This window comes from Ruminococcus sp. B05, from assembly GCF_003628495.1.
Classification (GTDB): Bacteria; Bacillota; Clostridia; order Lachnospirales; family Lachnospiraceae; genus Schaedlerella; species Schaedlerella hominis.
In genome coordinates this window covers 1-83,518 of record NZ_RBZR01000013.1, presented here as the reverse complement: position 1 = coordinate 83,518, position 83,518 = coordinate 1, and the positions used below count along the sequence as shown (strand labels likewise).

Sequence of the window (83,518 nt, the reverse complement as noted above, 5' to 3'; positions counted from 1 at the left end):
AATATTTAATTCCACGTAACAAACGAATTGAGAAATATAAAGAAAAATGGTGTGCATAGAAAAACGACCGCGCATTTCGTACGATCGTTCATCAGCACTTTATTTTAGTTATTTAACTTGTCTACTTGACAGGAATCAGATCAGAGTTTAATGGCTTTTTTCAAAAGCCATTAAACTCCGTCCCTATCTGGTCCATCTTACTGGTTCACTCTTGTTGCAAGCACCGCGATTCCCTCTTTACCAGGCAACGTAAGCAGTACCTTTCCACTTACTTTTTCTTCTACAACTGTCCGTGTCATATCCCACACATCAATCATTTCTACTTTATAGAAATGTTCTTTCGGCAGACGAATCGCCGCCACTCTCGGACGCTGGTTTCCAAAATATTTGAGATAAATATTTTCCTTGTAGTGTCCGGTATACGCCGCGCTTTTCCACTTGAGGTTTTCGGATTCTTCTGGTGTCAGTGACTGCATCAACTGAACAAATGGTGGGAGTTCTCCCGGCACAATCTGTTCCGTGACGTTGTTGAACTCTTCAAACATCGGTTCACTCCACGGCTCTAAAGCATCTTCCAGACCATACATAAAGTCTTTGAGAAATGCAATTCGCTCAGGACTTTCCCCATGCAATGTTCCGCCTTTTGCCCACCAGAGAACTTCATCTTCTGAATAATATGTCTCACCATGTGTTGCAAATGCTCCCACCGCACATGCTTTCCAGAATCGGTTTACCATCTCAAATGCAGAAATATTTCCCCATTCATGTTCAATGTCACCTTCATAACAACACTCATCGAAAATTACCGGTTTTTGATATTGATTCCACCAGTCGGCTGCCTTATGCATCGCATTGGTCTGAAGACAGCAATGTGTAATCGCAGGTCTCGAGAAATCGTAAATCTTCATTCCATTATGATTGCTGAGCAAATGATGATACGGATCATTTTCTGTAATCATTTTCTCAATCTCATACCAGTCTTCCATCTTATGGTTAAACAGGAAGTCATATTCATTTGCCATGCTCCACCAGATATACGGATAAGCCGCAAGTCTGCGCATAGTATACTCAACATATACTGCAATCTCTTCCATTGTCAGAAATGCAAATCCCCATCGATCATAAGAATGCATCAGAATCAAATCCGACTCAATTCCCATCTCGCCTAATCTTACAATATTCTCTTCCAGATGTTTCCAATAAGCATAGCAGGGATGGTTTACATCCCACTTTCCGTCTGCATCTTTTTCAAACGGATAATACTGTGGATCATTGTGATTGAAATCATAACTCTTCGGGAAAATACAATGACGCACCTTATTAAACGGAGCCTTTTCAAGTGTCTGAAATGTCTCTTCAATCAGTGACTCTTCCTGATGTACCAATGCATAAATCGTTGTTCCAAATGGAAGGTACTTTGTTCCATCCTGATATGTAAAATGATTACCTTCTACCTGTACCATTCCATGGCTTTTTTCAGAAGATGTACACTCTTCACTGCCCTCTTCTGACACTACACCACTTACTTTCCATGTATAAGTTCCCAGTTTTTGTGGTAGAAAACGCACTTTGTAATTTTTATTTCCGTCATAGAACCCTTTTACCTTCCAGGTATCCTCACCACAGGTAAATTCTGCTGTGATATCTGTAAGTGCCTCAGATTCTTCTGGCTGTGGACCTTCAAAACTCAATTCAAACATCTCGTACTGTCGCATTTTTATATTCTCCCTGTTTTCTAATTTATATAACGCAAACTTACTGCTCTCACAATCTTATTCCAGTTGAAATTATCCAATTATTCCCGTTTCCAACATTTCCTCAAAAGCTGTCTTTTCCGGTAAGTCAAATGAAAATCTCTTCTCCAGCCAGCATCCTGCCAGATCTGCCCATTTTGCTGCATCTGGATATACCTGTGATTTTGCCGCTGCAGTAGACTGTGTAGCAAGTCCCAGTCCGTGCGGACCTTCCTCGAACACATGCAGTTCAAACGGAATCTTGTGTTCTGCCAATGCATGTGCCATACGAAGTGAATGCTGTACAGGAACCAGTTCATCGGAAGCTGTTGCCCACAAATACATCGGAGGTGTATTCTCTGTCACATGTCTTGCCGGACTGACTTCATCCAAAAGTTCTTCTGACGGCTCAGCTGTTCCTAAAAATGCTGTATTTGACGCTTTGAAAAATGCTACATCCATCGGGCTTCTTTTTTCTGTATTATCTCTCATGAAAATATAGTCGCTTAATGTATAGCCAAGAATTGCTGCTGCCGGACGGAATTTTTCTTTGTCTTCATGGAAGTACTCACTGATTGTATCTGTATGCCAGTTTGTTGCATACATAGCAGCATTATGTGCTCCTGCTGAGAATCCGCACACTGCAATCCGATCTGCATCAACTTTCCAAGCTTTAGCATGTTCACGGATGATCAGCATCGCCTGTCCAATCTCTCTCATCTGTGTCGGGTACAAACACTCTTCTTTTACCGGAAGTGGTTTTGAAATATCTGGGAATCCACCTGCATTCCCACCCATATAGGTAGAATATCTCAGAACAAATGTATGATATCCCATCGATGCAAACTTCATAGCAATTGGCTCTGCCTCACGATCAGAACAGCTCATATATCCACCACCTGGACAAATTAAAATTGCAGGTCTGGATTTTCCGGCAAGCATCTCCGGTGAATCTTCCAATACATATGTTGTTAATGTAACGTCTTCTCGATTTTCATATAATTTGATTACTTCTGTTTTCATCGTAATACACTCCTCCCTTTTTCTTTCATTTTAATTAAAAATATATCTTTATACTATGTAGATTCTTTTTGTAAATCCGACATTTTTTTGCATTGTCTTATATTCCATATTCTACACACATTTACTCATAACAAACCTCAAATATCTCCATCCGTTTCAAATGGAATAGCCGGAATTCCTGCTGAATTATATAAATTCACCTGATACCATGAAGTTCTGGCAAATTTCACCTCTAATGGTTCGTCCTCAACCTGTTCCATCTGCAATACCAGTTTATTTTCCGCTACGGTAAATGTATAAGCATTTTCTTCCTCTCCTGCAAATACATGAAGTCCTTCCACCTTATTACCTTTTACCACGATTCCGTCACCAGCATTGTTCCATGTAATCGTAACAATATTTTTCTTACGTGTGACAGATTCCATCCGCGGTGCATCGGCAAGAATGTCCTCTCCATATGCATATTTTCTTGCAAGAAGTGCCAGTCTCTCTCCAACTACTTTCTTATTCTTTGGATGGATATCGATCTGCTCTCCTGCATCTGAGATTGAACAAAGATGAACATTCGCTACCGTATCTGCGGTATCCTGCTGACACTGGCGGATGATCGGATATTCATTTTTTCTGTCATTATCCATCCATTTTTCAAAGCCCGGAAGCTGCACAACCATAAACGGTAATGTATCATCTCTCCACAGTGTTCTCCAGTCTGAGATCAAACCGGACAGCATGTCTTTGTAAAATACATTCGTCCCCGGAGTATCGTCATCACTTTCTCCCTGATACCATAAAAATCCGCTGATTCCGTATGGCGCAATTGTCTTTACCATGTGCTCATACAGACTTCCCGGTATGCTTTGCGGCATCATTATCGAAAGATATTCCTGCAAGTCCATAGAATTGGCAAATTGTGAGAAAAACGCCTGTACCTCTTCCTCACTTCTTGTTCTTGGGAGTACGAATTCTGTAAACGGATCTGCAAACATATTTCCTCTGTCATTCATCGGATTCCCATGCCGCTTTTTCCAATACTCTTCCATGTCCAATTTTGCAACCTGATTCTCATAATCTTCTATCCATGCCGGTCCAACTTTCTTCACAGTCTCTGGATTCATCCACGCACACGCAACCGTACCGCCCCAATTACAACCTATGATTGCAACCGGCACATCTAACGCTGATTCCAGTTCCTTTTGGAAATAATAGCCGACTGCCGAAAAATACTCGAGATCCTCATTTGTCGCCTTTCTCCAAATAGCCTGCCTACTGTAGTCAAATTCTTCTAATTGTCCGTCATAGCACACTTCCGGCACATCATAAAAACGTAATCTGGAATTCGGCATCTCTTTCATCGCCTCTTCTTTGTGCTTTTCATAACGCATCCAGAACTCCATATTAGACTGGCCGCCTGCCACCCATACTTCACCGATTGCAACATCTTCATACTGCAACTGTTCTGTCTCTGTAAAGATACGCATCACTTCGCCCTCTGAAGCCTGAAGCGCCGGAATCATAACTGACCACACACCATCCTCACCTGCGACAGAGCTGCCTCTCTGTCCTTGAATTTCTACATTCACAGTCGTTCTTGAATCACTTTGTCCCCAGACACAAACTTCTTTTCCTCGCTGGAGCGTCATTCCATTTTGAAATATCTTTGCCGTCTTTAACACTTTTTCCTCCTGTCCGAATAGGAAATCTCTATTCTTTTTAGCTTGTTTTTGCACTGTTAAATCACTTAACATTATGTTAACTCGTTTTTTCTTGAAATACAAGCACTTTTCTACTTTACGAATAACTTTCTTTACTGTTATAATAAAAAATAGAAACTATAGAAAAGAGACGATATTATGGATCAGACTGCTTATTTTAATCAAATGCGTGAAAAACGTAAAAAAGAAATACTATCTGCTGCGCGGAAGATGCTGTTAAAGGATGGACCAGCTTCATTTACCATGCAGAATCTTGCCAAAAAGCTGGATATTTCCACCGTAACTTTATATAAATATTTTAAAAATATGGACGATGTCATGTCTACACTCAAAGATGAAATTATTCCGCACACAGTTGCACAGACTTTAGATGCAAATGATTCCTTAGCACTTTCTCAGACAAAAGGCTCTGCTTTAGAACAATTTCTATTGCTGTTTCATTCCTTTTTAAATGAGATTTTTAAACACAAAGATGACCTCACTTTACTGCTTTTAATCGAAACATATACACAGGATACTCCTGTTTCTAAAAGGCAGTCTGATACGATTACTCTATATTCAGAAGCTCTTGACAAACAGGCGGAACTTCTTCTAACAGAAGCTCAACAGAACGGAGAACTACGGCAAGGTATTGACCTTCCTCTCTCACTGTCATTTGTTCATCGTCTGGTACTTTCTACCTTGCAGCACATTGGCCTTTTATCGGCACGGGAGTTTCGAAACCAGAAAGATGAACTGCAAGAGTATATTGATGAAATTATAAACATGTTGCGTACATATCTTTCAGATTCTTCTAAAGCATAGATACATTTTGTAATTGCAAAGAAGGAATGTTTTTACGGAATTTTTCCTGGCAATGACATTCCTTCTTTTCTTATTTTAATCTGAGACCTTTCTCTTTACCATGTAGATTTTTTCTATAAATCCTGCATTTTTATACAGCTTTATTGTTCGCACTACGCGTGAACAGTAACTATACAGTCTCAATCTCCACTTTGGCATTTCCATAAGCCTTTGATGTAAATGACACTGTAATCTTTCCTTTTTCACCATTTCCTCTGACAGCTGCCCGCAATCTTCCCTCAAATGGTCGTGCTTCTGTATCGAAATAATTTTCTTCCGATTCTGGATCTGCGCTTCCATAGCCAAGTATGCTTCCTGCTCCTTCAATCGTAATGCAGACTGGCTCATTTGCACTTAGATCTATGTTGCCATTTCCATCCTTTACACTGATTTCCACATAACAGATATCACTTCCGTCTGCCGGAATCTGAGTACGATCGTTAAATGCTTCCAGACGAAGATTATTTTCCGCCGTTATAATCTTGTTTCTTCCGACTTCTTTTCCGTCTGTATATACAATGGTTTCCAGAACTCCCGGTTCGTACGTTGTCTCAAAATATGTGACTGCTTTCTTCTGTTCCCCTACTTTTTTCCGTTCCACACAAGTTCCGTTTACATACAGTTCTGCCTCCTGAGCATCTGCATAAACTTCAACTGTTACCGTTTTTCCCTCATAACCTTTCCAGTTCCAGCTATTTACAGCATCTGTCATCGTCCAGTTTGTAAGGTTTTTCCTTTCTCCATGATGCTGTGGTGGCTGTACAGCAATATATGGCATCTTTCTCAGTCCCCATATAATTTCTCTCCAGTAAGAAATCACTCTTCTGCCTCCCAAAAGGTTCATGTCACCACAGTAAGCCGCTTTATAAGGGTATGGAGCGTAGAATTCCATTCCTTTTTTCTCTCCATATGTGATTTTTCCAATACCTGCTTCCCCTAGATAGTCCCACGCAGTCCATGAGAAATCTCCAATAACATTTGAATATTTTTCTACCAACGGCCAGTTCATATCCAGACTCTGCGGTGTTGTCTCTGATCCAACAATAATTCGATCCGGATACTTTTCCCGATCACTTTCGTATCTGCATGCAGCATAATTGTAGCCCGCTATATCCACCTGACCAAATGCTTCTTCTGTCGCTTTTCCTGCAGTTTCTCCAGCAACAATCCGGTCCATAAATGCAGCAAAATCTGTCATCATGCTGTTAATTTCCTGCTGTTCTGCACCAGAAGCTTCTTCTTTTTTCTGCACTTCCTGTGCATTTTCTGCTGCCATGCCAGCCATGATCTCGCCCATTCGATCTTGTATACTCAGCACAAAGTTCACGCTGTTTGTCACATATCTGGTGTCATCCAGAGAACGAATCTTGTCTGCGATTTTCTTTCCCATTTGTACATCCAGTTTATTTCCACATTCCGGAATCTCATTTCCTATAGAATACATTACTACACACGGATGGTTATAATCCTTCCAGACCATGTTTGTAACATCTTTCTCCCACCATTCTGTCATGACCATTCCGTAATCAAACTCGCCTTTTGTCGTGGTCCATACGTCACTAAATTCATCCATGACGTACATACCAAGTCTGTCGCAGGCTTCAAGAAGAACCCGGCTCATTGGATAGTGGGAGCTTCGGATTGCGTTATATCCTGCCTCTTTTAATCTTCTGACACGCATCTCCTCCGCATGAGGAAATTCTGCCGCCCCGATAATGCCATTGTCGTGATGAATACATCCACCCCGAAGTTTTACGCTTTTACCATTAACTCGCAAACCATGTTTCACATCTAACTGAAGTTTACGGATTCCAAAACTTCCGCTTTCTTCATCCAGTACTTCTCCCTGTTCTGTCAGCTGCACTTTATACTGATACAGATACGGATGCTCAACATTCCAGAGATTCGGCTGATCCACATACAACATCATCCGATATGATTTTTCTCCATATTCATCGATTGTAACCGGCATCTTATTTTCTGCTGCCACTTTTCCCTGTGCATCTATCAGCTGCAATTTTATCTCAGCCTCTCGGACTTGTGTACCATGGTATTCCACCGGAAGTTCTGCACGAATCACCGCCAGATCCTTTTCTGCCTCTACTGTCGCAAGGCGGACTCCCTGCGGTGCCAGATGCAGCGGTTCTGAAACCATAATATTTACATCTCTGTAGATTCCACCGCCGGTATACCAGCGTCCACTCGGTACTGCATTTTTCACAACAACTTTAATCGTATTCTTCTGTCCGGCATGCACATATTTGGTAGCATCCACATAAAAATTTCCATATCCATATGGATTTTTTCCTGCGAATGAGTTATTGATATATACAAATGCATTTTGATAGATTCCTTCAAATTCCAGCCATACACATTTTCCTGCATCCTCTGCCGGAAGCTGGAATTCTTTTATATAGTGATAGTTTTCTTCCCGAAAGAAACCGTTTCCACTTCCACCTGCTTCTTTTGGATCACGCGGGCGAAGAATAGACGCATCATGCGGAAGCGTAACCACTGTTTCTTCTGGATTTCCATCTTCCATCGTCTGCAGCGCACTTCCACTTCCCATATAAAAATTCCAACCCGTATTAAATTTAATTTTCTTCATCTCTTTCTCCTTTCTCAAGATGGTTTATTTCTCTCCCTGTCAATTCAAATATAGTTGGGAGAAAAGTCCCCCCCATACTATACTGAGGGATCTAATAAAACTTTAAAATTACTTTCATCATACGATACACACTCTTCTCCAGACGTTTTCGGTCAATTCGTCCGTTCTGTATACCTTCTACAAGCTGCATCGTCTGTGTGTCATCCATTCCGCCCGGTGTGATCCAGCCATTTCCGGCTGCCATTGCGTTGACGATATCGCAGGTATCACTGGATGTCCAGTCTGTCATGACAAATCCGTCAAATCCAAGTTCTTCCACAAAGATTCCCTGTAACATATCTTCGCTTTCTGCACAATAGACACTGTTCACCGCATTGTAGGCCGTCATAACAGTAGATGGGATCTGTACCTGGAATGCCTCTTCAAACGTTTTCAGATACAATTCTCTGAGCGTTCTCTCGTCCATAATACTATTGTTACGCAACCTTGAAGATTCGCAGTTATTTGCAAGCAGATGCTTCATACAGCTTACAACTCCATGCTCTTCCAGACCTCTGCTCTGCTGTCCTCCCATTCTTCCTGCCAGCAGTGGATCCTCACTGAAATACTCCGCTGCTCTTCCACACAATGGGTTGCGGTGAAGGTTGATTGCCGGGGCAAGGATTTCGTTAATCTCATGCTCTTTTGCTTCCTCCGCAATCGTTGCTCCCGCCTTGTATGCCAGCTCTTCATTAAAGGTTGCACATACTGTAACCGAAGTCGGGAAACCGATATTCTCTATTCTCAGATTCACACCATTATTTCCATCTGCAACGACAAATTCCGGTGTGTTATATTTTTCAGATACATAGAGCATTCCGGCCTCGCCTTTTGCTTCCATGCCCCATCCATTTTTCGCGCAGACGGAAATACGTGCCAGTTCGTAATCTGTAAATTGTCCGATAAAATCTTCTAGAAGCTTTGGATTCTCTACAACTTTCTTCCACTGGATCAACCGCTCTGATTTTTCCGGATGAATCGGATTCTTCTCCTTGCCATATACCTTTTCTACGACCGGTGTGATGTGATCTTCTCCGGTCATTTTCGTATATCTGCCCTTTGGATAAGTCTCCTGCTCTGCCTCCTTTGATAAAGTTACCAGTGGAATTTCTTTCGGAGTCGGCATATAGTGCTTGCTCTGTTTCAAGAGCTTTTCTTCTTTTATTTCTACTTTTGCGATACTACTGCTTTGTTCCAGTGAATTTCCTGCTTCCAGTTCATAAGTTCCTGCCTCGCAGATCCATGCCGCACGCTCTGCATCAAAGGATGCCAGCTCTCTTCCTTTCACCGTTATAATAAGCTTCTGGCTTTCTCCCGGTGCAAGGCTCTTCGTCTTGGCAAATCCGATCAGACGATGAGATGGCTGCTCTAATTTTCCATCAGGAATTTTTGCATAGAGCTGGATGACTTCCTTTCCTGCACAAGCTCCTGTATTTGTCACAATTGCTTCTACTTCTGCCGCAATAGTATCCAATGTTTCTGGTGTCTCCCACTTTGACAACTTGTACTCACAGGCAAATGTTGTATAACTCAGTCCATGTCCAAAACCATAGGCTACTGGTTTGGAAAATGTATCAAAGTAACGGTACCCTACGTACAGCCCTTCTTCGTAAACAGTGTTGATGTATTTCTCACAGCCTCCATTAATTCGTGTTTCCACGGACTCCGGCTGATAAAAGTTCGCAGAAGATGGGATTTCTTCCCAGGTAAAGCTCCACGTATCCGGAAGTTTTCCGGATGGATTCACCGTTCCTTCCAGAATCTCCGCAACTGCTCTTCCGCCATTCATACCACACAGTCCAGTCCACAGAACCGCTTTGATTCCATATTTTTCTACACAACGCACATCCATTGGGTAACCACTGTTGATCAGAAGAACTGTATTTTCAAATGTTTCACTCACCTGACGGATCAGATTTTCTTCCTCGTCTGTCAGATAAAATTCTCCCTTTACTGCCAGATTATCAAAGTTTTCACTGGTTCCTCTGGTAATAGCAATAACAGCAGTCTCTGACCACTCCTTTGCACGTGTTAGGACAGCTTCCTCCGGGATGTTGTCTGTTGCTGTCCGATAAATTGTCTTCAACTCTTCATTCATCTGAATGGAACTATAATTTTCAATTCCATCAAACAGACGAATCATATATCTCGGATTGATTCTTCCTGCTCCCGAACATCCCACACGGAACTTGGCAAATCCACTTCCGAATACATTAATCTTTGCAGCTTTCCCCAACGGAAGTACATTTCCTTCATTCTTTAAAAGAACGATTCCTTCTCTTGCTACTTCCAGTGTCACTTCGTCCCGCTCCTGATGTGCCGGATCAATCTGAGCTGCCGGAAGTGAGTGAAGCTTGAATTCCATCGGTTCCATTACATTTCCATCCACATCTTCGATTCCCTCAATGTGGAGTACATATTCTTTATCATATTCTGCCAAGTACGGCTGGACACGAACTCCAACAATCGTCTCTCTATGCGGTCCAAGCTGGCAGACTCCACTGACAATCTCAACCTCCTGATCTCCTTCTAACACTACCCTTGCCTGCTCCATATTTCCAATCTTCTTTGTGCAGAAAAAGCAATAACAGCCTTCCAACTTATGATTCAGCATGTACTCCGCTCCATCCACATCATCGATGTTATATTCCGGTGCTTTCATCGGAATCAAGATTGGTAAATCCTCTTTTCCATGTGGTATATCTCCAAACATATTCATATTTCCAGTCTCCTTTCGTCTCACCATAATTTTGAGTCTTCGAACTATCTCGCTTACCTCGATTATAACGTGTATTTTTTTATAAATATGTAACCATTGCCTTGATAAAATCGGCTTTTTCCGATATCTTAAATATAACAAATCAATTTCAGGAGGTATTTATGAATAATTCCAATTCTGATACACAAAAACAACACTTTACGCCCATCACGATTGATGCGTTGGAAGACGCACTTCACTGGTATTCTCCTTTTGAAAATATGCTTCGTTCCTATTATCTGGAACATCATCGATTCATGCCAATCGCAGAGTTTCCGGAGGAACTTCTGCAGCCTTTTTCAATTCCGCCAATCGACTTAAGAAGTCTTACCGGCGCAAGTGATGTGACGCTATCTCCTACAAACACATTTCAAACAGCAGAAACATTTTTAGAGCCACAGTATTTTTCTCCCGGCTATGATATTTACATCCAGAAGCAGCCTCGTTATTCTTGCTCTCCCACTCAGGATCATCAGTATTATGAGATTTGTTATCAGTATTCCGGCACAAGCATACAGACTTTATCTGTCGATGACACCTGCGAGACCATCCGATTAAAGCCTGGAGATTTTGTTTTTATCCCGGTGGCACAAAAACATTCAATCACCATTGATTCTGATAGCATTCTGCTGAATATCGGAGTCCGGGCAAGTACTTTTACACAGGCTTTCTCACACAATATTCCTGATGGTTCTATACTTGGCGATTTTTTCTCCTCTCTGCTCACCCCGGATGGCGATTCTATCCGGTATCTTGTCTTCCACACAAATGGGAATGCCATGATTCTGCAGCAGATTCAGCAGCTTTCGCTGACCTACTGTACCAATACACTCTACTCACAGCAGATTCTAAATCTTCAGTTAAGCATCCTTTTCATGAATCTGCTTCAGGACTATAGCTATAACACAAAAATAGCTAATACCGGTGGAAGTATCACAGAAAAGCTTCCTGCCATCATGCAATATATCGAACAAAACTATACAACTTCCTCTGCGCAAAGAATTGCACAGCATTTTGGATACTCGCCCGATTATCTCAATCAGCTTTTTAAAAAGACGACTTCTCACACGATAGGCGAAACTTTATTAAACCTGAAAATGCAAAAAGCTGCTTCCCTACTGACCTCCACGAATCTTTCTGTCAGTTCGATCGCGGAATATCTTGGCTATCAGGATACAACGAATTTGATTCGTAGTTTTAAAAAATATTATGGGAGCACACCTGCTCAGTATAGGAAGGCACTACACTAAAAAAATGGATTGTAGTAACGATCACAACCCATTTTCTCTGCTTACTAATTAAGTAAACATATGCTACGCTTTCACAATATCGGAAGACCTATGTTTCTTTCTGTTGGAATTCCTGCTAAAAAGATCGGGGTTTATGCCATCACCAGCATAAACTCCGATCTTTTTTCTCTTAATTTCAAAAATTACTCTTCTACTGTCATTTTCTTCTTCATCTCTTCAATCTCATCTCTGTACTTATCAATTGGATTAAATTTCAAGCAGATTAGAAGAATTATTCCTGTCAGTGCCGGTGCACCGAAACGAAGGAAATTCAATGCGATCAGTGTACTCTCCGGCTGCTGTCCGATTGCTCCTGCAATGTATCCAGATGCAGCAAGGACTGCAAGAATACCTGAGTTTGTAACTGTTCCACCACATTTCTGTGCAAATCCTTTAATAGAAGAAATTACCCCATTTGCTGAAAATCCTTCTTTCAATTGAATATAATCAATCGCGTCATTTACAAGTACGTTAACCAGACCATTCTGCATAGAAGCAACTGCTGTTGCGATAAATGTCACTACATAAAGAAGCATCAGGCTACTCTTTCCGAAGAAAAGAAGAATTACATAGCAGATAATCGTTGCCGTCTGTGATACAACAAGTGCTTTTTCTCCTGTCTTAAATATTTTCAGGAAGATTGGCATCAGAACTGTCATGGAAACCAGTGCTCCGATAGACACGATTCCCATATAAACTGGAATCAGATCCGGACGTGCAAGGTAATACATTACGTAATAAACAGAGCTTGCAAACATCAGACCATATCCCATAGAGGCCATAATCCATACGATAATATATGGTGCAAGTTCTTTATGTTTCAAAATTGCTTTCAGATCCTGCATTGCATTTCTGTCTGTACTCTTCTCGATGTATTTCTCTTTTGATGTCGCAAAAAGTCCCCAGAAGGAGAAGCATGCAAGACCGCCACAGATAAGCATCATCGGAATATAGCCGTTGCCTACTCCAAATGCACTCTCAAGGAATGCTTTGATCTGCAATGTAAATGTGTTTGCGATTGTAAATGCAACCGCTGTCACGCCTGCCCCCATAGCAATGATCGTATTTCTCTCTTCTGTTCCTTTTACACATGCCGGAAGCAGAGACATCTGTGGCATTGTGTACATTGTAACAGTCATTCCAACACCAATGTTACAGATTAATACCCACGCAATTTTTCCTGCCATCGGGAAATTCGGATTTACCCACAACAATGTTGAAAACAGTGTAAGTAGGATTGGAGCCGGAATCAAATATGGACGATAACGTCCCCATTTCGTATTCGTTCTGTCAGCAATTACCCCCATCATCGGATCATTAATAGCATCCCAAAAAGAACAGATAAACATGATTACAGATGCAAATGCAGCTGGAATCATCATTGTATCTGTCATATAAGGTGAAAAATAACTTGATATGACAGCAGATATCATCATAGCTCCACCACTGACCGAAGTGGCATGAAACCATTTAAATGCTTTACTGCTCTCCTGTTTTTTTCCGTATTGATTTTTCATTCTTCTCATCCTTTCATCTTGTTTATATTCCAACTTTATTCTTCATCCGGATAATCTTCCAGGCGCCATGAGTCCTTCCAGTCTATATAAGCCATCTCTCCATCAAACCTTATCGGAAGCCATACATATTCTGAAATGGATGTGTTTTCCACTATTGGCTCATCCCCTTCAAATTCTTCCATTCCTTTTCCATTTTGTAAAAAGATACATTCAAAGATTCTCTTATATCTGGAATACTGCTTATCCATCATTTCAGGCAGCCAACGATCTGCACATGCGATATAAAGATCTTTCTTTCCTTCAACTTTAAACACAGATGAAATCTGTGAGTGAAAAGAAGTTTCGCTCTTATCATCCACATGCGGATTACCCAGAACTGTATATGGTCCATGCCATGTATCTGCAACTGCCACTTCCGAAGGATTCGGCAAATAAGCCGTTGTTCCTGATGTAAACAAATAATGTTTACCATTTCTCATAAAATGTGCCGGCGCTTCTCTCACATAAGGCGGAGCGATTCGTGGGAAATGTGTGCTATAATATCCTGTTACATCCGTATAATCCTCTGTCAAATCAGCACAAATCAACTCACTATGTATACGTTCAAAATAGTAATAAGCTTTTCCATCTTCCGCTACTGCCAGATCAAAATCCCCCGCATTCATTCCTAATGGTTTAAATCCAACTTTTACCTTTTCATATGGTCCAAGAATCGAATCTGCTGTCAGAATCGTCTCAGACTGTATATTTGCTGAATTCATAATCTTCAACCAGCATACATACTTCTTTGTTTTTTTGTTGTATATAATGTGCGGTCTGTCCATACAGTTGTTCGGATATAATGGTGACTGTGGATCTTCTGGCTCTGGCGGAATAATCAGACCAAGATCTTCCCAGTTATACAGATCTGTTGATTTGTAACAACGAACCCCCCAGTGCCAGATTCCATTTTGTCCATCTGTTTTTTCTTTATTTTCTCCATACCAGTAATAGACTCCGTCAATCTGAATCACTGATCCCCCATGAGCCTGTATTCTTTTTCCCTCTGTGTCAAGCCATAGCTTTCCAGGATGAAATGCATCATATCTTACTCTTTCTTCACTCATTACTTCCCCCTTCCTCAAAATACCTTTGTACTTTTATCATATGATAATGTTTGTTACCTTCTCATGAATTCTTTCTCATATTAGCACATACTCTTTTTCTTCTCCATGTAAAAAATTATCCTCATTTCCGACATTTTTTAATATTCCATTTTTACATTTTCCCCACTATTGATTACCGATATTATTTTTCCTACATTTATTCTTTATTTTCACTTTATAAAATGTTACAATTCTAATAACGTTTAATTTATCAATCAAAACACTTTGCCATATTTTTTACGGAGGGTATTATACAATTTTATATAACAATCAAAGAAATCAAAGACGAAATCACCCATTTTATTAACGAGTATCACTATAGTCCTGATTTCGATTCACTCCTGAAAAGAATGTATGAACAACATCATTTTTCTGAAAGTGCGCCTGACATTCCCGATCTTGCAACTTTAAAGCAATTAAATGATACGAGTTTTTTACACGAAATAGATAAGCTTCATTATCCTTTTTCTTCTGAACAATTTGAAAGCGAATATGATTTCATACTTCCATTTGAAGATATAGCAACTATAACAGAGTTTTGGGGAATTAAGTGTTTCACAAAAATGATTCTTTTGAAATACGAACTCTGGTAAAGAATCTCTTTTTAGAGCGCTTCCGATATGATAAATATGTAAATCGTTGTGATGTATATTGGCTAAACCTCCTTTTCGTCAATGCACTTCGGGATTCCTATGAATACAGTCAGTTTTCAAGTTCTGAATCCGGTCCCGACTATGCGCCACTTCTTCGGTATATACAGTCGCATTATCAGACAATTACTTTAGAACAACTATCGAATAAATTTAATTATTCTGTTCCTTATCTGTCAAAGATTATCAAAGAGATGACCGGAGAAAATTTCACAAAAATGATTCGAAAACAAAAAATGGAAAAAGCAAGACATTTACTTCTGGAAACAAAAAATTCAATTGAGAAGATTTCTGAAGAAACCGGGTATAATAGCGCAGATCATTTTTCCAGAGTTTTTCGTCAATATTACGGAATATCACCACAAAAATGCAGAAAAGATTCCAGTCATTTTTCATCTTTAGAATAAACAGACTAATCAAGACCAGCAACTTCCTTCAAACGCAAAACAAGGGCTGCACTTTCACAAGATTCCCATGAAAGTACAGCCCTGTTTTTTTACCTTTATTCAATTCCTGCAATCTTCAGCAACTCTTCAAATTTCTGAATCTTATAATCCGCTTTATTATATCCCGATGCATCACCGATTCCAACAGCTTCCATTTCTGCTGCCTTAGCCGCATCGATTCCCGCATAAGCATCTTCTACAACAACACAATCTTCCGGTTTCTCTCCGAGGAATTCCCCCGCTTTTAAGAATACTTCCGGATCTGGTTTTGAATGTGTAATATTATTTCCGTCTGAAATTGCATCAAATGCATCCAACAATTCAACCTTTTCCAGAATAAATTTCGCATTCTTGCTGGAAGAACCAATTGCCAGTTTGAATCCAGCTTCATGAAGTTTCTTGAGTGTAGCACGAACCTGATCTGTTACATCTGCTGCTGTCATCGTTTTCAGAAGCTCTCTGTAAGTATTGTTCTTTTCCTCCATCAATTCCGCTTTTTTCTCTGCACTCAGAGGTTCTCCTTCATATTTCTCCAGAATGATTTCCAGACTCTCTGCACGGCTTACACCACGAAGTCTGTTATTGATTGTCTCATCAAAATAAATTCCCATTCTGTCTGCCATTTTCTTCCATGCCTGATAATGAAATTTATCTGTAAATACAATCACTCCGTCAAGATCAAAAATAAATGCCTTCATCTTCTCTATTTCCTCCATTCAACACTACATTCTTTCATTGCTTATAATTCTATTTTAATGTGCAGTGTTTAACTTCTCCATGTAGGTTCTTTAGAAAAATCCGGCATATTTTTATATGTTTTTGTTTTGTCAAAACCGTAATCTGTTTCTGATTATAATTATCTGCCTCTGCGATATCTAACATTGCCATTGCAAGATCTTCGTAAGTCACTCTGCTCTCGCCGGCTTCATTAAAGATTACCTGTTCCTCTGTTCCAATCTCATAGTTTCCAGTCAGCGCACCCTCTGAATCAAAAAATGAAGAAGGGCAGACAACTGTCCAGTTTACATTGCTTGTCTTTTTAAGTTCATCAATTCCAAGTTTGATGTTCTTTGAGATTTCTCTCAGGAAATCTGGATGCTCTGGTGTCTCATAACAGTATGTTGTATGTGTACTGTCTGTAAATAAGCTTCCTACTCCACCAATTGCGATCAGATGACGTTTTGTTTCTTCGTTCAGCTCAATATATTTGAGGAACGCTTTATGATTTAATGTTGGATCTGCATCAAATCCGCTTCCATAGGCACTGATCATAACATCACAATCTGCAATATCTTCTTTTGTGACATCGAACAAACTTTTATTTATAACCTCTACTCTTTCATCTTCCACATTTCCTGCATAAACAAACCCTTTTACTGTCATTCCTCTTTCCAGAGCCTGTCTTGTGACTCTTGAACCAAGATTTCCATTTGCTCCGATTACTGCAATTTTCATACTCATCTTCTCCTTCTTACTTTACGCTTTTGTTTTATGGTTGCTTACCTGAATCCATACAAATGACACGCAGGCCAGTATTCCTGTCACAATTCCTGCAAATGCAAAACGGGATGCAGCTGTCTGGGCATGCATAACCATTCTCGATATGGTTGTAATTCCCGGTGCAAGAAATGTTCCGAGATTCTCTCCCCTAATACCGTACATCACATTGAAATGGACAAAGACGGATTTGGTTTAACGATTAACATTCGAAAAAGTACGTTTCAGGATACCTTTCAAACACTCTTGAATGAGCACAATCTTTTATCCGACTTTTTCGCACATACCTTTTATGATGCAGAGACTTCAAACTACATTACTTTCGACATCGAAAACACTCCGGAATTTAATTATTTGATTCAACAGATTTTTGATGAATCGAACTGTACAGAAAATCATAGTAATATGATCTGCGTCAGCCTTTTAAATTTATTTTTCGGAAAATTATTACAAGATTTTGGTAGAACAATTCATTTATACAGTGATGTGAATAATGCGACATACAATCGTTCCTTCCCTTTAATGTTAAAATATGTGCAGTCTAATTACCAGACGATTACTTTGCCGATGATGTCGCAGATTTTTCACTATAATGAATCCTATATTTCTTTACTTTTTAAGAAATATCTCAATGAGAATTTTTCGAACGTTGTTCAGAATCTTCGGCTGGAACAGTCAAAAATTTTATTAGAAAATACGGATTACAATTTAGATAAAATTTCAGAAATGATAGGGTATAATTCCGTCGATCATTTTTCTCGGATCTTCAAACGGAAATATGGAATGGCACCATCAAAATATCGAAAAGAATGCAAGACAGCCGGCAGATAATTCTGCCGGCTGTTTTGCTATATCCACATTGTTTGAAAAAACACTTTCACATCCCATTATAACTGCACTTTTTCTATCACACATTCATGTTCTTTCGTCTTCTTATCATAGTTGACTCCAACCAAAATCAGATTTCCCTGATACTCTTCCAAACTCCTACAATATTCTTTATTCTTAATCTGTACGAGTGCTCCTCTGGCACTTTTATCCCATTTTAATTCCACCACAAGTGCCGGTTTCTCTGGAAAATTTTTTCTCGGAAGAAAAACTAAATCTGCAAATCCTTTTCCACTTGCAAATTCGCGATAAACTGTGTAGAAATTTCTTGCTGCATACAATGCAAGTGAAATCGTATAACTCAAAGCATTTTCATCATTATACTGAATATGTGACGTTTCAAAATGTGCTTGCCTGATAGCTTCTGCCACTTGTGCCGGACGATTCTGCCAAATAGCTTCCAATGTGTCTGCTGAATTTTTTAATGATTTTGACACTTCTCCCCAATTGGATGTAGAAACACTGTTTACATATTCTGACCTGACTTCTTCATTTGGAATTTTTACTGTTTTACTATCATAATCATAGGACACATATCCCAGATGTATCAAAAGTGTCAAAACATCATCTTCTGTATGAAATGTAGCCATATCATTTGCAAAACTTCCAATATTTACCGGTACTGATTTTCCTGCGATCATACTTAAAACATCATCTTTCAACCCCTCAAAATTCATATCTATATAAATCCTCAAAGCCTCAAAAGTTTCCGTTTGGTTCCAGTAATTTCCTATCTTTCCAAATCTCATACAACTTACAACCGAACGCGGACTGTAAATAGATATTTCATTTTCAAATAAATATCCATCATACCAGTTTTTCATTTCTGTCATGTCCATGTGATACTGTTCACATAACATCCGAACCTCATCTTCCGTAAAGCCAACATAACGTGCTAACGGACCTGGATTGATCATTGAAAATTCATCAAACATATTTAAAGCAGAATGCGTTCCATATTTTTTTATCGGGAGAATTCCAGTCATGTATGCAAGATGAATGTAAGATTTATCTTTTAATAAGTCTCTCAAAAAATCAAGATATTTTTCCTGTGCTTCTTTGTCTTCCTTATACTCTCTGAAAATACAATCCCACTCATCGATAATCACTATAAATGACTGCTTTTTCTGTGCATATACATCCTGCATACACTCAATAAGATCTTTCTCGTCAAAATAATCTACATCTGGATATTCTCCTTTAAGTTCACGAATAATCAGCCTCTTAAATCGGTCAATCAGTTCGCAGATATCATTGCTTCTGCTTAAAATTTCCTGCATATTAACAGAAATCGTATTATATTGATTCAAATGCTTTTCAAATTCATCGCTTTTTGCAATTTCAAATTTTGAAAATAATTGTCTTGCATCACATCCCCGGCTATAATATGCCGTAATCATATTCGCTGCGATCGACTTACCAAAACGTCTTGGACGGCTAATGCAAATATATTTCTGCATCGTATGCAATACAGAATTGGTGTATGTCAATAATCCTGTTTTATCGATGTAAATAGCAGAATTTACCGCTTCTTCAAATTTACTGCTATCTGGATTTAAATATATTCCCATTTATACGCCCTCCACATTATTTTCATATTTCACAACCACATGTTTCCCACTAAATCCAATTCCAAACAATCCTATCTCCGTAATGCCACGCTGTCTCATTTCTTCCAGATAATTCTTATCATAAATCTGAGCAATTGCATTTCCTGCAAGCTCTTCCAACTGCTCACCTGCCAATTCTTTCCCTGCTTTAAATTCTATAATATATCCCTTTTGATTCTTTTCTTTTGGCTCAAGCTGAATATCCAGTCTTCCATCCCCCGCTTCTCTATTAGAAGAAATATAATACTTATCAGTCATAATTGCCAACATCCCAAAGACCATTCCATGATAAAAATTCTCCTGTGCAGTATCAAAACAGCTTACTGATTGCATGAGATAATTTTGTAGTGTATTTGTAAAAAGATCTGCATCTCCTGTACGCAATGACATCTCGAAATTTCTCAAAATAGTTCCTGTAAACAGCTTCCCATTTTGATCCATAATCTCTTTTTGAAATACACTTTTTATCTCCCTGTTCGGAATTGCCAACGAACATATCGGTGTATCATTCATCTCACTAATCACATTTGTCACTCGCAAATACCCGGAAACAAGCAAAAAACTATAAATTGCATCTGAATTCTCATCAATTTCCGGATAAATAATATCCGTATCGACAATTGCCTGAACCTCTTTTCCCTGCAATAAAAGTGTCAGGTTTTCATAAATTTGATTATTCGAATTTCGAATCATCTGACCGATAATTTCGTTCCCACTTGTTCTTGACCAGAATGCCTTCGACTTGCAGTCATTACTAAAATAATTAATCACAGACCATGGATTATATATTTCCTGTCTTCCAAACAAATATCCATCATACCAGTCTTTTATTTCCTGAACTTTTTCTGGTTTTCCATAATATATGGACATCTCCTGAACTTCTTGCGGTGTAAACCCAAAATATGCTGAATATTTTTCATCCAAAATTGTATTCACTACAAGATTATTCAATCCGCTAAATAAACTTTCTTTTGCAATTCTTAGAATTCCTGTTAAAACTCCAAACTCTAAATTTTCATTGTCTTTTAATGCCGCCGAAAAAAGATTTCTCATAAATCCCACAACACTGTCGTAATACCCATGCAAATATCCCTGCTGGATTGGTGTATCATATTCATCTATAATGATAATAACTTTACTTTTATAATGTACTGCAAGCATAGCTGATAATTTTCCAAGTGCAAACTGATATTCTGTACTCTCTGCCGTATCTCTCATAATATTTTCAAAATATTTTTTATCATATTCTGTTAAAGATTCACTCGACAATAATTCTATATGTCTTGAGAATTCTTCTCTTATCGTAAAGCAAAGACTCTTATACATCTCCTCCCAGTTCGTCTGGTGAGCATCTTTAAACGAGAAAAAAATAACCGGATACTTTCCCTGATACTGTTGATATAGTTCCCCCTCCTGCCAGATTTTCTTATTTTCAAAATACTGAGATGTATTCACGTCAGATTTTTCAAAAAACGTTCTTACCATGTCCATCATAAGTGTTTTTCCAAATCGTCTGGGTCTTGTAAAAAGAAACACTTTACTGTGATCATCTATTATATTCTTAAGCAGTAATGTTTTATCTACATAGTAACATTCTTTTGCTACCTCTTTATAGGATGTAATTCCTACCGGACACGGTCTTGTAAAATTCGGCTGGATTTTCATTTCCTCTGTTTGTATTTTTTTCTTTCGAACAGTTTCCGGCTTCTCCACATCTGATGGAATCATCCAGAATTTTCCTTCTTTATAAGCACCTGGCAAAAGATTTTCTTTACAAAGCTGATTCACTCTTCTTGAAGAAAGTCCCCACAATTTTGCCAGTTCTTTTGCTTTGATCCATTTCTTGTCCATTTATAATCACCACCCACTTTTCCCGAAATATATATTCTTATATTACACCATTTCAGGAAATATAACAAGAAATCGCGAAATTACCACTCTCTATTTCTCGAAACGAGAGGTTATTTCGCGATTTTCCATCTATATTTCCCGAAATTTATATTTTTTCAAGAAATAATAGTATCTATTGTATTTTCCGAAAATGTAAAGTTATAGTTGTCACCATAAATTGTGTTTGCATCAGAACCTTCCCTCTACAAAAAACTCGTCTTATAAATCGGAAGTGCATTGATTACGGGTTCTTCGTACGGATGCACCTCTTTGATTGCACGAATTGTCTCCTCAACCTTCTCCGTATATACTGTTACTTCCACTTTCACTTCCCGCTCACAACTGATTTCTCCTGCTTTTCCTATATACGGATCTGTTCCATCTAACGGTCTCCAATAACTGATAAGCTGCGAACATGACATACACGAATCATACTTTCCTATATGACCGGCATCCACCGATTGTAGAGCTTTCTGTAGTTGTGTAATATGAGTTTCCGGAATAAAAATTTCCAGTTTACAATATTTAAAATCCATTTTCTTCACCTCTCTTATATAATACCATTTAGGGACGGAGTTTAGTGGCTTTTTTGCAAAAAAGCCACTAAACTCCGTCCCTGTCTGGTCTTGTCAACTGACGATTACTCAATTCTAATTCATTTCTCTATCTTATCTCTGATTCAGCTCATCCAGCTTCTTCTGTAATTCTTCTTTTGTACATAATCCAAAGCCGACTGCATTTCGAACTGGTATGGAGAAAGCGATTGCATCCCCCATTTCATCGGAAACAGCGTCCGTTGAATCTTCTGATGAACCCAGTCCGAATAATGCATTCATTTTAAGTTTCAACTCAATTCCAAAGTCTCTGGATCTTTCATCTGCCTGCAGCTCACCTAACGTAGAATTCATATGCAGATGAAGTGGCAGTACCTGTGTACTCTTCCACTGGATTGTTTTTGTCAGACGTACATCCTGGGAGGATGCTGCGATCAGGAGTTCATACGCTCCACTTGCTGCATACCAATCCTGAATCTCCGTGTTATACCATGCAAGGCTTCTCTTATCTACCGTAAATGTTACTCTCTTTGTTTCTCCTGGATTCAATGCAACCTTTTCAAAACCTTTCAGTTCTTTTTCTGGTCTTCTGATTGCTTCAGTCTTATCTGCCACATACAACTGAACGATTTCTTTTCCAAATTTGTCCCCGGTATTTGTCACATCTACTGATACTTGTAAAGTTTCACCTTCTGTCAGTGTATCTTTATCCGTCTTGACATTACTGTACTCGAATGTCGTATAAGACAGTCCATATCCAAACGGAAATGCTACTTCCATTTTCTTTTTATCATAATAGCGGTATCCTACAAAAATGCCTTCGCTATATTCCACCTTGTCGCCATCTCCAAAATTCAAATATGATGGATTGTCTTCTAACTTAATCGGCAATGTTTCTGCCAGCTTTCCGGATGGATTTACATTTCCATACAAAATATTTGCCTCTGCCTGTCCGACAGCCTGCCCGCCAAGGTAAGCCTCTACCAGACCTTTGACATCTTTTAACCACGGCATCTCCACCGCTGCACCATTATGAAGTACAACGATTGTATTTGGCTGTGCTTTTACAATCTCCGCAATCAGTTTATCCTGACACTCCGGCAAATGCATATGCTTACGATCATATCCTTCTGATTCAAAGGATTCTGGTAATCCGGCAAAAACAACTGCTTTATCTACCTGTTTTGCTGCCTCGATCGCTTCTGCTGCCAGCTTCTCATCATATACATCTGTCTCTGATGAAAATCCTTCCGCATAAATGACATTTTCTTTTTCTGTCAGTGCATCCCAGACGCTTGTTACTTTGAAAGAATTTACATGAGAGCTTCCGCCACCCTGATAACGTGGATTCTTCACAAATCCGCCGATAAATGCAACCTTTTCATTTTTCTCAAGCGGTAATACTTTTTCTTCATTTTTAAGAAGTACAATGGATTCTTCTGCTACATGCTGTGCAAATTCATGATCTTCTTCTAAAGTCAATGGTTGTTCTTTTCGGTTATCCACATACTCAAATACAATATTTAAGATACGCTCTACCGCACGATCCAGAATAGCTTCATCCAATGTTCCTTCCTGAACAGCCTTCACAATCTCTGCATCATTGATTCCATTTGAAGAAGGCATCTCCAGCTCCAGTCCTGCTTTCAAGCCTTCTACACGATCATTTACAGCACCCCAGTCAGACATTACATATCCTTTAAATCCCCACTCATCGCGAAGTACTTTCGTTAAAAGCCATGGATTTTCGGATGCATAAGTTCCGTTGATTTTGTTATAGGAACACATCACGGTATATGGCTGTGATTTCTTTACAGCAGTCTCAAAAGCTGGCAAATAAATCTCACGCATTGTTCTTTCGTCTACTTCCGATGACGCACTCATACGATTAAATTCCTGATTATTTGCCGCAAAATGTTTGATAGATGTTCCAACATGTCTGGACTGTACACCTTTGATAAATGCTGCCGCGGATTCTCCTGCAAGATAGGGATCTTCGGAATAATATTCAAAGTTTCTTCCGCAAAGTGGCGAGCGCTTGATATTTACCGCTGGTCCTAATACAACTGACAAATCTGTTGCCTGCGCTTCATCTCCAACTGTCTCTCCTAAAGTTTCCAGCAAGTCTCTATCGAAAGAACATGCACTCAAAACAGCTGGTGGAAAGCAGACTGCCTTGATACTGTCATTGATTCCAAGATGATCTGACTTGTCATCCTGCTTACGCAGTCCGTGAGGACCATCACTTACCGTGGTACTCGGGATTCCGAGTCTCTCCACACCTTTCAGATGCCAGAAGTCAAGTCCGGAACACATCCCCGCCTTTTCTTCCAGTGTCATCTGACTAATCAGTTCTTTCAAATTTCTTTCCATTTTGTTACTCCTTGTTTCTTATATATGCAAGAAAGAAAACCGAATATCACTCCTGTTTTCTTTCCGTTACCCACATAACAGTGGGAGTTACACAAAATTTATTTCACGACAATATTGGAAATTTCTCCAATCGCTGTCTCAAGCGCAGCCGGATCAAATGGCAAGAATCCGATATGCGACAAATCTTCCAATGAATTAGCCCCCATTTCCGGATCTCCCGATGCTGCGATTCCTGCTAATGCAGGTGTATATTTCCCAAGAATTCCCATTGCCTGTCCGTCTTTTGCGATTCTCGACAAGGTGGTATTTCTTCCGTATGGTTTTCTCAAATCTTCTTTTGGTTCATATGAAAAGTCATAACTTCCTGCTGACAATGTCATCTGCTCCTTCTCATAGCCCGGAAGTTCCACTACTGCTTCACAATTAAACGGAACTTCAACATGAACTGTAAATGTTCCATCTTTTTCAATTTTCCAGTTACATACATAACGACCGCTGACAGAATCATAACTGCATGCGATTTCCGGAATACGCACATCCGGATGCGGTGCGATTGCAACTTTTCCAAATCCTGCCTCTAACGGACGGATTCCTGCTGCGTATGCATAAACAAATTCCATGACTGAACCATATGCGTAATGATTCAATGAATTCATTCCTGTATCACTGATTGTTCCATCCGGCATAACAGAATTCCATCGCTCCCAAATGGTTGTTGCTCCAAGATTTACACTGTAAAGCCAACTTGGAAATCCTTCTTTTAACAGAAAATCATATGCCAATTCATATTCTCCTGCTTCTGCAAGTACTGTACACAGAAGCGGTGCTCCTACGAAGCCACATTTAATCTGATACATGTCCTGCTTCAATCTTGCCTTGAACTGTTCTACAATTCGCTCACGATCCAGATAAACTTTAAATTTCAATGCAATCACATACGCTGCCTGTGTATCAATCGCAAGTCTTCCTGTCGGTGTAAAAAATTCATCCAATACTGCCTTCTTAATTTTCTCTTCCAGCTCACAATAATGTACCGCATCTTCTGCTTTATTTAAAACTTCTGCCATCTGGCGCACAATCTGTACGGAACGATAATAATATACTGAAGAAATAAATGTATCATTTGTACTTCCTTTAAAACTGGTCGGTGTCGGTCCATCCAATGCAAGCCAATCGCCAAAGGTATCCATAAAATCAAAAAGATATTTGCGTTCTCCCCTCGCCGCATCGCCTCTATCAATAAAGTCTGCCCAATCCTTCATTAGCGGGTAACAGTATTCCATTTCTTCTGCATTTCCAAAATAAGTATAAAGTGTATTTGGTAAAAATGTTGCGATATCTCCCCATACACTACCTGCCTTCTCTGTATGTCCAATGTTTGGAAGAAAGTTCGGCATACCACCATCCAGAACTTTCTGCTCATCTCTTAAATCTTTGATGAACTTATGGAAAAACGCTCTTGTGTCCATATGATAGCTTGCCGTTGGTGCAAATACCTGTGCATCTCCGGTCCAACCAAGCCTCTCACTTCTCTGCGGACAGTCTGTCGGCATATCAATAAAATTCGATTTCTGACCCCAGACCGTATTCTGGTAAAGACGATTAATCTTTGCATCAGATGTTTCAAGAGAACCTGTTCTGCGAAGATCTGAATAAATCACTTTTCCCACAAAATCTTCTTTATCCAACTCGCCCGGCCATCCTGTTACACGTACATAACGGAATCCGAAAAATGTAAAATGCGGACGTACCACTTCTTCTCTTCCATCAGAAATATATACGAACTGTGATTTTGCATCTCGATAATTTTTGTTGTAGAAATTACCCTGCTGAAGAATTTCCCCAAAATCTAATACAACCTTTGTTCCCTTTGGAAAGTTTGCTTTAAACTCTATAAATCCTGCAAAATTCTGCCCCATATCCAGCACGATTTCCTCGGCAGGTGTATAGATAATATCCCGTACAGAAATGGTTTCTTTCTCAACTACCGGAAGGCTCAGACGATCCTGCAATTTTTCTACTGAAAGGTTCTTTGTCTCTTCTTGTTCTTCCGGATGCTCTAAAACTTCAACCTGTTTCTTCTCATTTTCTTTGCCATCCCACAACTGACGATTCAGGATTTCACCAAAATAGATTCCAGAATCTTCAATATCTGAACCATAGTAATTCCAACTTTCATCCGTCACAATAAGCTCTTCTGTTCCATCCTCGTATTCCAGATGTAATTCTCCGATTGCCGCCATTCTACTTCCGTAATTTTTCTCTGACATCCCAAGCCCAAACGTACCCATGTACCAGCCTTTTCCAAGCATTACAGACAAAGTATATTCTTTTGCTTCTTTTAAAATACCTTCCATTGGAAATGTGAGCACCTGGATTTCTGACTCATAATCATTAATATATGGTGCCAGATACTCTTCTCCAATTTTTGTTCCGTCCAAATATGTCTCAAACAGTCCAACTCCTGTCATATATAATCTGGCACGTTTCACCTCTTTTTCTATCGCAAATGTTTTCTCTAATACTGGATGAATCGTGTCTTCTTTTGCCGGAGCAATCCATTTTCCAGTCCATACTTCATCCATTTTACCTGTTTCAAATGTTGCGATATCACTAGTTACACATTCTCCTGCGTCAGTTGTCACTGTCACGCGATAATAATATGTTGTTCGAGGCTTTAATCCGACATCCAGTTTTTCACCGTTCTGTTTTAAATCCGCTGCTTCTTTTTTATATAAAATTTCTTCAAAATCTTCTGACTCGCTAACTTCAATGACTACATTTGTCTGTTTCTTTCCTTTCACTTCTTCCACGTTCCATGAACATAACAGATAGTCATAAGCAAACCCGACTGGATTTTCGATTCCATTGATTCTTACATTTGTGATCTTCAAATTTATTTCCTCCTATTACTGATCTCGATAATAGACTTCTTACAATACTTATTGTATCGAAATCAAAGGATTTCTGCTATGTAGTTTTTTGTTATCTATCCGACTTTTTTTCAGATAAAGAAAACCAGATTTTGGTTTTGCTTTAATGCTTAAAATTTTAAATCAATCTTACCACAGAATGGATCAATCGGTGATGTTCCCTTAAACTCACTTCTTCCCATCATTTTATCCACAATAGCATCCATTACATATTCAGAATTGCAATATCCGTTGATGTATGTTTTTACCATTGGTGCGTCCAGCAAATGATATGGGTTTCCAACGCTGACAAATGCAACAGGAAGCTCATGCACCATCCAAGGCATGTTGTTTCCAAGACCGAACATTGTATGCCAGTTCAGACGAGATACTGTTTTGTTTGAAGCTGTCTCAATATTTGCCAGATACAGCACGAGATCATAACGACTCTTGAAGCTTTCTACGGTATCTTCCATAACTTCAAACCCTTCTTTTTCATATACCGTAACTTCAAATCCTTCTGTTTCTAATTTTCCTTTAAAATATGCTGTCACTCGCTCATTGGATGGAAAATCTCCCATGATTTCCAATAACACACGTTTCTGTTTTTCAGGATTTAACGGAAGCAGATTCTGTGTATCTTTTACCAGTGTTACACCTTCATCTGCACATTCTTTTGCCCATGTATCATGCTTCTCACATTTTAAGATATCCAAAGCTTCCGGTCCCGGAACTAGAGTTCCTTCGGCTTTTTTCTGTGGCAGCTTCATTGCCGCTTTCGTAGCAAGAATACGTTTTACTGCTTCTTCCAATCGCGCTTCTGAAAGAAGTCCATTTTTATAGCCATCAAACATGTACTGCATATCTTCGTCCATGTTGCGGTTGAAAAGAATCACATCGCATCCATTTTCAATACAAAGTGGTACTGCCTTAGCACGTTCTTCTGCACTACAAAATCCGACCATAGGTGTTGCATCTGTTGTAATCAGTCCATTGAAACCTAACTTTTCACGAAGCAGACGCTTCATCAGATTTTCAGACAATGTTGCCGGAATAATTTTCTCACATGGTTTCTTGTCAAAATATTCTTCATATGCTGGCATCGCAATATGTGCCGCCATCACTGTCAAAGTTCCGGCCTCAATCATTTCTTCATAAATTTTACCATATGTCTTGTCCCACTCTTCACAGCTTAAGTAATTCACACTGGTTAAAAGGTGCTGGTCACGCTCGTCCACTCCATCTCCTGGGAAATGTTTTACAGAAGTTGCAACACCTTCTTCCTGTGCAGCTTTAATATAGGCTTTACCCATATTAATGACTGTCTGCAGATCATCCCCAAATGTACGAACATTTGTAATCGGATTGCGATAGTTCTGATCCAAATCCACTACCGGTGCGAAAGACCAGTTTACACCAACTGCTGCACCCTCACTGCAGCTTACTTTACCAAGCTGATATGCTTTTTCTACATCCTGAGTTGCAGCGACAAGCATCTCACGTCCAAAATAAGTTCCCTCTATAGCAGAACCATTTCCACCATATTCAAGATTGGAGGCTGTAAGAAGCGGAATCTTCGCTGCATCTTGCAATACCTTATGAGCCTGACGAAGTTCTTCGCCTGGACCTTCTCGATATAACATCCCACCGATATGTTTTGTCTGAACCAATTCTCTTAACTCATTTTCATCTTTTGTAAATACAATCGGACAAAATAATTGTCCTATTTTTTCTTCCAGACTCATTCCCTCATATGTATCTTCCACCCATTTTGCTTCTTCATCTGTTAAATGAAATGGCTTTGCTTTGTAATCAAACATCTCTCAAACCTCCGTTTTTATTCTACTTATTTTATGCTTTTTGTTTTTCATATTATTTCAAGCTTGTGTACTGCTATATCCATGAACAGTACTGTTTTTACACTATCATTTTATCTAAATAATACCATTTCTTCCATGTAGAATTTTCTTATTAATCCGACTTATTTTCATTTTTAGAGAGCTTTTGGGGACGGGGTTTAGTGGCTTTTTTGCGAGCAAAAAAAGCCACTAAACCCCGTCCCCAAATGGCACCCTGAACATAAAGCATGCCCCCTCCTAAGTGACAAGTTTTTATTATTTCACTTGTCTGCCTAGAAGGGAGCATATCATCATTTGACAGCACCTTGCTTCTTTTTTATTTGTATCTTTTTTATGCGTTGTTTTTTAACTTCTGCATTGCTTTATCAAAACGATCCAATGCATCAACTAGCACTTGTCTTGTACATGCAATATTAATACGCTCAAATCCATCTCCTATATCCCCGAAAATATATCCATCATCCAAATATAAGGAAGCTTCGTTTCGTAAGTATTCTCCAAGTGTTTTTCCATCCAATCCAAAACATTTACAATCGAACCATACAAGATATGTTCCTTCGAGATCAGCTACCCATACCTCAGGATATTTTTCTTTCATGAAGTTTTTAAAATACTGATAGTTTCCATATAAATGTTCATTTAACTGATCTACCCAATCAGCACATTCTGTATATCCTACTTCTAAAGCACGGATTCCAAAAATACTATATGTATATGCACCAGAATTATTTACTTCAAAATCAAATTTTTCTCTTAATTCTTTATTTGGAATAAATGCATTTGCTAAACATAATGCTGCAAGTGAGAATGTCTTACTTGGCGCATTTAAAATCACACAATTATCAGCATATTCTTCACCCAATGCTGCGTATACCGTATGTTTATGACCTGGCATAATTAAGTCAAAATGGATTTCATCACTCACAACAAGTACATTATATTTGCGACAGATATCACCAATTTTTCTTAATTCTTCTTCTGTCCAAACACGTCCTAATGGATTATGTGGATTACAAAGCATAAACATTTTTGCAGTTTTTGCTTTTTCTTCAAAATCTTCAAAATCAATTTCATAATGTCCATCTTTTAATTGAACAGTACTTTCAACTAATGTTCTTTTGTTTCTTGCAATAACAGTATAAAATGGATAGTAAATAGGTGTTAATAAGAGAATATTATCTCCTGGTTCTGTAAAAGCTCTACATGCACAAGCTAATCCTTGAACAACACCATTTAACTGAACAATCCAATCTTTCTGAATATCCCAATCGTGTCTTGTCTTCATCCAATGCTGTACAGCATTAGCATAACGCTCACCCCACCATGTGTATCCATACATACCAAATTCTGCTGTCTTTACAAGTTCATTAATAATTTCCGGTGGGCTTAACAATTCCATATCCGCTACAGATAATGGGACAATACCTTCTTTTGCATTAGGTCCCATAGAATCCCATTTAGCAGCTTCCATATTGTTTCTAAGTTTGTATTCATCAAAATTATATTTCATATCGATCTTACTCCTTTAAATTAAATATTAATATTGTTTCAGAGTTATTATTTTTTTTCTATTGTCTTTTGAGTCTTCTGAGCCTTTTTAATAATACGATCACCACATAGTGCTACAAAAAGTCCAAGTACTGATACAATAACGCAGAAAGTAAAGATTTTATTATATGCTATTTCCATACCAAAATTATCAATCCAACTACCATATAATGTTCCGAGAAATGCATCAGGTAAAAATCCTATCATAGATGCAATACCAGTAATACTTCCAACTACATTCTTTGGAGCTCCAACTTCATCAATTGTTGCCCAATACACAGATCTATTACATGAATATGAAAATGCAGTTAGAACCATAATTACCATTATCAAAAATAGTACATTTGTCTTTCCTGGTACTAAGCGAAGCAAAATATTTGTAATAATCAACCCAATACATCCAAACATAATAACTGGTGTAGATCTTCCAAATTTCTTAGAAGCTTTACCAGCAACAGGACCGGCCAAAATAGGAGCTACTGTTGTTCGTACTACTGCATATGTAGATGCTGCCGCAACAGTCATTCCACAAAATTCCTGTAAATAAGGTGCATAATAAGAACCAGATCCTGTCATAATACTACATGTAAAAATGAATGCGGATAAGCACCATGTAATTGGCATTTTGAAACATTTCCCCATAGCAATCAAACTATCTTTGACACTTGCATTTGTTGTTTCTGGGTCTTTTGCAAAATTAGGGAGCATAAAATAAAGTACAATACCTACAAGAATCATAATAATAGAATAAAGTACAATAACAAAAGTAATTCCTGCTACTTCATTAACTTTTTTTGATAAATATGCGAATAATGCTAATGTAATAGCACTAAGAGCTAAACCAATAACATTTCGTCCGCTTTCCAGGAATCCGAATGTTTCTCCTTGTTCACCAGAAGATGCTAATAAATTTACAACTTTGACGGATGAGGACCAGAATGTCAAAACTGTGGTAATACCAAATAACAAATGGATAATTAATAATCCATTGTAGGAAGGCCATGTTGCCATCCAAAGTCCTAGCGCTCCTGTTCCAACCATTGAGAATACAAGCAACTTTTTGGAATCAAATTTGTCTGCAATAATTCCACCCGGTAAATACATTAATAGATTCATAATTCCATAGACAGACATTAAGTTTCCATATTTGGTTGCATCATTTGATAATCCCATTGCATCTTGCAAAGCTGTAAAGAATGAATATCGCAAATATGGTAATGTGTAAATTGTACTCATAGCAAACATCATGAGGATTAACGCTAAATATTTCTTTACATTTTTCTCGTTTTTTTTCTTCACTTTTTTTCCTCTCTTTCTTCACTTTTAGATAATACTGTCACACTATTCATTCATAAAATTTATGAATGAAAACAACTATTTTCTTTTTTACATCACCTCTCCTATCAACAATCAATGAAATCACTTATCTTTTTTTAATGATTGTCTGAATTTATTAACATGCGTCTTACTGATACCATTAATAAGATCAAAACTCCAATTAATGGTAATCCGGTTAAGATCGACATAGTTTTTACTGCTTCTAATCCGTCTATCATCATTAAGCCAATTGATAATGTGCAAAATAGAATAGCCCAAAGAATACGATTCCATCTTGCTGGTTCGTCTGTACATGATAAATTTTTGGTTGTTGTTCCAGCTAATACATAAGCGCAAGAATCAACAGTAGTTGCTAAATATACAAAACACACGATACACAAATAAACCATCATTACATTTTTCAATGGAAGCGTCTCTAAAATTGCCATAAGTGCTGCACTTTGTCCTTGTGTTTCTAAAATGAATGCTAAATCAACAGTTCCTGTATATTGTAAATATAAAGAGTAACCGCCAAAAATCATAAAACTAACACAACAACCAAGTGAGCCCCATATCAATTGTCCCCACATAACATTTCGAATCGTTCTACCACGAGAAATGTTTCCTACGAACATTCCCATCATAGGCATAAATGCAAGCCACCATCCCCAATAAAATACAGTCCAATTTTTTGTAAATATACCATCTCCAAAAGGATCGGCATAAGTACTCATTTTCCAAAAATCCTGTAGGTAAAGTCCTATTGATGAAACTTCCATTTTGAATATATCAACGGTTGGTCCAACTAATAATAAAATGACCATAAAACCAAATGCTAATATAACATTAATATTACTTAATTTTTGAATTCCTTTATCAAGTCCTAAATAAACAGCTGATCCAAATAATACAACCCAAATCAAAAGAACAGTTATCTGTACAATTAATTCATATTGGTTAGGAATCTTAAATACATGCCTTATAATATCTGCTATAACAGGAGCACTTATTCCTAAAGAGGTTGAAATGCCACCAACAACACCAAATACAACTAATATATCAATGATATTTCCAATTAAACCATCTACTCGTTTTCCCAGAACACATTTACATGCTGTGCTTAATCGTAATTTGTTTTCTTTTTTTACGAATAACATATATGCAATAGCTATAATTGCAGGATTATAAAGTGCCCAAGCACTTGGTCCCCAATGAAATTGTCCATACATATGCGCATATTCAAAAGCTTTTTGACTAAATGGTTCTATTTGAAATGGTGGACTACTGACATAATAAATTGGTTCTAAAAATCCTAAAATAACAAGGCTACTTCCAACACCTGATGTAAATAGCATTGCAATCCATGACATATTGTTATATCTTGGTACTTCACCTGGATCACCAAGCTTTACATTTCCATATTTACTAAATGTTAAGCAAAACATAAAAACAAATGCTAACAGGCATACTACTAAATATAACCATCCAAACTTTTCAGTACACACATTAAATAGATACGAAATTATATTTTTAGTTTCTTTCGGAAAAAAACGTATTAATAATATAAAAATAATCAGTGTTAAAAATGTCGGAATAAATATTTTCTTTTCTATATTTTTAAACAATTGTACACCCCCTCTTTTTAATTGTTAAGGTGCTAAAGTATTAAGTTACTTACAATTATACATGGTTAATTATTATTTTCAAGTTTTTTGTTTAATTTTGTCATTATATACATTTTTACTTGCTCTTTTTTATATATTATTAATATATAATTTGTGATTTTAGACAAAAAAAGATTTCATATTCTTTTCTTCTAAAAAATATGAAATCCTATTTTCTTATTTTAATTGTTCTTTACTTCTAATCACATCGCCAGCATAAGCTTCATTTATAACTTGTTGTACTTTTATGTGATGTATTAATTCTTCTTCTGTAAATCGATCCAGCATTTTCATCATAATAAGCTGACAGTTCTTGGTAAAATGCTTTCTTTCTTCATAAATTTTTTCCCCTACATCGCTCAATGATAAATTATATTTTCGATTATTTTTTTCATTTCTTGTCTGTATTACAAAACCACGATCTTTTAATTTTCTAACAATTTGTGAGCATGCACTTGGTGTCTTTTTTGTTATTTCAGCTAACTCGGAACATGTAATATTATGATTTTGAGCGATTAAATCAATTATTTGCCCTTCTGCTTGATACATTACATATTCTCCATATAAGTGCGGTATAGAATCATATTCCGCGATGTAAGAAGATGCAATTTCTTGTTCATTCCAAATCCCCCAAAACAATTGTTCTTTATCTTCATTCATATAACTATCCCCCAATTTGTTTTTTACAATCAAAACAGCATTATATAATATAATCTATTCTTTTTTATCATAACATAAATTTTCTCTCATATGTTTCGTACAGTTATTTTATCATATGAATAGAAGTCCCGCAAACATGTTTATAATTTTTTATATTCTCCCCCGCACCCCAGATATAAATTAAAAATATGCCGGATTTCCCATAAAATCCTACATGGCATTTTCTTTCTATTTTCTCTATAATTTTAAATCAGAAAGTGAGGAAATTTTTATGGAACCATCATTAGAAGAAATCTTTGGAAGTTATATGTCCTGGAAGCTGGACAACCAGACATGGATCATTAATTTCATGAACGGAACTGAAAACATGTATTTATTAGAAGGGGACGAAAAAGCGCTCCTAATCGATACAGGATATGGTGTCGGTAATCTGCGTGCTTATGTTGAAAAACTGACTGATAAACCTATTGTTGTCGCCAATACACACTATCACCCAGATCATGCCGCAGGTAATGGAGAATTTGAACAGGTCTACATGAGTAAAGGAGCTGAACTCGACAAGGCATCTGTAGAAAATCCTGGCATGGTTCCATTTGATATTACTAAACTACCACATGCAGATTATAAAAAAGTCTATGTTGGTGATGGCGACACCATCGAACTTGGTAATCGTACAATCGAGATTCTGGATGTTAAACCGGCTCACTGTAACAGCAGCTTATTCTTCTTAGACAGAAGTCATCGTATGTTCTTCTGTGGAGATGATATGGAAGCTGCACAGGTCAATTTATTTGATAACTCTCACAACCCATACATTAATTATGATTTAAAAACCATACTTGATAACTTTTTGGAAAACACAGAACGAATCCTATCTCTTTCTAATGAATTCGATTATCTTCTTCCAAACCATAACGGCACTCCAATTGCCAAAAGTTATCTGAACGATTATATTGATTTGATTCACGCTATTTATAACAAAGAAGTAGAACCAGATGAGAAACTAAATCACCGCTATATCGAAATGGACCCTCAAGCCTCAAAACTTTGTCGTGTGCGTGGTAAAAACGGAAGTATTATTACTTATAGAGAACAGCTCAGATAACCAGAAAGGGACGGAGATTAATGGCTTTTTTGCTCGCAAAAAAGCCATTAATCTCCGTCCCTTTTCGGCTCCACCCGACTTTTTTTCAGATTCTATTCTTGTCAACCACCTCCCCCTCTGCTACAATATAAATATCGCATCCGGATATTTTTATCCATATCATAGCTCATTACTTACTATTATCTTGGAGGTGTTTTGATGGCTTACTATATGACCTATGGTGAATTTCAATCTCACATGAAAGCATATTATTATAGAACTGGAAATCGTTTACAATTTCCAGAAATGACCGAATATTTATATAACAAAGGTATGCTGTATGATTCTATTTCCGCTCCCGATTTAACTGGGGATTATGATAATATGACCGATGCCGATTTTGATAAAGTAGTAGATTCTTTGCCGGTAACACTTACTATGTACGATGGTTCTCCGCTGGCTCCAACTGTTGAAGAAGCGGATTTGATTCCAAATGCAAGGGATGTTTTTGTTATCCGGCATCCTCGATATACACGCCCGAATTTACATAGACATACTTATTTTGAAATTAACTTTGTTGCCAATGGACAAGGGAAATTTATATTCGAACAGGAAGAGCATCTTATGAAAGAAGGAGAACTTTGCATTATCGCTCCAAATTCCAAACATGATTTTCTTATTGAAGATGACTCAACCGTATTTACCATTTGTATTCGAAAGAGCACGTTTGATACGACATTCTTTTCGCTTATGACACGAAAGGATTTACTATCCTACTTCTTCCGAACTATTTTACAGGGAGATAACCATGCGAATTACCTCATGTTCTTTACGAATAATAATTCTGTTATAAAAAAATATATTCGTAATATGATGATTGAAAGCAGCAAGAAAGACATGTACAGTAATGCCTGCTGTATCAGTTATGTGAATCTGATGTTTTCTGCACTGCTACGCAGTTACAGTCAGACAATTCAATTCTACAACTATGAGATGGGGGCTGACTTTTCTCTTGTACTGCAGTATATCCAGCATAACTACCAAACTTTGACACTGTCATCCCTGGCGGATTTGTTTCATTACAGCGAACCTCATCTGTGTACATTGATCAAGCAGAATACAGGACTCACCTTCACAGAATTAATTAAACGACTCCGTTTATCCGATGCCATTGATTATCTTGTGAACACTTCCATGAAAGTCGGAGAAATCGCAGAGCGAATCGGATACAACTCCGCGGACCATTTTTCCAGAGTTTTCCGCTCTGCTTATAAAATGTCACCGCAGGAGTATCGAAAACAGCATAAAGATAAAGAACCCGCATTTGTGCCATTTGCCAAAAAATACAACCGAACCGGGGACCATTTGGGGACGGAGATTAGTGGCTTTTTTGCTACGCAAAAAAGCCACTAATCTCCGTCCCCAAATGGTCATTATTTATCTTTTGTAATTACCAATGCCGCAAATCCCGGTTCGAACATATCATCTAATGTCTTGCCATCTAATGCACAGACGCGAACTTCTTCCTCTCCATTCGCAAAAGATTCAAACTTCTGTCCTTTTTCAAAATCTGCTTCCTTTGCCGCTCGCATATATAGTTCCAAATCTTCTTTTGTCATAACATTTTCATTATGACCTCCGATATAAAAGTCAACCGGTAATTTCAACAGACGATTTAATGTATCAATATATATTTCTCTACTGGTTGTTTCCGGAGCAAACAGCCAGACAAAAAATCCTGTCGTGTCACCAGTAAATGCAAGTTTCTTTTCCTTATACCAAACGGAAATACCTCCTTGTGTATGTCCCGGAGTCTCAACAATCTCAAGTGTTGCTCCACCCAGATCAAATATCTGACCACCTGCTACTTCTACCAGATTCCCTGTTCCTTGATTAATGTAATTCTCCTTATCAAACTTGTCCGGCAATGCATTATATTCTTCCTGTGTTTCATAATTAACACTATGCATTGCACGTTCTACCGACTGTTCCCTCATCATTTTTCCTGTATGCTCTCTACAAAGCTCCATATCTTTTTTATGTATATATACTTTTTCTTCAAACTGTGCATTGCCTGAAGTATGATCTAGATGTCCATGCGTATTTACGATATATAATGGTTTATCTGTAATTGATTTCACAACCTGTTTTAAATTTCCATACCCATGGCCTGTATCAATCAGCATCGCCTTTTCTTTTCCGACTATCACATAACAAAATACCGCTTCTGGACTGCCGATTCGATAGTATCCATTCATTTCTTCTATTTTGTAATATGAATCACTCATGTCTGACTTCCTCCTTTGACATCTTCCTAGTATCTAAATCCTTATATTATGATTTTAATTAAATTGTCCTCTTTTTTCTATGTAATATTTTTCTCTCTATCCGACACTTTTTCACTTATAAAAACTCCGTCCCTAAATGGTTCTATTCCTTTACTGTGAAAACGGATTCCTCTCTTTTTCTGTACTTTCTTCCGCAATCTGATGCATCAAAAATGTCTTTGCAAGTGATACCCACTGTGCACATGCATGTGCCTTATCTTCTCTGAATGGTTCAAACAGATTTCTTCCCAACGAAAATCCATGGTCTCCATACTGGAACATATGTAATTCATATGGAACCCCTGTCATATGTAATTTTTCCGCCATTTTTACAGACTGAATTGACGGAACCATGCCATCATCCACTGCTGCCCCTAAAAATGTCGGCGGCATTTCTTTTGTCACATGGCAGATTGGACTCCATTTTTCCAATACTTCTTTCGATGGTCTGACAGCCCCCATCACAGGAACATTCATATCATCCGGAAGCATCGGGTTCTGATTGCTTGCCGTAAATTCATCTTGAATCACATAATCTAACACACCATACATCAAAAGTGCAGATAATGGTTTAAAGACTTCTTTTTCTACTCCAAATGTATCTGCCAGCAATCCTTCATGCCATGTAGATGCATACATTCCGCACAGATGTGCTCCTGCCGAGAATCCAATGATGCTGATTTTATCTACATCGACACTCCACGCTTCTGCATGTTCGCGAATCGTAAGCATTGCCTTTCCCAAATCTAAAATCTGTGCCGGAAACGTCGTATTCTCCTGAGAAGTTTTTGTAGCAACACTGTATTCCAAAACAAACGCCTGGTAGCCATCCGCTGCAAATGTCATTGCTACCGGATCACCTTCGTTCCCATGTCTTGGACAAGTCTGGTATGCCCCTCCCGGACACACGATAATCGCCGGTTTCGGTGTTGGATTTTTAATAAATGAATCCGGCATGGTAAGAAATGTGGTAAGTTCCACATCGTCTCTTCCTTCCCATAGTTTTAATGTTTCGATTTTCATAGCTGTAATTCCCTTTCATATCTTCCGAGTATCTGAATTCTTATACTGTTATTTTAATTAAATTGTCCGTTTTTTTCTATGTAGTATCTTTCTCTTTATCCGACACTTTTTCATTTTAAAAAAATCCATCCTTGTTCGGTGTTTACTTTGAAATTTGTTTTTGAAACACCACCAAACTATGCACTTGCCCTAAAAATCAAATAAGGATATAGGTCTTACGGCATTTTGGTTTGCCGTAATTTCTATATCCTCTATTATATGTTTTAAATTGGTCAGTGCACTCTCTTTAAGTGGATTCTCCTAACTTCATTTGAGATTTTAGGAACACTACTAATACTAATCCATGAAATACAAACTTCTAAAGTAACTATTTAATAGCCATATAAAATATCTATAAACCATTATGCCTTTATTCTGCAAAAATCTGCTCAATTATTTTATCAAAATCTAACGTATAATATCTCCTTTTTAATGAATCAAGATTGTACAGTGCCTGCCCGTTTATCAATCCGTTACAAGTATCATTATCATCACCTTTATTTTTTGCCACAGCACCTGAAAATTCTAAATCTTCTGTATCTGAAAGCCATAGAGATGTTAAAAATCCTTCACACTGAATACCAGGCATCGTATATCCATACATTCTTTGAGGCATAGATAAACCATGTTGCATTCCTAATGTCACAATTTTCCCCAAGATAGCTAGCTGCTTATTCCTGCTATACTCTGCAATTCTCATTAAATCCGGTACAAACTCTACAAATTCATCATCCACATAGCTACACCCAGGAATAACATCACATCCAGCCCATCCAGTCGTTCCAAAACCATTCTTTCCTAAAAGTGTATTTTCATCAAACGGAATATTCCAAAGATAAGTCCATGATGCAAGAATCTGTGCTGCTGATTTTGCTCCATATAAATATCGTTCTTTTTTTGTTGTTTCATAAGCCAACAACAATGTCCGCATATTATACATTACTCCAACAGCATCTATTTTTACAGACTTTTTATGTGTTGTATCATTTAACCCTCCCAGATATAAAACATCTTCTACATAATACTTCATTATAAAGTCAGCTGCTTTACACAATGCACTCCTATACTTCTCATTACCTGTATATTCATGTACTAACGCTAATACTTCTCCTGGGAAAATTGTTCCTGAGCCTTGTTCAATAACATTACTTCCAAACCATTCTTCTGGATATGTCATTGGAACACCTTCCATCGTATATGCCCGATACCAAGAACCATCTGCATTCTGAATTTCAATCATTTTATCACAAAAAGCTACTACCACATCTACCCAGTCTTTGTGTAAAGTTCCATTCTCCTTTTCCTCAAGAAAACAGAGCATTAAATAATACATCGCCTCTGTCATAGTCCGGCAATAATTTCCTTTTGTTCCCTTTAATTTTTCTGCAATTCCAATCATTGCACCTACAACCTGATTCCCTAAAAATTTTTCTAATTCTTCCCTATTTTCTGAATACTGAAATGGCATTAATACCCCTGTCCACCAATATACAAAATCTTCTTTTTCTACACTATACATTGCATTTGGCAGACCACTCTCTGCAATACAGTGTTCCACAAAAAATTGTATTGTTTTTAATGCTCGTTCTCTATATTCTTCATTTTCTGTTTCTTCTGTCCCTCGAAGCATTTCATAGCAAATCATCGTCTGATTCCCTGAGAATCCATATTCCAACACGTTTTGATTCCCATAATTTTCTCTCGGTGAAAAATGACATACATAACCGCATGGATGATTCTTTTTTTCTGGAAAATCTCTAAAACTATTATGTAATAATTCTCTTCTATATGGTATAGTCTCTTCTAAACTAAACGGATGTTTTATATTATCATCAAGAATTCTTTCCATCTGAAATGTACTCGTCTTCCATGATGCTTCCGTCAGATTTTCAGCTTCCCCAAACAGTAGAATATATGAAACCTCCAATTCTTCTCCCTGCTTTATCTTTCGATATGCAGCCCACTCCGATCCATCTACATTCAAACAAAATGAATTTCTCTCATAAAACGGATAATCACAACGCAGTAAAAATTCTTCCATTCTGTTTGCAGATGGTGCAATTCCAAGTGATCCAATATCTGTGTTATGAATGAAATGTCTTTCCTCTATCTGTTTTCTAGTTATTGTAGTATCAAGCTTTGGAATATCTGCTCGGATTAATGAAATAAACTGTTTATCTTTTTTTGAAAATCCCGTGACTGACAAATTAGGATTTCTATCATCCTTATAATCTTGTTCAAAAGTTCCAAGATAATCGTCCTGCCCATCCTGATCTGTATCGTTCTTATTATAAAAAGCACCTGGTATTACAAATTGATAATCTTCAAAGTTCTTTGCTTGTTTTGCTCCACAATGAAATTCCGTGGATACCCTAATAGCTGTCTCCTCTTCTGCTAAAATGCAAGTCACCTTTCTGCTCAATTTTATACTATTTAAATTTTCTTCCCATATATCAGTAATGTGGAATCTATTCTTTTTATTTATTTCTACTTCTGCTTCTGCAATATACGTATTTTTTTGATTTCTTATACTATCATACTTTACTTTCTTATTTCTTCCCTTTAAAATTTGAATCTGAACAGGCCATGGTGCTTCAATTTTTATTCCATTTCTTTCTATTAAAACTTCTTTTTTTTCTAATCCCAGCGGAAATTTAAGTCCCATTACATCATCGCTTCCTTTCTTCTAATTCAATACAAATTTTATTTTTTCTACCTGTTACGAGTTTTTCTTCTAGCTCAGACTGATGCAGCACAACAGATGTGCTATTTATCTGTTTCTTCCATACTTCTCCATTTATGCTAAGTTCACCCAACTGATATTTCCCATAATCTAAACGTTTTCTATTATAAAAATAAATACTCACTTCTTTTTCCATAAATAACATGTCTACCGTCAAAACTTCTCTTGTATCATACTGTTCCTTTACAAGTTTGGGTTCTATTAATAAATCTCCAAGTTTTCCTCGTATTCCATATACTTGTGTTAACATCAGAAAAATTGTCCAACTTCCCGCACCCGTGACATAAGAATACATCCCCCTTCCTCTGCTGCTGATATATTCTGGTACACCAGGATATATTTGTGCTAGTTTAGTATTTGTAGAAAGCTCATAAATGGATTTTAGAACCTTATAACCTTCCTTTGCATATCCTCTACTATATAATGCATAAGCATACATAGTTGTCATATGGCTAAACATACCACCATTTTCTTTTTCTCCGTAAATAAGTGCAAATCCTCTTCCAAAATTCCAAGTATTATCTCCCAATGGTAAAGTCAATCTAATTCCTCCAGTATTTTCATCTGGAAGATAATTATTTACAGCATGTATTATTTTTTGAATCTGCTCATCTGTTGCCGCCCCTGACATAACAGAAAAGGTCTGGGCTGTCAATCCAAATCTTAATTTTCCATCTGTAAAAATTCCATCTACTCTCTTTCCATCATTGTTATAATAACCATTAAAAAAACCTTCTTTTGACGATAATTCAATCCATTCATTTTCACGTACTTGTTGCAATAATTGTTTTCCTTTTCGACGCAACATAGCTTCTAATTGCAAAATTGGTATTTCTTTCTTTTCCCCACTTATTCCATATCTTATGCGTTCATAATATTTTTTTAACACTTCCATTTCTTTTTGAGACTCTTCAGTTAATCCATCAAGCAATATTTCCATTTCTTCAAATACAGAAATCGTTTTCCTTTCTTCTTTCTCCATTTGAATTTCTAACAAATCTGCTATATCACACATATTTTTTCCATAAAAATCTGTAAATGGTATTGTTTCTCCTTTATCTGAAGCCATATCCAATTGGTCATTCCAATCCCCATCTTCAAGTTTTATATTCCCATGTTCTCCAATATTTAAGCTACAAATCAAGTTTTCTAAAATCAAATGTTCTAATATTGTTCCTACATAGCATATATCATTCTTCGTCTTTTGATTATTTCCATCTTCTTTTTTCCAGTTTATATCGATATTTTTCGCTCTCTCTATTTGTGCATCTTTCCAATATGTCACCTCTTCATCTAAAATGGAAATATCTCCTGTTTGATTGATATATAATAGTAGTGTAAATAATGGCCAAACACCATGATCCATCCAAACTCGAGAGATTTTGTTTCTATCTGCCTGAAAATTACCATTTCCTTCTAATATAATAGTCGCATTACTTCCATCCAGCCTAACACCTTTCATATTATGAACAAAAGCGCTGCGAACTGACATTGGATTTTGCAACAGTAAAGTCAGATAATCCTGCCACAAATCTCTCCATCCGCGCCCCCCTCTTCCATAATCATGGTACGGAAGAAATGAACAACCATATATTTTTCTTAAAACAGGCTGTATACCTACCCATCTTAGCCAGCCATCAAACTTGTCTGAATTGCCCTGAAATTTTATCTTATCTGCTTCTCCATTCCAATACTCTTCATTTTTCTTCCATGCAACTTCAACTTTTTCTTTACTGTTATACTTTTCAAATTCTTTATTAAAATTTTCTTTTTCTGTAATTCCAGCACAAATAATATATTCTATTTTTTCTCCCGGTGCTAATCTCACTTGTGCAAAACGCATTGCACCAATACATTCCATACCATCTTTTCGATATGTAAAATCATGCTTTGGTATACTATTTTTTACTACAGTTTCAGGCCAGTCCAATGTTCCCCCCTTTCCTATAAATTCCTCTACTGTCGGAAACATTTCCACTGGTGCCTGCCCATTTTCATCTGAACCATATACAAAATAACTCGTATCATTTGGTTCATGACCTCTTTCATCATGATGTATCGTTGGCTTTACAACAATCCCATTTTTTTCCATTGTTACTCTCTGCATCAATGAAGTTGCATGTCTATGATCTCTTAAATTATCTGCCGACCGTCCAAAAATAGGAAATGCTGCTGTTGGTACAAATTCTAGAATTTCCGAACCATAATTTTCCAAAATTACTCTATTAATTTCTACTACGTCATCATTTGCCGGACAAAATGTGGTGAAACTACAATTTAATTTCAATTCTGGTATTGTATAATATAAACTGTGATAAAGTAATCCACACTCAACTTTATCCCTTTTTTCTTCCTCCTTAAAACAATGCTCTGCTCTCTGTTTTGCAGAATTTCCTGCCACTGAAAAAGCTCCTTGCTCTTTTGTATAAACCCAGAAATTTCTTGCAGAACGGTTGTTATGTAAGTCCTCAACTGAAACAGGCAGATATAAAAATTCGTTTTGATTCTTTTTCGCATCTCCATTTAAAAAAGGTGTCACTGAAGCTTTCATTCCAGCCTCATTGCATATAGGAAAATATAATTGATTCACTTCGCTAGCATTTTCACAAATGAACGTTCCATTTTTATCAATAAATTCCCAATTAAATTCGTGTTCCATACTTTACTCCTTGTTATCCCTTGACTGCTCCTGCCGTTAGTCCGCCTACGATATACCGTTGAAAAATCAGTGCTAATACCATTGGTATAACCGTTGCCAACAGTCCTGCTGTCATCATCATTCCATAATCAATACCATACTTTGTTCCAAACTCCGATACCGCAACTGTTAGCGTCTTTGAAGTTTTGGATGTTGTAAAAATTAATGCATACAAAAATTCATCCCATGCCATAAGGAAGGCAAGAACACCTACTGCAACATATCCTGGTAGTGCTGTTGGCATAATAATTTTCCAAAACACTTGATTCCAACTACACCCATCTACTCTTCCTGCTTCTTCAAGTTCAAATGGAACCGATTTAAAATATCCGTTCAAAACCCAGATTACATAAGCCAGAACTGCATTTGTATTAATTAATATTAATGTTCCCAAATGATCTAACAGCCCCATTCGACTAATCATAATATAATATGGTATTACCAATGCAATTGGTGGTAGCAGCTGAAAAAACATTACTCCAAATAACATTGGTCTTTTCATCCGAAAATGTAATCTTGCAAACGCGTAGGATGCTACAGCACCAAATACAAGACTGATTATTGTTGTTACCCCTGCAACGATACAACTGTTTTTTATTGCCATTCGAAATACCTCAACCTGTTTTGTTGGATTTTGATCCCACAGCAATGTTTTGTATCGTTCCCATGTAATTAATGTAGGCAATATTTTGTCACTGCTTAATAATTCATTCTCTGATATAATACTTGATATGAACATCCAGATAATTGGCAATAATGTCCAAAGCAACAATAATGTCACTGCTAAATATAATAATATCCGTCCTATTCTTCTTTTTATCATTCGATTCATATCCTAATCCTCCGTTTTTCCTGCTTTCAGGTAAAGAATACTCAATAACAATATAATAACTGCTATAATTACACATATTGCCGATCCTTTTCCATAATGCAAATAATCAAAGATTTCATGATATGCATAAAAGCTTATTACCTGTGTACTATCATTTGGTCCACCTGACGTCAACGAATATACAATATCGAAAACTCGAATCGTCTGAATTGTTCGTAAAACAAGAACCACTATGTACATTGGCTTCAATGCTTGAAAATACACCGCTTTAAATCTCTGCCATGCATTTGCTCCATCCATAATTGCTGCCTCTTTAGCATCATTAGAAACGGTCTGAAGTCCAGCAAGTAGCATTATTATAACAAGAGGAAGCATTTTCCATGTATCCGATAATATAATCATATTAATGGCAAGCTTACCACTTCCAAGCCAGACTATATTGTCATCTATCAAATGTAATTTTAATAATACCTTGTTCAAAACTCCTGCATTCGCATTAAAAATCCACTTCCACAAATTTGCATTTACAATTGTTGGAACTGCCCATGGAATCAAAATAATCCCTCGTACAAAACCTCTTCCTTTGAAATTCTGATTCAAAAGCAAACTTACTAATGTTCCCATGATAATCTGTACAACAACTGATACCAGAGAAAAATATAATGTTATTTTTAAAGAGTTCCAGAATGCACTAGTACTCATAACTTCTGTATAATTTTTTAACCCAACAAATTTCATTGCCAGACTTCCAGGATTTACATCATTTAAACTAAACCACAGTGTGAACAAAGCAGGGAATAATCCTAAACCCATAATAATCAGCATCGCAGGGGCAATCATTCCATACGCAGTTCGTGCTTGTGATATATTTGATTTATTCATCTTCATATTCTTACCCTCATATTTAAAATGGCAGGAAGCTTACCTACCTGCCATTCTCTATTTAATTCACAAAACGTTCTGATACTTCTTCTGCCTGATTTAATGCATCTTCAATTGAAGTTGCTCCTGATAGTGCTGCTGAGAATAATGGCTGTACCGTATTAGACCATTCACTGTAATCAGCAAGCTGCGGTCTTGGATGTGCTGTTGCAAACTGTGGATAAAACTTAGCCAGCTCTTCATGTTCAGCCACCAGATTCTCATCTTTATATAATGCATCAATTGTCGGTAACACATTATAATTCTCATATGCATATTTCTGAATATCTTCATTAGTGAATAGCTCAATATATTTATATGCATAATCTGGATATTTTGACGTAGACAATACTCCAAATCCACCACCGCCAGTTACTGAAGCACTTTCTGCCTTATCAGTTCCAGGCATTAAACATATATCTACATTTCCTGCAACTGTTGAATTTTCTGGATTATTTGCATATCCATACACATAAGCCCAATTCATAACAAATGCGGTATCTCCAGCCATGAACGGATCTAAACAATCTCTGTCTGTATAAGTAATTGATGCTGGATCTGCCCAGCCCTCCTGCATTGAATCATACATAAACTGTACTGCATCATTTGCACTTTCACTATTAATATCAAATGAAGCATCTTCTTTCTGCCATGTTCCTCCAAAACTGTAAATCATAGTTGTAAGATCACAAATTAACCCTTCTGCCTGAGACGCTCCCCACGCAATACCATACTTGCAAATACCTTTGTCTATCATATCTTTAGACATTTCTTTTAATTCGTCCCAAGTTTTCGGTGGTTCCTCATATCCAGCATCTGCTAACATCTGTTTATTATAAAACATCCATTTTCCACCATTTGCAAATGGAATTGCTTCTGTTTTTCCATTATAAACCATCTGATTTAACGAACTCTCAATCAAACTGTTTTTCACATCTTCGTCCATATAATCACTTAAATCTATGGTTACTCCCTTGCTTTCAAATTCTGCAACCCATGGAATATCTACATAACAAACATCTGCATCTCCTCCACCAGTCCATGTTGTAGTTATTTTTTCGTGCGTGCTATCATAGGACTGACAAATCAAATTTACTTTAACACCATACATTTCTTCATACTTTTTTCCTGCGTACTCATAAAGACCTTCTTCATCTGTTGTACAAATAACATTAATACTTTCTGGTTTATCTCCTGTTGCTTTATTATTTTCTTTTTCAGAGCTACCACAAGCTGTCATTGTTCCTACCATCGTCATACATAAAAATGCTGCAACTAATCTCTTCATTTTTTCCTCCTTTTACACTTATACTTTTTTGTTTTTCTTCTCGGCGCCTTTTTTTAATATTCTCCTTACTCTTATAGTTTTAATATAATGATTTTATATTCTTGATTCAATTCCATTTTTGCTTTATTTTTGCACTATTTTGCCAGATAGTTTTTTATTTTCAAAAAATAAGTCGAAAACCACTAATAATTTTGTGTTTTCGACTCTTATATATACCACTGTATTTTAGATTCTAGAATGATTATAACCTTCACAATTTAATTCTTCATTTCCACTTATCTTTCGATATTTGCTTGGACCCATAGAATATACTTCTTTAAATTTTCGGTTAAAATAACTCAATCCTGAAAACCCCGACTCATATGCCACTTCACTAATAGGTAATTTTGTGGAAAGTAATAATTTTTCTGCCGATTTTAACCGAATATGATTTAAATACTCTACAAATGTACAATCCGTTGCCTGTTTAAACACTCTGCAAAATGTATATATACTCATACAACACAATTCTGCCACGCTTTGCAATTCTATATGATTTTTATAATTATCCTCTACATAAGACAATGCTGGCCTAATTTTTTCTAATGCCACCATAACTTCCGTTTCAGGCCTTTTAACGTAAATATAATCATTTCGCATAAAATATACTATTAATTCCATAATATATGCAGGTATTCTAATCTCATATCCTAAAATCTTCTTTTTATATTCTTCCTCTATTTTCCACATAATAGATTCCACTTTTTTGCTTCTTAAATTAAAATGCCCAACTTTTCGAAATGGATCTAGTAATATGCTTGGAATGTGCTGATATTCCTTGGCCACAGAAAAATAGGGTAAAATTGGTTCCATTTGGAACTGCAACAATAATATTTTATGCCTCTTGGTAATCTTTTCCGTTTCATGAGGTTCCTCACCAGAAATAACAGTGATATCTCCTGGTCTTGAAATAATTTTTTCTCCTCCAAATCTTACATATGCTTCACCCTCTAACTGACATAAAATTTCCCATGAGTGATGCCAGTGCATTGCACACCCTGCCAAAGTATACACCCCTGCTGAAAATGGTAATTTTTCCTCTTCTATATAAAAAAGCTCCGAGGAGTGAAACTTATTTGCCGTTGATATGGATTCTTTGATTTTTATAATTTCTTCCATGTCTTCCATTTCTTCGTTAATCTCCCTCATTTAAATTATAATTTTTCTTCCGTTAATCACAGTGCAATATTCAACTTGAAAGCTATGCCATAAATCTTTAGACTTGATCCATAACACTATTATTGTCTTGTTATCCCTAAAATTTTAATTTCATTATACTATATTTTATCCATATAAACCAGTTATTACTATCGTCTCCACCTATCCCTTTGTTAATATTGAACATCTTTCTCATTCCTTTTCAGTATGAAGACTTGTTCCTGTAAACTGATTCATCAATTTACAGGAACAACATATATAGATATTATTTATGAATGCCGACTGGAAATAGCCAAAGAATTGCCCCTTTTTACAGCTTATAAGTTTTTCTTGATATGCATTTTTGTCCTTTATAAATCATATACTTGTCTTAGCTACTTTTGTATGCTATACTATTTAGTAGCTAAGAAAAGAAATGAGAATGCGCAAGCAAAAACGAACCCCCAGTAGCTGCAACTACTGAGGGTTCTTCTCATTTTTACGGTTGAGTATCCGTTTAGGCTAGTTGCCGCTATCGTCTCCGTCTAGCCATTTGCAAATATAGTAGCCAACTACACTTGCTATAACGGAAACAAGAAAAGAAATAAGAAATTCCACGCAAGCACCCCCTTTCTGTTGCCAGATTGGGTGCGACAACACGCCAATTATATCATACTAAAACTTTTATAACAATAATCCTGAACTATTTATGAGCAATGATAGTGCTCTGAATTACAAAACCTTAATTTAAAGGAGTTGACACCATGCTATACACTACTATTCAAGACATTGCACACACACTCGAACAACATCATCAGGTGCATCACTCAAATCTAAACTTTGTTCAGGCTCTGAAAATTTTAAAAAAGAACGGGATGCTCACAGACGAGAAAACAAGAAACTCCTGGAACAAACTGCCCGAAAAATGGGATGATTCAGTCTTTGAATCTTACATTAATCAACTTCCGGTCGAAGTTGACTATATCCTAAATAACGAAAAACCTTCTGAGATTACTGAAAAAGTTTTGATTCCATATGGACGAGATGTTTTTGCTTTTATTCACCTTCCTTACCAAAACGATATTCTTCACGAACACAACTATTTTGAGATCAACTATGTATATCGCGGGGCACTGACACAAATTATTTCAAACGAAACTCGACTGATGAACGAAGGAGACTTTTGCATTATCTCTCCGTTTACGCAACACTCTGTGCTTGCGGCAAAAGACAGTCTTGTTCTCAGTATCCAGCTAAGAAAAACAACTTTTGATGCTATTTTTGGCTCATTTCTTGCAAAAACTGATTTACTTGCCATCTTTTTTAAGAATACTTTATATGAAACAAATCAATCAAACTATCTTTATTTTCATACCGACAACAACGACAATATTAAAATGTTAATACAAAATATTGTCCGCGAAGCAAATACAGATGATAACTACAGCAGTACTTGTTGCAATGGATATGTTCAAATTCTGTTCAGCACACTTTTAAGAAAATATGGTAAATCTGCATTATACTATGGATTCAATGAACAAGATTCCATTGATACTGATTTTACTTTTATTCTGGAATACATTACCCAACATTATCGAACCGTTACTTTAGATGAACTCTCTGAATTTTTCCACTACAGCAAGCCGTATCTTAGCAGTTTGTTTAAGAAAAATATGAATCAGACTTTTGTAAATGTTCTACGTAATATTAAGATGAGACATGCGCTTGATTTTCTGGCAAATACCGAAAAAACAATTGAAGAAATTGGAATCGAAGTCGGATATAATTCAACCGATCACTTTAGTCGTTCTTTCAAACAATATAATCATTGTAGCCCGTCTGAATTCAGGAAAAAAATCCGAGAGCAACAGGGAAGATTGTCTTTGAGATAAGATGTATATTAACATAAAAATGGGAGCTGCCAAACGACTTAGCTCCCATTACTTCAAATCACTGCTCTACTTCATCTCAACACTTGCAAAATCCAGCTTGCCATCCACACATTTCACATACAACGCATGCACTCCCTTTGTCTTTTTCAATTCTACTGAAACAGTATTCCACATTTCACTTGTATTCTCTGCTTCTGCAACAATTTTTCCATCCGGCGCGTCAACTGATACTTCTACTTTACCGACTCCACGAAGTTCCAGTACGATTTCTCTTTCCGTTCCATCAAATTCAAAACACTTGAATCCTGCAACCACACCTGTTCTCATATTGCAAATATACGGCTTGCATCCATGCTCATAGTTTTCATCCCGTTCCTCTGTAATATATGGCATAGACTCCGGAAGTTCTGGTCTGGAATCGCCAGGGCCTCCACCCATTCCAAGTACAAGTCCTACTTTTTCTCTATCCGCCTCTGTCAAATGGCATGCGATATAAGATTCGTATTTTCCTCTTGCAGGCAATGCTCCATCGTTCAATCCGCAGCTTGTCATCTCTATCTGCGGGATTGTACCATCTTCTAGTATCTGCACTTCATCTGCACAGCCCTGTCTTGAAAATGCTCTTCCATGTGTATGTCTGTGCCAGAAAATATAATGTTTTCCATTTATTTCAACCAATCCGCCATGATTATTTCCATAATAGCTTGTAGCCAGCTCATTTCCTTGATATCCGATATCTCCGTTTGATACAATTACGCCCTTATATTCAAACGGACCCTCCGGAGTTTTTGACATTCCATAACACAGTTCATGCATTTGCTGACTCGAATATACAAAATAATACCATTCACCAAATTTACGAATACTGGATGCCTCAAAGAAAGGGTGTTCCTCATAGTCTGTTCCCTTCGCTGTATCATATCCATTAGCAACACAAACCGGTTCACTGATAATTGTATGCATATCATCCGCCAGTTTCACCATCATTGCTCCCGGAATTTCCAACGTTTCCATTCCTGGAAAACGAAAAGATGGTGAAAATCCATAATACAGGTAATTGCCGCTTTCTTCCGATAAAATTGCCGGATCAAACCAGCGTCCGATATTCGGAACACTTCCGTCTGCTCTTGTCACATATCCTAAAAATTCATATTGTCCAGCCGGAGTATCACACACTGCAACCGAAATCACATTTACAAAATCCAGAGCATAATATAGATAATATCTTCCATCCGGTCCCTGTGCCACATCCGGTGCATACAAATTATGCAGTATTCCTTCTGCATCCATTGCATCATCATATGCAGGAATCTCTTTATCATAAGATGCCCCATTTATCGGATCTTGTTCTTTCTTATAGATAACGCCTTCACATCTCCAGTTTCCCAAATCATTTATCGATGCACTCCAGCCTACATAGTCTTCTTCACAAAATGAATTGCCGTCTTGTTTGTCATGGCTTCCGAATATATATACACGGTCTCCAAATACATGTGGCTCCCCGTCAGGTACATTTTCCCAATATGGTAAATATGGATTCAGTCCGAATGTTTTCATACTATACGTCTCCTTTTCCTATAATGTTAATTAGGACGGAGAAAAGTGGTTAAAAGCCACTTTTCTCCGTCCCTGTTTGGTCTACTTCTCACCCATTTTCACTTTCATAGCTACAATATCTTCTGCATATTTGTTCATCGGGCTCTTAGCAACACAGATAATCAAGATAATACCTGTCAGAGATGGTGCACCGAATTTCAGGAAGTTCAATGCGAACATTGCTGATTCTGGCTGCTGTCCAATTGCACCTGCAATATATCCTGAGATAGAAAGTACTGCAAGAATACCTGAACTTACAATTGTGTTACCGCATTTCTGTGCAAATCCTTTGATGGAAGAGATAACTCCATTAGAAGATTTACCTTCTTTTAACATAATAAAGTCGATTGTATCATTTACTAATACGTTAACCAATGCATTCTGCATAGATGCTGTACAAGCTGAAATAAATGTCAGTACGCACAAGAATACAAAGTTTGTTTTTCCAGCGAAGAATAAGATCACATACAATACGATTGATAATGCCTGTGATACAAGTAATGCTTTCTGTCCTGTCTTAAATACTTTCAAGAAGATTGGCATTAATACAACCATTGAAATTAAAGCTCCGATAGAGATAACTCCCATGTATACAGGGATAAGATCCGGTCTTGCCCAGTAATACATTATGTAATATACCGATGTTGAGAACATCATTCCATATCCCATAGATGCCATAACCCATGCAATTAGGTTTGGCCATACTTCTTTGTATTTCAACACACGTCCGATTTCTTTTAACGGATGTCCTTTTTCTGGCTCTACTAAATATTTTTCTTTTCCTTTTGATGTTGCAAATAATCCCCAGAATGAGATAAATGCAAACACGCCACAAATTAACATAAATGGAACATATCCATTTTTGAATCCGATATTATTGAAGAATCCTGTAATATTTGCTGTAAATGTATTACCAATTGTAAATACTGTTGCACATACACCTGCACCTAAAGAAATGATCATATTTCTCTGTTCATTGCTTCGAACTGCTGCAGGAAGGATTGCCATATGTGGCATTGAGTACATTGTTACTGTCATTCCATAACCGATATACATAATTAATACATATGCTACTTTTACACTTGTTGATGCAAATCCCCAATCAATCCAAATCATTGTTGCGAAGAATGTCAACAAGATTGGAGCAAAAATGAAATATGGGCGATAACGTCCCCATCTTGATTTTGTTCTATCTGCAATAACTCCCATCATTGGGTCATTGATTGCATCCCATAAAGTTGCTACAAACATAATAGCAGACGCTGCTGCTGCCGGAATTTTCAATGTATCTGTCATATACACAGAGAAATAACTGGCAATTACAGCTGCCATCAACATAGCTCCCCCGTTTGCCGATGTTGCATGGAACCATTTAAACGCTGTGCCGATTTCGTCTTTTACGACTGTGTTTACTGTCTTTTCTTTAGCCATTTTACTACACTCCTTTTCATTTTACTTACTTACGTTGAGATTTCTTTCTCTCCCTTAAGATGTCTTTATTGTATTACAACCCGACATATATTCACATGTAAAAAATTAAGTGAAATACGACATTTTTTATTGTTCATCTTTTATTCCCGACATATTTTCATATACATCCGACATTCTTTCTTTTTTAAGAAATATTTCATCTCACGTCCGTATGCTTTTGTTGTATCTGCGCTTAGCATAGCAAATATTATTTCTGGTAAACAGCGCACCAGAGGACATTTGAAAGTGGAAATTGCGACATTGCAGGACCATGGAGGGGGGCCATTTGGGGACGGAGTTAGTGGCTTTTTGCTTGCGAAAAAGCCACTAACTCCGTCCCCAAATGGCCTCCTAATCTCCGTCCCCAAATGGTCCCACCAAATATCTAAAAGTTTGCTCCACCCGGAACACGAATCGAGCCACAAACTCCGTCCCCAGTGGTTACTGTCAATGTTACGTCTTCTTCCGGTTTCTTTATAATAATCTGTGCACGTCCTCCGAACAGTTCTGTCACTCCTTCATTGAAGTTATAGTTCGGTTTTGGATTACCGCTTCCAAATCCAAGCACTTCCACCTCTCCGTCAACAGACAGTGTGATTTTCTGAGTATCGTCTGCCGCCAACACACCATTCTGATCACGCATTTCAACCTGAACGTAAACCAGCTCCTGCTCTGAATGTTTCAATCCGGCGTATACTTCCTGCTCTACGGCAAGTACTCTCTCTGCTCCCGCAGTTGCAAGTTCACTTCTTCCGATTTCCTGTCCATTTTCATAAGAAACAGCCACCAGTGTTCCAGGTTCATATGTTGTCTCAAATAATGTACGGAATCCTGCCTCTTTTCCGGCTGGTTTCTTGCCAAGTGAAGTTTCATTTAAGAACAGTTCAACTTCATCTCCCTGTGCATATACTTCCACAATGGCTGGTTTTCCTTCCATACCATTCCAGTTCCAGTTTGCTGTAGAATCGCTGATTACCCACGGAGTTTTGATCAAGAATTCTCCATAATGTGTCGGGTTCTGCACTGCAATATATGGCTTCTTGCTAAGTCCGAATACTGCTTCTCTATAATAGGACGCAGGACGTCGGAAACCTGTAATATCAAAATCTCCCGGATATGCTAACTGTGCAGGAAATCCGGCTCCAAATCCGCCTTCTCCCCATTTATATGCAGGAATACCAACACCTGCTTCTCCGATATAATCCCAACCTGTCCATGTAAAGTCTCCGATTACATGTGGCAGACGTTCTACGAGCTCCCAGTTTCTTGCAATCTCCGGTGGATATGTCTCACTTCCCACAATAACACGGTTCGGATAAGTCTCTCCATCCTTTTCATAGCGCGCTGTCATGTAGTTATATCCTGCAACATCGATTCCTGCACATGCTTTTTCCAGTCGTTTACTGATTGCATCATGTACCACGATTTCATCCATATGTGCATCCATCAAGGACATAAAGTCATTTACATTTCCGTCAATTTTATCTTCCGCGCTTAAGTTTGCAGCTACATCAGCTACAATCTGATCCACCGCATCTCCTGCAGCAAATACACCATTGATAGATGCAAGCGTATATCTTGTATCATCCAGAGAACGAATCTTGTCACTGATTTCCTGACAAGTCTGCGCGCCCTTATCTGTTCCGATTTCCGGAATCTCATTTCCCACAGAATAGAGAATAACGGATGGATGGTTATAATCTTTTCTCACCATGGCAGTCACGTCTTTTTCCCACCATTCCTGGAAATACAATCCATAATCGTAGTTGGATTTGAGACGATTCCACATGTCAAATGTTTCATCCATAACATACATACCGATTTCATCACAGGCACGAAGCATAGCAGGAGCCATTGGATGATGAGACATACGGATTGCATTAAATCCAGCCTCTTTCATTTTCAGAATCTGACGATACTGAGCATCTTCATAGGTAGCTGCTCCGAGAAGTCCACTGTCATGATGAATACAGCCGCCACGTAAGTTTACACTTTTGCCATTAACGCGGAATCCACGTTTTGCATCAACCGCAAGTGTACGGATACCAAATGTACCTGTTGCTTCATCCAACAGATTTTTCCCTTCCGCATTCTCATACACTTTTGTCTCATATGTATAAAGTGTTGGATTCTCTGCGCTCCAAAGACTCGGCTTCTCAACCAGGATTCTCTGCTTGATCGTTCTTGTTTCCTGTCCAAATATTGTCGCAACCGTACACTCTTTTGCCACAACATTTCCATCGGCATCCTTAATTACAGTTTCTACTGTCAACTCCTGTGAAACTGCCGTTTTATTTTCCAGTTCTGTTGCAACTTTTAATGTCGCATATGTCTCATCTGCATTTTCTGTTTTAACCTGAACACCTTCCGGCACAATATGCGTAAGACCGGATTCCAGAAGATACACATCTCGATAAATTCCAGCACCTGAATACCAACGGCTGTTTGTCATCGCTCCGGCACGCACCTGCACACGGATTTCATTGTCTTCCCCATATTTTAAGAAGTCATTGAGCGGTGCATAAAACGTTGTATACCCGAACGGACTCTTTGCTGCAAGCTGTCCGTTAACATATACGAATGCATTCATATACACGCCTTCGAATTTTAACATCATTGTTTTTTCTTTATATTCTTCCGGTGCGTGAAGCATTTTTACATATGTATAGACATCTCCGTCACGGAATCCTGTATTTCCGCCATTTAAGCTGTCCGGATTCGCCGGTTTTTCAATCATTGCATCATGAGGAAGAGTGATATCTCTTGCAATTTCCGGGATGTCCCACACCAATGCAAATGAGTCTTTATCTACCCAAAACTTCCAATCTTCATTCCATTTCTGCTCTATCATCTATCTTTCCTCCAACTTTAATTTTCCATCTTTTAAAACAACCGTTCTGAAAATTGGTCGCTCCTGATATTTATCATTTGGATAATGCAACGTAAATTTCATACTGTCATCATCTTTATACAACATGCCATGACCACCATTCTCCGGGAACAGTGGCTCTTCCAACTGTCTCCAAGGGCCTTCCACCTTACCGCTATCTGATACTGCTACTCCAACCGCATATCCACAAGTGCTCCAGCTCGACCATGTCATATAGAGCTTTTCATCTTCCATCTTCATCACACATGGCCCATCCGTAAAGTATACGTCTCCGTCCATTCCAAACTCTGCTTTTGCAAATGGAACCGGCTTCGCCCACACTGCCTCTGCCGCAGAGAATAATGTCACCGGCTCTCCCTCTGCCTGTTTTAAATCCGATGACATTTTCAAAAGACACATATCTCCATCCGGCGTGTCTTCAAAAGAATGCGAGAAAATCAAATATGGTACTCCCTGTTCAATGTATACCGTTCCATCAATACATGCCCAATCCTCTGGTGTAATCCGTTCACTGTACACTTCAAAAGGTCCTGTCGGCTGCTCTGAACGTAATACATAAATTCCTTTTTTTCTGTCCGAACCCCCAAGCGTTGTAATCAGATAAAATGCCTCTTCATAATAAATACATTCCGGTGCCCAGTAGTTCTGATCTGCAAAAAAGCCTTCCGGTCTATGGAAAATCTCAATCGGACCTTCCCAATTTTCCTTATCTTCACTCACGTAACAATCAAACCCATCTGCCGGTCCCCAGCAGGTTGCACTTCTTGTTCCATATAAATAATATTTACTTCCATGTACAAGAATATATGGGTCACGAATATTAATTTCTGTTGTTTTCATCACTTTGCTACTCCTTCACTTCAAATACATATGTTCCGGCTCCCAATTTTTGTAAATCCATTCCTTCTACACGGAATTCTGCCTCTGCATCAAATGGAACTTCCACGCGATATACAACTGTATCACCTTCATATTTCCAACCACTCTTATAACATCCCGCTGCAGTATCCAATATACATTCTGCATATCCTAGACGTTTGTCCGCATGAGGTGTAATCTCAGCTTTCTTAAACCCGGCTTCAACAGGTCTGATACCACACACTTCTCCATACATCCAGGCTTCGATACTTCCGTAACTATAATGATTTAGACTATTCATACCATCCTTATTTAAATGTCCATCCGGCATAACCGAATTCCAACGCTCCCAGATTGTAGTAGCTCCCATGTTCACGCTATACAACCAGCCCGGATATTCCTCATTGAGAAGTAATTGTACTGCTATATCATGATGTCCTGTCTCAGTAAGTGCCGGACACAACATCGTTGTTCCGACAAATCCGGTATTCAGATGTCCATGATTCTCCTCAACTCTTTGTGCCAGTACATTTCCTTCCTGCTGTCTTGCCTCTTCGGTTGGATTTAATTCAAACATGATTGCAATTGCGGAACCGGTCTGTGTCTTGCAGTTACACAGTCCATTTTCATCAAAGTAAGTTGCCCGAATCGCTTTCAAAATCTCACCTGATAATCTCTGATATTCTTCTGCCTCCTCGGCTTTACCTATAATCTCCGCTGACGCTGCAACGATCCTAACATCTTTATAATAATAAGCACTTGCAATATAAAGTGGATCTGTAGCACCAAATGGCCCCGGCTGTTCATTGTCCAGTGCCAGCCAGTCAGCAAAATGAAATCCATTCTTAATCAAATGTGCACCACCAAGTGCTTCTTCTTTCTTTCGCTGACAATCCACCCATGCTTTCATACCCGGATAACACTCCGCAAGTAATGTCCGATTTCCATACTGTCGATATACATTCCATGGGATAATCACCCCTGCATCAGCCCACGGGCACGAACCATGTTCTGATACCATTCCCTCCTTTAAACGAGGTACAACATTTGGAACCGAACCCTCCAATACACTCTGTTCTGCACGCATATCCCACAAATATTTCCGATAAAATGCCGGCATATACATGTTATAGCATGCTGTTTCCGAAAAGATTTGTGCATCTCCTGTCCAGCCGAGGCGTTCATCACGCTGCGGGCAGTCTGTCGGTACATCCAGAAAATTGTCTTTCTGTCCCCACAATGCATTGGAGAACAACTGATTTACTTTACTGTCACCGGTTGTAATCTCTCCAATCTGTTCAAAATCACTTCTCAGATGATATGCTGCAAATGAAATCTTAGTAATCCATTCTTCCGTAACATCTTTTCCATCCAAGGATTTAATTTCTACTTTCATATAACGGAATCCATAGAATGTGAAATGTGGCCTTACATGTGCTTTTTTCCCGTTTGAGATATAAGTAAACTCTGCCTTTGCAGTTCTTAAATTTTCCCGATAGAAACATTCATCCTGAAGAATTTCCGATGCAGACAACGTCACTGTCATTCCTTTTGAAAGTTCTGCGTCAATCTCCACCCAACCGGTCAGATTCTGTCCGAAATCCAATACCATTTCCTTCTTCGGTGTCTGAATGAGTTCCGGATGGAATTCTTCATGTTTTACTATCGGAAGACTATATCTGTCACCGAGAGCACCACATTTCTCCGGACTTCGAAGTGCCACTTTTTTCCATTTAGCCTGTTCTTTTAATGTCTCTTCAACTCTGGCATCATACACTTCACCATCATAAATATTATTTTCCAGAATTGGAGATTTACAATATTCCCAACTTTCATCCGTACATACGGTTGGGTTTGTTTCTGTTCCGAGATACAATTCTCCAATTGCACAGCAATACTCTCCGTATAGATTTGTATATCCACCGTCAAATCCAAGTCGTCCCTTAAACCATCCATCTCCAAGCCAGATCGCAATCTCATTTTCACCTGCCTGCAGATATTTCGTCACATCATACGTCTGTACCTGTAAATGAAAATCATAAGAGTGATATCCCGGAGCCAAATACTCTTTTCCGACCTTTTTTCCATTGATATATACTTCATATACTCCCAGACCACACATATATAATCTTGCGGATTTATTCACATCCTCCAGACTTGCTTCGAAAGTTTTCCACATAATCGGATGGATATCCTCATCCTCTATCTGCGGTGCAATCCATTTGGCTGTCCAGCTTTCTTTCATTTTACCGGTTTCAAAATAAGACTCTGCTTTTGCACTTTCTCCATTGTCTGCCTTTACTTCCACACTCCATGTATAACGAGTTCTTGGCTGCAGTTCCATCTTCACCTGATAATCTGTGCTGTTCGCATTCTCATCTTCTCCGCTGTCATAGATTTGCTCTTCTCCCTGAAAGATTCGTATTCTGGCTGACTGCATTTTTTTTGCACTTCCCGCCTCTTCCACTTTCCACGAAAAACTCAGTGATTCTACTTGAAATCCCAATGGATGTTCCACGTTATTTACTCTTAATTGGCTGATTCTCATATCGTTATACTTCCTTTTCGTTTCACACAATTGTTTACTCTAAAATAAGTGTAACGAAACAAATATAGAAAGTCCATGTTGTTTCTTTTTGAGAATCCGACATATTATTAGATGTGTTTCCTTAAACAGAAACTTTTGTTGTATCATTGAAAATATAAAACCTCCAATAACTACACTCTTCACTCTAAATGTAGTTATTGGAGGTCATTTTCCTTTTTTATTCTATTATGCTAATACTTTTCCTTCCGGGAACAATGTACGGAATACTTTTCTTACAAGTGGTCCAGCGATCAGCAACTGCAATGGCAGTGCAACTATAAAGTTCTTCGGAATATTTGTCAGCCAAATGATTCCTACCTGACTCCATAACCCCTGACTTACTGCAACTTCCAACGCACCATATAAAGACATAATGATAACCATTGGGATTACCATACAGCAAGATACACAGATTGCAATTTTCAAACCGTTATCGCCCGGTTTCACAAGAAAACGGAATGCAAAGCCTTTCGCAGCTTTTGACACAACAAACCAGTCGCAGCACATTGCAAAAATATATGCAATCGGAAATCCCAGCCATGCCTGCTGCACTGACTTCATAGACAGACCTCCCATATGAAGCGAAACATTATAAATACTCATTACAAAAACCATTGTGAAACACATCATGATCGTAAAAATTAAACTCTCTCTCTTATTCTGTGGCATTTTTCTCCTCCTAATCCAGACAGCTTATTTCACGGTATCATTTCAGACATTTTACAGATACTCTTTCATGCAGATATCTCTGCCATGAAACTTTCTCGACAAAAAACGGATGCTGATCCAAACTTTCGCTTGAACAGCACCCGCCGTTATTTCACTACCATTTGTACTAAAATTATTATTTTTTCAACGTGAGTTATTATAGCAAATTTTTTTGAATTGTCAAGAGCTTCTTGCTATTTAGTTCACTAAGTTGCAAGACGTTCCTTACAAAAAATTGATATAAGAATTCTTGCTCAGATTCCATGAGCGGGAGACACATAAGAGCTCGAATTTCTTATATCAATTTTTTGTAAGTAATGTATTGGCTCATTTTATGAAGTAAATAGAACTCAAAGGATATGGGGGAAGGCATCTGCGACAGCAAATAAACCCAGAATATAGATACATCAGATCCCAGAAAAGTAAATCCATCATCGCTCCACCTATTTCTGCCCATAGTAAGCATTCGCCCCATGCTTACGATAATAATGCTTATCCTGTAATTCCTGTGGAGCCGGCTGTACCTGCGGATTCAGCATCTCTGTTCTGGCCGCCATCTTCGCAACCTCTTCCAATACAACCGCATTGTGTACAGCATCTTTTGCATTCTTGCCCCATGTAAATGTTCCATGATTTTTGCACAATACTGCCGGCATTGCCATATATTCTGTATCTTTAAAATGATCTACGATCAAAACTCCCGTATTCTTCTCGTAAGCTTCTTCGATTTCTTCCTTTGTCAAATTTCGAACACATGGAATTTCTCCATACATATAATCAGCATGTGTTGTTCCATAACAAGGAATTCCTCTTCCTGCTTGTGCCCAGCTTGTTGCCCATGGAGAATGTGTATGCACAATTCCCTTTACATCCGGCATTCCTTTATAAATTTCGATATGTGTAGCAGTATCTGAGGATGGATTGTATTTTCCTTCGATTTTATTTCCCTCCAGATCCATGATAACCATATCGTCAGGTGTCAGTTCATCATACTCCACTCCACTTGGCTTGATTGCAAAATATCCAGTCTCCGGATCTATCTCACTTACATTTCCCCATGTAAATGTAATCAGTTTATACTTTGGCAAAAGCATATTGGCCTCATATACCCGTTTTTTCAGTTCTTCTAACATGTTATTACCGCCTTTCACAGATTATTAATTGGCTACATTGTATCACATAATCTGTCTTATGCATCCCATTTTCAGCATTTAGCCAAGATTGTCTATTAGAAGTTAAAAAATGTCCTTTTTTCCCCTTTTTTTATTATATAAATATCATCCCTGCCCCTAATCGCTTCATTTATCAAGCTCCCTTCCAATATACTTTTCCACCACTTTAAATGGTGCCGGTCCAACATCCAGCACAGCCTTATGAAATTCTTTTTGTGATGCCTGACTTCCGTATTCTTTCACCCAGTCTTTTTTTAATTCCAGAAATTCCACATAACCCACATAATATTTCAAATAATTTCCAGGGCTTCCTAATATCAGATCATAAATTCGATTTATATTATCCTCATCGCCAATTCCATATTTTTTATAAAATGCAATTGCATCTTCCCTGCTCCATCCATCATAATGTATTCCGATATCCGCAAGAGTATAAAGCCCTAATACGATTGAACTATTTTTCTGCAACAACGTTGCCTGATCCTTTGTCAGCGGTGCAAGATAATAACTGCACATTTCCGCATAAGTTGCCCATCCTTCTACATATCCTCCAAAATTTAAAATTGTACGGATGGGATCAGGATTTGTATTTGCAAAATAAACTGTCTGATATAAATGTCCCGGATATCCTTCGTGTGCCAATGTCGTAAACAAAGCCATTGTATTTCCTATCTGTGCTTCATTTACATAAATAACATTTTCATTATATGCATCAATTGCAGGTATCATATAAAATGCCGGACTTAAGTGCTCCTGCATCGCCTTTGGAACATATTTCACTTCATATGTCGTATCCGGAAGTTTTGGAAAACTAGTTGTTATTTTCGTCTGTAAATCCTGCAAGATAGAAGTCGGATTCTGTGGAATAGACGCATTGACTTCTTTTTCGGAAATCTTCATCACCCGCTCCATTGCCTCTAAGTCTTCCGTCATTTGCCGCCTCGTCATATCCCGGATTTCCTCGACTGAACGCATTGAACCGGTTGAAGCCTCCACTACCTGTTCATAGTAATCTTTTCCCCTTGGCAAATAACACAAGCCCTGCTCATTTTTTCCACTTCCTTTTAATTTTTCTATCTCACAAATCAACTTGTCATATGCCGGAAGTACATATTCCTTTATCATTCTGGCATTTTTCTGTATATAGTCACTCTTTTGTTTATCCGAAAGAGAAGTTACTGTCTGAACCCTCTCTGCAAATGTAGAATACAAATAATTATTTTCTTCCATATCTCGAAATGCCTTGCACTGCTCGATTACCTGCTCTGCCATTTTATCCGACATAAATAAACCGGCCTTTGATTTTTTCTGCTCGAATTTTAGCAACGATGCAAAATACTCCGGTGTTGTTTTCATCAACTGTAAATATGTATCCACATCAGACTGTTCATAAAACGGATATTCTGATAAGATAACCGGTAACTGTGTCTGCACACCACTGACCAATCCCATAGGCTCGTCATACAAAATATAATCTGCATCACGCTCTGTCATATTTAAATAGCATTTCAAAACATCATAAGTTAAAGAGTTTTCCACCGACAGTTTGTTGTAGTCAAAAGTTTTCAACACTTCTTCTAAGTTTTCCACCGATGCAAGTAGATTTTTATTATCTGTCGGAAATGTCCCAAAAGTCACTTCATTTTCCCGAATATCATACTCTTTCGGATTTTTCAATGTGTAATGTAAACTTATCGTATTTGACGATAATTCCTGACAGAACAGTTGCTTTGTAAATTGTCGGAATCGCCGGTCCTGGCCAGAAGATGTCTGTGATTGACAGCCGGATAGTAACAGTATTCCTATTGTGCCGGCAATTACTGAAAATGCTTTTATTTTTCGCGCTGTTATATAATTAACGTTCTTTTTTCCTTTCTCTATTTTATTTTCTTGTATTCCCCTAAAAAAAGACATAAAAACACCGCAGACTATAGAGTTACTTCTATTCTATGAGTTGGATGAGCTCTATATTCTGCGGTATTTTATTCATTTATTCCACCTTGTAGATTCTACCTACTCTCATTACTGCTATCCCTGATACCTTATTCTTTCAACCAGCGTTTCCTTTTTCAGATTACTGCTTAAAACGAGGGAAAGCACAATCTGCAAAAGACCGACCAGAAAGATCATAGCAAGAATTGGTGTAATTGGAACATGATAGACATTCATTCCAAATATTCCATTATGTTTTGCATAGGAAAATAATGCATAGCCGAGTGGCAGACCAATGATCAAAGCTACACATATAGTGCCAACCGTAAAAATCAGTCCCTGTAACTGCAGACATAAATTTAATTGTTTATTTGTCATACCCACAGCCTGTAATACACCATATTCCTGCTTTTTTGTCGTAATATTCATGATCATGGTGTTTGCCATATTCATAAAACCGATGAATCCTACAACCGCCATAAACAGATAACAGCCAAGCTTCATCGTGCGAGCTGAGAATTCTGCAGATTGTAACTGCGCATGATAAGTATCCATTTTTATATGCAAAGTATTAGAAATCAATGTATTCAGATTTTGCTCCACAGATGCCACATCTTTTTTGTCACAGTCCACCCACAGATAGCCATAGGCTGTTCCTCTCGGATTCATGGAACGGTATACGCCTTCCGGAATGACAAGGTAAGTGTCCGCACTTACAAAGGATCCTGCAATCTTTCCCTGATAGGTATAGGTTCCACTTCCATTCTCAAAGTCAAATGCAATGGATTCACCCGGAGCATATCCATCTTGTTCCATCCACATCGACCAGCCAAAGAAAATTTCACCATTCTTTACCGCCTGATCATAGTCCATAGAGCCAATATCCCCGTCCTGGCGCATAAAATCAAAATCCTTTTTACTCACAACAGCAGCCGGAAATTTTGTTCCGTTCAGATTTACAGAGACAATCTCTCTCGTCATGACATCTGTCACTCCCGGAATGCTTTTGATTTCTTCAATCAGCGAATCATTCAATGGATCATCCGTCAGAATCGTATCCAGATTATTCTCCGGATATCTTTCATCATACTCAGCAGAATAGTCAAGCTGCAGTTCAAATTGTCCATGATTAACGGAAAGACGTGCTTCATGCTCCGTGTCAATATTTCCCACATAATTAGAAATAATCACAAACAATGCGCAGGAAAGCCCCAGTGTGAGGATGGTACCAATGGTTCTTTTTTGGTTACCCATTACATTTGCCATTGCCATAGAAAACACGGTGACATTTTTTCTGCCATTTCGTTTTCTTTTTTTGTGTGTTTCTGCATTTTCTAAATACCGTGTTGCTTCGATAGGTGAAATCCGTGAAACAATTTTCATTGGTTTGCGCAGTGCCAAAGCAACGGTAAGAAATGATACGAAAATACAGAGAAGCATAACAGGCAGGGAAAACAGAGGCACCTGCTGATTTTGAACTCCCATAGAGCCAGTTTGGGTTGATACAAGGTTTCCCTGTTCTACCAGCCAGTTAAAACCGCATTTTGCAATCAGAAAGCCAAAAAGCAATCCAACTGGTATTGAAAAAAATGTCAAAAAAATGCCCTCTCTGAAGATCAGTTGTTTCATCTGCTTTTTTGTCGCTCCCAGAGCCTTGATTTTTCCATACTCCTGTATCTTGTTGGCAATACCGACCTGAAAAATATTATAAATGACCACAACAGAGAAAAGTACAATTGCAAGAATCAAAACCCCGCATACCGCAATCGTTTCATAACTCGGCTGCAAGACCCATTGCAAATAGAGATCATTGACTATAACGTTTTTTTCTTCGATTCCACAAGATGCTGCAATCTGCTTTATAACCGGTTCAATATTATTCATAGATACATTTGCAGAATCATTTAAAGTAAAATAAATATTATACTGTCTGTCATTCTCTGCGACGTGCTCATCATAAAACTCCTGTGACCCGAAAGCAACATAAGATGCCTCGATGGTATACTCATCCCGGTCATATAGGATTCCGCTGACAACAAACTCTTCCGGCTTATATTCTGACCGCATCCCTGCACGGTAATCCAGTGTAACCGTATCTCCGACCTTTACATCATCATATCCCATTGCACGAAAAAAAGCTCTTCCGGCGGCAATTTCCTGCATTTTTTCCGGATACTTTCCTTCCTTTAACTCATATTCCTTATTATAGGGAAGCATTTTTCTTGCAGTCTCATCCATGCAGACAAACCCGCCGTTTTCATTGCCTTTTATGATGCCTTCTGTACACATAATTCCTATTGCATCTATTTCTGCACGGCGGCTTACTTCCTTTAACTGCGAGGCATCTGCTGCAACAAACAGACCATAATTGCTTCCATATGAGCCTGCCGCCTGACTTTTCTGCAAACGTATCATTCCATTTCCCACAGTACTGATAATCACAAGCAGCATCGTGGTCAGACATATGGACATCATAATCAGTATACTTCTTGTCTTGTTCTTTTTGTCATTGCTATATGCAATCCTGCTTATTGTCTTCATCTGAAATCCACCACCTGTCCGTCCTCAATCACCAGAATACGGTCAGCGACCTGTGCAATTTCGTCATCATGGGTAATCATTACAATTGTCTGTCCATATTTTTTTGCTGTCATCTTAAGCAGGGCGATTACCTCATCACTGGTCTTAGAATCAAGATTTCCTGTCGGCTCATCTGCAAATATAATTTCCGGACGATTCACCAGTGCTCTTGCAATTGCTACTCTCTGCTGCTGTCCTCCGGATAACTGATTTGGCAGATTATAAATCCGGTTTTCAATCCCCAGAGTTGCAATGATATCATTTACATACGCTTCATCCACTTTTCTTCCATCCAGCCCCAGTGGCAGTACAATATTTTCCCAGACATTAACAGATGAAACCAGATTAAATGCCTGAAAAACAAATCCGATTTTTCTTCTGCGGAAAACGGCAAGGGCATCTTCCTTCATCCTGTATAAATCTTTCCCGGCTAAAGTAACACTGCCTTTTGTAGGGGTGTCAAGCCCTCCAAGCATATGAAGTAATGTACTTTTACCGGAACCTGACTTTCCGACAATTGCGACAAATTCTCCCTGCTCAATCTGAATGTCCACCTGATTGACCGCTTTGACCTGATTCTCACCTGTGCCATAAAACTTACAAAGCTGCTTAGTTTCTAATATCACACTCAATGTGCTACCTCCTTTTCAATTCTGTAAAGTGTACCTTTTCAACCTACATCCAAATTGTATCAGGATAATCTTTCATTTCACTTTCAAAAAACGAGCAGAAGTCTTACAGAATTGTAAGATTTCTGCCCACTTAAAATTTAACCAACATATGGTAATTGAATCACAAACGTGCTTCCTTTTTTCTTTTTGCCGGAGGTTACCGTAATCGTACCTGCGTGTTTTTCGATAATTTCTCTCGATAGAAAAAGTCCGATTCCTGTACCACTCTTTTCCATGACCTCCCTGGAACTTCCTCTGTAAAATCGTTGAAAAATTTTGTGATACTCATTCTGCGGAATACCAATTCCCTGATCCTCAATTTCCATTCTTACAAAATCGTTTCTTTTTTGTAACCGGATAAATATTTTTGAACCACACGGACTGTACTTGATTGCATTATCCAGAACGTTGATCACAGCTTCACCAAGCCACCTTTTATCCTGCATAATCGTGCATGTTTCCAGCTCTTTTTCATAGTCAAAAACGAATTCAATTTCTTTCTCATCCGCTTTAGGATAAGTGCGGTTCACAGCAGATATGACAGTATCCATAAGCGGAAGTTTTTTCTTATTAATCTGAATCAGTCCAGTTTCCATCTTGGATATTTCAAGAAGCGACTGCAATAATGTCTCCAGTCCATCCAGAGCACTCCGACAACGAATACGAAACTCCTCCTGTTCTGTGGCACTTAAGTCATTCTGCATCAGCACACTAAAACATGTATCCAAAGCTGCAACCGGTGTCTTTAACTGGTGAGAGATATCAGAAACCATTTCTTTCGTGCTCTCTTTTTCTGCTCGTGCTTCTTCCTTTAGCAACTGAATATGATGTCCGATTGCTTCAAGCTGGTCATTCAATTTTTCCAGTTCTGCGGGATTTTCCGTCTTCAGTAAATCATCAAATTTATTTTCACGGAATCTGATCAGAATTTCTTCCAACTGGTCTAAAATTTTCTGATGACACGCATCTTCTTTTTTCTTCCAATAAAATAAAAAAGTCAAAAAAAGTACGCATATCATAGTGCTTACGGCACCGGTCACCATAACCTGATGCCGGAATTGCGAATAAAACACATTCCCTTTATTTCCCCAGTATCCATATTGCTCCAATAATCGCCTTCCCTGTTCGTTGGTTTCAATATCCTTATCCTTAAGCAATTCCGAAACAGCATCCAGCCCGGAAAATTTTTCCTTTGCTGCAATTTCTGTCATAAGATTCATTTTATATTTATAATCTTCATAAAACACATACGTGGTAAAGCAATTTAATATTGCAAACAATACTATGACAGGTAATACCAAGGAGAGCACTACTGTAATCTTCTTGCGATATCTCTTTGTCACTGCCTTACCTCCTGATTCCATATATACCCAAGACCTCTGATATTCTTTATATAGACCGGTGCAGCCGGATTGTCTTCGATTTTCTCACGGAGTCTTCTGATATTGACAGCGATTGTATTTTCATCCACAAAATCCCCTTCCAGATCAAACATATTTTCCAATATTTGTGTTTTTGAAAGAATCTGTTTCGGATTCTGAAGAAAAAAAGTCAGCATTTTCAACTCCGTTTTTGTCAGACTGATTTCACGACTCTTTATCAGGACTTTCATTTCTCCTGCGATAAATACGATATCTCCCGAAATCATCTTTCCGGTTTCCGTTTTCTCCTGTCTGCGGCGGAAATGTGCTTCTATTTTCAAAAGAAGTACCGAAAGACTAAACGGCTTTGTAATATAATCATCTGCCCCTGCTTCATATCCCATAACCTGATCCATCTCCTGATCTAGTGCCGTAAGGCAGATAATGTATGTATTTTGACTGCATCTCATCCACCTTACAAATTCCAGTCCATTTCCATCCGGAAGATTCACATCACAAATGGTAATATCCACATTATTATCACTTGCAATTCTTTTCGCTTTTTTCACTGATTCTGCTGAAAAAACCTCATATCCGGATTTTTTCAGTGAGAATGTAATTCCACGATTTAAATTTTCATCATCTTCAACCACGAGTATACCTGGCATAGCATATGCACCTCTCTTTATTAACTATATATATTTAATATCAGAATAGATATTGTTTTTATAACATCACAGTATTGGATATTTTCCACGAAACAATTTTTGCTCTTAAATTGATTCCACCTTTTCTAAATGATTCTCTTAAACAAAAGTTCCTTAATCAGCTCAGTAACTTCATCGCTTCTTTCCAGCATGTGCGTCCTGCTGCCAGAATCGAACTTGGCTGTTCCAAAGAAATCAAACCACCTTCTGCCGTAGATATAAATCCTCCTGCTTCCATTACGATCAACGATGCCGCCGCATAATCCCACGGCTGCAACATTAATTCTACATATACCCCGTTTGCTCCTGAAGCAACCCTGCAAATATCAAGTGCAGCTGAACCCCCTTCTCGGATTCCAAGACTGTTTAAATACAATTTCTTTGCATAATCAAATATTCTGTCTGTGTCCTCTGTCTGATAACGAGCACAGCCGAAGGCTGCAATATTCTCTGAAAGTCCTTTATCTGAACTATGGATTTCCTTACCGTTGAGTTTTGCTCCCTCTCCTTTTACCGCAGTATACATTTCTCTTGTATATGGGTTGTATACACAACCAAACTGCATCTTCCCACGATATGCCAGTCCTACCGAAATACAGCTATGCTTGTAGTCAAAAATAAAATTAGTCGTACCATCTATCGGATCAATAATAAAACAATATCCTTCACCCAATTCTTGTTGAATTCCATCTTCTTCCGCCAGAAAATTAGCTTCTGGAAGAATAATTCTTAAATTGTGGATTAAATAAGACTGTACATCTTTATCATGCTTTGTCACAAAATTAGATATTCCTGCTTTATCATATATCGTTAATTCTTCTTCATGCGCCTGTAAAATCATCTCCCCTGCAAGTGTCACTATATTTATAATCTCATCGTATAACATCGTTATCTCTTTCCCTTCATTCATTCCTTTGTATCTCTTGGTTAATCAAATTTTCATTTTTTATATAGACTCCATAATTGTCTTCCTTACATGATTGTAGTAGAATAAAGCTATCAAATGCAAGTGTTTTTACTCATTTTCTATATTACTGCAGATTGAAATTTATATGTAGTAATAAATTTATTTTAACTGGGGAGGTAATCCTTATGGCAAGTATTACTCTAAAAAATTTAAATAAAATATATCCGAATGGTTTTGTGTCCGTCAAGGATGTTTCTCTTACAATTGATGACGGCGAATTTGTAACATTTCATGGTCCAAGCGGATGCGGAAAATCTACCATCTTACGAATGATCGGAGGTCTGGAAGATACATCTTCCGGTCAAATCTATCTCGGTGATGAATTATTAAATGACATTTTACCTAGAGATCGTAAACTTGCAATGGCATTCCAAAATTATCGTCTTTATGGATACTTAAGTGCTTATGAAAATATTGCACTTGGCTTAAAACTTCGTAACATGCCTCGCAATGTCATTGACACACGCGTAAAAACCGCTGTGAAATTTTTTGGTATTGAGGATGTTTTAAATAAAAAAGTAACAGAATTAACAGATGCTCAAAAGCAGAAGATCGCACTTTGCCGTGCCACTGTCTGCCATCCAAAAGTTTTACTTGTAGATGAAGATTTCGCTCACGGCAGCGACGAACTTCGTGCTGATATGCTACAGGATATTCAAAGAATCAATAAAGAACTAAATCTGACCGTACTTTACGTCACCAACAACTATGAAGAGGCAACAAGCCTCGATGGAAAACTTATATTGATGAAGGATGGACAGATTACCAATCAGTAGACCAAAAAGGGACGGAGTTTTCCGGCTTTTTTGTAGAAAAAAGCCGGAAAACTCCGTCCCCAATGGTCTATTTGGTCCTCTTTTTGTTTAAAAATCCGATGTGCACCGCTTCACGATCTCGCAAGGTACAACCACATTCTTCTCAATCTCTTCCTGCTTCTCCAGAAGGCTGATCATATGATCTACCGTTGTCTTACACAGTACATTCAGTTTACTATCTACCGATGTCAATTCCGGCTCACAACTAACAGCCATGATTGAATTATTATAACCTGTGATTGTGAGTTCTTCCGGCACTGATAATCCTTTTACTTTCGCATATTTCACTGCTCCGATTGCCATTGCATCATCTGTTGCAACAACACTGTCAAACTCAAGATTACTATATTCCAATAATAAATTTTTCGTATATTCAATATCATTCTTTGTACGGAACTTAAGTTCACCTCTTACCGGATAATTTGCTTCCGCCAATGCTGCTTCGTACCCTTCTCTTTTCTTTCTTCCACTGAAAGAATCCGAATCATACATAAACAGAATTCTCTTACGCCCACGTCTGATCAAAGCCTTTGTCACCTCATAAGTTGCCTGATAATCATCTGCACACGCACAATATATATTGTCTCCTCTGACACGCCCATTAATCATAAAAACAGGAGTTTTTTCTGCTGCTTCCCGGATATAATCCGTATCATACTCATCTTTTCCATTTCCTGCATAAGTAGAACCGACAAGTACCAGAGTATCAATTCTCTTTGACAAAAGCATATTCACATAATTTTGTTTTTCTTCCTGACCAAAACCGCTGCATCCTAAAATACAGTCATATCCATAACTATGTAAACTACTCTCAAGATACGCAACCGCTTTCGCCATATAACTATCTGCAATATTCGGACAAATAATTCCTATTGTTTTCATTGAATCAAGTCCAAGTCCTCTCGCAAAGACATTCGGCGTGTAATCATTTTCCTTCATTACAGCCAATACTTTTTGTTTTGTTTTTTCGCTGACTCTCGGACTTCCATTTACCACTCTGGATACGGTCGCAATGGACACACCTGAAAGCTTTGCTATATCATATATATTAATCGTCGTGTCCTCTCTTTCTAATTTCTGTCATCCATGAATGGCTTTATCTTTCATAAACGACCCTACAGATAAATTTTAACGTAAATTTCTCGTTATTTCAACCTTGAAACTATTTCACATCAAATCCAAAATACTTCACCGCATTGTTATAAGAAATACCTTTTACAATCTGCTCAAGCACTTTATAATCTGCAGGATATTCTCCGTTCTCAACCCATCCTCCAATCAGTTCGCAGAGAATTCTTCTGAAATACTCGTGTCTTGTGTAAGACAAGAAACTTCTGGAGTCTGTCAACATCCCAACAAAGTTTGATAACAGCCCTAAGTTTGCAAGAGATGTCATCTGAGCGATCATACCTGTCTTGTGATCGTTGAACCACCATGCACCTCCCTGCTGGATTTTACCTGCTGTCTCTGTTCCCTGGAAGCATCCGAGAATTGTTCCGATAGCTTCGTTATCACATGGATTCAGAGAATACAAAATTGTCTTTGGAAGCTCGTCTGTTGCAATCAGAGAATTCAGGAAGTCTGCTGTCTGTGCACTTGGTGCATAGTTATTAATGCAGTCGAATCCTGTATCCGGACCGAGTTTTGCATACATCAACGCATTATTATCACGTTTACATCCATAATGAATCTGCATTACCCAGTTTCTCTTATGATAAGCTCTTGCAACAAACTGCATAAATGCCATCTTAAATTTCATTTCTTCTTCTCGCGTGATGCTTTCACCTGCCAATGCTTTTTTGAAAATTGCATCAACTTCCTCTTCTGTAGCAGGTGCGTACATTACATACTCCAATGCATGGTCTGATACAGAGCAGCCCATAGAAGCAAAGAAATCTATTCTGTTCAAAATAGCTTTTTTCATAGTAGCAAAATCTTTTACTTCGATTCCGCTTACTTCCGAAAGAGTTTTCATATAATCTGCATATTCTGGTTTTTCCAGATTCATAGCTTTATCCGGACGCCATGCTGGAAGTACCTGAACTTCAAAAGTATCATCCTCTGCCAGTTTTTTATGCCATTCCAGAGAATCTACCGGATCATCTGTAGTACAAATTAATTTCACATTTGACTGACGGATCAGATTTCTTACAGACATTCCATCTTCCTGTAATTTTGCATTACACAGATTCCATACTTCTTCTGCTGTCTCTCCGCACAAATGTCCTGTATATCCGAAATATCTCTGCAACTCTAAATGACTCCAATGATACAGAGGATTTCCGATTGCTTTTTCAAGAGTCTCTGCCCATTTCTGAAATTTTTCGCGGTCACTTGCACCACCTGTAATATAATATTCATCCACTCCATTTGAGCGCATCTGACGCCATTTGTAATGATCTCCGCCAAGCCATACCTGTGTAATATTTTCAAACTTTCTATCTTCTGCTATTTCCTGTGGGTTAATATGGCAGTGATAGTCTACGATTGGCATATTCTCTGCATACTCGTGAAAAAGTTTCTGTGATGTTTCTGAAGATAATAAAAAGTCTTTATCCATAAATGCTTTCATGTTTGTTTTCTCCTATTTCGTCTCTGTTTTTGTAAGCTCTTACACAGACAGCTATAGTATACTCTTTCCAATTGCATAATGCAAACATTTTCCCTTTATTTTTCCACAATATTTTCCTTCTATTTTTGTCTCTTTTTCACAAATCCACTTGTTTTTTCCATTTTGATATTGACCTTTTTCCTATTTCGTTATACTTTATATGTAAGCTCTTACATATTTGTGAGTAATTGCATTTAACAGTTCTAAAATATTGGAAGGAGGATTAATTAACCTTTGAAACCATTTATTAAAATCCATCCTGCTGATACAGTCGCAGTTGCACTGTCTCCTTTAAAGAAAGGAACAGAAATTCAAATCGACGATCAGATAGTAGTATTAACAGAAGACATCCCTCAGGGACACAAATTTGCTTTAACAAACATCACCGAAGGGGACTCAATCATTAAATATGGAAATTCCATCGGAGTTGCTAAAACTGACATCACGAAAGGTTCCTGGATCCATACTCATAACATGAAAACAGGACTCGGAGATCTTCTTACTTATACATATAACAAAGAAACAGCTCCACTTGCTGAAAAAGAATCCCGTTTCTTCAATGGATACAGAAGAAATGACGGACGTGCCGGAGTCCGCAACGAGGTCTGGATCATTCCGACTGTCGGATGCGTAAACAACGTAGCTCAGGCAATTGAAAAAGGCTCGCAGGCATTTGTAACTGAGAATGTAGAAGGAGTCATTGCCTTTACTCATCCTTATGGATGTTCCCAGATGGGCGATGATCAGGATCACACTCGCCAGATTCTGGCTGATCTTGTTAACCATCCAAACGCAGGCGGCGTTCTTGTTCTCGGACTTGGATGTGAAAACAGCAACATTGATGAATTAAAGAAACATATCGGAGAATACGATCCAAAACGTGTCCGTTTCCTTGTTGCTCAGGAATGTGAAGGTGAAATTGCAGACGGAATCGAAGTTGTACGTGAACTTGCCGCTTATGCAAATCAGTTTAAAAGAGAACCTATCAGCTGCAGTGAGCTTGTGATTGGTATGAAATGTGGAGGTTCCGATGGACTTTCCGGCATCACAGCCAACCCAACTGTCGGTGGATTCTCTGACAGACTGATTGCAATGGGAGGCTCTACAATCCTCACTGAAGTTCCAGAGATGTTTGGTGCTGAGACATTGCTTATGAATCGTTGTGAAGACGAAGCACTCTTCGATAAGACAGTAACTCTCATCAATGATTTTAAAGAATATTTCAAACGTCACGGACAAACCATTTATGAAAATCCATCCCCAGGAAATAAAAAAGGCGGAATTTCTACGCTGGAAGATAAATCTCTCGGATGCACACAGAAATCCGGTACTGCTGCCGTTAAAGGTGTGCTTGCTTATGGAGAACCTGTATGTACAAAAGGATTAAACCTTTTAAGTGCCCCTGGAAATGATCTTGTTGCCGCGACTGCCCTGGCTGCCTCCGGAGCACACATCGTCCTTTTCACAACAGGACGCGGAACACCCTTTGCTTGTCCGGTACCAACCGTAAAGATTTCTTCTAATAATCTTCTTGCTCAGAAAAAGAAGAACTGGATTGATTTTAACTGTGGTGTCCTCGTTGATGATACACCGGCTGATGAACTTGCAGACCAGTTACTTGATTTTGTCATTGATATTGCATCCGGTAAGAAGTCAAAATCTGAAGAAGCGGGATTCCACGACATGGCAATCTTTAAACAAGGGGTAACACTCTAAAAACACAAATAACAAATAATACTATCATTTTTAACACTCTTTATTGAAAGGATATAATAATCATGAAAAAACTTTCTTATGAAACATTAAAAGAACAAAATTATTCAGGCTATCTTCTCGAAGATGCTCCTGAACGTGTACTCCAGTTTGGTGAAGGAAATTTCCTTCGTGCATTTGTTAACTATTTCATCGACGTTATGAATGAAAAAGCTGGATTTAACTCTAAGGTTGTCCTCTGCCAGCCAATCGCACCTGGTCTTACTGATATGATCAACGAGCAGGAAGGTCTTTATACACTGTTCCTCAGAGGATTTCAGGACGGACAGAAAGTAAATAAAAAACGTGTCATTTCTTGTGTAAGCCGATGCCTGAACCCATACAAAGACTATGAATCTGTACTGGAATGTGCATCAAATCCGGATTTAAGATTTATCGCCTGCAACACAACAGAAGCAGGAATTGCATATGATCCTTCCTGCCAGTTTGCAGATACTCCTGCCAATTCTTATCCAGGAAAGCTGACTCAGTTCTTATATCGCCGTTTCCAGAAATTCGGTTCAGAGCCTGGAAAAGGATTCATCATTCTTTCTTGTGAGCTGATCGATGACAACGGAAAAGAACTTGAAAAATGTGTTCTCAAATATGCAAAGCAGTGGAATCTTGGCGAAGACTTCATCAACTGGGTAAAAACAGAAAATACTTTCTGTTCTACATTAGTTGACCGTATCGTTACAGGATACCCAAGAAACGAAGCAGATGCAATCTGTGAAGAACTTGGTTACAAAGATAACCTGATTGATACAGGAGAAATCTTTGGTTTCTGGGTAATCGAAGGACCACAGTCTATCAAAGATGAATTCCCGGTAGACAAAGCTGAACTTCCAATCCTGATCACAGATAATCATAAACCTTACAAACAGCGTAAAGTCCGTATTCTGAACGGAGCTCATACTTCCTTTGTTCTCGGTGCTTACCTTGCAGGACAGGATATTGTAAGAGACTGCATGAATGACGAAGTAATCTGCGGATTTATGAATAAAACAATCTATGACGAGATTATTCCTACTCTTGATCTTCCAAAAGAGGAACTGCTTGATTTCGCATCAGCTGTAACAGAACGTTTCAAAAATCCATTTATTGACCATGCATTACTTGCAATTTCTTTGAACTCTACTTCAAAATGGAAAGCTCGTGTAATGCCTTCACTGAAAGAATACATCAAACGCCAGGGTTCTCTTCCTGCTTGCATTACTGCTTCCTTTGCATTTTACATTGCCTTCTTCAATGGTCATACGTTGACAGAAGATGGTCTTGTAGCAAGCAGAAAAGGAAATGATTACACAGTAAAAGATGACAAAAATGTACTGGAATTCTATCTTGCACACAAAGATGATTCCGTAGAAGATCTCGTTCACGCAGTTTGCACAAATACAAATTTCTGGGGCGAAGATCTTACAGCACTGGAAGGATTTGAAACTGCAGTTTGCAATTATCTGACACAGATTCGTGAAAAAGGTACTTACGAGGTTATGAAATCGCTTCTGTAAGGGGAACGAAACGGGTAAACCAGCAGGGACGGAGTTAGAAACCAGTGGGGACGGAGTTAATGGCTCTTTTTTTAATAAAAAGAGCCATTAACTCCGTCCCCACTGGTTTCTAACTCCGTCCCTGCTGGTTTATATCAACGCATTATAGATATCTCTCTTCGACACCCCTCTGTCCTTAGCCACCTTCTTCATAGCTTCTTTCTTATCAATCCCCTGTGACAGATAATGCTCCATATGTTCTTCAATACTCATTTCTTCCCACTGAGCTTTTTCTTCCTGAGCAATCTGCTCACGGCTTCTTCCTTCGATCACAAGTACGCACTCACCTTTTGGCGGCTGCTCATTATAATATGCACACGCCTCTTCTAATGTCGTCGCAAATGCTGTCTCGTGACGCTTTGTAAGCTCCCTACAGACCGTTATCCGTCGTTTCTTGCCCAATCGTTCACTTAACATCTTTAACGTCTTTAAAAGGCGATGTGGAGCCTCATACATAATAATTGTCCTTGTTTCCCGCTCTATTTCCTGAAGCACCAGCTCTTTTTCTTTCTTATCCGTTGGAAGAAACGCTTCAAAAGCAAATCTTCTTGTCGATAATCCAGATAATGTAAGTGCTGTAATACAGGCTGCTGCCCCCGGAAGCGACGTAACCGAAATTCCAGCCTCATAACACATCTTTACAAGTTCTTCCCCTGGATCTGAAATTCCTGGCGTACCCGCATCTGTAATCAATGCAATGTTCATACCATCCTGCAATTTTTCAACCAGTTTACGACCTTTTTCATATTTGTTATATTCATGGTAGCTCGTCATTGGCGTCTGTATCTCAAAATGATTCAGCAATTTAATACTGTTTCTTGTATCTTCCGCTGCAATCAGATCTACTTCTTTCAACGTCCGTATCACACGAAATGTCATATCTTCCAGATTACCGATCGGTGTTGCACACAGATATAATGTTCCTGACATAATAATTCCTCTCTAATGCTCATACATGATTATCGGCGGCTCAACTGTCACACGCGATTTTCCGCCTCGCAGTCCCTCTATCAAAACCATTGTCGGTTCCTTGTCTATATAAGGATGTACAAACTGAATACGTTTCGGCTCAATTCGATACTGGCACATCTTCGCCATAATCTCAGCAAGCCTGAATGGTTTATGAATCATATAAAAACGTCCCTTGCTATCCGCAAGAATCTTTTCACTCTCTCTTAAAATATCATCTAAAGTACAAAGTATCTCATGTCTTGCTATTGTCTTTGCATCGCCCTCATTTTTCAGGCCATGCTGATTTAACATGTAAGGCGGATTCGTAGTGATAACATCAAAAGAGGCAGGCGGAAAAATCGTTGCTGCCTCTTTAATATCTCCTGTTACAATATCAATCTTATCTTCCAACCGATTATATGCCACACTTCTTCGTGCCATATCTGCACTCTCTTCCTGAATCTCAAGACCGGTAAAATGACTTCCCTTTGTCTTGCCTTCTAATAGAATTGGCAATATTCCTGTTCCTGTTCCAAGATCCAGCACCCGTTCTCCCGGTTTTACTTTTGCAAAATTAGAAAGAAGTACTGCATCGATTCCAAAACAAAAACGCTTCGGATCTTGTATGATCTCGTAACCTTTTAACTGCAAATCATCCAATCGCTCTCCCGGATACAAATGTACATCCTGATTCTTAATTGTCATCTAACTTGGATGCTCCTTCATTTTTCTCCAATTTGGCAAATTGTTTCATCTCTTCCTTTGAAACCTTTGTTTTTCTTCGTCTCGGTTTAAATTTCAACTCATCAGCAGAATACTCTCGAATCTCTTTCTCATCATTTTCAAGATTTACAATCACCTTAACCTGCTTACGTAAAACACTTAACGAATGCACTACTCCACTTAACTGATCCGGTGTTGTCACCATATCTCCGACTGATGGAAGCTGACTGTTCAACTCTTCATACGTTTCTTCTTCATTTGTCAAACAACACATCAAACGTCCGCAAACACCAGAAATCTTTGTTGGATTAAGTGAAAGATTCTGTTCCTTTGCCATCTTAATTGAAACTGCTGCAAACTCAGATAAATATGTGCTACAGCACAATGGTCTGCCACAGATTCCAATCCCTCCACGGATCTTTGTCTCATCTCTCACACCAATCTGACGCAATTCAATTCTTGTACGGAAAACTGCCGCCAAATCCTTGACAAGCTCTCTAAAATCAATTCTTCCATCTGCTGTAAAATAAAATAATACTTTATTATTATCAAATGTATATTCTACATCAATCAGTTTCATCTGCAAATTGTGCTTGCGAATCTTTTCCAGACAAATTTTAAACGCTTCTTTTTCTTTTTCTTTATTCTTCTCAACCGTTTTTTTATCCTGTTCATTTGCAATACGAATAACAGATTTTAACGGCTGTACGACTTCATCATCGCTCACTTCCTTCGGACCGCTTACAACACGCCCGTATTCTATGCCTCTCGCAGTCTCAACAATGACATATTCTCCCTGCTTTATTTCCAGTTCTCCCGGCGAAAAAAAATATATCTTTCCTGCAGTTCGAAAACGCACACCTATTACTTTTATCATTCTTCTAGTTCTCCTTTATTGTCAGCAGAAGCAATTCCATTGTCAGCTCAAAGTTTACATTTGCATTTAGTCTTGCCTTTGCTTTCTCGATACCCTCCAGTATTACTTCAATACCTTCATAGGAACTTTTACTGGCACGCTGCTTGATATACTTCAGCTGATCTGAAAATACAACCCTGTCCGGATCTTTTGTTGCTTTAAATAATAAAACATCACGATACCAGATTGCAATAATATCCAGATAATCCTGAATCTCCAGCTTATATGACATACAGTTTTTCACCGCAGCCATCAACTCTTCTACCTGCATCTCATCAATATTTCTAAGCAGTCTGATTGCCTCTTCTTTAATCTCATTAAAATATTCAGAAGTTGCAAGTGAAATTGCTTTTCCCATATTCCCCTGTGCAAATGCTACGCAGATATCTGCTTTATAATCTGGAATCTCCAACTGCTCCATAAGATATTTTTTCACCAATTGATCTCTAATATTACGCAATTTCAACATAACACATCGAGAACGTATTGTTGGCAATAATACTTCTGCATTCTGTGTTAAAAGCATGATCACTGCATACTCCGGCGGCTCTTCAATCGTCTTTAATAACGCATTCTGAGCCTGTACACTCATCATATCTGCATCATCAATAATATAAATCTTATATTTACTACTATAAGGTTTTATCACAATATCATTATTTACCTGTTCACGAATATCATCTACACTAATCGTCGTCGGTTTTTCATGAACAACACGGATAATATCCGGCTGGTTACCATTCATTGCCTGTTTACAAGACTGGCATTTTCCACATGCATCTCCGTCTGCCTCTCGGTTCTGGCACTGAAGACTCATTGCAAATAGATTTGCCAGTAGTTTCTTTCCAGACCCTCTTTCTCCGTTGAGTATATAAGCATGGGAGACAGTATCCGATGTCACAGCATTCCCAATGTACTGTATTATATTTTTGTGTCCTACAACGTCTTTAAATCCGCTCATTCTATCACCCACATTCTTTAAATTTATTCCCACAGCCATTCAGCCACTTCGACATTCGTATTATAACATAGTTTTTAAGGGAGTCATACCCGCAAATACGAAAAAGCATTCTTTTATATTCACTATATACTATCTAATTTTACGTAAATCCGTTTTCCTGTATACCAATATAATTACAAATCTCACTTACACATTTTTGAAAATCAAAATTTTGAAAACGCTTTGTAATTCCCGCATCCTGTAAATTTTTCTCCGAAAAGTCCTCTGAATCTGCTAAAAATCTTCTGCACATTTCTGCATATTTAGGTGCTACCTGCTGTCGCTCTCTTTCCAGAGCCCTGCTTAATCGCAATCCATCCTCTACCTCTACATATAACGGAATCATATTTTCTTTTCCGAAATATTTACACATTTCCTTATAAGACACCAACGTGCCAATCACCAGATAACTATATTGCGACAAATCAACTTGTCCATCGTCTGCCGTAAAATATTTCCAAATTCCATGTTTTGTCTGATAAGCACGCTGCTCAATAACACAACCTCTTTTTTCCAATTCCTGAAGTTTATTTTCATCTACAAAATGATATTCCACCCCATTTTGTTCTCCTTCGCGGATTGGTCTTGTTGTATATAAAATTATATTTTTCAATTCCGGTATTCTTTCTTTTATTTTCTTAAAAAGAGAATCTTTCCCAGATGAGCTTTTTCCCATTAAATAAAAAATCTTTCCCATGCTTTTTCCTCTCTCACTGTTACATACATTTTTGGTACTTACTTTAACACTTCTAATTTACCTTCTTCTTTTGCACCCTCAATATCAAAACCTGCACATTCATACTGTATGAGAATTTTAATTGCTTTGTTTGAAATTTGCTCTCCCGGAACTATAATCGGAATCCCCGGCGGATATAGATAAGCATACTCTGTTGAAATATATCCCACACAATTTTTATATTCTAACGATACCACATTTTCCTTATTCTTTGCTTTTTTTATTGCTTCATCACTCGGATAAACCTGCTCTAATTCTGGTAATTGATAACTATGGAGTTTAATGTTTTTTTCACAACTGTCTGTTCTTTTTGAAATGTTATCCACATTATTCGGTTCTTTTTCACCTTTTTTATTGAATAACTCTTTTTTATCTAACTCTTCATCTATTTCATATAAGGCTTTCACCAATCTATCCATTCCATCCTTCTTATCCCCTATAGAAGTCATAGCCAGTACATAACTTCCTGCTGACAGTTCCATTTCCAAATGATAATCCTTTAATAATATCCGATGCAATTCTTTTCCTGTCATTTTGGTATCTTTCACAGAAATAACTAATTTGGATTTATCATATTCTACCTTGCCGGTCTCTACCAATTTCAAATGTTTCAAATGTCGTAAATTTTTTCTCACATTATTTAAATTTTCTACATAGCTTTGGAAATAAGCATCTCTATAATTTTCCAGCATATCTATACATTCATCTATAGAAGCCATTAATATATAGGATGGACTGCTCGACTGAAGCATATGTAAATACATTCTCACCGATTCTCTATCTACGATTTGTCCATTCATATGTATCAATGCTGTCTGTGTCAAAGAAGGGAGTGTTTTATGTATACTCTGAATTACAATATCGGCACCTTTTTCATTCGCATTTCTTGGAAAATATGGATGAAATCCAAAATGTGCTCCATGAGCTTCATCTACGATCAATGGGATTCCATATTCATGAACAATCTTCGCTATTGTTTCTATATCTGACAAAACACCATCATATGTAGGCGAAACTATCATAACTGCTTTTATTTTATTTTCACAATCAGATTTGTAATTTTCCTCTAACTTCTTCCGAATCTTTTCCGGATCTATTTCTCCATTCAATTCTACTTCCGGATCATAGTTAGGATAAATATAATCAACATGCAATTCATTCATGTAAATAGCATGATATACTGATTTATGACAATTTCTTGCAACAAGAATCCGATCTCCTTTTTCTGTCGATCCTAAAATAGCACTTAAAATACCAACTGTACTTCCATTTACTAAAAAAGCTGTCTCTTCCGCATGAAAAATCTTTGCCGCTCGTTCCTGTTCTTCTTTTAAAATTTCTTTTGAATGATGAAGGTCATCAAATCCTGTAATTTCTGTAATATCATATGCATATGGAATATCTGCTTTTATAATCTCTTTATTTCTTTTATGTCCCGGCATATGAAATCCATAATAATCAGAGTCACTGTATTTTTTTAATCTTTTATATAAGGTTTCTGACATTGTTTCTAGCGCTCCTTAAACTTAAATAAAAAAAAATCAACGTCTATTCAACGTTGATCATTTACAATGAGCGTGCGGGGATTCGAACCCCGGACAACTTGATTAAAAGTCAAGTGCTCTACCACCTGAGCTACACGCCCATATTCACAGCTATTATTGCAGTGAAAATGCCCAGAGCCGGAATCGAACCAGCGACACGAGGATTTTCAGTCCTCTGCTCTACCGACTGAGCTATCTGGGCATAAGACTTAAAAGTCTTGAATTGCGGGGGCAGGATTTGAACCTACGACCTTCGGGTTATGAGCCCGACGAGCTTCCAGACTGCTCCACCCCGCGATATGAAGTTAACTCTCAAAAAGAGAAAGCCGATGATCGGACTCGAACCGATAACCTGCTGATTACAAATCAGCTGCTCTGCCAATTGAGCCACATCGGCTTGCATTTGCAAGTCCGATTAAAAATCGGAATGGATGGAGGTGGATTCGAACCACCGAAGCAATTTGCAGCAGATTTACAGTCTGTCCCCTTTGGCCACTCGGGAATCCATCCATATTATTTTTTAAGTGGGACCTACAGGGCTCGAACCTGTGACCCTCTGCTTGTAAGGCAGATGCTCTCCCAGCTGAGCTAAGATCCCACATAACGACCCAGAAGAGACTCGAACTCTCGACCTCCGCCGTGACAGGGCGGCGCTCTAACCAACTGAGCCACTGGGCCGTATTAAATTGAAGATTGTACCTTCAAAACTGCATACAAAGTTTTTCATCCATCTTGTTCCTATCACCTGTTCTGGTTATGCCCTCGACCTATTAGTAACAGTCAGCTCCATGTGTTACCACACTTCCACCTCTGCCCTATCTACCTCGTCGTCTTCAAGGGGTCTTACTAACTTGACGTTATGG

The 83,518-nt window shown here is 38.0% G+C and carries 59 protein-coding genes, 7 tRNA genes and 1 rRNA gene; 10 read left to right on the top strand and 57 right to left on the bottom strand.

The genetic code is table 11. The features are described from left to right. Window positions 1–197 precede the first annotated feature (197 nt). The 3 genes from D8Q48_RS10780 to D8Q48_RS10770 form a co-directional block, all read right to left on the bottom strand. Complete coding sequence (locus D8Q48_RS10780) at window positions 198–1,715, bottom strand: DUF5060 domain-containing protein (protein WP_117991373.1); 1,518 nt, start codon at window positions 1,713–1,715, stop codon at window positions 198–200. Between the two features lie 72 nt (window positions 1,716–1,787). After that, complete coding sequence (locus tag D8Q48_RS10775; protein ID WP_117991370.1) at window positions 1,788–2,756, bottom strand: alpha/beta hydrolase; 969 nt, start codon at window positions 2,754–2,756, stop codon at window positions 1,788–1,790. Between the two features lie 137 nt (window positions 2,757–2,893). Beyond that, entirely contained in the window at window positions 2,894–4,429 is a 1,536-nt protein-coding gene (locus tag D8Q48_RS10770) for a sialate O-acetylesterase (RefSeq protein WP_172696990.1), read from the bottom strand. A 177-nt stretch (window positions 4,430–4,606) separates the two neighbouring features. Between D8Q48_RS10770 and D8Q48_RS10765 the strand changes: the two genes are divergently transcribed. Next, window positions 4,607–5,272: a TetR/AcrR family transcriptional regulator gene (locus tag D8Q48_RS10765; RefSeq protein WP_121056457.1), complete on the top strand. Its 666-nt coding sequence runs from the start codon at window positions 4,607–4,609 to the stop codon at window positions 5,270–5,272. Window positions 5,273–5,441: 169 nt separating this feature from the next. Here D8Q48_RS10765 and D8Q48_RS10760 read toward each other — a convergent pair whose 3' ends face one another. Both D8Q48_RS10760 and D8Q48_RS10755 read right to left on the bottom strand, forming a co-directional pair. Continuing rightward, entirely contained in the window at window positions 5,442–7,919 is a 2,478-nt protein-coding gene (locus tag D8Q48_RS10760; protein ID WP_121056456.1) for a glycoside hydrolase family 2 TIM barrel-domain containing protein, read from the bottom strand. A 91-nt stretch (window positions 7,920–8,010) separates the two neighbouring features. Beyond that, window positions 8,011–10,677, bottom strand: a complete 2,667-nt coding sequence (locus D8Q48_RS10755; RefSeq protein WP_172696991.1) for a glycoside hydrolase family 3 protein — start codon at window positions 10,675–10,677, stop codon at window positions 8,011–8,013. Between the two features lie 161 nt (window positions 10,678–10,838). On the opposite strand from D8Q48_RS10755, the gene D8Q48_RS10750 reads away from it, so the two are divergent. After that, window positions 10,839–11,966 (top strand): AraC family transcriptional regulator, encoded by a 1,128-nt coding sequence (locus tag D8Q48_RS10750; protein ID WP_117991356.1) that lies wholly within the window; start codon window positions 10,839–10,841, stop codon window positions 11,964–11,966. A gap of 182 nt (window positions 11,967–12,148) precedes the next feature. Here the strand turns inward: D8Q48_RS10750 and D8Q48_RS10745 are convergent, their stop codons facing one another. Continuing rightward, entirely contained in the window at window positions 12,149–13,522 is a 1,374-nt protein-coding gene (locus D8Q48_RS10745) for an MFS transporter (RefSeq protein ID WP_121056460.1), read from the bottom strand. Between the two features lie 35 nt (window positions 13,523–13,557). Next, window positions 13,558–14,628 carry a family 43 glycosylhydrolase gene (locus tag D8Q48_RS10740; protein ID WP_117991351.1) on the bottom strand — a complete coding sequence of 357 codons (1,071 nt, stop codon included), beginning with the start codon at window positions 14,626–14,628 and terminating at the stop codon, window positions 13,558–13,560. A 589-nt stretch (window positions 14,629–15,217) separates the two neighbouring features. On the opposite strand from D8Q48_RS10740, the gene D8Q48_RS10735 reads away from it, so the two are divergent. Continuing rightward, window positions 15,218–15,724, top strand: a complete 507-nt coding sequence (locus tag D8Q48_RS10735) for an AraC family transcriptional regulator (protein WP_117991348.1) — start codon at window positions 15,218–15,220, stop codon at window positions 15,722–15,724. Between the two features lie 95 nt (window positions 15,725–15,819). Here the strand turns inward: D8Q48_RS10735 and pgmB are convergent, their stop codons facing one another. The 3 genes from pgmB to D8Q48_RS17210 are packed head-to-tail and all read right to left on the bottom strand — an operon-like array spanning window position 15,820 to window position 17,425. Further along, window positions 15,820–16,461, bottom strand: a complete 642-nt coding sequence (pgmB, locus tag D8Q48_RS10730; RefSeq protein ID WP_118724145.1) for a beta-phosphoglucomutase — start codon at window positions 16,459–16,461, stop codon at window positions 15,820–15,822. A gap of 49 nt (window positions 16,462–16,510) precedes the next feature. Then, on the bottom strand, window positions 16,511–17,218 hold the full coding sequence (locus tag D8Q48_RS10725; protein WP_172696992.1) for an NAD(P)H-binding protein: 708 nt from the start codon (window positions 17,216–17,218) through the stop codon (window positions 16,511–16,513). Window positions 17,219–17,239: 21 nt separating this feature from the next. After that, complete coding sequence (locus D8Q48_RS17210) at window positions 17,240–17,425, bottom strand: hypothetical protein (protein ID WP_172696993.1); 186 nt, start codon at window positions 17,423–17,425, stop codon at window positions 17,240–17,242. Window positions 17,426–17,506: 81 nt separating this feature from the next. Between D8Q48_RS17210 and D8Q48_RS10720 the strand changes: the two genes are divergently transcribed. After that, window positions 17,507–18,091 (top strand): helix-turn-helix transcriptional regulator, encoded by a 585-nt coding sequence (locus tag D8Q48_RS10720; RefSeq protein WP_172696994.1) that lies wholly within the window; start codon window positions 17,507–17,509, stop codon window positions 18,089–18,091. A gap of 56 nt (window positions 18,092–18,147) precedes the next feature. Here the strand turns inward: D8Q48_RS10720 and D8Q48_RS10715 are convergent, their stop codons facing one another. The 10 genes from D8Q48_RS10715 to D8Q48_RS10670 form a co-directional block, all read right to left on the bottom strand. Beyond that, window positions 18,148–19,719: an AAA family ATPase gene (locus D8Q48_RS10715; RefSeq protein ID WP_121056452.1), complete on the bottom strand. Its 1,572-nt coding sequence runs from the start codon at window positions 19,717–19,719 to the stop codon at window positions 18,148–18,150. Next, window positions 19,720–21,609 carry an AAA family ATPase gene (locus D8Q48_RS10710; protein ID WP_121056451.1) on the bottom strand — a complete coding sequence of 630 codons (1,890 nt, stop codon included), beginning with the start codon at window positions 21,607–21,609 and terminating at the stop codon, window positions 19,720–19,722. 242 nt (window positions 21,610–21,851) lie between these two features. Further along, the gene (cutA, locus tag D8Q48_RS10705) at window positions 21,852–22,184 is read right to left on the bottom strand and encodes a divalent cation tolerance protein CutA (protein WP_121056450.1); all 333 of its coding nucleotides are present in this window, start codon (window positions 22,182–22,184) and stop codon (window positions 21,852–21,854) included. A 132-nt stretch (window positions 22,185–22,316) separates the two neighbouring features. Further along, a complete protein-coding gene (locus D8Q48_RS10700) occupies window positions 22,317–24,575 on the bottom strand; it encodes a glycoside hydrolase family 3 C-terminal domain-containing protein (RefSeq protein WP_121056449.1) in 2,259 nt (752 codons plus the stop codon). A 98-nt stretch (window positions 24,576–24,673) separates the two neighbouring features. Continuing rightward, window positions 24,674–27,469, bottom strand: coding sequence for a family 78 glycoside hydrolase catalytic domain (locus D8Q48_RS10695; RefSeq protein WP_121056448.1), 2,796 nt, complete (start codon window positions 27,467–27,469; stop codon window positions 24,674–24,676). A 149-nt stretch (window positions 27,470–27,618) separates the two neighbouring features. After that, complete coding sequence (locus tag D8Q48_RS10690) at window positions 27,619–29,307, bottom strand: glycoside hydrolase family 3 N-terminal domain-containing protein (RefSeq protein WP_121056447.1); 1,689 nt, start codon at window positions 29,305–29,307, stop codon at window positions 27,619–27,621. Window positions 29,308–29,677: 370 nt separating this feature from the next. Further along, window positions 29,678–30,856, bottom strand: coding sequence for a MalY/PatB family protein (locus D8Q48_RS10685; RefSeq protein ID WP_117991303.1), 1,179 nt, complete (start codon window positions 30,854–30,856; stop codon window positions 29,678–29,680). Window positions 30,857–30,903: 47 nt separating this feature from the next. Then, window positions 30,904–32,193, bottom strand: a complete 1,290-nt coding sequence (locus D8Q48_RS10680; RefSeq protein WP_117991301.1) for an MFS transporter — start codon at window positions 32,191–32,193, stop codon at window positions 30,904–30,906. A 134-nt stretch (window positions 32,194–32,327) separates the two neighbouring features. Beyond that, window positions 32,328–33,836: a BCCT family transporter gene (locus D8Q48_RS10675; protein WP_117991298.1), complete on the bottom strand. Its 1,509-nt coding sequence runs from the start codon at window positions 33,834–33,836 to the stop codon at window positions 32,328–32,330. A gap of 216 nt (window positions 33,837–34,052) precedes the next feature. Then, entirely contained in the window at window positions 34,053–34,535 is a 483-nt protein-coding gene (locus D8Q48_RS10670) for a winged helix-turn-helix transcriptional regulator (RefSeq protein WP_117991295.1), read from the bottom strand. 271 nt (window positions 34,536–34,806) lie between these two features. Here D8Q48_RS10670 and D8Q48_RS10665 point away from each other — a divergent pair, with 271 nt between their 5' ends. Then, window positions 34,807–35,640 (top strand): MBL fold metallo-hydrolase, encoded by an 834-nt coding sequence (locus D8Q48_RS10665; protein WP_117991293.1) that lies wholly within the window; start codon window positions 34,807–34,809, stop codon window positions 35,638–35,640. A 198-nt stretch (window positions 35,641–35,838) separates the two neighbouring features. Next, a complete protein-coding gene (locus tag D8Q48_RS10660) occupies window positions 35,839–37,032 on the top strand; it encodes an AraC family transcriptional regulator (protein ID WP_121056446.1) in 1,194 nt (397 codons plus the stop codon). 20 nt (window positions 37,033–37,052) lie between these two features. On the opposite strand, the gene D8Q48_RS10655 is transcribed toward D8Q48_RS10660, so the two are convergent. The 8 genes from D8Q48_RS10655 to D8Q48_RS10620 all read right to left on the bottom strand — a co-directional run bounded on the left by D8Q48_RS10655 (window position 37,053) and on the right by D8Q48_RS10620 (window position 48,657). Next, on the bottom strand, window positions 37,053–37,907 hold the full coding sequence (locus tag D8Q48_RS10655) for an MBL fold metallo-hydrolase (RefSeq protein ID WP_117991288.1): 855 nt from the start codon (window positions 37,905–37,907) through the stop codon (window positions 37,053–37,055). 150 nt (window positions 37,908–38,057) lie between these two features. Next, window positions 38,058–38,969 (bottom strand): alpha/beta hydrolase, encoded by a 912-nt coding sequence (locus tag D8Q48_RS10650; RefSeq protein ID WP_121056445.1) that lies wholly within the window; start codon window positions 38,967–38,969, stop codon window positions 38,058–38,060. A gap of 409 nt (window positions 38,970–39,378) precedes the next feature. Beyond that, a complete protein-coding gene (locus tag D8Q48_RS10645) occupies window positions 39,379–41,673 on the bottom strand; it encodes a hypothetical protein (protein ID WP_121056444.1) in 2,295 nt (764 codons plus the stop codon). A 4-nt stretch (window positions 41,674–41,677) separates the two neighbouring features. Next, window positions 41,678–44,410 (bottom strand): cellobiose phosphorylase, encoded by a 2,733-nt coding sequence (locus D8Q48_RS10640; RefSeq protein ID WP_121056443.1) that lies wholly within the window; start codon window positions 44,408–44,410, stop codon window positions 41,678–41,680. A gap of 13 nt (window positions 44,411–44,423) precedes the next feature. Continuing rightward, complete coding sequence (locus D8Q48_RS10635) at window positions 44,424–45,281, bottom strand: carbohydrate ABC transporter permease (RefSeq protein WP_022074426.1); 858 nt, start codon at window positions 45,279–45,281, stop codon at window positions 44,424–44,426. A 3-nt stretch (window positions 45,282–45,284) separates the two neighbouring features. After that, window positions 45,285–46,169: a sugar ABC transporter permease gene (locus D8Q48_RS10630; protein WP_022074425.1), complete on the bottom strand. Its 885-nt coding sequence runs from the start codon at window positions 46,167–46,169 to the stop codon at window positions 45,285–45,287. Window positions 46,170–46,224: 55 nt separating this feature from the next. Beyond that, entirely contained in the window at window positions 46,225–47,490 is a 1,266-nt protein-coding gene (locus D8Q48_RS10625; protein ID WP_121056442.1) for a sugar ABC transporter substrate-binding protein, read from the bottom strand. Window positions 47,491–47,715: 225 nt separating this feature from the next. Beyond that, entirely contained in the window at window positions 47,716–48,657 is a 942-nt protein-coding gene (locus tag D8Q48_RS10620; protein ID WP_172696995.1) for an AraC family transcriptional regulator, read from the bottom strand. Window positions 48,658–49,430: 773 nt separating this feature from the next. Here D8Q48_RS10620 and D8Q48_RS10615 point away from each other — a divergent pair. Further along, window positions 49,431–50,558 (top strand): AraC family transcriptional regulator, encoded by a 1,128-nt coding sequence (locus tag D8Q48_RS10615; protein WP_121056441.1) that lies wholly within the window; start codon window positions 49,431–49,433, stop codon window positions 50,556–50,558. 66 nt (window positions 50,559–50,624) lie between these two features. Here D8Q48_RS10615 and D8Q48_RS10610 read toward each other — a convergent pair whose 3' ends face one another. From D8Q48_RS10610 to D8Q48_RS10550, 13 genes are all read right to left on the bottom strand, one after another. Next, window positions 50,625–52,115: a family 43 glycosylhydrolase gene (locus tag D8Q48_RS10610; protein WP_121056440.1), complete on the bottom strand. Its 1,491-nt coding sequence runs from the start codon at window positions 52,113–52,115 to the stop codon at window positions 50,625–50,627. A gap of 81 nt (window positions 52,116–52,196) precedes the next feature. Continuing rightward, a complete protein-coding gene (locus D8Q48_RS10605) occupies window positions 52,197–53,585 on the bottom strand; it encodes an MFS transporter (RefSeq protein WP_121056439.1) in 1,389 nt (462 codons plus the stop codon). Between the two features lie 424 nt (window positions 53,586–54,009). Continuing rightward, window positions 54,010–56,475 (bottom strand): glycoside hydrolase family 2 TIM barrel-domain containing protein, encoded by a 2,466-nt coding sequence (locus D8Q48_RS10600; RefSeq protein ID WP_121056438.1) that lies wholly within the window; start codon window positions 56,473–56,475, stop codon window positions 54,010–54,012. Then, window positions 56,476–57,354, bottom strand: a complete 879-nt coding sequence (locus tag D8Q48_RS10595) for a glycoside hydrolase family 43 protein (protein WP_121056437.1) — start codon at window positions 57,352–57,354, stop codon at window positions 56,476–56,478. 7 nt (window positions 57,355–57,361) lie between these two features. Then, window positions 57,362–59,920 carry an alpha-L-rhamnosidase gene (locus D8Q48_RS10590; protein ID WP_121056436.1) on the bottom strand — a complete coding sequence of 853 codons (2,559 nt, stop codon included), beginning with the start codon at window positions 59,918–59,920 and terminating at the stop codon, window positions 57,362–57,364. A 225-nt stretch (window positions 59,921–60,145) separates the two neighbouring features. After that, entirely contained in the window at window positions 60,146–60,628 is a 483-nt protein-coding gene (locus D8Q48_RS10585; RefSeq protein ID WP_118688433.1) for a DUF2798 domain-containing protein, read from the bottom strand. 482 nt (window positions 60,629–61,110) lie between these two features. Then, on the bottom strand, window positions 61,111–61,800 hold the full coding sequence (locus tag D8Q48_RS10580; RefSeq protein WP_022074599.1) for an L-ribulose-5-phosphate 4-epimerase: 690 nt from the start codon (window positions 61,798–61,800) through the stop codon (window positions 61,111–61,113). Window positions 61,801–61,965: 165 nt separating this feature from the next. Beyond that, the gene (locus tag D8Q48_RS10575) at window positions 61,966–63,753 is read right to left on the bottom strand and encodes a DUF885 domain-containing protein (RefSeq protein ID WP_118689166.1); all 1,788 of its coding nucleotides are present in this window, start codon (window positions 63,751–63,753) and stop codon (window positions 61,966–61,968) included. A 114-nt stretch (window positions 63,754–63,867) separates the two neighbouring features. Further along, a complete protein-coding gene (locus tag D8Q48_RS10570) occupies window positions 63,868–66,312 on the bottom strand; it encodes an ABC transporter permease (protein ID WP_121056435.1) in 2,445 nt (814 codons plus the stop codon). Continuing rightward, entirely contained in the window at window positions 66,309–66,983 is a 675-nt protein-coding gene (locus tag D8Q48_RS10565) for an ABC transporter ATP-binding protein (protein WP_118544324.1), read from the bottom strand. The genes D8Q48_RS10570 and D8Q48_RS10565 overlap by 4 nt, the downstream gene beginning before the upstream one ends. 137 nt (window positions 66,984–67,120) lie before the next feature. Then, entirely contained in the window at window positions 67,121–68,386 is a 1,266-nt protein-coding gene (locus tag D8Q48_RS10560) for a HAMP domain-containing sensor histidine kinase (RefSeq protein WP_121056434.1), read from the bottom strand. Further along, window positions 68,362–69,051, bottom strand: a complete 690-nt coding sequence (locus tag D8Q48_RS10555; RefSeq protein WP_121056433.1) for a response regulator transcription factor — start codon at window positions 69,049–69,051, stop codon at window positions 68,362–68,364. The genes D8Q48_RS10560 and D8Q48_RS10555 overlap by 25 nt, the downstream gene beginning before the upstream one ends. A gap of 157 nt (window positions 69,052–69,208) precedes the next feature. Further along, a complete protein-coding gene (locus tag D8Q48_RS10550) occupies window positions 69,209–70,000 on the bottom strand; it encodes an inositol monophosphatase family protein (RefSeq protein ID WP_243116281.1) in 792 nt (263 codons plus the stop codon). A gap of 182 nt (window positions 70,001–70,182) precedes the next feature. Between D8Q48_RS10550 and D8Q48_RS10545 the strand changes: the two genes are divergently transcribed. Further along, entirely contained in the window at window positions 70,183–70,833 is a 651-nt protein-coding gene (locus tag D8Q48_RS10545) for an ABC transporter ATP-binding protein (protein ID WP_118689161.1), read from the top strand. 87 nt (window positions 70,834–70,920) lie between these two features. Here the strand turns inward: D8Q48_RS10545 and D8Q48_RS10540 are convergent, their stop codons facing one another. Together D8Q48_RS10540 and uxaC are read right to left on the bottom strand one after the other, a co-directional pair. After that, window positions 70,921–71,910, bottom strand: coding sequence for a LacI family DNA-binding transcriptional regulator (locus D8Q48_RS10540; RefSeq protein ID WP_347562301.1), 990 nt, complete (start codon window positions 71,908–71,910; stop codon window positions 70,921–70,923). Window positions 71,911–72,034: 124 nt separating this feature from the next. Next, window positions 72,035–73,444 (bottom strand): glucuronate isomerase, encoded by a 1,410-nt coding sequence (uxaC, locus tag D8Q48_RS10535; RefSeq protein ID WP_121056431.1) that lies wholly within the window; start codon window positions 73,442–73,444, stop codon window positions 72,035–72,037. A gap of 273 nt (window positions 73,445–73,717) precedes the next feature. Between uxaC and D8Q48_RS10530 the strand changes: the two genes are divergently transcribed. Next, window positions 73,718–75,199, top strand: coding sequence for an altronate dehydratase family protein (locus D8Q48_RS10530; protein ID WP_121056430.1), 1,482 nt, complete (start codon window positions 73,718–73,720; stop codon window positions 75,197–75,199). 62 nt (window positions 75,200–75,261) lie between these two features. After that, window positions 75,262–76,746, top strand: coding sequence for a tagaturonate reductase (locus tag D8Q48_RS10525; protein WP_121056429.1), 1,485 nt, complete (start codon window positions 75,262–75,264; stop codon window positions 76,744–76,746). 129 nt (window positions 76,747–76,875) lie between these two features. Here the strand turns inward: D8Q48_RS10525 and rsmI are convergent, their stop codons facing one another. From rsmI to D8Q48_RS10455, 14 genes are all read right to left on the bottom strand, one after another. Beyond that, the gene (gene rsmI, locus D8Q48_RS10520) at window positions 76,876–77,715 is read right to left on the bottom strand and encodes a 16S rRNA (cytidine(1402)-2'-O)-methyltransferase (protein ID WP_117991708.1); all 840 of its coding nucleotides are present in this window, start codon (window positions 77,713–77,715) and stop codon (window positions 76,876–76,878) included. Window positions 77,716–77,727: 12 nt separating this feature from the next. After that, window positions 77,728–78,441, bottom strand: coding sequence for a tRNA1(Val) (adenine(37)-N6)-methyltransferase (locus D8Q48_RS10515; RefSeq protein ID WP_022075353.1), 714 nt, complete (start codon window positions 78,439–78,441; stop codon window positions 77,728–77,730). Beyond that, on the bottom strand, window positions 78,431–79,336 hold the full coding sequence (locus D8Q48_RS10510) for a stage 0 sporulation family protein (RefSeq protein ID WP_022075354.1): 906 nt from the start codon (window positions 79,334–79,336) through the stop codon (window positions 78,431–78,433). Before D8Q48_RS10510 ends, D8Q48_RS10515 begins: the two co-directional genes overlap by 11 nt. Window positions 79,337–79,340: 4 nt before the next feature. After that, a complete protein-coding gene (gene holB / locus D8Q48_RS10505) occupies window positions 79,341–80,336 on the bottom strand; it encodes a DNA polymerase III subunit delta' (RefSeq protein ID WP_117991747.1) in 996 nt (331 codons plus the stop codon). Between the two features lie 139 nt (window positions 80,337–80,475). Beyond that, a complete protein-coding gene (locus D8Q48_RS10500; RefSeq protein ID WP_121056428.1) occupies window positions 80,476–81,072 on the bottom strand; it encodes a guanylate kinase in 597 nt (198 codons plus the stop codon). 38 nt (window positions 81,073–81,110) lie between these two features. Then, window positions 81,111–82,616, bottom strand: coding sequence for an aminotransferase class I/II-fold pyridoxal phosphate-dependent enzyme (locus tag D8Q48_RS10495; RefSeq protein WP_121056427.1), 1,506 nt, complete (start codon window positions 82,614–82,616; stop codon window positions 81,111–81,113). Between the two features lie 67 nt (window positions 82,617–82,683). Then, window positions 82,684–82,756: transfer RNA gene (locus D8Q48_RS10490), tRNA-Lys, on the bottom strand. Window positions 82,757–82,784: 28 nt separating this feature from the next. After that, window positions 82,785–82,857, bottom strand: a tRNA-Phe gene (locus tag D8Q48_RS10485). 21 nt (window positions 82,858–82,878) lie between these two features. Continuing rightward, window positions 82,879–82,952, bottom strand: a tRNA-Met gene (locus D8Q48_RS10480). A 27-nt stretch (window positions 82,953–82,979) separates the two neighbouring features. Further along, a tRNA-Thr gene (locus D8Q48_RS10475) sits at window positions 82,980–83,052 on the bottom strand. Window positions 83,053–83,083: 31 nt separating this feature from the next. Beyond that, window positions 83,084–83,165 (bottom strand) — tRNA-Tyr (locus D8Q48_RS10470). Window positions 83,166–83,180: 15 nt separating this feature from the next. Further along, window positions 83,181–83,253, bottom strand: a tRNA-Val gene (locus tag D8Q48_RS10465). Between the two features lie 6 nt (window positions 83,254–83,259). Further along, window positions 83,260–83,333, bottom strand: a tRNA-Asp gene (locus D8Q48_RS10460). 72 nt (window positions 83,334–83,405) lie between these two features. After that, a 23S ribosomal RNA gene (locus D8Q48_RS10455) occupies window positions 83,406–83,518 on the bottom strand; the annotation flags it as partial.

Coding starts and splice junctions, on each gene's coding strand:
- D8Q48_RS10780 (WP_117991373.1), bottom strand. CDS start 1,715: ATGCGACAGTACGAGATGTTTGAATTGAGTTTTGAAGGTCCACAGCCA.
- D8Q48_RS10745 (WP_121056460.1), bottom strand. CDS start 13,522: ATGAAAAATCAATACGGAAAAAAACAGGAGAGCAGTAAAGCATTTAAA.
- D8Q48_RS10550 (WP_243116281.1), bottom strand. CDS start 70,000: ATGAATGAAGGGAAAGAGATAACGATGTTATACGATGAGATTATAAAT.
- D8Q48_RS10670 (WP_117991295.1), bottom strand. CDS start 34,535: ATGAATGAAGATAAAGAACAATTGTTTTGGGGGATTTGGAATGAACAA.
- D8Q48_RS10570 (WP_121056435.1), bottom strand. CDS start 66,312: ATGAAGACAATAAGCAGGATTGCATATAGCAATGACAAAAAGAACAAG.
- D8Q48_RS10575 (WP_118689166.1), bottom strand. CDS start 63,753: ATGTCTTTTTTTAGGGGAATACAAGAAAATAAAATAGAGAAAGGAAAA.
- D8Q48_RS10495 (WP_121056427.1), bottom strand. CDS start 82,616: ATGTCAGAAACCTTATATAAAAGATTAAAAAAATACAGTGACTCTGAT.
- D8Q48_RS10775 (WP_117991370.1), bottom strand. CDS start 2,756: ATGAAAACAGAAGTAATCAAATTATATGAAAATCGAGAAGACGTTACA.
- rsmI (WP_117991708.1), bottom strand. CDS start 77,715: ATGTCAGGAACATTATATCTGTGTGCAACACCGATCGGTAATCTGGAA.
- D8Q48_RS10525 (WP_121056429.1), top strand. CDS start 75,262: ATGAAAAAACTTTCTTATGAAACATTAAAAGAACAAAATTATTCAGGC.
- D8Q48_RS10650 (WP_121056445.1), bottom strand. CDS start 38,969: ATGAAAATCGAAACATTAAAACTATGGGAAGGAAGAGACGATGTGGAA.
- D8Q48_RS10740 (WP_117991351.1), bottom strand. CDS start 14,628: ATGAGTGAAGAAAGAGTAAGATATGATGCATTTCATCCTGGAAAGCTA.
- D8Q48_RS10710 (WP_121056451.1), bottom strand. CDS start 21,609: ATGGACAAGAAATGGATCAAAGCAAAAGAACTGGCAAAATTGTGGGGA.
- D8Q48_RS10610 (WP_121056440.1), bottom strand. CDS start 52,115: ATGAAAACATTCGGACTGAATCCATATTTACCATATTGGGAAAATGTA.
- D8Q48_RS10655 (WP_117991288.1), bottom strand. CDS start 37,907: ATGAGTGATTCATATTACAAAATAGAAGAAATGAATGGATACTATCGA.
- holB (WP_117991747.1), bottom strand. CDS start 80,336: ATGAGCGGATTTAAAGACGTTGTAGGACACAAAAATATAATACAGTAC.
- D8Q48_RS10580 (WP_022074599.1), bottom strand. CDS start 61,800: ATGTTAGAAGAACTGAAAAAACGGGTATATGAGGCCAATATGCTTTTG.
- D8Q48_RS10755 (WP_172696991.1), bottom strand. CDS start 10,677: ATGAATATGTTTGGAGATATACCACATGGAAAAGAGGATTTACCAATC.
- D8Q48_RS10595 (WP_121056437.1), bottom strand. CDS start 57,354: ATGAAAACAACAGAAATTAATATTCGTGACCCATATATTCTTGTACAT.
- D8Q48_RS10690 (WP_121056447.1), bottom strand. CDS start 29,307: ATGTTTGATTACAAAGCAAAGCCATTTCATTTAACAGATGAAGAAGCA.
- pgmB (WP_118724145.1), bottom strand. CDS start 16,461: ATGAAGGCATTTATTTTTGATCTTGACGGAGTGATTGTATTTACAGAT.
- D8Q48_RS10600 (WP_121056438.1), bottom strand. CDS start 56,475: ATGATAGAGCAGAAATGGAATGAAGATTGGAAGTTTTGGGTAGATAAA.
- D8Q48_RS10665 (WP_117991293.1), top strand. CDS start 34,807: ATGGAACCATCATTAGAAGAAATCTTTGGAAGTTATATGTCCTGGAAG.
- D8Q48_RS10555 (WP_121056433.1), bottom strand. CDS start 69,051: ATGCCAGGTATACTCGTGGTTGAAGATGATGAAAATTTAAATCGTGGA.
- D8Q48_RS10765 (WP_121056457.1), top strand. CDS start 4,607: ATGGATCAGACTGCTTATTTTAATCAAATGCGTGAAAAACGTAAAAAA.
- D8Q48_RS10685 (WP_117991303.1), bottom strand. CDS start 30,856: ATGAAATATAATTTTGATGAATACAAACTTAGAAACAATATGGAAGCT.
- D8Q48_RS10545 (WP_118689161.1), top strand. CDS start 70,183: ATGGCAAGTATTACTCTAAAAAATTTAAATAAAATATATCCGAATGGT.
- D8Q48_RS10635 (WP_022074426.1), bottom strand. CDS start 45,281: ATGAATCGAATGATAAAAAGAAGAATAGGACGGATATTATTATATTTA.
- D8Q48_RS10615 (WP_121056441.1), top strand. CDS start 49,431: ATGCTATACACTACTATTCAAGACATTGCACACACACTCGAACAACAT.
- uxaC (WP_121056431.1), bottom strand. CDS start 73,444: ATGAAAGCATTTATGGATAAAGACTTTTTATTATCTTCAGAAACATCA.
- D8Q48_RS10750 (WP_117991356.1), top strand. CDS start 10,839: ATGAATAATTCCAATTCTGATACACAAAAACAACACTTTACGCCCATC.
- D8Q48_RS10625 (WP_121056442.1), bottom strand. CDS start 47,490: ATGAAGAGATTAGTTGCAGCATTTTTATGTATGACGATGGTAGGAACA.
- D8Q48_RS10630 (WP_022074425.1), bottom strand. CDS start 46,169: ATGAAGATGAATAAATCAAATATATCACAAGCACGAACTGCGTATGGA.
- D8Q48_RS10640 (WP_121056443.1), bottom strand. CDS start 44,410: ATGGAACACGAATTTAATTGGGAATTTATTGATAAAAATGGAACGTTC.
- D8Q48_RS10620 (WP_172696995.1), bottom strand. CDS start 48,657: ATGGAAGACATGGAAGAAATTATAAAAATCAAAGAATCCATATCAACG.
- D8Q48_RS10605 (WP_121056439.1), bottom strand. CDS start 53,585: ATGGCTAAAGAAAAGACAGTAAACACAGTCGTAAAAGACGAAATCGGC.
- D8Q48_RS10760 (WP_121056456.1), bottom strand. CDS start 7,919: ATGAAGAAAATTAAATTTAATACGGGTTGGAATTTTTATATGGGAAGT.
- D8Q48_RS17210 (WP_172696993.1), bottom strand. CDS start 17,425: ATGTACGGTATTAGGGGAGAGAATCTCGGAACATTTCTTGCACCGGGA.
- D8Q48_RS10510 (WP_022075354.1), bottom strand. CDS start 79,336: ATGATAAAAGTAATAGGTGTGCGTTTTCGAACTGCAGGAAAGATATAT.
- D8Q48_RS10645 (WP_121056444.1), bottom strand. CDS start 41,673: ATGGGACTTAAATTTCCGCTGGGATTAGAAAAAAAAGAAGTTTTAATA.
- D8Q48_RS10500 (WP_121056428.1), bottom strand. CDS start 81,072: ATGGGAAAGATTTTTTATTTAATGGGAAAAAGCTCATCTGGGAAAGAT.
- D8Q48_RS10700 (WP_121056449.1), bottom strand. CDS start 24,575: ATGGAAAGAAATTTGAAAGAACTGATTAGTCAGATGACACTGGAAGAA.
- D8Q48_RS10515 (WP_022075353.1), bottom strand. CDS start 78,441: ATGACAATTAAGAATCAGGATGTACATTTGTATCCGGGAGAGCGATTG.
- D8Q48_RS10585 (WP_118688433.1), bottom strand. CDS start 60,628: ATGCCACAGAATAAGAGAGAGAGTTTAATTTTTACGATCATGATGTGT.
- D8Q48_RS10590 (WP_121056436.1), bottom strand. CDS start 59,920: ATGAGAATCAGCCAATTAAGAGTAAATAACGTGGAACATCCATTGGGA.
- D8Q48_RS10560 (WP_121056434.1), bottom strand. CDS start 68,386: ATGGAATCAGGAGGTAAGGCAGTGACAAAGAGATATCGCAAGAAGATT.
- D8Q48_RS10725 (WP_172696992.1), bottom strand. CDS start 17,218: ATGAAAATTGCAGTAATCGGAGCAAATGGAAATCTTGGTTCAAGAGTC.
- D8Q48_RS10715 (WP_121056452.1), bottom strand. CDS start 19,719: ATGGGAATATATTTAAATCCAGATAGCAGTAAATTTGAAGAAGCGGTA.
- D8Q48_RS10660 (WP_121056446.1), top strand. CDS start 35,839: ATGGCTTACTATATGACCTATGGTGAATTTCAATCTCACATGAAAGCA.
- cutA (WP_121056450.1), bottom strand. CDS start 22,184: ATGGATTTTAAATATTGTAAACTGGAAATTTTTATTCCGGAAACTCAT.